General features: G+C 66.6%; 102 protein-coding genes, 2 tRNA genes and 1 other RNA gene (1 of these 105 cut by a window edge). 50 read left to right on the top strand and 55 right to left on the bottom strand.

Annotated features, from left to right (window positions below):
• From BMY12_RS12205 to BMY12_RS12180, 6 genes are all read right to left on the bottom strand, one after another.
• Nucleotides 1-387, bottom strand: the 5' portion of a protein-coding gene (locus BMY12_RS12205) for a MotA/TolQ/ExbB proton channel family protein (protein ID WP_093286515.1). It extends 246 nt beyond the left edge of the window; 387 of the gene's 633 nt are visible here — the first part of the coding sequence; its start codon is at nucleotides 385-387; its stop codon lies off the left edge, out of view.
• Nucleotides 388-451: 64 nt separating this feature from the next.
• Nucleotides 452-820 (bottom strand): hypothetical protein, encoded by a 369-nt coding sequence (locus tag BMY12_RS12200; RefSeq protein WP_093286513.1) that lies wholly within the window; start codon nucleotides 818-820, stop codon nucleotides 452-454.
• Nucleotides 817-1464 (bottom strand): tetratricopeptide repeat protein, encoded by a 648-nt coding sequence (locus BMY12_RS12195; protein ID WP_245732478.1) that lies wholly within the window; start codon nucleotides 1462-1464, stop codon nucleotides 817-819. The genes BMY12_RS12200 and BMY12_RS12195 overlap by 4 nt, the downstream gene beginning before the upstream one ends.
• The gene (locus tag BMY12_RS12190; protein WP_093286510.1) at nucleotides 1448-4324 is read right to left on the bottom strand and encodes a tetratricopeptide repeat protein; all 2877 of its coding nucleotides are present in this window, start codon (nucleotides 4322-4324) and stop codon (nucleotides 1448-1450) included. The genes BMY12_RS12195 and BMY12_RS12190 overlap by 17 nt, the downstream gene beginning before the upstream one ends.
• Entirely contained in the window at nucleotides 4317-6167 is a 1851-nt protein-coding gene (locus BMY12_RS12185; RefSeq protein ID WP_143068946.1) for a tetratricopeptide repeat protein, read from the bottom strand. The genes BMY12_RS12190 and BMY12_RS12185 overlap by 8 nt, the downstream gene beginning before the upstream one ends.
• Nucleotides 6164-6682, bottom strand: a complete 519-nt coding sequence (locus BMY12_RS12180) for a hypothetical protein (RefSeq protein ID WP_093286505.1) — start codon at nucleotides 6680-6682, stop codon at nucleotides 6164-6166. The genes BMY12_RS12185 and BMY12_RS12180 overlap by 4 nt, the downstream gene beginning before the upstream one ends.
• Nucleotides 6683-7167: 485 nt before the next feature.
• On the opposite strand from BMY12_RS12180, the gene BMY12_RS12175 reads away from it, so the two are divergent.
• The 3 genes from BMY12_RS12175 to BMY12_RS12165 all read left to right on the top strand — a co-directional run bounded on the left by BMY12_RS12175 (nucleotide 7168) and on the right by BMY12_RS12165 (nucleotide 7652).
• Nucleotides 7168-7440: an HU family DNA-binding protein gene (locus BMY12_RS12175; protein WP_093286502.1), complete on the top strand. Its 273-nt coding sequence runs from the start codon at nucleotides 7168-7170 to the stop codon at nucleotides 7438-7440.
• A gap of 47 nt (nucleotides 7441-7487) precedes the next feature.
• Nucleotides 7488-7563, top strand: a tRNA-Val gene (locus BMY12_RS12170).
• A 12-nt stretch (nucleotides 7564-7575) separates the two neighbouring features.
• A tRNA-Asp gene (locus tag BMY12_RS12165) sits at nucleotides 7576-7652 on the top strand.
• A 72-nt stretch (nucleotides 7653-7724) separates the two neighbouring features.
• On the opposite strand, the gene BMY12_RS12160 is transcribed toward BMY12_RS12165, so the two are convergent.
• Complete coding sequence (locus BMY12_RS12160; protein ID WP_093286500.1) at nucleotides 7725-8090, bottom strand: rhodanese-like domain-containing protein; 366 nt, start codon at nucleotides 8088-8090, stop codon at nucleotides 7725-7727.
• An 84-nt stretch (nucleotides 8091-8174) separates the two neighbouring features.
• Here BMY12_RS12160 and BMY12_RS12155 point away from each other — a divergent pair, with 84 nt between their 5' ends.
• The 9 genes from BMY12_RS12155 (at nucleotide 8175) to BMY12_RS12115 (ending at nucleotide 17811) form a co-directional block, all read left to right on the top strand.
• Complete coding sequence (locus BMY12_RS12155; protein ID WP_093286497.1) at nucleotides 8175-8951, top strand: SDR family oxidoreductase; 777 nt, start codon at nucleotides 8175-8177, stop codon at nucleotides 8949-8951.
• Between the two features lie 29 nt (nucleotides 8952-8980).
• On the top strand, nucleotides 8981-9772 hold the full coding sequence (locus BMY12_RS12150) for an alpha/beta hydrolase (protein WP_093286495.1): 792 nt from the start codon (nucleotides 8981-8983) through the stop codon (nucleotides 9770-9772).
• Nucleotides 9759-10520, top strand: a complete 762-nt coding sequence (locus tag BMY12_RS12145; RefSeq protein ID WP_093286492.1) for a DUF3450 domain-containing protein — start codon at nucleotides 9759-9761, stop codon at nucleotides 10518-10520. The genes BMY12_RS12150 and BMY12_RS12145 overlap by 14 nt, the downstream gene beginning before the upstream one ends.
• Nucleotides 10517-11887 carry a MotA/TolQ/ExbB proton channel family protein gene (locus tag BMY12_RS12140; protein WP_093286490.1) on the top strand — a complete coding sequence of 457 codons (1371 nt, stop codon included), beginning with the start codon at nucleotides 10517-10519 and terminating at the stop codon, nucleotides 11885-11887. The genes BMY12_RS12145 and BMY12_RS12140 overlap by 4 nt, the downstream gene beginning before the upstream one ends.
• Nucleotides 11874-12404 (top strand): MotA/TolQ/ExbB proton channel family protein, encoded by a 531-nt coding sequence (locus tag BMY12_RS12135; protein WP_093286488.1) that lies wholly within the window; start codon nucleotides 11874-11876, stop codon nucleotides 12402-12404. The genes BMY12_RS12140 and BMY12_RS12135 overlap by 14 nt, the downstream gene beginning before the upstream one ends.
• Nucleotides 12405-12818: an ExbD/TolR family protein gene (locus BMY12_RS12130; protein ID WP_093286485.1), complete on the top strand. Its 414-nt coding sequence runs from the start codon at nucleotides 12405-12407 to the stop codon at nucleotides 12816-12818.
• Nucleotides 12819-12822: 4 nt separating this feature from the next.
• On the top strand, nucleotides 12823-13563 hold the full coding sequence (locus BMY12_RS12125) for an energy transducer TonB (RefSeq protein WP_093286483.1): 741 nt from the start codon (nucleotides 12823-12825) through the stop codon (nucleotides 13561-13563).
• Complete coding sequence (locus tag BMY12_RS12120) at nucleotides 13560-16112, top strand: DUF1329 domain-containing protein (protein ID WP_093286480.1); 2553 nt, start codon at nucleotides 13560-13562, stop codon at nucleotides 16110-16112. Before BMY12_RS12125 ends, BMY12_RS12120 begins: the two co-directional genes overlap by 4 nt.
• 292 nt (nucleotides 16113-16404) lie before the next feature.
• On the top strand, nucleotides 16405-17811 hold the full coding sequence (locus BMY12_RS12115; protein ID WP_093286477.1) for an ABC1 kinase family protein: 1407 nt from the start codon (nucleotides 16405-16407) through the stop codon (nucleotides 17809-17811).
• 4 nt (nucleotides 17812-17815) lie between these two features.
• Here the strand turns inward: BMY12_RS12115 and BMY12_RS12110 are convergent, their stop codons facing one another.
• The 12 genes from BMY12_RS12110 to BMY12_RS20015 all read right to left on the bottom strand — a co-directional run bounded on the left by BMY12_RS12110 (nucleotide 17816) and on the right by BMY12_RS20015 (nucleotide 28604).
• On the bottom strand, nucleotides 17816-19045 hold the full coding sequence (locus tag BMY12_RS12110) for a vWA domain-containing protein (RefSeq protein WP_093286475.1): 1230 nt from the start codon (nucleotides 19043-19045) through the stop codon (nucleotides 17816-17818).
• Nucleotides 19046-19053: 8 nt separating this feature from the next.
• Nucleotides 19054-19581, bottom strand: coding sequence for a TadE/TadG family type IV pilus assembly protein (locus BMY12_RS12105; protein WP_093286472.1), 528 nt, complete (start codon nucleotides 19579-19581; stop codon nucleotides 19054-19056).
• On the bottom strand, nucleotides 19581-20051 hold the full coding sequence (locus BMY12_RS12100; RefSeq protein WP_093286470.1) for a TadE/TadG family type IV pilus assembly protein: 471 nt from the start codon (nucleotides 20049-20051) through the stop codon (nucleotides 19581-19583). The genes BMY12_RS12105 and BMY12_RS12100 overlap by 1 nt, the downstream gene beginning before the upstream one ends.
• Nucleotides 20048-20929 (bottom strand): tetratricopeptide repeat protein, encoded by an 882-nt coding sequence (locus BMY12_RS12095; RefSeq protein ID WP_093286467.1) that lies wholly within the window; start codon nucleotides 20927-20929, stop codon nucleotides 20048-20050. Before BMY12_RS12095 ends, BMY12_RS12100 begins: the two co-directional genes overlap by 4 nt.
• 7 nt (nucleotides 20930-20936) lie before the next feature.
• A complete protein-coding gene (locus tag BMY12_RS12090) occupies nucleotides 20937-21953 on the bottom strand; it encodes a type II secretion system F family protein (RefSeq protein ID WP_093286465.1) in 1017 nt (338 codons plus the stop codon).
• Nucleotides 21954-22020: 67 nt separating this feature from the next.
• A complete protein-coding gene (locus BMY12_RS12085; protein ID WP_093286462.1) occupies nucleotides 22021-22986 on the bottom strand; it encodes a type II secretion system F family protein in 966 nt (321 codons plus the stop codon).
• Nucleotides 22987-22998: 12 nt separating this feature from the next.
• Entirely contained in the window at nucleotides 22999-24339 is a 1341-nt protein-coding gene (locus BMY12_RS12080) for a TadA family conjugal transfer-associated ATPase (protein ID WP_093286460.1), read from the bottom strand.
• A gap of 4 nt (nucleotides 24340-24343) precedes the next feature.
• Nucleotides 24344-25528: a CpaE/TadZ family protein gene (locus BMY12_RS12075; protein WP_093286456.1), complete on the bottom strand. Its 1185-nt coding sequence runs from the start codon at nucleotides 25526-25528 to the stop codon at nucleotides 24344-24346.
• Between the two features lie 20 nt (nucleotides 25529-25548).
• Nucleotides 25549-25845: a hypothetical protein gene (locus BMY12_RS12070; protein WP_093286453.1), complete on the bottom strand. Its 297-nt coding sequence runs from the start codon at nucleotides 25843-25845 to the stop codon at nucleotides 25549-25551.
• Between the two features lie 17 nt (nucleotides 25846-25862).
• A complete protein-coding gene (locus BMY12_RS12065; protein ID WP_093286450.1) occupies nucleotides 25863-27479 on the bottom strand; it encodes a type II and III secretion system protein family protein in 1617 nt (538 codons plus the stop codon).
• Complete coding sequence (gene cpaB / locus BMY12_RS12060; RefSeq protein WP_177188973.1) at nucleotides 27476-28276, bottom strand: Flp pilus assembly protein CpaB; 801 nt, start codon at nucleotides 28274-28276, stop codon at nucleotides 27476-27478. The genes BMY12_RS12065 and cpaB overlap by 4 nt, the downstream gene beginning before the upstream one ends.
• Before the next feature lie 154 nt (nucleotides 28277-28430).
• Nucleotides 28431-28604: a Flp family type IVb pilin gene (locus BMY12_RS20015; RefSeq protein WP_143068945.1), complete on the bottom strand. Its 174-nt coding sequence runs from the start codon at nucleotides 28602-28604 to the stop codon at nucleotides 28431-28433.
• Between the two features lie 410 nt (nucleotides 28605-29014).
• Between BMY12_RS20015 and BMY12_RS12055 the strand changes: the two genes are divergently transcribed.
• The 5 genes from BMY12_RS12055 to BMY12_RS12035 all read left to right on the top strand — a co-directional run bounded on the left by BMY12_RS12055 (nucleotide 29015) and on the right by BMY12_RS12035 (nucleotide 33486).
• Nucleotides 29015-30370: a DUF1329 domain-containing protein gene (locus tag BMY12_RS12055; RefSeq protein WP_093286444.1), complete on the top strand. Its 1356-nt coding sequence runs from the start codon at nucleotides 29015-29017 to the stop codon at nucleotides 30368-30370.
• Between the two features lie 104 nt (nucleotides 30371-30474).
• The gene (locus BMY12_RS12050; protein WP_177188972.1) at nucleotides 30475-30972 is read left to right on the top strand and encodes a DUF2505 domain-containing protein; all 498 of its coding nucleotides are present in this window, start codon (nucleotides 30475-30477) and stop codon (nucleotides 30970-30972) included.
• 14 nt (nucleotides 30973-30986) lie between these two features.
• The gene (locus BMY12_RS12045; protein ID WP_093286439.1) at nucleotides 30987-31223 is read left to right on the top strand and encodes a DUF2970 domain-containing protein; all 237 of its coding nucleotides are present in this window, start codon (nucleotides 30987-30989) and stop codon (nucleotides 31221-31223) included.
• A gap of 50 nt (nucleotides 31224-31273) precedes the next feature.
• A complete protein-coding gene (locus BMY12_RS12040) occupies nucleotides 31274-33034 on the top strand; it encodes a DUF885 domain-containing protein (protein WP_093286436.1) in 1761 nt (586 codons plus the stop codon).
• 86 nt (nucleotides 33035-33120) lie between these two features.
• Nucleotides 33121-33486 (top strand): VOC family protein, encoded by a 366-nt coding sequence (locus tag BMY12_RS12035; protein ID WP_093286797.1) that lies wholly within the window; start codon nucleotides 33121-33123, stop codon nucleotides 33484-33486.
• Between the two features lie 82 nt (nucleotides 33487-33568).
• Here the strand turns inward: BMY12_RS12035 and BMY12_RS12030 are convergent, their stop codons facing one another.
• Entirely contained in the window at nucleotides 33569-33901 is a 333-nt protein-coding gene (locus BMY12_RS12030) for an antibiotic biosynthesis monooxygenase family protein (RefSeq protein ID WP_093286434.1), read from the bottom strand.
• Nucleotides 33901-36525: a DNA mismatch repair protein MutS gene (mutS, locus tag BMY12_RS12025; protein ID WP_245732476.1), complete on the bottom strand. Its 2625-nt coding sequence runs from the start codon at nucleotides 36523-36525 to the stop codon at nucleotides 33901-33903. The genes BMY12_RS12030 and mutS overlap by 1 nt, the downstream gene beginning before the upstream one ends.
• Nucleotides 36526-36548: 23 nt before the next feature.
• Here mutS and BMY12_RS12020 point away from each other — a divergent pair, with 23 nt between their 5' ends.
• A complete protein-coding gene (locus tag BMY12_RS12020) occupies nucleotides 36549-37895 on the top strand; it encodes a class II 3-deoxy-7-phosphoheptulonate synthase (RefSeq protein WP_093286431.1) in 1347 nt (448 codons plus the stop codon).
• Between the two features lie 44 nt (nucleotides 37896-37939).
• On the top strand, nucleotides 37940-38656 hold the full coding sequence (gene dnaQ, locus BMY12_RS12015; RefSeq protein ID WP_093286430.1) for a DNA polymerase III subunit epsilon: 717 nt from the start codon (nucleotides 37940-37942) through the stop codon (nucleotides 38654-38656).
• A 23-nt stretch (nucleotides 38657-38679) separates the two neighbouring features.
• Here the strand turns inward: dnaQ and BMY12_RS12010 are convergent, their stop codons facing one another.
• Nucleotides 38680-39609: a metalloregulator ArsR/SmtB family transcription factor gene (locus BMY12_RS12010; RefSeq protein WP_093286429.1), complete on the bottom strand. Its 930-nt coding sequence runs from the start codon at nucleotides 39607-39609 to the stop codon at nucleotides 38680-38682.
• A 116-nt stretch (nucleotides 39610-39725) separates the two neighbouring features.
• Nucleotides 39726-40328: a hypothetical protein gene (locus BMY12_RS20345; RefSeq protein WP_177188971.1), complete on the bottom strand. Its 603-nt coding sequence runs from the start codon at nucleotides 40326-40328 to the stop codon at nucleotides 39726-39728.
• A 521-nt stretch (nucleotides 40329-40849) separates the two neighbouring features.
• Here BMY12_RS20345 and fadB point away from each other — a divergent pair.
• The 7 genes from fadB to BMY12_RS11960 all read left to right on the top strand — a co-directional run bounded on the left by fadB (nucleotide 40850) and on the right by BMY12_RS11960 (nucleotide 53961).
• Complete coding sequence (fadB, locus tag BMY12_RS11990; RefSeq protein ID WP_093286420.1) at nucleotides 40850-43015, top strand: fatty acid oxidation complex subunit alpha FadB; 2166 nt, start codon at nucleotides 40850-40852, stop codon at nucleotides 43013-43015.
• Nucleotides 43016-43045: 30 nt separating this feature from the next.
• Nucleotides 43046-44209, top strand: a complete 1164-nt coding sequence (fadA, locus tag BMY12_RS11985; RefSeq protein WP_093286418.1) for an acetyl-CoA C-acyltransferase FadA — start codon at nucleotides 43046-43048, stop codon at nucleotides 44207-44209.
• Nucleotides 44210-44365: 156 nt separating this feature from the next.
• Nucleotides 44366-45613: an MdtA/MuxA family multidrug efflux RND transporter periplasmic adaptor subunit gene (locus BMY12_RS11980; protein ID WP_093286416.1), complete on the top strand. Its 1248-nt coding sequence runs from the start codon at nucleotides 44366-44368 to the stop codon at nucleotides 45611-45613.
• Nucleotides 45614-45655: 42 nt separating this feature from the next.
• Entirely contained in the window at nucleotides 45656-48778 is a 3123-nt protein-coding gene (locus BMY12_RS11975) for a multidrug efflux RND transporter permease subunit (RefSeq protein WP_093286413.1), read from the top strand.
• Nucleotides 48775-52041 (top strand): efflux RND transporter permease subunit, encoded by a 3267-nt coding sequence (locus BMY12_RS11970; protein ID WP_093286411.1) that lies wholly within the window; start codon nucleotides 48775-48777, stop codon nucleotides 52039-52041. Before BMY12_RS11975 ends, BMY12_RS11970 begins: the two co-directional genes overlap by 4 nt.
• Nucleotides 52038-53450: an efflux transporter outer membrane subunit gene (locus tag BMY12_RS11965; RefSeq protein WP_093286408.1), complete on the top strand. Its 1413-nt coding sequence runs from the start codon at nucleotides 52038-52040 to the stop codon at nucleotides 53448-53450. The genes BMY12_RS11970 and BMY12_RS11965 overlap by 4 nt, the downstream gene beginning before the upstream one ends.
• Nucleotides 53451-53547: 97 nt before the next feature.
• Nucleotides 53548-53961, top strand: a complete 414-nt coding sequence (locus BMY12_RS11960; protein ID WP_177188970.1) for an MAPEG family protein — start codon at nucleotides 53548-53550, stop codon at nucleotides 53959-53961.
• Nucleotides 53962-54051: 90 nt separating this feature from the next.
• On the opposite strand, the gene BMY12_RS11955 is transcribed toward BMY12_RS11960, so the two are convergent.
• The 8 genes from BMY12_RS11955 to BMY12_RS11930 all read right to left on the bottom strand — a co-directional run bounded on the left by BMY12_RS11955 (nucleotide 54052) and on the right by BMY12_RS11930 (nucleotide 59446).
• Nucleotides 54052-54348 carry a type II toxin-antitoxin system RelE/ParE family toxin gene (locus BMY12_RS11955; protein ID WP_093286406.1) on the bottom strand — a complete coding sequence of 99 codons (297 nt, stop codon included), beginning with the start codon at nucleotides 54346-54348 and terminating at the stop codon, nucleotides 54052-54054.
• Entirely contained in the window at nucleotides 54336-54620 is a 285-nt protein-coding gene (locus tag BMY12_RS11950; protein ID WP_143068944.1) for a hypothetical protein, read from the bottom strand. Before BMY12_RS11950 ends, BMY12_RS11955 begins: the two co-directional genes overlap by 13 nt.
• 271 nt (nucleotides 54621-54891) lie before the next feature.
• Entirely contained in the window at nucleotides 54892-55386 is a 495-nt protein-coding gene (locus BMY12_RS11945; RefSeq protein ID WP_093286400.1) for a TspO/MBR family protein, read from the bottom strand.
• 146 nt (nucleotides 55387-55532) lie between these two features.
• The gene (locus BMY12_RS11940; protein WP_093286397.1) at nucleotides 55533-56147 is read right to left on the bottom strand and encodes a YitT family protein; all 615 of its coding nucleotides are present in this window, start codon (nucleotides 56145-56147) and stop codon (nucleotides 55533-55535) included.
• Between the two features lie 42 nt (nucleotides 56148-56189).
• On the bottom strand, nucleotides 56190-56972 hold the full coding sequence (locus tag BMY12_RS20005; protein ID WP_143068943.1) for an HNH endonuclease: 783 nt from the start codon (nucleotides 56970-56972) through the stop codon (nucleotides 56190-56192).
• Nucleotides 56973-57081: 109 nt separating this feature from the next.
• Nucleotides 57082-58116: an isocitrate/isopropylmalate dehydrogenase family protein gene (locus BMY12_RS11935; RefSeq protein WP_093286394.1), complete on the bottom strand. Its 1035-nt coding sequence runs from the start codon at nucleotides 58114-58116 to the stop codon at nucleotides 57082-57084.
• Between the two features lie 82 nt (nucleotides 58117-58198).
• The gene (locus BMY12_RS20340; protein WP_177188969.1) at nucleotides 58199-58366 is read right to left on the bottom strand and encodes a hypothetical protein; all 168 of its coding nucleotides are present in this window, start codon (nucleotides 58364-58366) and stop codon (nucleotides 58199-58201) included.
• A 303-nt stretch (nucleotides 58367-58669) separates the two neighbouring features.
• Nucleotides 58670-59446, bottom strand: coding sequence for an enoyl-CoA hydratase (locus BMY12_RS11930; protein WP_093286789.1), 777 nt, complete (start codon nucleotides 59444-59446; stop codon nucleotides 58670-58672).
• Between the two features lie 172 nt (nucleotides 59447-59618).
• On the opposite strand from BMY12_RS11930, the gene BMY12_RS11925 reads away from it, so the two are divergent.
• Complete coding sequence (locus BMY12_RS11925) at nucleotides 59619-61361, top strand: ClcB-like voltage-gated chloride channel protein (protein WP_218140175.1); 1743 nt, start codon at nucleotides 59619-59621, stop codon at nucleotides 61359-61361.
• Between the two features lie 146 nt (nucleotides 61362-61507).
• Here the strand turns inward: BMY12_RS11925 and ilvB are convergent, their stop codons facing one another.
• Nucleotides 61508-63352, bottom strand: coding sequence for a biosynthetic-type acetolactate synthase large subunit (gene ilvB / locus BMY12_RS11920; protein ID WP_093286388.1), 1845 nt, complete (start codon nucleotides 63350-63352; stop codon nucleotides 61508-61510).
• 113 nt (nucleotides 63353-63465) lie between these two features.
• On the opposite strand from ilvB, the gene ilvN reads away from it, so the two are divergent.
• The 4 genes from ilvN (at nucleotide 63466) to leuA (ending at nucleotide 67996) form a co-directional block, all read left to right on the top strand.
• Nucleotides 63466-63972, top strand: coding sequence for an acetolactate synthase small subunit (ilvN, locus tag BMY12_RS11915; RefSeq protein ID WP_093286386.1), 507 nt, complete (start codon nucleotides 63466-63468; stop codon nucleotides 63970-63972).
• A gap of 68 nt (nucleotides 63973-64040) precedes the next feature.
• Nucleotides 64041-65057 (top strand): ketol-acid reductoisomerase, encoded by a 1017-nt coding sequence (gene ilvC, locus BMY12_RS11910; protein ID WP_093286786.1) that lies wholly within the window; start codon nucleotides 64041-64043, stop codon nucleotides 65055-65057.
• Between the two features lie 153 nt (nucleotides 65058-65210).
• A complete protein-coding gene (gene pssA, locus BMY12_RS11905; RefSeq protein ID WP_093286784.1) occupies nucleotides 65211-66005 on the top strand; it encodes a CDP-diacylglycerol--serine O-phosphatidyltransferase in 795 nt (264 codons plus the stop codon).
• 296 nt (nucleotides 66006-66301) lie between these two features.
• Complete coding sequence (gene leuA / locus BMY12_RS11900; protein ID WP_093286781.1) at nucleotides 66302-67996, top strand: 2-isopropylmalate synthase; 1695 nt, start codon at nucleotides 66302-66304, stop codon at nucleotides 67994-67996.
• Between the two features lie 837 nt (nucleotides 67997-68833).
• Here the strand turns inward: leuA and acnA are convergent.
• Nucleotides 68834-71485, bottom strand: coding sequence for an aconitate hydratase AcnA (gene acnA / locus BMY12_RS11895; RefSeq protein ID WP_093286383.1), 2652 nt, complete (start codon nucleotides 71483-71485; stop codon nucleotides 68834-68836).
• Between the two features lie 159 nt (nucleotides 71486-71644).
• Between acnA and BMY12_RS11890 the strand changes: the two genes are divergently transcribed.
• On the top strand, nucleotides 71645-72694 hold the full coding sequence (locus BMY12_RS11890; protein WP_093286380.1) for a DMT family transporter: 1050 nt from the start codon (nucleotides 71645-71647) through the stop codon (nucleotides 72692-72694).
• A gap of 13 nt (nucleotides 72695-72707) precedes the next feature.
• On the opposite strand, the gene BMY12_RS11885 is transcribed toward BMY12_RS11890, so the two are convergent.
• Nucleotides 72708-73568 carry a class I SAM-dependent methyltransferase gene (locus tag BMY12_RS11885; protein WP_093286377.1) on the bottom strand — a complete coding sequence of 287 codons (861 nt, stop codon included), beginning with the start codon at nucleotides 73566-73568 and terminating at the stop codon, nucleotides 72708-72710.
• Nucleotides 73569-74136: 568 nt separating this feature from the next.
• Between BMY12_RS11885 and BMY12_RS11880 the strand changes: the two genes are divergently transcribed.
• Nucleotides 74137-75102: a hypothetical protein gene (locus BMY12_RS11880; protein WP_143068942.1), complete on the top strand. Its 966-nt coding sequence runs from the start codon at nucleotides 74137-74139 to the stop codon at nucleotides 75100-75102.
• Nucleotides 75103-75223: 121 nt separating this feature from the next.
• Here the strand turns inward: BMY12_RS11880 and acnB are convergent, their stop codons facing one another.
• Nucleotides 75224-77815 (bottom strand): bifunctional aconitate hydratase 2/2-methylisocitrate dehydratase, encoded by a 2592-nt coding sequence (gene acnB, locus BMY12_RS11875; RefSeq protein WP_093286371.1) that lies wholly within the window; start codon nucleotides 77813-77815, stop codon nucleotides 75224-75226.
• A gap of 159 nt (nucleotides 77816-77974) precedes the next feature.
• Entirely contained in the window at nucleotides 77975-79102 is a 1128-nt protein-coding gene (mnmA, locus tag BMY12_RS11870; RefSeq protein WP_093286779.1) for a tRNA 2-thiouridine(34) synthase MnmA, read from the bottom strand.
• Between the two features lie 124 nt (nucleotides 79103-79226).
• Here mnmA and BMY12_RS11865 point away from each other — a divergent pair, with 124 nt between their 5' ends.
• Complete coding sequence (locus BMY12_RS11865) at nucleotides 79227-79676, top strand: SRPBCC family protein (protein WP_093286368.1); 450 nt, start codon at nucleotides 79227-79229, stop codon at nucleotides 79674-79676.
• Here the strand turns inward: BMY12_RS11865 and BMY12_RS11860 are convergent.
• The 9 genes from BMY12_RS11860 to gspG are packed head-to-tail and all read right to left on the bottom strand — an operon-like array spanning nucleotide 79673 to nucleotide 85867.
• Entirely contained in the window at nucleotides 79673-80119 is a 447-nt protein-coding gene (locus BMY12_RS11860; RefSeq protein WP_093286366.1) for an NUDIX hydrolase, read from the bottom strand. The genes BMY12_RS11865 and BMY12_RS11860 overlap by 4 nt on opposite strands.
• Nucleotides 80116-80919, bottom strand: a complete 804-nt coding sequence (locus BMY12_RS11855; protein ID WP_093286363.1) for a type II secretion system protein N — start codon at nucleotides 80917-80919, stop codon at nucleotides 80116-80118. The genes BMY12_RS11860 and BMY12_RS11855 overlap by 4 nt, the downstream gene beginning before the upstream one ends.
• Before the next feature lie 2 nt (nucleotides 80920-80921).
• Nucleotides 80922-81458 carry a type II secretion system protein M gene (locus BMY12_RS11850; protein WP_093286360.1) on the bottom strand — a complete coding sequence of 179 codons (537 nt, stop codon included), beginning with the start codon at nucleotides 81456-81458 and terminating at the stop codon, nucleotides 80922-80924.
• Nucleotides 81455-82654, bottom strand: a complete 1200-nt coding sequence (gene gspL, locus BMY12_RS11845; protein ID WP_093286357.1) for a type II secretion system protein GspL — start codon at nucleotides 82652-82654, stop codon at nucleotides 81455-81457. Before gspL ends, BMY12_RS11850 begins: the two co-directional genes overlap by 4 nt.
• Before the next feature lie 55 nt (nucleotides 82655-82709).
• Nucleotides 82710-83663 carry a type II secretion system minor pseudopilin GspK gene (gene gspK, locus BMY12_RS11840; RefSeq protein WP_093286353.1) on the bottom strand — a complete coding sequence of 318 codons (954 nt, stop codon included), beginning with the start codon at nucleotides 83661-83663 and terminating at the stop codon, nucleotides 82710-82712.
• A complete protein-coding gene (gene gspJ, locus BMY12_RS11835; protein ID WP_093286351.1) occupies nucleotides 83660-84373 on the bottom strand; it encodes a type II secretion system minor pseudopilin GspJ in 714 nt (237 codons plus the stop codon). Before gspJ ends, gspK begins: the two co-directional genes overlap by 4 nt.
• The gene (gspI, locus tag BMY12_RS11830) at nucleotides 84370-84741 is read right to left on the bottom strand and encodes a type II secretion system minor pseudopilin GspI (RefSeq protein ID WP_093286348.1); all 372 of its coding nucleotides are present in this window, start codon (nucleotides 84739-84741) and stop codon (nucleotides 84370-84372) included. Before gspI ends, gspJ begins: the two co-directional genes overlap by 4 nt.
• Entirely contained in the window at nucleotides 84738-85415 is a 678-nt protein-coding gene (locus tag BMY12_RS11825; protein ID WP_093286345.1) for a prepilin-type N-terminal cleavage/methylation domain-containing protein, read from the bottom strand. Before BMY12_RS11825 ends, gspI begins: the two co-directional genes overlap by 4 nt.
• A gap of 5 nt (nucleotides 85416-85420) precedes the next feature.
• Nucleotides 85421-85867 carry a type II secretion system major pseudopilin GspG gene (gspG, locus tag BMY12_RS11820; RefSeq protein ID WP_093286341.1) on the bottom strand — a complete coding sequence of 149 codons (447 nt, stop codon included), beginning with the start codon at nucleotides 85865-85867 and terminating at the stop codon, nucleotides 85421-85423.
• Nucleotides 85868-85972: 105 nt separating this feature from the next.
• On the opposite strand from gspG, the gene rrtA reads away from it, so the two are divergent.
• The 11 genes from rrtA (at nucleotide 85973) to BMY12_RS11765 (ending at nucleotide 95553) form a co-directional block, all read left to right on the top strand.
• Nucleotides 85973-86557, top strand: a complete 585-nt coding sequence (rrtA, locus tag BMY12_RS11815; RefSeq protein WP_093286338.1) for a rhombosortase — start codon at nucleotides 85973-85975, stop codon at nucleotides 86555-86557.
• Complete coding sequence (fabD, locus tag BMY12_RS11810) at nucleotides 86554-87483, top strand: ACP S-malonyltransferase (RefSeq protein WP_245732475.1); 930 nt, start codon at nucleotides 86554-86556, stop codon at nucleotides 87481-87483. Before rrtA ends, fabD begins: the two co-directional genes overlap by 4 nt.
• Before the next feature lie 94 nt (nucleotides 87484-87577).
• A complete protein-coding gene (fabG, locus tag BMY12_RS11805) occupies nucleotides 87578-88324 on the top strand; it encodes a 3-oxoacyl-ACP reductase FabG (RefSeq protein WP_093286336.1) in 747 nt (248 codons plus the stop codon).
• Between the two features lie 139 nt (nucleotides 88325-88463).
• Entirely contained in the window at nucleotides 88464-88709 is a 246-nt protein-coding gene (gene acpP / locus BMY12_RS11800) for an acyl carrier protein (protein WP_093286333.1), read from the top strand.
• A 44-nt stretch (nucleotides 88710-88753) separates the two neighbouring features.
• Nucleotides 88754-89995 carry a beta-ketoacyl-ACP synthase II gene (fabF, locus tag BMY12_RS11795; RefSeq protein ID WP_093286331.1) on the top strand — a complete coding sequence of 414 codons (1242 nt, stop codon included), beginning with the start codon at nucleotides 88754-88756 and terminating at the stop codon, nucleotides 89993-89995.
• A gap of 14 nt (nucleotides 89996-90009) precedes the next feature.
• Nucleotides 90010-91353 (top strand): aminodeoxychorismate synthase component I, encoded by a 1344-nt coding sequence (locus BMY12_RS11790; RefSeq protein WP_093286328.1) that lies wholly within the window; start codon nucleotides 90010-90012, stop codon nucleotides 91351-91353.
• Complete coding sequence (gene pabC, locus BMY12_RS11785; RefSeq protein WP_093286326.1) at nucleotides 91350-92171, top strand: aminodeoxychorismate lyase; 822 nt, start codon at nucleotides 91350-91352, stop codon at nucleotides 92169-92171. The genes BMY12_RS11790 and pabC overlap by 4 nt, the downstream gene beginning before the upstream one ends.
• Before the next feature lie 286 nt (nucleotides 92172-92457).
• Nucleotides 92458-93468, top strand: coding sequence for an endolytic transglycosylase MltG (gene mltG / locus BMY12_RS11780; protein ID WP_245732474.1), 1011 nt, complete (start codon nucleotides 92458-92460; stop codon nucleotides 93466-93468).
• Nucleotides 93465-94112 (top strand): dTMP kinase, encoded by a 648-nt coding sequence (gene tmk / locus BMY12_RS11775; RefSeq protein ID WP_093286323.1) that lies wholly within the window; start codon nucleotides 93465-93467, stop codon nucleotides 94110-94112. Before mltG ends, tmk begins: the two co-directional genes overlap by 4 nt.
• Nucleotides 94109-95167, top strand: a complete 1059-nt coding sequence (locus BMY12_RS11770) for a DNA polymerase III delta subunit-related protein (RefSeq protein ID WP_177188968.1) — start codon at nucleotides 94109-94111, stop codon at nucleotides 95165-95167. The genes tmk and BMY12_RS11770 overlap by 4 nt, the downstream gene beginning before the upstream one ends.
• A 44-nt stretch (nucleotides 95168-95211) precedes the next feature.
• On the top strand, nucleotides 95212-95553 hold the full coding sequence (locus tag BMY12_RS11765) for a PilZ domain-containing protein (RefSeq protein ID WP_093286318.1): 342 nt from the start codon (nucleotides 95212-95214) through the stop codon (nucleotides 95551-95553).
• On the opposite strand, the gene BMY12_RS11760 is transcribed toward BMY12_RS11765, so the two are convergent.
• On the bottom strand, nucleotides 95541-96572 hold the full coding sequence (locus BMY12_RS11760) for a cyclic nucleotide-binding domain-containing protein (protein ID WP_093286315.1): 1032 nt from the start codon (nucleotides 96570-96572) through the stop codon (nucleotides 95541-95543). The two genes, BMY12_RS11765 and BMY12_RS11760, sit on opposite strands and share 13 nt — an antisense overlap.
• A gap of 254 nt (nucleotides 96573-96826) precedes the next feature.
• Complete coding sequence (locus tag BMY12_RS11755) at nucleotides 96827-98698, bottom strand: ATP-binding cassette domain-containing protein (RefSeq protein ID WP_093286313.1); 1872 nt, start codon at nucleotides 98696-98698, stop codon at nucleotides 96827-96829.
• Between the two features lie 265 nt (nucleotides 98699-98963).
• On the opposite strand from BMY12_RS11755, the gene BMY12_RS11750 reads away from it, so the two are divergent.
• Nucleotides 98964-99458 (top strand): hypothetical protein, encoded by a 495-nt coding sequence (locus BMY12_RS11750; protein WP_143068941.1) that lies wholly within the window; start codon nucleotides 98964-98966, stop codon nucleotides 99456-99458.
• Between the two features lie 82 nt (nucleotides 99459-99540).
• Here the strand turns inward: BMY12_RS11750 and BMY12_RS11745 are convergent, their stop codons facing one another.
• From BMY12_RS11745 to icmF, 3 genes are all read right to left on the bottom strand, one after another.
• On the bottom strand, nucleotides 99541-100389 hold the full coding sequence (locus BMY12_RS11745) for a 3-hydroxybutyryl-CoA dehydrogenase (protein ID WP_093286306.1): 849 nt from the start codon (nucleotides 100387-100389) through the stop codon (nucleotides 99541-99543).
• Nucleotides 100390-100392: 3 nt separating this feature from the next.
• Nucleotides 100393-101577 carry an acetyl-CoA C-acyltransferase family protein gene (locus tag BMY12_RS11740; protein ID WP_093286304.1) on the bottom strand — a complete coding sequence of 395 codons (1185 nt, stop codon included), beginning with the start codon at nucleotides 101575-101577 and terminating at the stop codon, nucleotides 100393-100395.
• Nucleotides 101578-101652: 75 nt separating this feature from the next.
• Entirely contained in the window at nucleotides 101653-104919 is a 3267-nt protein-coding gene (gene icmF, locus BMY12_RS11735; RefSeq protein WP_093286301.1) for a fused isobutyryl-CoA mutase/GTPase IcmF, read from the bottom strand.
• A 127-nt stretch (nucleotides 104920-105046) separates the two neighbouring features.
• Between icmF and BMY12_RS11730 the strand changes: the two genes are divergently transcribed.
• Nucleotides 105047-106072: an AraC family transcriptional regulator gene (locus tag BMY12_RS11730; protein WP_093286298.1), complete on the top strand. Its 1026-nt coding sequence runs from the start codon at nucleotides 105047-105049 to the stop codon at nucleotides 106070-106072.
• Between the two features lie 68 nt (nucleotides 106073-106140).
• Here BMY12_RS11730 and BMY12_RS11725 read toward each other — a convergent pair whose 3' ends face one another.
• Complete coding sequence (locus BMY12_RS11725; RefSeq protein WP_093286295.1) at nucleotides 106141-106761, bottom strand: OmpW/AlkL family protein; 621 nt, start codon at nucleotides 106759-106761, stop codon at nucleotides 106141-106143.
• Between the two features lie 194 nt (nucleotides 106762-106955).
• Between BMY12_RS11725 and hemN the strand changes: the two genes are divergently transcribed.
• Entirely contained in the window at nucleotides 106956-108341 is a 1386-nt protein-coding gene (hemN, locus tag BMY12_RS11720; protein ID WP_093286770.1) for an oxygen-independent coproporphyrinogen III oxidase, read from the top strand.
• Between the two features lie 8 nt (nucleotides 108342-108349).
• Here the strand turns inward: hemN and BMY12_RS11715 are convergent, their stop codons facing one another.
• Together BMY12_RS11715 and BMY12_RS11710 are read right to left on the bottom strand one after the other, a co-directional pair.
• Entirely contained in the window at nucleotides 108350-109255 is a 906-nt protein-coding gene (locus BMY12_RS11715; RefSeq protein WP_093286292.1) for a DMT family transporter, read from the bottom strand.
• Between the two features lie 55 nt (nucleotides 109256-109310).
• Nucleotides 109311-110036 (bottom strand): RNA polymerase sigma factor, encoded by a 726-nt coding sequence (locus BMY12_RS11710; RefSeq protein WP_093286289.1) that lies wholly within the window; start codon nucleotides 110034-110036, stop codon nucleotides 109311-109313.
• Nucleotides 110037-110099: 63 nt separating this feature from the next.
• On the opposite strand from BMY12_RS11710, the gene BMY12_RS11705 reads away from it, so the two are divergent.
• Entirely contained in the window at nucleotides 110100-110831 is a 732-nt protein-coding gene (locus BMY12_RS11705) for a hypothetical protein (RefSeq protein ID WP_093286286.1), read from the top strand.
• A 28-nt stretch (nucleotides 110832-110859) separates the two neighbouring features.
• Complete coding sequence (locus BMY12_RS11700) at nucleotides 110860-111264, top strand: hypothetical protein (protein ID WP_093286283.1); 405 nt, start codon at nucleotides 110860-110862, stop codon at nucleotides 111262-111264.
• On the opposite strand, the gene BMY12_RS11695 is transcribed toward BMY12_RS11700, so the two are convergent.
• Both BMY12_RS11695 and ssrA read right to left on the bottom strand, forming a co-directional pair.
• On the bottom strand, nucleotides 111265-112374 hold the full coding sequence (locus BMY12_RS11695; protein WP_093286280.1) for a S1C family serine protease: 1110 nt from the start codon (nucleotides 112372-112374) through the stop codon (nucleotides 111265-111267).
• 101 nt (nucleotides 112375-112475) lie between these two features.
• Nucleotides 112476-112831: a transfer-messenger RNA gene (ssrA, locus tag BMY12_RS11690) on the bottom strand.
• Nucleotides 112832-112930 lie beyond the last annotated feature (99 nt).

The raw sequence follows: 112930 nt of genomic DNA, 5'->3' as shown, positions 1-112930 counted from the left end.
GCCCAGCAGCGTGGACATGTTGGAGAAGGTGGCCAGATAGTGGGTGCGCTTTTCCACGGCCGGCAGCACTTCCATCAGCGCTTCTTCGGTGGCGGTTTCCAGCTCATTGCGGTGCGCGTCGATCTTGGCCTGCGCCACGCCGGCGGCGAGGATGCGGCCCACGGCGGTTTCCGAACCGGCGGTGGCGCGCTCCACGGCGGCCAGATCGCTCTTGGCCAGCAGCGGCGAGACGTCCTTCCAGACGCGGCGGTTCTCACGCTCCACCTTGCCCAGGAACAGCAGGCGCTCCAGCGCGATCGCGATGCTCAGCGCCAGCACGGCGGCGATCGGGTACATCATGAAGCCGCCCTTCTGGAAGAAGTGAAGAATGGTGGCGAAGAAATCCATGGCTTTGTTCCTCGAAAAAAATCTGTTGTCGTTACGTTTGTGAGGGGGGAAGGTCGGCGGCGTGCTAGCGTGCGGCCGGCGTCACCAGGCCCTTTTTCTTGAGTTCGGCGGAAAGGGCATCGTAATAATCAATCTGGCGCTGGAAAACCGTCTTGTCGAGCGGCAGCAGCTTTTCCTGCAAGAGCCTTGCCGGGCGGTCGATGTCCTTCTCGGCCGCCGCATCGCGCCAGGGCGTGATGTACAGGCCGATGGGCGACTCGCGTTCGCCGACGATGGTGGTGCCGGCACCGCCGCCGCCTTCGTCGGCCGCCGGCGGGCTGGCAGGCGGCGGCGTGGCGCCGGGCTGCAGGCCGCTGATGGCGGGCATTTCGTTCTGCGCGGCGGCGGCCAGCGGCGCCAGCAGCAGCAGGGCGTAAAACCGGGAGCGGCTCATGGCTGGTTTCCTGGCTTGGCGGCCGGCGCAGCCGGCGCGGGATTGGCGGCCTGCAACTCGGCGATCCAGGCCATGCTGCGCAGATCCTGCTTGCCCAGCGCCTGCTGGTACTGCTGGTACTGGGCGATGGCCTCCTGCGGCCGCTTCAGATACTGATCGAGCAGAATGCCGTAGTTCAGATGCACCAGCGGATCGTTGGCATTGGCCTTGAGCGCCTGCTCGTAGGCGTTCTGGGCCTGGGCATAGTTGCCGGCTTCGCGGTATTCGATGCCCAGCCAGTTCCAGGCCACGGCATTGTCGGGCTTGAGCTGCGCGGCACGGGCCAGGGCCTGGATCGCGGCGTCGCGGCGCTTGGTCTTGGCGTAGATGATGCCCAGATTGGTCCAGGGACCGCTGGCATTGGGCTGATCCTTGGCCAGATCCTGGAAGGCTTTCTCGGCCTCGGCGTTCTGGCCGTTCTTCATCAGTTCCAGGGCCGCGGTGAAGCGCGCCTGCGGGCTGGCGGCCGGACTCACCGGCGCCGCGGCCTGCGGCGCGCCGGCTCCGCTGCCGGCCGGCTCCGGCTGGGTCGGGTTGCTGCGGCAGGCGCCGAGCAGCGCCAGCAGCAGCAGCGCGGGCAGCAAGGGTTTAGTTGAGGCTTTCATAACGATCCTGGCCCTGCTCATGCTTGCCGTAGCGCGCCGGGGCGAGCACCACCAGCGCCTGCAGGCTCTTGGCGATCCAGCCGTCGTAGACGCCCTTGGCGATGCGCTGCAGATTGGTTTCGTAAGTCTGGATGGCTTTTTCCTCGAAGGGATTGGCCTGCTCTTCCAGCAGCAGGTTGTACTGCTCCAGTTCCAGCTCCGAGAGCTTCTTGGGACGCTCGGAATCCATCAGCGCGCGGGCGAAGGTCTGGTACAGCGCACCGGTCTCGTACGTGGCGGCGGTGGCGACATCCACGAAGCCGTAGCTGGCGGCCTTGTTGAACCAGTTCAGCGACTGCTCCATGGCCTGCTTGCGTTGCGGCAGGCTCTTCTCCAGCGGCGCGGTCAGCGCGATGGTCTTGGTCTGCAGCGCGGCGATGCGGCCCAGTTCCAGCGCGGACTTGGCGGCCAGGGCCTTGGAACGGTCGGTGGCGCGGGCGCCGGCCGAATCGTTGAAGGCGATCTGCTCGCGCAGCGCGTTGTTCAGGCGCGTCGGATCGCCGCTGGCGCGGGCGTAGTCGAGCAGGCGGCCGTGCGCCTCGGTGGCGCGGTCGAAGGAGCCGGTGAAATTCTTCAGGTAGAAGTCGTAGGCCGCAGCGGCATCGGCGTCGGACTTGCCTTGATCGAACAGCGAGGCCGACAGCCAGGCCGCTTCCTCGCGGGTGGCCGGCGCTTCGCTGCCGCGACGCGCGATGCGTGAATAGGCCTGCGCGGCCTGCAGCGGCTTGTTGTCCTTCTGGTAGGCCACGGCCAGCTTCTTGTCGACGTCGGCTTCCAGGGCGTGGCCCGGGAACAGGCGGCGGAAGTTTTCCAGCACGCCCTCGGCCTTGGGCCAGTCTTCCAGGGCGAGCAGGGCGGTGGCACCGTCGAACTCGGCGGTGGCGCGGATCTTCGCCTGGGGCGTGATCTGGCCGACGCGCAGGAAGTGATAGGCCGCGGTCTTCATGTCCTCGGCGGCGCGGGCGGCCTCACCCTGCTTGTAGATGGCCGCCGCCAGCTGATCGCCGATCTCGATGCGACGCTGCGCCATGCCCGCCGGCGTGAGCTTGAGCTCCTCGCTGAAGGCCTGTTCGGCCTGCGGATAGTGCTGCTGCGCGAACTGCGAGTCGCCGGTGACGCTCCAGGCCAGACGCTGCTGGTCGGGCGTGACGTTGCCGCTGCCGTGAATCACGCGCTCGGCCACGGCGATGGCCTGATCGTAATCCTTGAGCTCGTAGTAGTCCTCGGCGGTCTGCGTCAGCACCGCATAGCGCTGCACATGATTCGGGAACTGCTCGGCGAGCTTGAGGCTCTCGGCGATGGCCAGCTTCAGGGCCTCGGCGCGCTGCGCGGCCGGCACTTCCTTGGCATAGCGCTGATAAGCCTGCACCGCCGCATAGGCGGCTTCCGGCGCCTTGACGTGGGCGCGGTAGTCGTACGCGGTCTTGCTGTACTGCTGCGCGGCTTCCAGGGTGCGGCCGCCGTCGAGCAGGGCGTCGCCCAGCAGCAGATTGATCTCCGGCAGCTTCCCGTCCTGCGGATACAGCGCGATCAGGCGGCGGTACCAGTTGGCGGCGGTGAGGAACTCGGCCGGCGGCGGCGTGCCGGCGGCGGCAGCCTTGGCCTTGGCCTGCGCGGTGGCGTGGTAGTACCTGGCCACGTCTTCCAGATGCGCGCGCAGGGCCTTCATCACCTCTTCGGTGGGCGGCTTGCCCTGCCAGTACGGCGCACTGGGGTCGTATGTCGTGGCGTAGCGTTCCTTCTCCTTGATGCTCAGCTCGGAGAAGCCGCCCTTGTCATAAGCGGCGATGACGCGGGTCTGGAAGGCCGGCGCCAGCGCGGAAGCCGGGTAGCGCGTGATGAAGGCGGCCGAGGCCTGCGCGGCGTCGGTGTAGCGCTTCTTCTCCAGCAGCGAATCGCCCAGGGCCGCGTAGACCAGGGGATAGAAGCGCGGATCGCCATGCTTGCCCAGGTATTCGTTGAGCGCACTGCCACCGCCCAGCGAGGCCAGCGACAGCGTGACCACGCGCAGCGAATCGCGGGCGAGGTCGAATTTTTCCTTGGCGACGCCGGCCAGGGCCGCATCCGGATCGGTGGTGGTGCCCGGCGGCAGCTCGCGATCGAGAATGTCGAAGAAGGTGGCGATGGCCGGTTCGTACTTGGACTGCTTGTACAGCGCCCAGCCGTACTTGTACTGCGCAGACTGGAAGAAGGGCGTTTCGTCCTTCAGATCCATGACCGTGCGGTACTCGGTTTCGGCTTCGGCGTAGCGGCTGGTGGCGAACAGCAGCTCGGCGCGGCGGAAATGCGCATCGCCGGCCAGATCCGACTTGGGCAGCTTGGCGCTCAGCTGCGCCAGGGTGCCGATCGCCGCGTCGATATCACCCAGGCTCTGCTGCGCGCGCGCCAGCTGGTAATAGATGCGATCGTTCTTGCTGTCGTTGGGATGGTCTTCCAGCAACTTCTTGTAGAGCACCACCGAGCCGTGCAGATTCTTTTCGGCTTCCGGCGTGCTGCCGTTGGCGTCGGCCATCTGCACCTGCAGGTCGGCGATGCGGCGCGCCGCCTCGTCCTGCGTATCGCCATCGGGGCGCAGCGCCAGCAGCTCGCGGTAATTGTCGACCGCCTTCTTGGGGTCGGCGGCAATCTCCTGCGATTTGACGATGGGCAGGGTCTCCGGCGCCGGCTGTGCCTGGCGGCCGATGGTCTTGCCGATCGGGGGCGCCGCCTTCTTGACGAAGTCGGGGCTGGAGCAGGACGCCAGCAGCATCGCCGCCTGGGCGATGGCAGCCAGCTTCCACAGGCCACGCGACGAGGCGGCTCGGCGCTGGGTTTCAGTCATTGTCGAGTTGACCTTTCTGCTGACGGTCATAGAGGCGGGCCAGGGCGAAGCGGGCCTCGATCAGATAGCGCTCGATCTGGCGGCGCTGGCCATCGAGCTCCTGCATGGCCATGGCTTCCAGCAGGCCGGCCTGCTGCGTGGCGGTGGCGCTGAGCTGCTGATGCAGATTGTTGAGACGGCTGCGCAGCACGTTGACGCGCTCATAAGGGCCATTGAAGCGCGCCGGCGCACCGCCCAGGCTCAGCTGCGGCGTGAGCATGTCATTGGCTTCGACGCGCTGGTTGTAGCTGCCCGGCGCGACGATGTTGCTGTCCAGCTGCAGGCCGATGGTGGTGCCGGCATAAGGCGGATCGACATCACGCAGCACCCGCTGCACCAGGGCATCGGCATCCGCCGGCTGCTGATCGCGGGCGGCGTACTCGGTCTGGATCAGATCCAGACGGCGGCGCCAGCCCTGCACATTGCGGTCGAGCATGCGCAGATCGCGATAGTTCTTCAGACCTTCCTGGAAGCGGTGCTCGCCGAGTAGTGACTGCAGGAAATAGGTTTCCGGCGCATCGGGCAGGTCGCGCAGCTTCCAGTTCCAGCCGGATTCGGCATCGGCGTCGCGGCGCACGATGGTTTCCACCATGCGGCCGGCCTTGATCGAGCGCTGCGCATCGTCCATGCGCTTGCGCGCCTGTTCCAGCACGCCGACGGCCTTCTCATAGAACTGCAGGGCCTGCGCGTGCGCGCCGAGCTGATCGAGCGTGTAGGGGATGGCCAGCCAGGCTTCCTGCACCGCCGGGTCCATCGGATCGCGCTGGATCAGCACCACCCAGGGCACCAGCGCGCGCTTCAGGATGGCTTCGGTGTCGCCCTTGCTCTTGCGCAGACGGAAACTGCCCAGGCCGATGCCGACGCGGTCGAAGACATCGTTGTCGAGAAAGCCCGGACGGATCAGCACGCCCAGCGTGGAGAAGGTGGTGTAACCCTTCTTGTCGGAGTTCTTGTCGTCGGCGCTGTCCTGCTTGCGCAGACGCTCGCCCTGCGGTGCCAGCTCCGCCCAGCCCAGGCCCAGCAGCGCGCGATTGGCAAACGGGCCTTCACTGCTGACACGCGAGAGGATGGGCGCGGCGGTGCCGCCCTGACGCGACTGCAGGAACTGCCAGCCGAGACTGAGATTGGCGCGATCACGCAGCGACAGTTCCAGGGCGTTGTCGGGATCGCGCAGCCCCACCTTGTCGAGCACGGTCTGGCCCTGCGCGATGCGGCCTTCGTTGAGCAGCGCGACACCGAGGTTGAAGCGCGTGAACGGCGACTGGTCGGAAGCGTTGTCTTCCTTGGTCAGCACGTCGATGGCTTCGCCATAGCGGCGCTCCGACATCAGCACGCGCACCAGCAGGTCCTGCCACTCCGGCAGCATGTCCTTGGGCAGCTTGTCGCGCATGCGATAGAGCGTGGCGCGTGACTCGGCGGCATAGCCGCGCTGGAAGTCGAACTCGGCCAGACGCAGGAAGCTCTGCGCCAGCTGCTTCTTGTCGACACTGCTGCCGAGCAGGCTGCGATACAGGGACTCGGCGCGGTCACGCATGCCGAAGCCCAGATAATTGTTGGCCAGTTCCAGCCGGTATTCCGGCGACAGCTGCAGCGGGTCCTTGCCCTGCGCGATTTCCTGCAGCTCGACGATGGCCGAGAAATAACGCTGGTCGGCACCCAGGAAGCGCGCCAGCTGCACCTGCGGGTCCTTGTCGCTGCCCGGCTTGTACAGCTCCACGGCCGAGGCCCAGCCGGGCAGCAGCACGCAGATCGCGGTTGCGGCGCAGAGTCCGGCGCGGCGCAGCAGGGAACGATGCGGAATCAAGGCGCGGCCCTCCACTGGCGCAGCGTCAGCCGCGGGTTGCCGCGAAAGCGGCTTTCATTGGCGATGATGAATTCCAGATCGCCGGCATAAGTGGTCTTGTCAAAACGCGCTTCGTACTGATCGCTCAGCGGCGGCTCGTCCGGCTTGGCATCGGCAAGGCGGCCACGGAAGGCAACCTTGATCTTGTGGGCACCGACTTCAGTCGAGACGCGCAGCAGACGCTGCACACTGTCCTTGTTCAGAAGCGCACGCGAGTCGTACTCGTCGTAGTGATGCACCTCGGGCTGACGGTCGTCAATTTGCACGGTGAAACTTTCCAGCAGCAGGCCGGGGACTTTCACGCGCAGATAGATATTGAGTCGCCGATAATCGGGGAGCAGGGCTTCGACTTCGGTGCTCGAGGCCTCGCGATTGAATTCGATCACCTCGTCCTTGAGCGCTTCGACACTCTGGTCGAGCTTCACCGCCTGCTCGGCGAGATCGGGCGAGGCCGGCCATGCGGCGCAGCTCGTCACTAACGCAAGGCAAACGCCTAGGGCCTTGAGGCCTCGTTTTGTCGGCATCGGCGGAAGAGTTCGGTAGGGGGCAGCGAGTGTAGCAAATGCGCGTCGGACAGGACGCTCCTTACGTAGTGTCCAGGCTTTGACGATGAACCTGCAATGCGCTGATGTCTGTAGCCGGGGGCGGAACGGATCGGCGGCGGCTTTATGCGGACGAACGGCCAGCTGCGCCGGGCTGCTCGGAGCACCGCCGAGCGGAGCTGCGCGCGTGGCCCACCGAGGGAAATTTCTGTGTTGACGCTCGAAAACCCGCTTGATATAAAGCGCCGCGCTTCGCCATCTCAAAAGGCACCTGGGGAACCGTGCGTGCCTCATCTCCATACTTCAATTTTGCCGATGGTCGCGAAGCACGCCATTACTCTTTCCGGGACATCACAGTTTTGCCTGACAGCATGGTCGGTGATGGCCGAGTCTTCTTTAATCTGCAGGGGTCCTATTAAATGAATAAGGCTGAACTCATCAACGCGGTGGCGGACAAGTCCGATCTGTCCAAGGCCGACGCCACGCGTGCGATCGATGCCTTCTTTGAAGTTGTCGGCAAGGCGCTCAAGAAGAAGGACAAGGTGTCGCTGGTCGGCTTCGGTACCTTCCTGGTGCGCGAGCGTGCGGCTCGTACCGGCCGCAATCCGAAGACCGGCGCGACCCTGAAAATCAAGGCAAGCAAAACTCCTTCATTTAAAGCTGGTAAAGCTCTCAAGGACGCTATAAAATAGCGGTCTTTCCACGGTGAAGTGCCAAGGCGGACCCGCCAAAGCCTTCGGGGTGCTTAGCTCAGCTGGTAGAGCGTCGCCCTTACAAGGCGAATGTCGGGGGTTCGAGCCCCTCAGCACCCACCAAAAGAAAAAAGTGGAGCGGTAGTTCAGTTGGTTAGAATACCGGCCTGTCACGCCGGGGGTCGCGGGTTCGAGCCCCGTCCGCTCCGCCACTTGTTTTAGACATCAAGGCGCCTCAAACGAGGCGCCTTTTTGTTTGCCCGTGATGTCGCTGTGCCCGCGAGTTATTTTTCCACCGGCATCAGTTCCTGCAGGGCACGCCAGCCGCCGTCCACGGAGCAGACCTGCCGGTAACCCATTTTCTGCAGATTGTCCGCGGCCAGCGCCGAGCGATAACCACCACCGCAGTACAAGAACAGCGGTCGTTCAAGATCCGGGCAGAATTTTTCGATGTCGCGCTCGATGATGCCCTTGCCCAGCCACTGCGCGCCGCGCACATGACCGGCGAGATATTCCTCGTGCTCACGCACATCGATGAGCAGGGCCCCGGGTGTATCGTGCAGTGCCTGCGCCAGCTGCGTGGCGGGCAGCTCGCGAATCCTCGGGCGCACTGCCTGCACCAGGGCCAGAAAGCCGGGTGAATGATCCATCACTTCTCCTGGGGATGATTGTGGCGGCAGGGCCAAAGTCGGCGCTGACGACGCTCCGCATAATGAAGTAAAACGAGGGGAATCGTGCAAGCTCAAACCATCTTCATCACCGGTGCCGCCGCCGGCATCGGACTGCAGACCGCGCGTCTGTTTCATGCCCGCGGCTGGCAGCTGGGTGTCTACGACGTGGACGCCGCGGGTATCGAGCGGCTCAAGGCAGAGCTGGGCGAACGCGTGATCGGCGCGGCGCTCGATGTGCGCGACGCAACGGCCTTCGCCGGCGCGCTGCGGGATTTTCATGCGCGCTACGGCCGCCTGGATCTGCTGTTCAACAACGCCGGCGTGCTGGCGGTGGGCGACTTCGAAAGCATTGCCGCCGAACGCCATCAGGCCATCATCGATATCAATGTCAAAGGTGTGCTGCAGGGCTGTCTGGCGGCGCTGCCTTACCTGCGCCAGACCACCGGCAGTCGCGTGATCAACATGGCCTCGGCTTCGGCCATCTACGGCACGCCGGGCTTTGCCAGCTATTCGGCGAGCAAGTTTGCGGTGAAGGGCTTGAGCGAGGCCCTGGATATCGAATGGGCGCGTCATGGCATCCGCGTCATGGACGTGATGCCGCTGTTCGTGGCCACTCATATGGTCAGCGGTCTGGCCAGCACGCCGGACAGCGTGCGACGCCTCGGAGTACGCCTTAAGGCTGAGGACATCGCCCGGACCGTGTGGGACGCTGCGCACTGGCGGCTGTGGCGGCGCGTGCACTGGTATCCGGGTTTGCAGACGCGGCTGCTGGCGCTGGCCAACAAGCTGGCGCCGGCGCTGGCCAACCGCATCACCATCCGCAAGATCTCCGGCTATTGAAAGACGAGCGGGCAATCGGAAAAACAGGCATGGGCTATCCGGTCATTCTGATTCATGGCATGTGGGTCACGGGCGAGGCCTTCAAGCGCGTCGCGACGCTGATGAAGGCGCGGGGTTATGACTGCGTGGCGCCTTCGCTGCCGGCGCACGATGCTTCGCCCGATCAGCCGCTCAAGGTCGGCCGTCTGAGTCTCAAGGATTATCTGGCGGCGCTGGAGCGCTGCGCCGCCGAGCTGCCGGACGGGCGACCACCGATCATCATCGGTCATTCCATGGGCGGTCTGCTGGCGCAGCAGCTCGCCGCGCGCATCTCGCCGCTGGCGCTGGTGCTGCTGACGCCGGCGCCGGCCGCCGGCATCGGCCTGCTGCCACGCCGCAACATCGGGGCCTTCATGCCCTGGATGCTGCGCCGGCCGTTCTGGCGCGAAGCCTACAAGCCGGCGTTTGCGCGCGCGCAGCGCTATGCCTTCCGTGGTCTGCCGGAGGACCGGCATCGCGCCACCTACGAGGGCATGGTGCATGAATCCGGACGCGCGATTTTCGAGATCGGACTCTGGCCGCTGGATCGCCAGCATGCGGCCGCGGTGACACCGCAGCAGGTGCGCTGTCCGGTGTACGTGGTCAGCGCCGGCCGCGACTGGCTGACGCCGGCCGATCAGGTGCGCAAGACCGCCCGGCTTTATCCGCAGGCCACGCTGCGACATTATCCCGACCGCGCCCATTGGGTGATCGACGACGAGGACACCGAGGAAATGGTGCACAGCATCTGCGGCTGGCTGCGGCCGATCGAACAGAAGCAGGCTCGTCATGGCACGGCCTGAATGGCGCCTGCTGTTCGCCGCGGTGGCGGCCGTGCTCTGCGCCACGGTCTGGGCGCAGGCCGATACCGTGGGCAAGGTTCTGGATCTGACCCAGCAGTCGCAGCGCGCCGCCGCCGACTCGCAGAAACGCGTCGAACAGCTCGACGATCAGACCCGCGCGATGCTGGAACGCTATCGCGCCGCCCTCTGGCAGACGCAACAGCTCAATGCCTATGCCGAACAGCTCAACGGCCTGCTCGCCGAGCAGCAGAACGAGCTGGCTGCGCTGCAGCAGCAGTCCGCCGAGCTGGACCGCGCCGGGCAGGATCTGCTGCCGCTGATGCTGCGCATGACCGACAGCCTGGAACAGTTCATCAAGCTCGATCTGCCGTTTCTGAAGGAAGAGCGCACGCAGCGCATCGCCGCGCTCAAGCAGAGCCTGAGCGATGCGCAGCTCTCCGCCGGCGAGAAATTCCGTCGCCTGCTGGAGGCCTATCAGATCGAAATCGACTACGGCCGCAATCTGGGTGTGGAGCAGCTGCGCATCGGCGACAGCCAGATGGACGTGCTGCGCGTGGGGCGGGTGGCCTTGTATGCCCTGAGCCCGGACGGTGCCCAGGCCCAGGTCTGGGATGCGGCGGCGGCACGCTGGCAGCCCCTGCCGCGCAGTGCGCGCGCGCAGATCCGCGAGGGCATCAAGATGGCGCGTGAGCTGGCACCGGCCAATCTGCTGGAGCTGCCGGTGCCGGTGGCGGTGGCGCAGCCATGAGCCGCAAGCTTCTTCTGACGGTCTTGCTGTGTCTGCTGAGCCTGAGCGCACAGGCGGCCGCGCCCGCCAATGGCGCCGATGCCTTGCTGCGTCAGGTGCAGGAGGCGGCGGGCCAGAACGCCAAGCTCAATCAGGAACGCGAGCAGCGTTTTCTCGCCGACAAGAATCAGCAGGCGGCGCTGTTGCAGAGAGCCGAGGCGGAGCTGGCCGCGGCCAGGGCGCGCAGCGATGCGGCGCGCGCGCGCTTTGCCGCCAACCAGAAAGCCATTGCCGAACTCAAGACGCAGCTGCAGGCGCGCGCCGGTGACTATGCGCAGGTGCAGAGCGCAGTGAAGGAATCGGCCGGCGCGTTTCGCGCGCTGGCTTCCGAGTCCTTCGTCAGCGCGCAGTATCCGCAGCGCCTGGAGGCCATCAATCAGCTCGCCGACCAGAGCGGCTATCCCGGCGCCGCGCAGCTGGAAAGCTATTGGGTGGTGCTGCAGCAGGAGCTGGTGGAAGGCGGCGCGGTGCGGCGCTTCCAGGCGCCGGTGGTGGGCAGCGATGGCCAGCGCGCGCCGGCCGAGGTGCTGCGAGTGGGCAGCTTCGCGGCCTTCAGCGAGGGCCGTTATCTGATCTTCGATCCGCCCAGCGCGGCGCTGCAGGTGGTGGCGCGGCAGCCGGGCTGGCACTGGCGCAGCCTGGCCAGGGATTTCGCCGTGCAGCCTGAAGGCCTGGCGCCGATTCTGATCGATCCCACGCATGGCAGCCTGCTGGCGCAGGAAGCGCTGCGTCCCGACCTGATCGAGCGCATCCATCAGGGCGGACTGATCGCCTACGTGATCATCGTGGTCGGCATCTTCGGCGTGATCGCCGCGCTCTGGCAGCTGGCGTTCCTGCTGCGCGTCGGCCGTGCGGTGCGCGCACAGCTGCGCGATCTGGCGCAGCCGCGTCGCGACAATCCCCTGGGCCGCGTGCTCAGCGCATTCCAGGGCGACCCGGCGCGCGGCATCGAGGACGCCGAGGTGCTGGAGCTGCGCCTGTCCGAGGCCATCCTGCGCGAGATTCCGGCGCTGGAGCGCTTCCAGCCGCTGCTGCGCCTGATCGTCGCCGCCGGACCCTTGCTGGGCCTGGTGGGCACGGTCACCGGCATGATCATCACCTTCCAGGTGATTCAGGAGCAGGGCGCGGGCGATCCGCGCCTGATGGCCGGCGGCATCTCGCAGGCCATGATCACCACCGTGCTGGGCCTGGGCGTGGCGGTGCCGATGCTGTTCGTCAACGCGCTGCTGTCGGCGCGGTCGCGGGTGCTGGTGCAGATTCTCGATGAGCAGAGCGCGGGCCTGCTCGCGCGTCATCTCGAAACGCAGCGCCGCCATGAATCTGCTTGATCGCCTGCTGCTGCCGTTCACGTCCAGCGCGACGCTGATCGAGGCCGGCGGCTGGGTGCTGCCCTGGATCTTTCTCACCGCGCTGATCATGTGGACCCTGATCGCCGAGCGCTGGTGGTACTTCCGCCGGCTGTTTCCGGCGCTGCGCGCCGAGTTGCAGGCGCAGTGGCAGGCGCGCGGCGAGCATCGTTCCTGGAGCGCGCGGCAGGTGCGCGCGATGCTGATCTCGCAGGCGGCGGTGGCGATGAGTGCGCCGCTGCCGCTTTTGCGCGTCACCGTGCCGATCGCACCGCTGCTGGGATTGCTGGGCACCGTCACCGGCATGCTGGAAGTGTTCGACGGCATGCTGATTCACGGCGCTGCCGATGCGCGCAGCATGGCCTTTGGTGTTTCGCATGCGATGGTGGCCACGCTCGCGGGCCTGGTGGTCAGCGTCAGCGGCCTGTACTTCGCCAATCATTTCCAGCGCCGGGTACAGCATGAAACCGAGCTGCTGGGCGATCTGCTGAGCTACTGAATGCGCAGCCGCCGCCACACGCAGCCGCCCGAAGACACCGGCATCGATCTGGCGCCGATGCTGGATTTCGTGCTGAACCTTTTGATCTTCTTCATCATCACCAACACCTTCGTGTCCGAGGCCGGCATCCACATCGACCGGCCCAGTGCGCAGACTGCGGTGAAGGAAGAGCGCGCAAACGTGCTGGTGGCCATCGCGCCCAATGGCGAGGTCTGGACCGATGGCGCGCGCATCGACATCCGCGCCCTGCGCGCGCATCTGCAGCGCAAGCGCCAGGAAAACCCCAATGCCTCGGTGATCATCCAGGCCGACCGCGAGGCGCGCGCCGGTCTGGTGGTGGAAGCCATGGACCAGGCGCGGCTGGCGGGCTTCAAGAACGTGGCCATCGCCGCCACGCCCGTCAGCGGACCCTGAACGCGTGGCCTCCGGGCTCAGCCTGAACGCGCAGAACCCGGCCAGCCGCTGGCTGCTGCCGCCACTGCTGGGCCTGATCATCGCGCTGCTGCTGTTCTGGCTGATGGCGCGCCTGATTGCGCCCGGCGCCGGTGCTCCAAAGCTGCTGCGCGTCACCGACGGCGTGCAGCTGGCGCCACCGCAGGCGCAGCCACCGCCGGATCAGAACCAGCTGGCCGATGCGCCGCCGCCGCCGCCGGATGCGCCGCCTGCGCTGTCGCGCGCCGATCTGCCTTCGTTGTCCGCCGCCGCTGCACCGCTGGCGCCGCTGGAGGCCGGACCGATCAGCGTGCCGCTGACGCTCGGTGGCAGCGGCAGCGGCATCGGCGTCACCGGCAGCAGCGGCTTTGCCGGTTTTGCGGGGCGCGGCCTGGGCGGCGGAGGCGGTGGTGGCGGCAATGGTCTGGGCCTGGGCAACAACTTTGCCGGCAAGCCCCTGGTGCCGCTGTCCACGGCGCGGCCGCAGATGCCGGAATGGGCCTGCAAGCAGAAGCTGCGCGGCTGGGTGGAAGTGGTGTTCACGGTGATGCCCAATGGCCGCGTGCGCGATGTGAAGCTGGTGGACGCCGATCCGCGCGGCGTGTTCGAGGCGGCGGCGGTGGAGAGCATCAGCAACTGGATCTACGAGTCTTCCAAGAGCGCGCGTGAGGTCAAGCAGCGTGTCGAGATGAACCCGGAAGACTGCGCTTACAACTGGCGGCAATGAGACTGCGCGCACTCCTGTTCGCGGCCGGCGCGGCGCTGGCGCTGCCGGCGCTGGCGGACCAGTACCGCAGCGAGCAGCGCCTGATCGACACCCCGCAGCAGGACAGCAAGCCGCAGGACCCGCAGCAGCTGCTCAAGATCACCACCGACCCTTACGCCAAGGCGATCCTGCTGCGTGATCTGGCCGGCCGCGCCGCGCAGAACAAGGACTACGATCAGGCCGCCAAGTATCTGGAACAGGCGCTGGCGCAGAACATCCTCTCGGCGCCGGCTGCCGCGCAGATGCGCAGCGATCTCACCCAGCTGTATCTGGCGCGCGGCGATCTGAAGAAGGTGCTGCCGCAGCTGGAAGCGCAGGTGAAGAGCGGACAGGCGCCGGCCAATGCCCTGGTCGGCGTGGCGGCGGCCTATGTCGAACAGAAGCGCTACGGCGAGGCGATCCCGCTGCTGCTCAAGGCCGGTGCCGACAAGCCCGGCGCCGACATCTCCTGGCGCCGCACCCTGGCGGTGGCCTATATCGGCGCCGGCCGCGAACGCGAGGCCCTGCCATATCTGGAGCAGCTGCTCAAGGAAGATCCCACGCGCCGTGAAGACTGGCTGCGCCTGGCCGCCATCCATCTGAAAGCCGGCAACAGCCAGCGCGCGGCGGCGGTGATGGAAGTGGCCAGTCGCCTGGGTTTCCTGCAGAGCTCGGAAGAGCGCCTGCGTCTGGTCACGCTCACCGCGCAGATCGGCGCGCCTTTCGAGGCCGGCTCGCTGCTGCAGCAATGGCAGCAGCGCAAGCTGATCGAGACCAATCTCGCCACGCAGAAGCTGCTGGCCAATCTCTGGCTGGCGGCGCGCGAGGACTCGCTGGCGCTGCCGGCGCTGGAGACGGTGGCGCGCGCCGCGCCCAGCGCCGAGGTCTGGCAGCAGCTGGCGCAGCTGCATCTGGATCGCAGCGAATACGGCGATGCCGCCAGCGCCCTGGAACAGGCGCTGAAACTCGGCGGCGCGCAGAACAAGAACGCCGGCAAGCTGTACCTGGCCCTGGGGCTGGCGCGCTATCAGCAGGCCGATGTCGATGGCGCCAAGGCGGCGTTCGCCCAGGCCGGCGGCTTTGCCGAGCAGAAGAAGAGCGCCGGGCAGTGGCTGAAATACCTGGAGCTGTCGCAGGCACGTGAGCAGGCCATGGCCGCCGCCGCGCAGCGGCAGCAGCGCGCGGGCGCGGCAGCGACGCTGGCCAATCGTCTCGATGACAGTGCCCCGCCGAGCATGAGCAGCGTCGCGGCGGGTGCGGCGCCCGGCGGCGGCGCTCTGACGCCGGTGGGCGCCGAGGCAAGCGGCAATGCCGACGGCAGCATTCCGGCCTGGACCGGTGGTCTGCAGAAGGCGCAGTGGCCGGCCGCGTATCGGCCGGGTCAGCGCCTGGTCAATCCCTACGAGAACGAAAAGCCGCTGTTCACCATCACCCGCGACAATCTCGCGCAGTACCGCGCGCAGCTCAGCGCCGGCCATCTGGCCCTGTTCGCGCGCTATGCCGACTACCGCATGCCGGTCTATGCCACGCACCGCAGCGTGGCCTATCCGCAGGCGATCTACGAGGCGAGCGCCGCCAACAAGGGCAGGGCGCGGCTGCTGGGTTCCGATGCCCTGGAAAACGCGCGGCTGGGCTTTCCCTTTCCCGAGCCCAGGTCCGGCGTGGAAATCATGTGGAATCACCGCACGCGCTATCGCGGCAACACCCTGCAGATGCAGTCCACGCAGGCGGTGGTGGGCAACAGCGAGCCGCAGCTGCTCAACCAGACCGAGCGCATCTTCGAGCGCTACGCCAACATCGCCGATCCTGCCGATCTGACGCGCGAGAACATCCTGCTCTACTACCTGACCTGGTTCGGCAAATCGCGCAATGGCGTGGACTTCGTGGCGCTGGTGCACGAGACCACCAACTCGCTGCGCCAGGGGCGCAACATCTGGGTGATTCCGGAAGGCATGCGGCGCATGTTCCGGGTGCCGCCGGTGGGTTACGACCAGCCTTTCCCCGGCGCGCAGGGCCTGATGTTCATCGACATGGTGGACATGTACAACGGCGCTTTCGACCGTTACGTGTGGCGGCTCACCGGCAAGCGCGAGCTGTATATCCCGTACAACGCCTATGCCCTGAGCGACGGCCGTTACCGCTACGCGCAGCTGCTGACGCCGCGCTTCCTCAATCCTGCCGGCACCCGCTATGAGCGGCACCGGGTCTGGGTGATCGAGGCCGAGGAGCGCGGCGGCAAGCACCACGCTTTCGGGCGACGCACCTTCTATGTCGATGAGGACAGCTGGAATGTGGTGCTGGTGGAGAACGAGGACCACGAGGGCAAGCTCTGGCGTTTCCAGGAAGGCCATCTGCTGCCGGCCTACAACGCCCTGGCCGCCAACTGCGCGCCGGTGGTGACCTATGACTTCAAGGACGGCCGCTACTTCGCCAACCGCCTGCTGGCCGAAGACCCGCCGCCGCAGTTCGATCTGCCGATGAAACCCGGCGAATTCCTGCCCGATGCGGTGCGCGCCCGGTATGGGCATTGAAGGCAGGGGGCGGGAGGCAAAAAGCAATACGTCGCGGGCCTCACCGGCGCGGCGCTGCCGCCGCCTCGGCCCTCGGGAAAAAGTTTCCACCGGCATGCAACCTTTTGTGGGACAGCGCCGTCCAAACCTCGGGTCCAACAACCGTGGATGGCGGCTGGACTCGCCGTAAACGTTGTCACTCCCAAATTGCCGGACCGGGTCATCGCCGGTCCGGCGATTTCTACCGACGGTTCAGGTGCGCTGCCCGTAAAATACCGGGCTTGCCTGCTTTCATCTTCCTGACAGACCGCCGATGCCGCCTTCCGACGATCATCCCAAGCCGAGCATGTCCTCGCTCAAGACCGGCTCGCTGGAGCGCAGCATCGCGCTGACCAAGCTGGGGGTCGGTGCCGGCGCCAAGCTGGTGGCGCATTCCATCGCCAACATCTTCCGCGGCGAGATCGACCGCAGCAGCGCCGACCGCGAGTTCTACCAGCGCCAGGCGCAGGTGCTGGCCGACGAGCTGGGCAAGCTCAAGGGCAGCGTGATGAAGGCCGGGCAGATGCTCTCGCTCTACGGCCAGTACTTCCTGCCCGAGGAAGCGGTCGAGGTGCTCTCCGAGCTGCAGGACGACACGCCGCCGGTGGACTGGAAGGTGGTGGCGCCGGTGCTGGAGCGCAACCTGGGCCGCAGCCGCCTGCGCGAGCTGGAGATCGACACCACGCCGCTGGCCGCCGCCTCGCTGGGCCAGGTGCATCGTGCCAGGCGGCGCAGCGATGGCCGCGAGCTGTGCGTGAAGATCCAGTATCCGGGCGTGGCCGATGCCATCGAAAGCGATATCCGCACGCTCTCGCGCCTGCTGCTGATGACCCGCCTGACGCCCAAGGGCCTGGACATCACCCCGGTGTTTCACGAGGTGCGCGAGATGCTCTACCGCGAGGTGGACTACGAATCCGAGCGCCACTACACCGAGGAGTTCGCCGAGCGTCTGGCGGATGATCCGCGCTTCGTGGTGCCGGAAGTGTTCGGCGAGTACAGCAGCGATCAGGTGCTGACCACGAGCTTCGAGGCCGGCAGCCATGTCCGCGACGAGACGGTGCAGAAGCTGTCGCTGGCGCGGCGCAATGCCCTGGGCAATGCCTTCCTGGAACTGTTCCTCACCGAATTCTTCGACTGGGGCATGGTGCAGTCCGATCCGCATTTCGGCAATTACCGCATCCGCGTCGGCGCACGCGCCGGCGAGGACCGCATCGTGCTGCTGGACTTCGGTGCCACGCGCATCTTCGGGCGCGGCTTCATCGAGGGTTACAGCGAGATCGTCGCCGGGGCGCTGGCGCATGACCGTGAGCGTCTGCGCCGCGGTGCACAGGCCATCGGCCTGATCGCGCCGGGCTTCAACACCGCGGCGCTGGACGCCTTCTTCGGCATGTGCGAGGCCATCGTCGAACCCTTTGCCGAAGCGGGTGATCCGCGCGTGGCCCCGGCCCTGCACAATGCCAAGGGCGGATACAAATGGGGCGAGAGCGATCTGCCGATGCGCAGCAGCCGCATCGCCGCGCTCAATGCGCTGTCGGTGCATTTCCGCGTGCCGCCGCGCGAGATCGTGTTCCTGCACCGGCGCCTGGCCGGCGTGTTCATCATGCTGGCGACGCTGGGCTGCGAACTCTCCGGCCGCGAGGCGCTGCTGGCGGCCCTGGCGCGCGTCGAAGCCCAGCGCTAAAGCCTCACTGCGTCAGGCGCAGCAGGATGCGCGAGGCGATCTGCTTGAACACCAGATCCAGATCGCTGGCGGTGGGTGCGAATACCGCCAGGCCTTCCGGCTGTGCGGCATTGAAGGTGCTGCTGCTGCGGTCGTTGGCGATTTTCTTCAGCGAGGTCTTGTCGATGTCGGTGCCCAGGCCGATGGCGTAGACCAGGGTGCCGTCCTGACGGATCAGCTTGGCGGAGTTCTCCGCCTGATAGCCGCCTTCCTCGGTGATGTAGGTGCTGTTGCGGGTCTTGTTGGCGGCGTACTTGTACGAATAGAAGGTGCTGAGCGCGTACGGACAGCTGACACTGGCGCCGGTGGCCGGGTCACGGAAATCCGAGCTGCTGCTGCCCGGCACCAGAATCAGATTGCGCGAGTTATAGGTGTAGTTGCCGAAACTGCCGCTGCGCGTGCAGCGCGTGTTGGCCTGGTAGAACGAGTTGGCGTAACCGTCGGTGAACAGCACCACCACGTGCAGCACATTGTTGTTGGGATCGCTGGCCACGGTGTTGACCTGGGTGCGGGCGATGTCCAGGCCGCCGTGGGTATAGGTCCAGCCGCTGTAGCTCAGGCTCTTGGCGGCATTGGTCACCGTGGTCTTGAAGTTGTAGCGCAGCGAGACATTGAGTGTGGCGGCGTCGGAAAAGCTGCTCATCGCCACGCGATCCATGCTGTCGTCGAAGAAGCTGACGAAGGATTGCACCGCCGGCCCCAGGGCGCTGGAGCCGCCGTTGCTGCTCATCGAGCCGGAGCGGTCCAGCACCAGACCCATGACCAGCTTGGCGCGCAGGGCCTGCGCGCTGGAGGCCACCGTCACCGTGGAAAACTCCGGCAGCACGCCGATCAGATAAGTGTTGAGCCGCACCGAGGCATTGACCGTGATGCGGCGGATGCCGCTGGCGTCGGTGCTGAAGCTGATGTTCACGCTGGGGGCGCTGACCTGACGCGAGGGCAGGTTGGAGGCCGCGTAGTTGATGTCGAAGGCGCTGCGCGCCATCGAGCCGGCGGTGGTATCGCCCAGGCTCAGCTGTCTGGCGCCCATCAGCGCTGCGGCATCCACGCCCTTGGACAGCGCGGCGCGCGCCATGTACAGCAGACCGCCGTCCAGGGCCAGGCCCAGCATCAGGGTCATCGCCATCAGGCCGGTGACGAACAGAATCAGGGCAGCGCCCTTCTGGTGGATCGATCGCGGATATGCGTGGCGCATAAATCCTCCTAGAAGAAGGCGACGTCGTAATAGCTGCTGTTGCCGCTGAGCGTGACGAACTGTCCCAGCGGCGTGATCGGATCGACGTGATAGAAGACCTCTGCCACGTACAGGCTCATGCCGGTGGGCGGCATGGCGGGCGTGCTGGCGGGCAGCACCGCCGCGCCGCCGACGGTGGCGCCGACGTGGCTGCTGCCGGCGCGGCCGCCGTAAGTCAGACGGCTCTTCACCGTGACGACGCTGGCGCTGCTGCGATAGATCTCGGTGAGAATGACATAGCCATCCTGGGCCAGATTCAGCGGCGCGGCGGAAGTCTGCACTGCGCTCATCACATCGGCGAAGGCGGTGCCACGGCAGGCCAGGTTGGCGGCTTCGCGGCTCAGGTTGAGCATGATCTGGCGGATCAGGATCACGCGGCCCAGATCGATGCTGGCGAACAGGAGCACCAGCAGCACCGGCAGCATCATCGCGAACTCGAGCACCGCCAGACCGGACTGCGGCAGTGGTACGCGTTGCCAGCGGCGGCCGGGCTTCATCAGCTGGCCCCGGGCGGGAAGGGTTCGTTGTGGAAGCTGGCGCTGGCCGTGAACACGTGACTGCCGTTGTTGAAGTAATGGCCCACCAGTGGCGTGGCGAACAGGAACTCGTAGTTGAGCGTGATGGTGAAGGTGTCGCCCGGACCGCCGGCGCTGTTGCCACCACCGCTGACGCTGCTGATGCTGATGGTGGACGTGTCGACGTTCACGCCGATGGCGCTGTCGGCCACGATCTGCTTGATGGAAGCCAGACGCGACAGCATGCTGCCGGGATGGGCCGGGTCCTGCAGCTGCTGGCCGGTGACGCCGAAACGCCCCGCCTCGCGGATCGCACGCTGCAGCGTGATCTCGGTGAAGAACAGGCGGCTGATATCCAGGATGCCCAGCATCAGGAACAGGAACAGCGGCAGCACCAGTGCGGTTTCCACCAGTTCCATGCCGCCTTGTCTGGCGCTGCGGCCGGCGTTCATGGCGCGCCGCCCTGCCGGGCCGCCGACTCGCGGCGCAGGCGCGCCAGGCCGCGGTAAGCGGCTTCGTAATAGCTGGGCGAGAGCGCGATGGCCTGCTGGTAGAGACGCGCGGCATCGTCGTTGCGATGCTCCAGCATGCAGACATAGGCGGCGCTGTAATGGGCCTCGGCCGGACTCATGATTTCGGAGAACGCCGCCACCGCCTGCGGATACTGGTTCTGCCGCACGTACAGCAGCCCCAGATTGGACCAGGCCTTGGCATTGTCCGGGGCGCCGGCCAGCACGCGCCGGTAGTAACGCTGTGCCTGTACGTAATCGCCGGCCAGGTAACGTGAGTAGCCCAGGTTGTTGAGCACTTCCGGCTGCTCGGGCTTGAGCGCGTCGGCCTGCGCATAACGCGCGGCGGCACCGGCGTAGTCGCCGGCCAGATCGGCGAGCACACCCAGGCCGTTGTAGGCGCGCCAGGATTTGGGATTGCGCTTGATCGCGGCCTGCAGGAGCTTGGCCGCCGCTTCGTTCTTGCCCTGATGCAGCAGAATCAGGCCCAGGCTCTCGCTGGCTTCGGCATGGTCCGGCTGCAGACGCAGCACGCGCAGATAGGCATCGGCGGCCAGCGCGCTCTGGTTCAGGCGCTCCTGGGTGCGGCCGATGCGCAGCAGGGTGGCGGCATCGTCGCTGCGCGCGCTGCCGGCGCGCACGTATTCCAGCAGCGCGTCCTCGTACTCGCCGCGTGCGTAACTGGCGTCGCCGGCGGCCAGGGCCTGCGCCACATCGATCTTTTCCGGTTGCGCTTGCGGGGCGCGGGACGCGCAGGCACCCAGCAGCGAGGCACTCAGCGCGGCGGCCAGTAACAGCGGGAAAGAATGGCGCAGGGACATGTTCGGCTCACTTGTGACGGGGATGGGCGTGATGTGCGCTTTGCGCGCTGGGCCAGGTCACGCCGCTGTTGCTCACCGCGCGCACCACGCCGATCACGGCGGGGCCGGTGGAGACCAGGAAGAACGCCGGGAAGATGCAGAACACCAGCGGGAAGATCAGCTTGCTGCCGACCTTGGCGGCGGACTCCTCGGCCCGCTGCATGCGCCGGTCGCGGAATTCCTCCGAATACAGGCGCAGGGTTTCGGCGATGCCGGTGCCGAAGCGCATGCTCTGGATCATCAGCGCCACCAGGCCGCGCACGTCTTCCAGACCGGTGCGGTCCGCCAGATGCCGCAGCGCCTCGCTGCGATCCACGCCGGCACGCACCTCGGCATTGACCAGGGCCAGCTCGCGCGCCAGCAGCGGATGACTGCCGGGCAGCTGTTGCGCGACGCGGTCGATGGCGGCGTTGAAGCCCAGGCCCGCTTCGGTGCAGGACACCAGCAGATCGAGCGCATCGGGAAAGCCGGCGAGCAGGGCGGCGCGGCGCGACTGGATGCGGTGCTCGACATACAGGTTCGGCAGCTTCCAGGCCATGTACACGCCAAACAGCGCGATGAAGAAGGCCGAGACCATCAGTGCCTTGGGCAGCTTCACCACGCTGGCGGCCCAGACCAGCAGCAGAACCGAGAGCAGCAGGCACACCACCTTGCCCACGTACACGGCCGTCACCGCGTAGTCGGAATGGATGTCGGCCTGCCGCAGCAGCTCGCGGATGCCCTGGCTGCCGCGCGCCTTGCGCGGCTCGACATAAGGCGCCAGACGCCGCAGCCAGACGACCCACAGGTTCTCGGCTGCGGCGCGGCCGTCGCCGCCGCGCAGCGCCTGCAGACCGCGCCGCGTCGGGTGCAGATAGTACGCGGCGGCCTGCGCGCCGAACCAGGCGAACAGGGCGATGGCCAGGCCCGCGCCCAGGGCGATCAGCAGCAGCTGGTAGTGCGCCAGCACGGCGTTGGTGGAGGACAGCAGCCGATTGGCGTTCATGGCCGGTGCCCTTGCCTGGCGCGATTTCTGGCGGCAACGCAGCGATCGTCCATGGCGTTAACAGGCCCTAGACCGGCACGCGGATGATGCTGCGGATCCACAGCGCGCCGATGCCGATCGACACCAGCGAGGCCAGCACCAGGCGGCCGCCGAGCGGATCGTTGAGCAGCATGGGCAGATAGCTGGGCGAGGTCAGCGCAATCACGCCGCTGAGCACGAAGGGCAGCAGAATCAGAATCCAGGCCGACATGCGGCCTTCGGCGGTGAGCGTCTTGAGCTTGCGCTGGAAGCGGAAGCGGCCGCGCAGCACGGCGGAAATCTTGTCGAGAATCTCGGCCAGATTGCCGCCGGTCTCGCGCTGGATCAGCACCGCCGTGGTCATCGCCGAGAGGCTGGTGCAGGGTATGCGCTGCGTCAGATCCTCGAAGCTGGCCTTGGGCGAGATGCCGTAGTTCAGATGCGACCAGGTGGTGCGGAATTCGTCCGAGATCGGCGCCGGCATTTCCTCGGCGACGAAGCGGAAGCTGTCCATCAGCGGCATGCCGGCGCGCAGCGCGCGGCTCATCAGGTCCAGGGCATCGGGCAGCTGTTCCTCGAACTTCTTGATGCGCTCGCGCCGCTGCGCGAGCACGCGCAGCAGGGGCAGGGGCGGCACCGCGACAAACACCAGCAGGCCGATGGCGAAACCGAAGATCAGCAGGCTGGGCAGGCTGAAGAAGAAAGCCAGCAACAGCGCGCGCGCCAGGAAGCGGTAGCCGGGTTCGTTGCGGCCGGTCTGCTCCAGCAGGCGCGTGACCCGCACCATGCCGGGCAGCTCTTCCAGGCGCCGTTCCAGCGGCGACAGCTCGCGCAGATATTTCTCGCGGATCAGCGAGTCGCCGCTGCGGCCTTCGAAGCTCTGCTTGCGCACCGCCGCCAGGCGCGTGCGCAAGGCTTTTTGCGCCTCGCTGGAATCGATGTGTGAAAAGCCGTTGACCAGCAGCAACACCATGGCGAAGACCAGGACCAGGGCGATGATGAGATTCAGCGACATGACAGGCCTGCCTCAGCGCAGCGGTGGCTCGAACAGATCGGGCGGCAGATCCAGGCCGCGCTGATGCATGCGTTCGATGAAGCGCGGCACCATGCCGGTGGCCTCGAAGCGGCCGATCACCATGCCGTCCTTGTCCAGCCCCATGCGCCGGAAAGTGAAGATCTCGCTCATGGTGATCACCTGGCCTTCCATGCCCTGGATTTCCTGGATGCTGACCACGCGGCGCTTGCCGTCCTCCATGCGCTCGGCCTGGATCACGATGTGAATGGCGGAAGCGATCTGCGCGCGGATGGTCTGCAGCGGCAGATTGGTGCCGGCCATGGTCACCATGTTCTCGACACGGGCCAGGGCGTCGCGCGGGGTGTTGGCGTGTACCGTGGTCAGCGAGCCGTCGTGACCGGTGTTCATGGCCTGCAGCATGTCGAAGGCCTCGCCGCTGCGCACCTCGCCGACGATGATGCGGTCGGGGCGCATGCGCAGGGCATTGCGCAGCAGATCGCGCTGCGAGACCTCGCCCTTGCCCTCGACATTGCTGGGGCGCGTTTCCATGCGGCCCACATGCGGCTGCTGCAGCTGCAGTTCCGCCGAGTCCTCGATGGTGAGGATGCGTTCCGACGAGGGAATGAAAGTGGACAGCACATTGAGCAGCGTGGTCTTGCCGCTGCCGGTGCCGCCGGAGATCAGCACGTTCAGGCGTGCATGCACCACGGCATTGAGAAACCTGGCCATGGCCTCGGTCATCGCGCCATTGGCGATCAGCTGCTCGGCGGTGAGCCGGCCGACGGTGAAACGGCGGATCGACAGCAGCGAGCCGTCGAGCGCCAGGGGCGGCACGATGGCGTTGACGCGCGAGCCGTCGGCCAGACGTGCGTCCACCATCGGCGAGGACTCGTCGACGCGGCGGCCGACGCGGGTCACGATGCGGTCGATGACGCTGCGCAGATGGCTTTCGTCGCGGAACTGGATCTCGGTCTTCTCCAGGCGGCCGCGCCGCTCCACGTACACCGAGTGCGCGCCGTTGACCAGGATGTCGGCGACGCTGGGGTCGCTGAGCAGCGGCTCCAGCGGGCCCAGGCCGAGAATGTCGTCCTCGATCTGCTGCACCACGCGCTGGCGCGCCTGCACCGGCAGCGGCACGGTCTCTTCGTTCATCACCCGCTGCGCGGCCTCGCGCACCTGCGCGCGGGCCAGGCGCTCGTCGCTGCCTTCCATGCGCGACAGATCCAGCACGCGCAGCACGCGTTCATGGATGCGCTGCCGCCATTGCCGCTCCAGCTCGCTGACCGCTTCGCCGCGTGCTTCGCCGGTGGCGGGCTTGTTCCATTCGGGCGTGGCCTTGATCGGGGAGTTCATGCTTTCAGCGTCCTCGCAGTGCTTCGCTCAGGGCCGCACGCAGACCGCGCTTGCGCGGCTGCGGCAGGCTGGCGGCGCTGAGCAGGCCCAGTTCGCCGGCCAGCATCTGCAGGCCGTGGGCGATCTCGGAGTCGGGGCTGCGCGCAAACAGCGGCACGCCGATATCCAGGGTTTCCGAGACGGTGTCGTAATCATTGGGCAGCAGCAGCAGGCGCGCCGGGTCCACCGCCTCGCGGACATCGCGCTCGCGCACGATGTGGCGCTCGCTGTAGCGGTTGATCACCAGGGTCATGCGGTCGCGCGGCACGCCGACGATGTTGAGCAGGATCTGCTGCATGCGCTTGGCGTCACGCGTGTGCGCCAGGCTCTGCTGCGTGATCAGCAGGATGTGATCGGCCTGTTCGAACACCGCGCTGGCCAGCGGATCGATCTGGCGCGGCATGTCCACCACCGTCAGGGCGAAGGCGCGGCGCATGACCTCCAGCAGCCTGGGCATGCTGTCCGGCGGCAGGTCCCAGGCGTGGCTGAGCTGATCGGACATCGCGCTCAGCAGCTGCACGCCGCTGTCATGGCGCACCATGTAGCCGCGCAGCGCGGTTTCATCGATCTGGCCGGCGGCGTACAGCGCCGCCAGAAGGCTGGAGCGGCGCTGCAGATCGAAGGCCAGCGGTAGCGAGCCGAACTGCAGATCCAGATCCAGCAGCCCCACCTCGTGCTGATGATGGCTGGCCGACAGATGCGCGAGGCTGGCGGCGACGAAGGACGCGCCGGAGCCGCCCTTGACGTTGATCACGCCGATCAGGTTGCCGTACGTCGCGGCATTGTTCGGGCGCTGCTCGCCGGCCAGCCGGCGCACCGCTTCGATCAGCTCGCGGTAATTCACCGGCAGCGACAGGCAGTCGCGTGCGCCCAGGCGCATCGCGGTGCGCAGCAGGCTCAGCGAATCGCCGGGGCAGATCACCAGGGTGGGTGTGCGCTGCACGCTGGCGGCCATCGCTTCGAGCAGCGGCTCCTCGCCGGCCTGCACCTGCACGATCATCACCTCGACATTGGGCAAGGCGCGCGGCGCGGCGACGCCGTCGTGCAGCTGCGTGAGCAACTCGAAGCCGGACTCGGCGGCGAGCGCCAGCTGCAGGGCTTCGCAGGCTTGCGGACTTCCGGCGCTGATCAGGACACGGGTTTGAGCCATAGGGGCTGGAGCGGGTGTTCTCAGTGCTGCGGATCGACATCGATCCTGGCGGCGCGCGACAGCGGCTCGGACTTGGCGAGCGGCTGCTGGCGGTAGGCCGAAAGCACCGCCTCGCCGCGAATGCCGTCGATACCCAGGGGCGGCTGCTGCGGCGGATGGGCTGCGGCCTGCGGGTCGTAGATCTGGGCCCGAATCATCTGCCGCACCGAATCACCGAATTGCGGCGTGTCCTGTGCGGCGGCGGGACGCATGCTGGTCATGACGGCGGCCAGGGCAGCAGCGGTGAGCAGGGGCATCAGCTCGGAGGGCGTGTGCATGTGATGAACTCCTACGCTTACAGATCGTGGCCGAAGCGCGCCTGCGGTGCGGCCTCGGTGCCGAGTTCGGCGGCAGCGGGATTGCGGCTGCGCGGCTTGCCGCCTTCCAGCCTGCCGAGCAGGTAAAACTCGAAATCGCTGGGCGCCACATAGCCATCGGTGGGCAGGCGCATCTGTCCGGCGGCGATGGGCTTGGCCAGATGCGGGGTGACGAACATCACCAGCTCGGTCTGCCCGGAGAGGTACTGCTGGCTGTGAAACAGCGCGCCGAGAATCGGAATGTCGCCCAGGCCCGGCAGACGTTCGACATAGGAGCGCACGTTGTCGTTGATGAGACCGGCGATGCCGATGGTCTGGCCGTCGGCCAGTTCCACGGAGCTGGAGGCGCTGCGCTTGGTCAGCGAAGGGATGATGAAGGTGGCGGTGGTGCCGCTGCTGGTGAGCGAGAGATTGTTGTCGGTGGACAGCTCGCTGACCGTGACATTGAGATTCAGGTTGATCTTGCCGGAGTCCAGCACCAGCGGCGTGAAGCGCACGCTCACGCCGTATTCCTTGAACTCGATGGCGACGTTGTTGTTGCCCTGCGGCACCGGCACCGGAAACTCGCCGCCGGAGATGAATTGCGCTTCCTGGCCGGTGAGCGCGGTGAGCGTGGGTTCGGAAAGGATGCGCGCCAGACCGTTGCGCTTGGAGACATCGAGCACGGCATTGAGCAGCAGATTGCCGCGCAGGTAGTTCAGGAAGATGCCGGTGTTGTCGATGCCGGGCAGGTTGGGCTGCAGCAGCGACACCGGCGGGCCGATGGTGGCGGCGCTGCCGTTGAGCGAGCCCAGCACCGGCGTCAGCAGGCCGTTGGCGTCCAGCGCATTGGGGAAGGTGGCGCCGCCGGCGACCGCGCCGCCCGACCAGTTCTTGCCGAAGTTGAAGATGTTCAGATCGGAGTTGAGGCGCCTGACCACGGTGCGCGCCACTTCCGCGACGGTGATCTTCAGCATCACCTGCTGCGCGCCGCCCACCTGCATGAGATTGACCACGTGCGCCTTCTTGCACAGCTCATCCTTCTGCGGCTGCGTCGCGGCGGTGGCCTGCTCGCCGGGCTTGCCGGCCTGTGCGAGGGCATCGGACCAGGCATTGACGCAATCGGGCAGAAAGCTCTGCGCCACCTGCTTGGCGGCGTCCATGTGCGAGACGCTGGACACCGTGCCGCTGAGCACCAGGTTTTCCTCCGCCGACTGCACGCGGATCGATTCGTCCGGCATCAGCTCGTGCAGCTTCTGCTTGAGGCCTTCGATGTCCAGGGTGACCTGCACCGGGAAGCTGCTCAGCACCTTGCCGTCCTTGCCCCAGACCACGACATTGGTGGTGCCGGGCGTCTTGCCGGCCACATACAGCTCGCGCTCGTGCAGCACCATGAGATCGGCGATGCCGGGATTGCTGACCGAAACGTTGCGGATGCCCGCCCCCAGCTGCAGCACCAGCGACTGGTTGACCGCGACCTGTCGGGTGGCCTGCATGGGCACGGCACTGATGGCGACCGGTGCGGGCGTCGCCGCTGGCGGCGCGGCCTGCAGCGGACTGGCGCTGGCCAGGGCGAGCAAGGCGAGCGGCAGAACTGGCGTGATGGCGCGGTTCATGGCCGCACCCGGGTTTTGACGGTCTGTGCCAGGCGAATGACCGTGATGGCGTCGCCGGCGGCGCGGTGCGGGCCCTGGCCGCTGGCCGGGGCCACCGCGGCCTGAGCCGGCGCAGCGCTGGGCGCCGCCGCCGCAGGCGTGGATTTCTGGTCGTCAGGATTGCGCAGCGAAAGCTGCACCGTGCCTTCCTCGGTGGCGCCCATCAGCTGCTCGGCGTCCTGGGGCGTGACTTCCAGGGTCACGGCACGCACCACCACGGGTTCGTCCTTTTCCACCTGCGCGGTCTGGTCCACGGCCAGCACCTTGATGTCCTGCAGCAGGGTGCGGGTGCTGGCGCGGCGCTCGTTGTCCACGCGCGTGGCCAGCACGTCGACGCGACAGCCCGGCATCAGGAAGCCGGCGACGCCGATCACATCGTTGACGCGCACACTGATGGCGCGCTTGCTGGGTTCGATCTGCGCGGACAGGGCATTGCCCGGCTTGTCCAGCAGACGCTGCCGGAACACCGGTTCGCCCGGCAGTATCTTCTGTGCGGCGTATTTGCCGGCGGCGTCTTCCAGCTTGCCCAGGCTGTCCTGCGGCAGACTGTTGCGCGGCCAGGGCGCCAGCTTGAGATCCTGCGCGCGCAGCTGCGCGCCAGGGTTGATCGCGGTGGCGGCAACCACCACCTGCACGCTATCGCGCAGATCGGCTTCGACGGCCTTGGCCCGGCCCTGGATCCAGTGCGCTGCGAACAGCGCCGCAATCAGGCCCAGCACCACGGCCAGTCCAAGCGAAAAAAGAGGTTTTCTGAGCACGCGGGGCTCCGGTGCGAGTGAGGCCGCAACATCGGCCCCCCAGCGAGGGATGCGGCAGGACGCTTCAGGCTCCGCAGGCTCTGGGAATTCCGGGGGCGGAAAGACTCCGCCCCCGGCGTATCACTCGACGATGGTTCGTCACACTTCGGTCAGATCAGCCGCCAATGCTGGTGGACAGGCCGGAGATGACGCCGTTGACGCTGCCGCCCAGGGCCACGAAAGCGCCCACGACCGCAGCCGTGATCAAACCGCCGGCGACGGCGTATTCAACGGTGGTGAGACCGGCCTGGTGCTTGCGGACGGCCAGATACTGGATGAAATGCAGCATGGGTAATCTCCTGATAAACGTTCCGCCAGATGCGCCGGAGACAGGGAACGATCTGTGCTCCGACCATCGTCATCACCGTGCGAGGCCGCATGGATGTCGACGGGAACTGTTATAGAAATCGTGACAGCACCGAATGGGTGCAGGTCGATGGACGGCGGGGCTTGAATGGTGGACGGATGACAGCTGTCAGGGCTGGTCTGAGCCAGCTGTCGGGGTTTCCCCGCCACCTGCACTGGCTTGCGCAAGTCCGTCTTTATTAAGGCCGGGCTGGCCTCACCGCCACGCGCGACTGTCCGGGCGTTCAATTGGCACTGCGGCGTGGATTGGTTAGCATCCCTGCGCACCGAAGTAGAACGACATAGCCGCTTGGACCGGCTTGAGACCCACCACCCCCCTTGAGGAGAGCGAGCATGAAATCGCGTAAAGCACTCTTCACCTTTGCCGCAGCCCTGAGCCTTGTCGCCGCTCAGGCTGGTGCCAAGGTGAGCCAGCAGGAGGCCGACGCGCTTGGCAAGACGCTGACGCCGGTTGGCGCTGAAAAAGCCGGTAACAAGGACGGCAGCATCCCGGCCTGGACGCCCGAAGCCAAGCACGGCCCGCTGTCCGGCGAGTTCCCGCACAATGATCAGATCGACGGCGAGAAGCCGCTGTTCACGATCACCAAGGCCAACATGGCCCAGTACGCGGACAAGCTGAGCGAAGGTCACAAGAAGCTGCTGTCGACCTACGACACCTACAAGATGAACGTCTATCCCAGCCACCGTCTGGTGGACTGGCCCAAGGAAATCCAGGCTGCCACCGCAACGAACGCGGTCAACTGCGAGATCGAAGGCACCGACGAGCTGAACAACTGCAAGGCCGGTTTCCCGTTCCCGATTCCCAAGACCGGCGCCGAGCCGATCTGGAACCACAAGATCAAGTGGCGCGGCGAGGCGGTGACCCGCTACAACAACCAGATGATCGTGCAGTCCAACGGCGATTATCAGCTCACCAAGATCATCGAGGACGTGCAGTTCCCCTACGCCTCGATCAAGAACCCGGTGCCCATCACCAAGGGCAACGGCGAGTATCTGCAATACCTCTCGCGCGTGGTGGCGCCGCCGCGTCTGGCCGGCACCTTCATCCTGGTGCATGACAAGACCGGCACCGGCGCCGATGGTCGCGCCGCCTGGCTGTATTCGCCGGGCCTCAAGCGCATCCGTCGCGCGCCGACGGTGTGCTGCGACAATCCGTACGAAGGCACCGACGGCCACCAGTTCTACGATCAGGTGGACATGTTCAACGGTGTGCTGGAACGCTACACCTGGAAGATCGTCGGCAAGAAAGAGGTGTACATCCCGTACAACTCCAACAAGATCGGCGGCAACAAGACCAAGTACAAGGACATGGTCCGTCCGAAGCACCTGAACCAGGATCTGCCGCGTTATGAGCTGCACCGCGTCTGGGTGGTGGAAGCCAACCTGCGTCCGGGCACCAGCCACACCTTCAAGACCCGTCGCTTCTACATCGACGAGGACAGCTGGACCATCGGTCTGGTCGACGATTACGACAACCGTGATCAGATCTTCCAGTTCCAGGAAGGCCACATCATCAATGCGCCGAACATCCAGACCGCGACCACGGTGCCGGAAGTGATCTATCACTTCGACTCCGGCCGCTACTTCATCACCGCGGCCTGGAACGAGGACAAGCCGATCGACGGCACGGTCAACTTCAAGGAAGACTACTTCACGGCCGCGTCCGTGCAGAAGATGACCACCAAGTAAGCACCGCGCGAATCAGGGGCGGCACTTGAGCCGCCGGTGCGAGCAGCGCCGGCGGTTTTTTTATGGCGCGCCGTGCATCCGCCGGGCGCAATGGAGACAAGTCGATGCAACACGAGGAACGTCAGAGTTTTGATGCCGCGCCGGAGGTGGTGATGCGCATGTTCGGCGACCGGCGTTATTTCGAGCGCAAGTACGCCGCTCTGGGCTTCACCCGCATCGAAGTGCTGGAGCACGAAAGCCAGGGCTCGCGCTTCCGCATCAAGGTGCGCTACGACACCAGCAACGATATCGAGCTGCCGGACTTTGCACGCAAGTTCCTGCCGGAAGTGGTCACCGTGGTGCAGCAGGACAGCTGGAACCTCGACAGCCGCAAGGGGCAGCTGCAGTTCGAACTCAAGACGGTGCCGATCAAGATCGGTGCGCAGATGGAGCTGCAGGCGCAGGGCGCCGGCTGCGTCAACCTGATCCGCTGGGATCTGAGCTGCGGCCTGCCGCTGATCGGCGGCAAGCTGGAGCGCCTGCTGCTCAGCGACATCCAGAGCAAATCCAAGGCCGATCTCGCCGCCTCGCGTAGAATCCTGCGCGACTACATCGACAACTAGCCGGACGGGCGACCATGGCGCAGCAGCAGGGGCAGGAGAATCATGAGGAAAAACCCGCCTTGAGCTGGTGGCAGACTGTCGCCAGCATTGCGTCGGCCATGTTCGGCGTGCAGAGCAGCCAAAGCCGCAAGCGCGATTTCGCCAAGGGCAAGGTCTGGCACTTCGTGTTTTTCGGGGTACTGATGGTGGCGGCGTTCATTGCGGTGCTGCTGGTGGTGGTGCGCACGATGCTGCACAACGCCGGCATGTGAGCGGCCGCTGCGTCAGCCGGCGCGTCGCATGGCCTCAAAAGGAGAGCGGGATGCGCAAGACGATGATGCTGCTGCTGGCGCTGGCCTGCAGCGGTCTGGCGGAAGCGGCGGTGCCGGCCTGGGTGGCGCAGAGCAACCGCAATGCCGAGCTGCTGCTGACGCTGATGGCGCGCTTCAATCCCGAGGATGCCGCCGGTCTGGGCGTGGAAGGCCACGATGCCGAAACCGTGGACCTGGGGCCGGGCATCTTCGAGCGGCGCCAGGCCGCGACGCGCGAGGCCATCGCCGAGCTGCAGACGCGGCGCGCGCAGACCCAGGATGGCGCCGTGCTGCAGGATCTGGACATCCTGCAGGACAGCGCGCAGCGCAATCTCGACAGCGAGCGCCTGCAGCACGAGCTGCTGCTGCCGTATTACCCGGTGGCGCGCATCGCTTTTTCCGGCATCAAGGGCCTGCTGGACCCGCGCATCGCGCAGGAGCGGCAGGCCGCGGCGCTGATCCGCCTGCGCCGCTATGCCGGCCTGGAGCCGGGCAGTACCGCGCTGACCGAGCTGGCCAAGGCGCGCACGCGCGAGGCGATGGCCCAGCCGGGTCTGCTGCCGCCGTATCGCGGCGAGCTGGAGCAGGACCTGTCGGATACACCGCGGCTGCTGGAGGGCATCGGCCAGCTGTTTGCCAAGTCGCAGATCAGGGATTACCAGGCGCCTCTGGCCAGGCTGCGCGCGCAGCTCAAGGACTACGAGTCCTGGCTCCGGCGCGAGATCCTGCCCAAGGCGCGCAGCGATCATCGCCTGCCGCCGGCGCTGTATGCCGACAGCCTCCGGCAGGTGGGCGTGGACGTGGCGCCGGATGAGCTGATCCGCCGCGCGCTGCTGAGCTTTGCCGAAATCCGCAACGAGATGCGGGCGCTGGCGCCACTGGTGGCCAAGGACAAGGGCTTTGCCAGCGAGGACTACCGTGAGGTGATCCGCGCGCTGAAGCAGCAGCAGGTGGCCAATGACGCGATCCTGCCCCTGTACCGCAGCACCCTGGGCAGCATCGAGGACGCGGTGCGCCACGAGCAGGTGCTGAGCCTGCCGCAGCGCGCGGCGGCGATCCGTCTGGCCAGCGAGGCCGAGTCGGCGATGATTCCCGCGCCGTTCATGAGTCCGCCGCGCCTGATCGGCAACACCGGCGAATACGGCGAGTTCGTGCTGCCGCTGCAGGTGCCGGGCACGGCCGGCCGCGGCGATCTCAAGACCGATGACTTCAGCTATCAGGCCGCAGCCTGGACGCTCACCGCGCACGAGGCGCGGCCCGGCCATGAGCTGCAGTTTGCCGCGATGGTGGAGAAAGGCGTGTCGGATGCCCGCGCGATCTTTGCCTTCAACAGCGTCAATGTCGAAGGCTGGGCGCTGTATGCCGAGGCGGAGATGAAGCCGGACTTTCCGCTCGACGGGCAGCTGATCGGCCTGCAGCTGCGCCTGATGCGCGCGGCGCGCGCGTTCCTGGACCCCATGGTCAATCTCGGCCGCATCACGCCGGAGCAGGTGAACGCCTTCCTGCAGCGCGAGGTGGTGCTCTCGCCGGGCATGGCGCAGTCCGAAACCGACCGCTATGTGTTCCGCATGCCGGGGCAGGCCACGGCGTACTTCTACGGCTATCAGGCGCTGATGAGCATCCGCCAGCGTGCCGAGCTGGCGCTGGGCGGGAAATTCAATCGCCAGCGCTTCCACGACTTCGTGCTCGCGCAGGGCCTGCTGCCCCCCAAGCTGCTGGAGAAGGCGGTGCTGGAGCAGTTCGTGCCGGCGGAACTGAAGACCGCAGGCTGAGGGCCGGCAAAATGCCTGCTGACAGGACGCTGTCAGCAGCGCTGGCGGATGCTGTCGCTCCAACCCCAAGACCTGGAGTGCTCAAGATGATTCTCGGACTCAGAACCGCCATTTATCCGGCCCCGGACCTCGCCGCCGCCAAGCGTTTCTACAGCGCCGTCCTGGGCGTCGAGCCCTATTACGATCAGCCGTACTACGTGGGTTACGAGCTGGCCGGCTTCGAGCTGGGCCTGCTGCCGGACGCCGAGCCGGGCAGCACCGGCGTGAAAGCCTACTGGGGCGTGGCCGACATCGAGGCCGAACTGGCCCGCCTGCTGAGCCTGGGCGCAAAACCGCACGAGCCGGTGCAGGACGTGGGCGAGGGCATCCGCGTGGCCAGCGTGCTCGATCCCTTCGGCAATCGCTTCAGCCTGATCCAGAACCCGCACTTCGATCCCGCCAAGGTGCGCTGAGCACAACGCGCATGCGCCGTGCCGACCGCCTGTTCAAGATCGTCCGGTACCTGCGCGGCCGGCGCCTGACCGCGGCCGCGCCTCAATCCGGCTTGTTGTAGGCGCGCTCCACGCGCGCCACGCGCAGCTCGTAGTGGCGGTACCAGTCGCGCCGGCCGGTTTGCTGGGCGAGACGGTGTTCGGCGTGACGGCGCCAGGCGGTGATGTCTTCCAGGGTCTGCCAGTAGGACACCGTGATGCCGAAGCCCTGCGCATCGCGTGCGCTTTCCATGCCCAGGAAGCCGGGCTGCTGCTGCGCCAGCTCGGCCATGCGCAGGGCCATGTCCTCGTAGCCGGCTTCGACGGCGCTGCGCCGCGAGCTGAAGATCACGGCGTAGTAGGGTGGCGCGGGGGTGCGGGGAAAAGCCTTGTCCATCAGCGTTCCTGCTCGCGGGCTTTCTTCAGAGCATACAGCGCATCCAGGGCCGCGCGCGGACTGAGTTCGTCGGGCGCGAGCGCATCGAGCATGCGCAGCGCGGCCGAAGGCGGCGGCGCGAACAGCGAGAGCTGCGGCGTGACCGGCGCGGCCTTGTCGCTGTGCGGCGCGGGCCGCGCTTCGAGTTCCTGCAGATGCGCGCGCGCGGCGCGGATCACCGCCTGCGGCACGCCGGCCAGGGCCGCGACCTGCAGGCCGAAGGAACGATTGGCCGGACCTTGGCGGACGTTGTGCAGGAACACCAGGCGCTCGCCGGACTCGTCCTGATATTCGGCGGCGTCCAGATGCACGTTGGCGATGCCGGGCAGGGTCTCGGGCAGCGAGGTGAGCTCGAAGTAATGCGTGGCGAACAGGCAGTAGGCTTTCAGCTCGCGCGCCAGATACTCGGCCACCGCGCGCGCCAGCGACAGGCCGTCGTAGGTGGAGGTGCCGCGCCCGATCTCGTCCATCAGCACCAGCGATTGCGCCGTGGCGTTGTGCAGGATGTTGGCGGTTTCGCTCATCTCCACCATGAAGGTGGACTGGCCCGAGGCCAGATCATCGGCGGCGCCGATGCGCGTGAAGATGCGGTCGATGGCGCCGATGCGCGCCGACTCCGCCGGCACGAAGCAGCCGCTGTGCGCGAGCAGCACGATCAGCGCGGTCTGGCGCATGTAGGTGGACTTACCGCCCATGTTCGGGCCGGTGATGATCAGCAGGCGGCGGTCCTCGTCCAGCTGCACATCGTTGGGCACGAAGGGCTGCTGCAGGGTCTGCTCCACCACCGGATGGCGGCCGGCGCGGATCTCGATGCCGGGCTCGCGTGTCAGCTGCGGCCGGCACAGGCGCAAGGCGCGGCTGCGCTCGGCAAAGCAGGCCAGCACGTCCAGCTCGGCCAGGGCCTGCGCGGTGGCCTGCAGCAGCGGCAGATCCGCCGCGACGCGATCCAGCAGCGCCTCGTACAAGGCCTTCTCGCGCGCCAGCGCGCGATCGCGTGCCGACAGCACCTGGTCTTCGAACTGCTTGAGTTCCTCGGTGATGTAGCGCTCGTAATGGGTGAGCGTCTGGCGGCGCGTGTAGTCGGCGGGAATCTTCGCGGCGTGGGTCTTGCCGACCTCGATGTAGTAACCGTGGACGCGGTTGTAGCCGACCTTCAGGGTCTCGATGCCGCTGCGTGCGCGCTCGCGCGTCTCCAGATCCACCAGAAAGCCGTCGGCGTTTTCGGAGAGCTGGCGCAGCTGGTCGAGCGTGGCGTCGAAGCCGCTGCGGAACACGCCGCCGTCGCGCGCCAGCAAGGGCAGTTCCTCGGCCAGGGCGGACTGCAGGTGCCGCAGCAGGGTTTCGTCCTCGCCCAGGCGCGCGGCCAGTTCGGTGAGCAGCGGCGCCTCGCAGCCGCGCAAGGCCTCGCGCACGGCGGGCAGGGCGGCCAGGGTGACGGCGATGCCGGCCAGATCGCGTGGCCGCGCCGAGCGCAGCGCCACACGCGCCAGGATGCGCTCCAGATCGGCGATCTCGCGCAGGGCGCGGCGCAGGCGCTCGTCGCCGCTGCCCTGCGGCTGCGCGTCGGCCAGACTCGCCACCGCGTCGTAGCGGGCATTGAGCTGCGCCTGATCGCGCAGCGGCCGGTTCAGCCAGCGCAGCAGGGCGCGCGCGCCCATGGCGCTGACGCAGGAATCGATGACGCTGAGCAGGGTGTGCTCGTGGCTGCCGGACAGCGAGCGGTCGATTTCCAGGTTGCGGCGCGTGGCGGCGTCGAGAATCAGCGCTTCGCTGGTGTTCTCCACGCGCAGGCTGCGCAGATGCGGCAGCTGCGACTTCTGCGTCTCCTGCACGTACTGCAGCAGCGCGCCGGCGGCGGCAATCGCGGCCGGCAGATGCTGGGCGCCGAAGCCGCGCAGGTCCTGCGTCGCAAACTGTTCGCAGAGCAGGCGGTAGGCGCTGCTCGCGTCGAAGTGCCAGAGCGGGCGGGTGCGTGCGCTGTGCGTGCCGGCCTGATGTTCGGGCGCCAGCAGCTCGCTGGGCCGCAGGCGGTAGAGCTCGGCGGCGGCCTCGGCGGCGGACGCCGTCTGCAGCACGCTGAAGCGGCCCGAGGAGAGTTCCAGCCAGGCCAGGCCGTGCGCGCCGTCCAGCTCGCAGACGGCGGCGAGCAGGGACTGCGCGCGGGCATCGAGCAGGGCCTCGTCGGTGGCGGTGCCGGGCGTGACGATGCGCGTGACCTCGCGCTTCACCGGACCTTTCTCGGCGCCGACCTCGCCGACCTGCTCGGCAATCACCGCCGATTCGCCGGCCTTGATCAGCCGCGCCAGATACTGTTCGAGCGCATGGTGCGGCACGCCGGCCATGACGATGGGCGCGCCGGCCGACTCGCCGCGCGTGGTCAGGGTGATGTTGAGCAGGCGCGCGGCCTTGCGGGCGTCATCGAAGAACAGCTCGTAGAAATCGCCCATGCGGAACAGCACCAGGGTGTCCGGATGCTGGGACTTGATGCCGAAGTACTGCTGCATCAGCGGCGTGTGTTCGCTGAAAGGGGCGGCGGCGGTCATCGCGAAGGCGGTCTGGCGGCGGGTCTTATAATGGCCGTCCATTATCGCCGCAGTGCCCCGATCCCGTGAGTCTTGAAATTCCAAGCGACTGGCTGCCCGATTCCTGGCAGCGCAAGCCCGCCACGCAGCAGCCGAACTATCCCGACGCCGAGGCGCTGCAGCGCGCCATCAGCGAACTGGGCCAGCTGCCGCCGCTGGTCACTTCCTGGGAGGTCAACGCCCTGAAGAGCCAGCTGGCGCGGGCGCAGGCCGGCGAGTTCTTCGTGCTGCAGGGCGGCGATTGCGCGGAGTCCTTTGCCGACTGCCAGCCGCAGCTGATCGTCAGCCGCCTGAAGGTGCTGCTGCAGATGTCGCTGGTGCTGGTGCACGGCCTGCGCAAGCGTGTGTTGCGCATCGGCCGCTTCGCCGGGCAGTACGCCAAGCCGCGCTCGGCAGACCTGGAGACCAAGGATGGCATCAGCCTGCCCAGCTATCGCGGGGATCTGGTCAATGCCCCGGCCTTCACGCCGGAGGCGCGCATTCCCGATCCGCAGCGCCTGCTCGAAGGGCATATGCGCTCGGCACTGACCATCAACTTCGTGCGCGGTCTGATCGACGGCGGCTTTGCCGATCTGCATCACCCCGAGTACTGGGATCTGGACTGGGTGCAGCACTCGCCGCTGGCGGCGGACTACCAGCGCATGGTCGATGCCCTGGGCGATTCCCTGCGCTTCATGGAGAAGCTGGCCGGCGCGCCGATCAGCGATTTTCAGCGCGTGGACTTCTACACCTCGCACGAGGCCCTGCTGCTCTGGTATGAACAGGCGCAGACGCGCCGCGTGCCGCGCGCGCCGGGCTGGTACAACCTGTCCACGCATTTCCCCTGGATCGGCATGCGCACCGCCGAGATCGGTGGCGCGCACGTGGAGTACTGCCGCGGCATCCAGAACCCCATGGGCGTGAAGGTGAGCCCCTCGATGAGCGTGGACTGGGTGCTGGATCTGTGCCGCGTGCTCAATCCGGAAAACGAGCCGGGCCGGCTCACCCTCATCCATCGCATGGGCGCCGACAAGATCGGCGACCATCTGCCCCGGCTCATCGAGGCTGTGGCCAAGGCCGGCCATCGCGTGCTCTGGCTCTGCGATCCCATGCACGGCAACACCATCAGCACACCCAATGGTCTCAAGACCCGGCCCTTCGAGAAGATTCTTTCCGAGGTCGAGCAGTCCTTCGCCATACACGCCGCCTGTGGCGCGCAGCTGGGCGGCGTGCATCTGGAGCTGACCGGCGAAGATGTCACCGAATGCACGGGCGGCGCGCGCAACCTCTCCAACGCCGATCTGGAGCGGGCTTACCGTTCGACGGTCGATCCGCGCCTCAACTACGAACAGGCGCTGGAACTGGCGCTGAAAATCGTGCGCTTCGCCGGCTGAGCGGCGTTTCGTCTGGGCTCTCACATCTCACCTCTCACAAAAAAATGCGCCAGATCGTTCTCGATACCGAAACCACCGGCCTGGAAGTCGATCTGGGTCACCGCATCATCGAAATCGGCTGCATCGAGCTGAAGAACCGCCGGCCGACGCAGAACAATTTCCACCGCTTCCTCAATCCGGAACGTGAGATCGACGCCGGTGCGGTGAAGGTGCACGGCATCAGCAACGAGCGCGTGGCCAAGGAGCCGCGCTTTGCCGAGCTGGCCAAGGAGATCTGGGACTATCTGGCGGGCGCGGAGCTGGTGATTCACAACGCCACCTTCGACATGGGCTTTCTCAATGCCGAGTTCGCGCGCGTGGGGTTTGCGCAGAGGCTGGACGAGGTGTGCACGGTCACCGACACCGTGGCCATGGCGCGGCGTCTGCACCCGGGGCAGAAGGTGAACCTGGACGCCTTGTGCAAGCGCTACGGCATCGACAACTCGCACCGCGAATATCACGGCGCCCTGCTCGACGCACGCCTGCTGGCCGATGTCTACCTGGCCATGACCGGCGGCCAGAGCAAGCTCACGCTCGATGATGAAGCCAGCGGCGAGCGTCGTCGCTCACGCTTCGCCGAATTGCTGGGCATCCGTGACGCGCCGCTGCCGGTGCTCGGCGCCAGCAGCGAGGAACTCGCCGCGCATCAGGCGCGCCTGAAGAAGATCGCAGGCAAGGGCAAGTGCCTGTGGAAGAGCGATCTGCCGGTGGAGAAGGCCTGAAGCTCGCGGGGCGAGGCGCGCTTTCAGTCCTTGCGCGCCAGTGCGGTGACCACGCCGAAGTACGGCGGCCGGGGCTCGTGGGAGCTGATCCGGCAGCTTTCCACGCTCAGGCCCACCGCGCCGAGCTTGCGGCGCAGCTGCTCCGGGCTGATGCCCAGATTCACGTGGTCGTAGGCGCGCATGGTTTCTTCATGGCGATGCTCGGCCAGCGCTGCCAGCACCAGCCGGCCGCCCGGCTTGAGCAGGCGCGCGGCTTCCTGCAGTACCAGCTTGGGCTCGCGGGTGTAGGCCAGCGCGTGCATGAGAAAGACATGGTCGTAATGCCCGCTGGGCAGGGGCAGGGCGTGCATGTCCGCCTCCACGAAACGTACCGAGGGCAGTCGCGCCAGACGCTTGCGGGCGGCGGCAATCACCGTGGCACTGATATCGACGCAGGTCACCGAATGCGCGTGCTCGGCGATCAGCTCGGCCAGCACCCCGTCGCCGCTGCCGATGTCCGCCACCTCGCCCAGGGTCAGCAGGCCGATCAGCGCGCGCGCCGTGGCCTCCCAGGTGCGGCCCGGCGAGTAATGCAGCTCCATGCGCCCGGCCACCGATTCGGCCCAGGTCTGGCCGTGCTTGCGGGCCGCCACCACCTGCTCGGCGCGCTCGCGGTCCAGGCGCAGCAGGCTGTCGTCCAGGCGGGCCCGCAGCAGCTGCCAGAGTGCCCCGGTCTCCTCGTCCTGCGTGGCGGCCGAGTAATACGCGGCGTTACCGGCACGCTTGTCCTGCACCAGCTGCGCGCGCTTCAGCCGCGCCAGATGCGTGGACACGCGGCTCTGCGCCAGCCCGGTGATCTCGGTCAGCTCCGCCACCGACAGCTCGGTCTGTTCCAGCAGCAACAGCAGGCGCAGGCGGCTGGCGTCGGACAGCAGGCTGCACAGGGCGGTGCTCTGGTCGAGACTGAGACTCATGAGGGGCTTTTTTGATTCGGCAATGCGGATGGACGGATGAATGTAGCCGTCCCGGCCGCAAACAAAAAGCCCGCCGGGTGGCGGGCTTTTGCGAATCAGCCTGGAAAAGCGCGGCTTCAGTTCGAAGGCGTCTCGCTGCTGGCCGGCGCAGCCGCTGCTTCGGCAGGTGCTTCGGAGGCGGGCGCTTCGGGATGTTCGGCCACTTCCTTCTTGCCCTGCGAGGTGGCGAGGAAGGCGCGTGACAGCGGCGAGGGCGTGATGTTCTGCACGGCGGCCACGACCGGGGCGGCGGCGCGCTCGACCTTCTTCTCGACGGCCTTCACCTTCTTCTCGACCTTTTTCTCGACAGCCTTGACCTTCTTTTCGATCTTCTTGATCTGCACCTGCGCTTTCTTCACATCCTTCCTGACCACGGCGCTGGCTTTCTTCTCTGCCTTGCGCACGGCGGTCTTGGCCGACTTCACGGCCTTCTTGGCCTTGGCTTCGACTTTCTTGGCCGACTTCACGGCCTTCTTGGCCTTGGCCTTGACCTGGGCGACGGCCTTCTTGGCCTTGCTCTTCAGGGAGGAGAGCGTGGATTTGGCTTTGCCCGGCTTCTTGCTGGCGACTTTCTTCACAGCCTTGACCGCTTTCGCTGCCTTGGCTGCTTTTTTCACCACTTTCTTCGCCGCCGCCTTCTTCACGGCCTTGGCCGTGCCCTTTTTCGCGGACTTCTTCATAAGCTAGACACGCTCCATGCAGGTTACGGCCGTTGCGGGCCGGGATAATGCGTCGTAAGACGCGGCAGACCGAAATAAAGGCAGCTCGCGCGCCAAGCTGCGCCGGTCCTCAAACTCTGCGGTTGCGGCAAAAGCCCCGCCGCCGCGGATGCTGCGCGCGAAGAAATCGTCACGGGAAGCGGTGTCGGGCGGTGCGCATGGAAGCGCCGCAAATGCGCTGCGGGGCCTGGTCTCATGCTGCGCAAAAACCTGCTCGAAAGCCGTCATGCACTCCCCTTGACTTTTCTCCCAAAAAGTCGCGTTTGAGTGTAGGGCTGCACAAATCGGCTTGTCAAAACATTGATATGAAAATATGTGCGCTGCGCGCGCGCGCGGCTGTCTGCGCGGCGGTTTACCTGGCTTTCCGGCGAGGGCTATCATCCCGGCCCTTGACTTGCGCGGGACCGGCCCAAGGCGTCCCCGATGCGCAAGATCGCCCCATTTTTTTGGTTTTTCACATCGTCAACTCAAGGTCCGTAACTATGTCCAACACTAATCTTTACGAGGGGCAGTCCATCCGCGTCACGCGTCTGGACAACGGCTATGCCGAGCTCTGCTTCGATCGCCAGGGTGATGCGATCAATAAATTCGACGCGCGCACCGTCGCCGAACTCGGCGAGGCCGGCAAGGCCCTGCAAGGCAGCGGCGCCAAGGGTCTGATCGTCACCAGCGCCAAGAGCTCCTTCATCGTCGGCGCCGACATCACCGAGTTCGGCAGGAACTTCCAGCAGTCCGAGGAAGAGATCGCCCGCTGGGCCCTGGAAGCCAACCAGCTGTTCAATGCCATCGAGGATCTGCCGTTCCCCTCGGTCACCGCGATCAATGCCCTGGCCCTGGGCGGCGGTTTCGAGATGGCGCTGTGCACGGATTACCGCGTGCTCGACGAAACCGGCCAGGTGGGTTTCCCCGAGGTCAAGCTCGGCCTGTTCCCCGGTTTCGGCGGCACGGTGCGTTTTGCACGCCTGTGCGGTGCCGACAATGCCATCGAATGGGTGGCCGGCGGCCCGCAGCAGAAGGCTGTGGCGGCGCTCAAGGTGCATGCCGTGGACGGCGTGGTGCCGACCGCCAAGCTGCGCGAGGCGGCGTTCAAGATCCTGGACCAGGCCGTGGCCGGCAAGCTGGACTGGCAGGCGCGCCGCGCCCAGAAGAAGGGCCCGCTGCAGCTCAACGCCATCGAAGGCATGATGGTGTTTGAAACCTCCAAGGCTTTCGTGGCGCAGCAGGCCGGCCCCAACATGCCGGCGCCGCTGGCTTCGGTGGAAGCCATCCAGAAGGGCGCTTCCAAGGGGCGCGACGAAGCCCTGAAGATCGAAGGCCAGGGTTTTGCCAAGATCGCCAAGAGCACGGCCGCCGATGCCCTGATCGGCATCTTCCTCTCCGACCAGCTGCTCAAGAAGAAGGCCAAGGCCGCGCAGAAGCTGGCCAAGCCGGTGAAGCAGGCGGCGGTGCTGGGCGCCGGCATCATGGGCGGCGGCATCGCTTACACCAGCGCCGTGAAGGGCGTGCCGGTGGTGATGAAGGACATCGCCGAAAAGCAGCTGGCCCTGGGCATGTCCGAGGCCAACAAGCTGCTGTCCAAGCAGGTGGAGCGCAAGAAGCTCAAGCCGGAGAAGGCGGGTGAGGTGCTGGCCTCGATCCGGCCGGTGCTCAGCTACAGCGAGTTCCAGAACATCGACGTGGTCGTCGAGGCCGTGGTCGAGAACCCCAAGATCAAGAAGTCGGTGCTGGCCGAGGTGGAAAGCCTGGTCGCGCCGGGCACCATCATCGCCTCCAACACCTCCTCGATCTCCATCGACGAGCTGGCCAGCGCGCTCAAGCACCCGGAAAACTTCCTGGGCATGCACTTCTTCAACCCCGTGCATCGCATGCCGCTGGTGGAAGTGATCTACGGCGAGAAGACCAGCAAGGAGGCCATCGCCACCATCGCGGCCTACGCCGGCACCATGGGCAAGACGCCCATCGTGGTCAAGAACTGCCCGGGCTTCCTGGTCAACCGCATCCTGTTCCCGTACTTCTTCGGCTTCATGGCCGCGATCCGTGACGGCGCCGACTTCGCCAAGATCGACAAGGTGATGGAGAAGTTCGGCTGGCCCATGGGCCCGGCCTACCTGGAAGACGTGGTCGGCATGGACACCGCGCATCACGTCGGCGAGGTGCTGGCCGCCGGTTATCCCGACCGCATGGGTCGCGGCGAAGGCAAGAGCGCGCTGGACGTGATGTACGAGGCCAAGCGCTTCGGCCAGAAGAACGGCCTGGGCTTCTACAAGTACGAGACCGATCCCAAGGGCAAGCCGAAGAAGGTCGCCGATCCGGTGTCCTACGAGCTGCTCAAGGCCGCCCAGCCCAAGGGCCAGGTGGACATGAGTGATGAAGAGATCATCGAGCGCCACATGCTGCCGATGATCATCGAGACCGTGCGCTGCCTGGACGACGGCATCGTCGAAACCCCGAACGAGGCCGACATGGGCCTGATCTACGGCATCGGCTTTCCTCCCTTCCGTGGCGGCGCGCTCAAGTACGCCGACACCCTGGGCATGAAGACCGTCATCGAGAAGTGCGCCAAGTACGCGCACCTGGGCAAGCTCTACGAGCCCACCGAATCGATGAAGCAGATGGCCGCCGCTGGCAAGACTTTCTATTCGAAGTAAGCGCGCGCGCTTACTGATCTGGAGTAATACATGACTACCGATGTCGTCATTGTCGATGCGATCCGCACGCCCATGGGCCGCTCCCGCGGCGGCGTGTTCCGCAATGTCCGCGCCGAGGTGCTCTCGGCGCATCTGATGAAGCAGATTCTCAAGCGCAACCCGGCGCTCAAGCCCGCCGAGGTGGAAGACGTGATCTGGGGCTGCGTGCTGCAGACCCTGGAGCAGGGCTTCAACATTGCGCGCAATGCCGCGCTGCTCGCCGGCCTGCCGCAGACCGTGGCCGGCCAGACCGTGAACCGCCTGTGCGGTTCCTCGATGAGCGCCATCCACACCGCCGTGGCCAGCATCAAGGCCGGCGTGGGTGACACCTACATCTGCGGCGGCGTCGAGCACATGGGCCATGTGCCGATGACGCACGGCTTCGACGGCGCGCCGGAGATGTCCATCAACACCGCCAAGGCGGCGGCGATGATGGGCCTGACCGCCGAGATGCTGACGCAGACGCATCAGATCGACCGCAAGAGCCAGGACGCGTTCGCGCTGGCCTCGCACCAGAAGGCCTACGCCGCCTGGAAGAACGGCGAGTTCAAGAACGAGATGGTGGCCACCGAAGGTCACGACGCCGACGGCACGCCGCTGGTGGTGGACTTCGACGAGGTGGTGCGCGCCGATGCCAACATCGACGATCTGGCCAAGCTCAAGCCCGCCTTCAATCCCAAGGGTTCGGTGACCGCCGGCAACAGCTCGGCGATTTCCGACGGCGCCTCCTGCGTGCTGATCATGGCCGCCGACAAGGCCAAGGCCCTGGGCCTCAAGCCCCTGGCCAAGGTGGTGAGCATGGCCGCCGCCGGCTGCAATCCCTCGATCATGGGCATCGGTCCGGTGCCGGCCAGCCAGAAGGCGCTCAAGCGCGCCGGCCTGGAGGTCAGCAACATCGACTACTTCGAGCTCAACGAAGCCTTCGCCGCGCAGTCGCTGGCGGTGCTCAAGGATCTCAAGCTCACCGAGCGCATGGACCGCATCAACCTCAAGGGCGGCGCCATTGCCTTGGGGCATCCGCTGGGCTGCTCGGGCGCGCGCATCACCGGCGCGCTGGCGCATGTGCTCAACGAGAAGAACGCGCAGTTCGGTCTGGCGACCATGTGCATCGGCATGGGTCAGGGTGTGGCCACGGTGCTGGAGCGCGTCGCCTAAAACTTGTGCCTGTGGTGGATGTCGAAAAGGGCCGGCCAGCATCGCCGGCCCTTTTCTTTTGGCCGTGCAGGTAACGATTGGTAAATGTCGGCGCGATGACGCTGCTGCCCTGCCTATCATGTGCGGGCTTGTGCGCAAAACCCTGGAGTCCCGTAAGTGGAAGCAAGCTCGAACAAGAAACCGGCGCGACGCTGGCGCAGCCGGCTGATCGCCCTGGCGTTGATGGCGCTGGTGACGATGGCCATCGTCTGGCTCGGCCTGCGGGGTGCGGATCGCGCCGGCGATGCCGGCAAGGGCCCGTCCGGCGGCATGCGCGGGGGTGCGCTGCCGGTGGCGGTGCAGACCGTGAAGCGCGAGCAGATGAAGGTGTATTTCACCGCGCTGGGCACCGTCACGCCGCTGGCCACCGCCACCGTGCACGCACAGCTCAGCGGCCAGCTGATGGAAGTCCGCTTCAAGGAGGGCGACACGGTGAAGGCAGGCGCGGCGCTGGCGCTGATCGATCCGCGGCCCTATGAAGCGCAGCTCAAGCAGGTTCAGGGCGCGCTGCAGCGTGACCGCGCCTTGCTGGAGAACGCGCGTCTGGATCTGGCGCGCTATCAGACGCTGCTGACGCAGGATTCGGTGGCGCAGCAGACCTATGACACGCAGGCGGCGCTGGTGAAGCAGTACGAAGGTGCGGTGGCCAGCGATGAAGGGCAGGTGGCGACGGCGCAGCTCAATCTGCGCTACTGCAATGTGGTGGCGCCCATCGGCGGACGCCTGGGTCTGCGCCAGGTGGACCCCGGCAATTATGTGAGCCCCGGCGACAGCGCCGGGCTGGTGGTGATCACGCAGCAGACGCCGATCAGCGTGCTGTTCTCGCTGCCCGAGGACGACATCCCGGCGCTGCACGAGGCGATGGCGGCCGGGCAGGGCCTGGAAGTCCAGGCCTTCGACCGCGCCAATGCCCGGCAGCTGGCGCAGGGGCGGGTGACGGTGCTGGACAATCAGATCGACACCAGCACCGGCACCGTCAAGCTGCGCGCGCAGTTCGAGAACCGTGATGCCAGCCTGTTCCCCAATCAGTTCGTCAACGTGCGGGTGCTGGCCAGGACGCTGGAGCAGGTGCCGGTGCTGCCGGTGTCGGCGGTGCAGCGCGGTTCGCAGGGCAGCTTCGTGTACCTGGTGAAGCCGGACAACACGGTGGCGATGAGAGCGGTGACGCTGGGGCCCGTGGACGGCGAACGCGTGGCGGTCAGCGCCGGCCTGGAAGGCGGCGAGACCGTGGTCAGCGATGGCGCCGACCAGCTCAAGGACGGCATGAGCGTGAGCATCGCCGGCGCCGCGACGCCGGCGCCGCAGAAGAACGGCGGCGACAAGCCGCGCCGCCACCGCCGCCCGCCGCCGGACGGCGGACCCTGATGCGGACGGCACGGGTGCACGGCGCATGAATCCTTCGCAGTCATGAACCCTTCGCAGCTGTTCATCCTGCGGCCGGTGGCGACCTCGCTGCTGATGCTCGCCATCCTGCTGGTGGGCGTGCTGGGCTATCGCCAGCTGCCGGTGTCCTCGCTGCCGGATGTGGATTACCCCACCATCCAGGTGCAGACCTTCTATCCCGGTGCCAGCCCCGAGGTCATGGCTTCCTCGGTGACCGCACCGCTGGAACGCCAGCTCGGGCAGATGCCGGGGCTCAAGCGCATGAGTTCGCAGAGTTCGGCCGGCGCCTCGCGCATCACCCTGCAGTTCACGCTGGACATGGTGCTGGATGTCGCCGAGCAGCAGGTGCAGGCGGCGATCAATGCCGGCAGCAGCCTGCTGCCTTCCGATCTGCCGCAGCCGCCGGTGTACGCCAAGGTCAATCCCGCCGACGCGCCGATCATGGTGCTGGCCTTCACCTCGCAATCCCTGCCGCTGACCCAGGTGCAGGACCTGCTGCAGACGCGCGTCGCGGCGAAAATCTCGCAGCTCTCCGGCGTGGGTCTGGTCAGCATCGGCGGCGGACAGCGGCGCTCGGTGCGCATCCGTGCCAATCTCCACAGCCTCTCGGCCTACGGCCTGAACCTGGACGATCTGCGCAGCACCATCGGCAATGCCAATGTCAGCGGCGCCAAGGGCAGCTTCGACGGGCCTTCGCGCGCCTACACCATCGACGCCAACGATCAGCTCAAGAGCCCCGAGGAATACGCCGATCTGGTGATCGCCTATCGCGAGGGCCGGCCGGTGCTGCTGCGCGATGTCGCGCTGATCGGCGAAGACGCCGAGAACAACCGGCTTGCGGCCTGGGCCGGACGCGAGCCGGCGCTGATTCTCAACATCCAGCGCCAGCCCGGCGCCAACGTGATCCAGACCGTGGCGCGCATCAAGACCATGCTGCCGCAGCTGCAGGCCTCGCTGCCGGCGGCGGTGCAGGTGCAGCTGCTCAGCGACCGCACCGAAACCATCCGCGCCTCGGTGCGCAATGTGCAGCTGGAGCTGCTGCTCTCGGTGCTGCTGGTGGTGCTGGTCATTTATGCCTTTCTGGGCGATCTGTCGCTGACCCTGATTCCCAGCCTGTCCGTGCCGCTGTCCATCGTCGGCACGTTTGCGGTGATGTATCTGCTCGGTTACAGCATCGACAATCTCTCGCTGATGGCGCTGACCATCGCCACCGGTTTCGTGGTGGACGATGCCATCGTCATGATCGAAAACATCATGCGCTACATCGAAGAGGGCGAGAGTCCGCTGCAAGCGGCGCTGAAAGGCTCGCGGCAGATCGGTTTCACCATCGTCTCGCTGACCGTGTCGCTGATTGCGGTGCTGATCCCGCTGCTGTTCATGGGCGATGTGGTCGGGCGCCTGTTCCATGAGTTTGCGGTGACACTGGCGGTCACCATCCTGATTTCCGCGCTGGTTTCACTGACCCTGGTGCCGATGCTGTCGGCGCGACTGCTGCGTCAGCGTCCCGCGGCCGCCAGCGGGCTGTCCGCGACGCCGGCGGGGCGCATCGCGCAGCTCAGCGCGCAGCTGTTCCAGCGCCTGCTGGATCGTTACGCCCTGGCGCTGCGCTGGGTCTTGCAGCGTCAGGGCGCGACCCTGCTGCTGGCGGTGGCCACGCTGCTGCTCACCGTGCTGTTGTACTGGCTGATTCCCAAGGGCCTGTTCCCGGCGCAGGACACCGGCATGATCCAGGGCGTGAGCGTGGCGCCGTCCTCGGTGTCCTTCGCGGCGATGGCGCAGCGCCAGCAGGCGCTGGTCGATGTCATTCTCAAGGACCCCGATGTGCTGAGCCTGTCCTCGTCCATCGGCGTGGACGGCTCCAACATCACGCTCAACAGCGGCCGTCTGCAGATCGCGCTCAAGCCGCGCGAACAGCGCCGTGATGAGGTGCAGACCGTGATCAAGCGTCTGAACCAGGCGGTGGCACAGCTGCCCGGCATCCAGCTCTATCTGCAGCCGGTGCAGGACCTGACGCTGTCCGATACCGTCAGCGCCACGCAGTATCAGTTCATCCTGCAGGCGCCCAGCGATGCCCTGCTCGCCGAGTGGGTGCCCAGGCTGCTGGACAAGCTGCAGGGCTTGGCACCGCTGCGCGATGTCACCAGCGATCTGCAGGATCATGGCCTGGCCAGTTACATCGAGATCGACCGCGCCACCGCCGCGCGCTTCGGCATCACGCCGGCCACGGTGGACAATGTGCTGTACGACGCCTTCGGCCAGCGCATCGTCTCCACCATCTTCACGCAGTCCAATCAGTACCGTGTGATTCTCGAAGCCGATCCGGCGCTGCAGCAGTCGCCGCAGTCCCTGGGGCAGCTGCGCGTGCCCGGCAGCGGCGGCACGCAGGTGCCGCTGTCCGCCATCGCCACCATCCATGAGCGCGCGATGCCGCTGGTGGTGAATCATCTCGCGCAGTTCCCGGCGGCGACGGTGTCCTTCAATCTCGCCGAGGGCGTGGCCCTGGGCGATGCGGTGGCGGCGATCGAGGCGGCCGAGCGCGGGATCGGCTTGCCGGACAGTCTCTACACCAGCTTCCAGGGCGCGGCGCAGGCCTACGAGAACAGCGCCAGCAATGAGCCGCTGCTGATTCTGGCGGCGATCATCACCGTGTACATCGTGCTGGGCGTGCTCTACGAGAGCTTCATTCATCCGGTGACCATTCTCTCGACCCTGCCTTCGGCCGGCGTCGGGGCGCTGCTGGCCCTGATGCTGTCCGGCACCGAGCTGGGCGTGATGGGCATCATCGGCATCATCCTGCTGATCGGCATCGTCAAGAAGAACGCGATCATGATGATCGACTTCGCGCTGGAGGCCGAGCGTCAGCAGCAGCGCAGCCCGCAGGAGGCGATCTATCAGGCCTGCCTGCTGCGCTTCCGGCCGATCATGATGACCACGCTGGCGGCGCTGCTGGCGGCGCTGCCGCTGATGCTCGGTCATGGCAGCGGTGCCGAGCTGCGCCAGCCGCTGGGCATTGCCATCGTCGGTGGTCTGATCCTCAGTCAGCTGCTGACCCTGTTCACCACGCCGGTGATCTATCTGGCCTTCGACCGCCTGGCGCGCCGTGTGCGGCGCTGGCGCGGCCAGGATGACGCGGCGGTGACGCCGTGAGCTTCTCGGCGATCTTCATCCGCCGGCCGGTGGCGACCACGCTGCTGACCCTGGGCGTGGCGCTGGCGGGCCTTGCGGCATTCACGCGCCTGCCGGTGGCGGCGCTGCCGCAGGTGGACTTTCCCACCATCGCCGTCACCGCCAACATGGCCGGCGCCAGCCCGGAAACCATGGCGGCCACCGTGGCCACGCCGCTGGAGCGGCACCTGGGCACGATTGCCGATGTCACCGAGATGAGCTCCCAGAGTTCCTTGGGCAGCACGCGCATCACGCTGCAGTTCGACCTGAGCCGCGACATCGATGGCGCGGCGCGCGATGTGCAGGCGGCGATCAATGCCGCGCGCGTGGATCTGCCGGTGGCGCTGAAGAGCAATCCCACCTACCGCAAGATGAATCCGGCCGACATGCCGATCCTGATTCTGGCGCTGACCTCGCCCACGCTCAGCCGCGCGCAGATTTACGACGCGGCTTCCACCGTGGTGCAGCAGCGCCTGTCGCAGGTGAGCGGCGTGGGACAGGTGGATGTCAGCGGGGCTTCGGCACCGGCGGTGCGCGTGGAGCTCAATCCCGAGGCGCTGTTCAAGTACGGCATCGGCCTGGAAGACGTGCGCTCCGCGCTGTCGGCGGCCAATGCCAACAGTCCCAAGGGCGCGGTGGAGGGCGGCGGCCTGCGCTGGCAGATCTACACCAACGACCGCACGCGTCGCGCCGCCGACTATCAGGATCTGCTGATCGCCTACCGCAAGGGCGTGGCGGTGCGGCTGACCGACGTGGCCGAGATCAGGGACAGCGTCGAGAACGTGCGCAACGAAGGCCTGTACAACGGCCGGCCGGCGGTGCTGGTGCTGATCACCAAGCAGCCGGGCGCCAATGTCATCGCCACCATCGATCAGCTCAAGGCCTTGCTGCCGCAGCTGCAGGCGGCGCTGCCGGCCTCGGTGCAGGTGAGTCTGGTGCGCGACAGCAGCCTGTCGATCCGCCGTTCGCTGCACGAGGTGGAGGTGAGCCTGCTGGTGTCGGTGCTGCTGGTGGTGCTGGTGGTGTTCCTGTTCTTGCGTGACTGGCGCGCCACCCTGATTCCCTCGGTGGCGGTGCCGGTGTCGCTGCTGGGCACCTTCGGCGTGATGCTGCTGCTTGGCTACTCCCTGAACAATCTTTCGCTGATGGCGCTGACCATCGCCACCGGCTTCGTGGTCGATGACGCGGTGGTGGTGCTGGAAAACATCTCGCGACATCTGGAGGCCGGCAAGACGCGGCTGGAAGCCGCGCTGCAGGGTGCGCGCGAGATCGGCTTCACCGTGCTGTCGATGAGTCTGTCGCTGGTGGCGGTATTCCTGCCGATCCTGCTGATGAGCGGCATGGTGGGACGTCTGTTCCGCGAATTCGCGGTGGTGCTGGCGGTGGCGGTGCTGGTCTCGCTGCTGGTCTCGCTGGTCACCACACCGATGATGTGCGCGCGTCTGCTCAAGCCCAGGACCGAAACGCATGAACCCAGGAACCGCTGGGGCGCAAGGCTGTATGCCGGCATGCTCGACGGGTACCGGCGCAGCCTGGGCTGGGCCCTGGACAATGCCGGACTCACGGCGCTGATGCTGCTGCTCACGGTGCTGCTCAACATCTGGCTGTTCATCGTCTCGCCCAAGGGCTTCTTCCCCAGCGAGGACAACGGCTCGATGATGGGCAATATCCGCGGCGACCAGAGCATTTCCTTCCAGGCCATGCGCGACAAGCTGCAGGCCTTTGCCGCGATCGTGAAGGCTGATCCGGCGGTGCAGGCCTTCGTCGCCTTCACCGGCGGCCGCAGCACCAACTCCGGCACCATGTTCATCACGCTCAAGCCGCTGAGCGAGCGCAAGGAGGACATCAGCAGCGTGATCGCGCGCCTGCGCCAGCAGGCCGCGCAGGTGCCGGGCGCGCGGCTGTTCTTCATGCCCGAACAGACCCTGCGCGTGGGCGGGCGCCAGGCCAATTCCACCTATCAGTACACCTTGCAGGCCGACGACACCGCCCTGCTGCGCGAGTGGACGCCCAAGCTGGTGGAAGCGCTGCAGGACGATCCGGTGCTGCTGGATGTGAACAGTGACCAGCAGGACGCGGGCTTGCAGACCCAGGTGCAGGTGGATCGACTGACCGCCGCGCGCCTGGGCCTGAACGCACGGCAGATCGACAACACGCTCTACGATGCTTTCGGTCAGCGCACGGTGTCCACCATCTACGACAGCACCAATCAGTATTCGGTGGTGATGGAGCTGGCGCCGCGTTTCCTGCAGAGCCCGGAGACCTTGAAGCAGCTGTGGGTGAGTGTGTCCGGCGCCGCCGCCAGCGGCACGCAGTCCAGCAATGCCGCGAGCAGCACTTATTCCTCGGGCGGCAGCAGCGCCAGCGGCAGCGATGCCGTGCTCAATGCCAAGAACGTCAGCACCGGCAACACCCGCGGCGCTTCCACCGGCAGTCCGGTGAGCGGCACGCAGGAAACCATGGTGCCGCTCTCGGCCTTCGCCACTCTGGTGCCCGGCAGCGCGCCGCTGGCGGTGAATCATCAGGGCCAGTTTGCCGCCAGCACGCTGTCTTTCGATCTGGCGCCCAAGCGCACGCTGGCCGAGGCCGAGGCAACGATCCGCGCCGCGATGCTGCGTCTGCATGTGCCGGCCAGCATCCACGGCGGCTTCGCCGGCACCGCGCGCACCGCGCAGGACAGCAGCGGCAACACCCCGCTGCTGATTCTGGCGGCGCTGGCGGCGGTGTACGTGGTGCTGGGCATGCTCTACGAAAGCTATGTGCATCCCCTGACCATTCTCTCCACCCTGCCGTCGGCGGGCGTGGGCGCGCTGCTGGCGCTGCTGATCTGCGGCAAGGCCTTCACCCTGATCGCGCTGATCGGCATCATCCTGCTGATCGGCATCGTCAAGAAGAACGCGATCATGATGATCGACTTCGCGCTGGAGGCCGAACGCAGTCAGGGCCTGTCACCGCGCGAGGCGATTTACCAGGCCTGCCTGCTGCGCTTCCGCCCGATCATGATGACCACGCTGGCAGCGATGTTCGGCGCGCTGCCGCTGGCCCTGGCCACCGGCATGGGGGCCGAGCTGCGCCGGCCGCTGGGCATCGCCATCGTCGGCGGCCTGCTGCTGAGCCAGGCGCTGACCCTGTACACCACCCCGGTGATCTATCTGTATCTCGACCGCTTCCGGCACTGGAGCAGGCGCCGCTGGCAGCGGCGCTTCGGCCCGCCGCCAGGCGGTTCCCTGGAGCTGCAAGCATGAGCACTACGATCATCCGCAGCCTGTCGCTGCTGGCTGCCGCAGCCTGCGGCGCCTGCGCGGTGGGGCCGGATTACCACGCGCCGGAGCTTACGGCACCCGCGCAGTTCAAGGAGGCGGAGGGCTGGCAGCCGGCGGCGCCGGCCGACGATCTGGCGCGCGGCGACTGGTGGCAGCGCTTCGGTGATGCGCAGCTGGATGCGCTGCAGGCCGAACTCAATCGCGCCAATGCCAGCATCGCCGTCAGCGAGGCGGCTTATCGGCAGGCGCATGCGCTGCTGCGCAATGCCCGCGCCGCGCAGCTGCCGAGCGTGGGCGCCAGTGCGGCCGTCACGCGCAGCGGGCGCGGCAGCGCCAGCAGCGTGTCGGGCGTGAGCAACAGCTACAGCGCCGGACTCGATGCCGCCTGGGAGCTGGATCTCTGGGGCAAGCTGCGCCGCAACGTGGAGGCGCAGCGCGCCAGTGCGCAGGCCAGTGCCGCCGATCTGGCCAATGCCCGCCTGAGCCTGCAGGCCGAGCTGGCCAGCGCGTACTTCCAGCTGCGCGCCGTCGACGAGCAGCAGCGCCTGTACGAGGCGACCATCGCCGCCTATCAGCGCAGCTATCAGATCGCCCAGAACCGTTATGCCGCCGGTGTGGCGACGCGCGCCGATGTGATCAGCGCGCAGGCGCAGCTGCAGAACGCGCAGGCCGCCGCCATCGATCTGCAGGCGCAGCGCGCGCAATACGAGCACGCCATCGCGGTGCTGGTCGGCAAGCCGCCGGCGGAGTTTGCGCTGGCGCCGACGCCGTATCGCTACGAGCCGCCGGCGATTCCCGCCGCGCTGCCGGCGGCGCTGCTGCAGCGCCGGCCCGATGTCGCCGCCGCCGAGCGCGCGATGGCGGCGGCCAATGCCCAGATCGGCGTGGCGGTGGCGGCTTACTACCCTGATCTCAGTTTCTCCGCTTCCGGCGGCTATGACAGTTCCCGCTTCGCGCACTGGTTCGAAGCACCTTATCGCGTGTGGTCGCTGGGGCCGCAGCTGGCGGCCACGCTGTTCGACGGTGGCGCGCGCAGCGCGCAGGTCGAAGCCGCGCATGCGGCCTACGACGGGCAGGTGGCGAGCTACCGTCTCAGCGTGCTCACCGCTTTCCAGGAAGTGGAGGATGCGCTGGCGCAGCTCGCGGTTCTGCGGCGCGAGCAGCAGATGCAGGACGCCGCCACGCAGGCCGCGCTGCAGGCCGCCGAGCTGACCCTGAATCAGTACAAGGCCGGCACCGTGGATTACGCCAGCGTCGCCGCCGCACAGGCCACGGCGCTGAGCAGCCAGCGCAGCCAGCTGGGCATCATCAACAACCGCCTGCAGGCCAGCATCACGCTGATCAAGGCGCTGGGTGGTGGCTGGGACGTGAAGGAGTTGCCGGCGTCCTGATCCCATCGATGCGGGCACGGCGCGGGGGCTGTTCCGATTCCCTTGCGCTATGCTGCGAGCCAGATCAAGACAAGTGACGGGGCTTTCGATGCTGACCATGTCCATACTGCAGCCGGTGATCGCGCTGGTGCTCTGGTCCTTCGTGATCTGGGCCTGGATGTACGCCACGCGCATTCCCGCCATCGTGCAGATGAAAATGCGCATGGACCCGCAGGCGCCGCGCGGCGAGCAGATGGCCCTGCTACCGGCCACGGTGCGATGGAAGGCCGACAACTACAACCATCTGATGGAGCAGCCCACGCTGTTCTACGCCGTGGCGCTGACCCTGGCCATCATCGGCGACGGCACGCCGGTGAGCCTGTACCTGGCCTGGACCTATGTGCTGCTACGCGTGGTGCACAGCCTGGTGCAGGTGCTGGTGAACAAGATCGAAGTGCGCTTCGCGATCTTCTCGGTGTCTTCGCTGGTGCTGTTGGCGCTGACGGTGCGGGCGGCGGTGTGGGTGTTCTGAAGGACGCACAGAAGCTGGAGCGCTGAGCTGCCGGCGTCGGGGGCTGGCGCTCAGCTTAGGCGGCAGGCGGTTCTGACAAAGAGCGGTGTGCTATTCAGGCGTGTAGCCGGCTTCGCGCTGATGCCGGACGGCCAGAACGAAAACGATGTCGTGTTCCGCCTCGTAGCTGTACAGGGCCAGATAGCCTGAAGCGCCACGCGAGATGACCAGTTCTCGCAAGTCTTGCTCTGTGGGGCGCCCGATCAGGGGATGGTTGGCGAGAACTTGTACGGCTTCAGTTATGAGGTCAACGGTTGCCAGAGCTGCAGCCGGATCGTTCTGAACCAGAAAGCGGGTGACGCGATCAAGGTCCGCCAAGGCCTGCGCGGCATAGATTATCCGCGCCAAGACTTAGCCTTCGGTTTGGCTGCGGGCTTGCCCTGTGCCCGCGCCCGCAGATAGGCATGAACATCCTCGGCTGCGTAGCCCTTGCCGGATTCAAGCACGTTTGCCCTGGCGGCTAGCGCATCCGCGACGAAGCGTGAGTGCTTCTCTGCATTGCTCGCCGCGACACGGATAGCATCGACCATGAAGGCGTGCGGGGTGATGCCCTGTTGCTTGGCGGCAGCGACAGCCAGCTGCTTCACGTCTTCGGGAATTTTCAGTGAGGTGGTGGACACGATCAGCTCTATCGTCGGCGGTGTCACCAAGGTAACACTGCGAAGGGGTGGCCGCAAACGGCTCGCGTCCGTCAGTGCGCGCGGGGCAGCAACAGAATGGCATCGGCAAAGGCGGCATGTCTTCGCGGCCGGTGACGGTGCTGACCGTGCGCGCGGCGGTGTGGGTGTTCTGAAGCGTAGAAGATCAGTAGGGCGGGTTAGGCGCGAAAGCGCCGTAACCCGCCATGCTTCTCCGGCCCAGGCCGCCAACCGCTCGGCAAGCCCGCATCCTTCAACCCAGCAGCCCCGGATTGAGCTGCCACACGGTGTAATTCAACACCGCCGCGAAGCTCACCCACAGCAGATACGGCAGCAGCAGCAAGGCCGCGAGGCGCTGCACGCGCCAGAAGGCGAGCAGGGTGCTGGCAATCAGCAGCCAGAGCAGCAGCACTTCCACAAACGCCGCGCCGCCCAGGTGCCAGGCGAAGAACAGCCAGCTCCACAGGGCATTCGCCGCCAGCTGAATCACAAACCAGCGCAGCGCGCGTGACCGCGCCGGACTGTCCTGTGGCACGCGCCAGACCAGCCAGGCGGCAACGGCCATCGCCAGGAACAAGGCGGACCACACCGGCCCGAACACCCAGCCCGGCGGTGCCCAGTCCGGCCGGATCAGCGAGGCATAAAACGAACGCGCGTTGATGGAGGCGATGGCACCGAGACTGCTGCTGGCAACGCACAGCGCCAGCCAGGCGAGAAAGCCGAGAAAGGGATGAGGGCGGGGGAGCATGGCGGCTGGGTGGATCCGTTCAGAACGCATCTTGCCACGGCGCGAGTCGGGTGAAGCCAGCGCCGCGCATTCCGCCCTGCGCGTCGGCACAAACCTTCCATGCCTTGAGCTGTGCCGCCGCCGCTTGCCATGCAGGCCGCTGCGCTTCAGACGCCCAGGTATCGGCCCGGCTTGTGATTCAGCGTGAGGATGGCGCCGATGGCCAGCGCGCCCACCAAGGATTTCAGGATGCGCTCCGGCGACACCACGAACAGCGCGCTGATCACAATCAGCACATCGAACGCCATCTGAATCTTGCCGGCGCTCAGGCCGCGGGTCTGCTGCAGCCAGTGCGCCAGAATATTGATGCCGCCGACGCTGGCGCGATGCCGCAGCAAAGCCAGCAGGCCGAAGCCCACCAGAAAACCGCCCAGCACCGCAGCCAGCCAGGGATTGAGCAGTTCAAAGCGCACCAGCTTGGGCGCTAGCGCCGTGCAGGCAGAAACCAGGGCCACCGCCAGAAAACTCTTCAGCGTGAACTCGCGCCCGAGGTGCCACCAGGACAGCCAGAAGAACGGCAGATTGAGCAGAAAGAAACACAGCGCCAGGCTGATGCCGGTGGCATAGCTGAGCAGAAAGGCGAGGCCGGCAACACCGCCAGTGAGCAGACCTGCATAGGAAAACATCGTCATCCCCAGCGCCACGAACAAAGCACCCGCGACCAGCGCCTGGCCATCGTCAATCCAGGTGTGGGCGAGTGGTTCGGGTTCGGTGGGTTTCATGGGGCTATTGAAGGCTTGTTGGCCGTCAATGAGAAGGCGCGATTATTTGTTTTGAGATGATGAAAATAAATCTGCCGCCTTTTCTTTCGGGATTGCCCCGAACTTGCTTAGTAGTTCCGCCATACGGAACGTCCTATTTGGCGCGGTCAAGACCGCGATCTGGTTGCAGACCTCATTCGGAGCTTCTGGATCTCCGCCCATGGCAAGCCCCCCGTAAACCTTAAAACGCCACACTGTAATGTGAGAGCAGTCTACGCCTTGAACGGCTTCATATTGCACGGTTCCTTCTCCCAGACTGACTTGGACTCTTTGTGCGACGTTTAAGTCAAAGAAATTCTGCTGGAGGAACTTCTCCCCAAATGACGTCAAGGCCATCGCTTCAAGCGTATGCTCCTCTGTGAAATAAAGTCGCCAGTGGTGCCACGCCAATCCTTTGGCGATTAATGCGAACAACTGTTCAATGCTTCCAGGTTCTAAAGGAACAGTCATGGCTTGCCTATAGACTCCGTTTTCAAGGCTCCAGACCGTGCTCCGTCGCGTGGCCAAGTGCCGTTGGAGTTTTTTATTCCTCTCAAGCCTTTTCGGTACAAGTGTAGTTAGCGACTCCAATGCGTCCGTATGTCTGCCGCCGAACGGCAGCAGTGCAGTCAAGTAGTGTTCGATCTTACTCTTCGCATTATTGCAAGGACCGCATGTTGGCACTTGAGGCAGATTGCAGCGCCGATTCGGCAAGAAGAACTCACGGGCAAAGACATGATCACCCGTGACCGAAGTCTCGCGGGCGCAATACACACACAGCTTGTTTCTGAATTTCTTGCTGCCCAACCGTCATTTCCTCCGAGCCTGAGATAAGTGACGAAACTAGGCGGCAGTTTTATTTTCTTGGACTAAGTAACGCTTTGCGCTGAGCACGCCCGCCAAGCCGTAGCCAACATCATCCGTTCCGAATCCTACTCACCAGCGCCTGCGTAAACCCCTTCGTATTCGCGCTCCCGCCCAAATCCCCCGTCCGCACCTGATCCACATTCAACGTGTCGTCGATAGCCTTGCGCAGGCGCGTGGCTTGTTCGCTGAGCTTGAGATGGTCGAGCATCATCGCCGCCGCGAGCAGCAGGGCGATGGGGTTGGCGATGCCCTTGCCGGCGATGTCAGGTGCGGAGCCGTGTACGGCTTCGAAGATCGCGGCGTCTGCGCCGATGTTGGCGCCGGGCGCCATGCCCAGGCCGCCGACCAGGCCGGCGACCAGATCGGAGAGGATGTCGCCGAACAGATTGGTGGTCACCAGCACGTCGAACTGCCAGGGGTCTTGCACCAGCTTCATGGCGCAGGCATCGACGATGATCTCGCCCATCTGCACGCGGCCGTGGTAGCGCTTTTCCAGATACAGATCGCGCGCGGTCTCCAGGAAGATGCCGGTGAGCGCCTTCATGATGTTGGCCTTGTGTACCACGGTCACCTTCTTGCGGCCGGTGGCGATGGCGTAGTCGAAGGCGTATTCGAGAATGCGGCGGCAGCCCTGACGGGTGTTGATGCCGGTGGACATGCCCACGGCATGCGGATCGCCGTCGATGGGGATGAAGTGCTCATAGCCCATGTACAGGCCTTCGACGTTTTCGCGCACCACCACCAGATCGATGTTGTCGTAACGCTTGCCGGGAATGATGGTGCGCGCCGGCCGCAGGTTGGCGTAGAGCTTGAACTCTTCACGCAGTCGCACATTGCTGGAGCGATAGCCGCCACCGGAGGGCGTTTCCAGCGGGCCCTTGAGCGCCAGACGGGTGCGACGGATGGAGTCCAGCGCCGCCTGCGGCAGCGGATCGCCGGCGGCCTTGACGCCAGCGGCGCCCGCCTGCTGCACATCCCAGTCGAAGGACAGGCCCAGGGCATCGAGTACGGCGAGCGTGGCGTCCATGATTTCAGGGCCGATGCCGTCGCCAGGGATGAGGGTCGCAGGAATGGGAGTGCTCATGACCGTTTTGTCCGGATTGTGGTGGGGGTAAGGACTGCAATGTCGGGCTGGCGCCCCTGCGCGCAAGAAGCTTGCCGGTGCATCAGCGCGCCGCGCCGCGTAACAGGCGCGAGCCGATGCGCAGGGGTTTCATTTCGGCGGCATCTTCGCCGGCCCCGGCTGCTTTGTCTTTGCGCTCGGGCAAGTCCGAGCCGGGAGCTTTGCTGGGGGCGGCGGTTTTGGCGGGGCGCTTGCGATGGGGCTTGCTCATCGATCGAGCATAGCGCTTGCTCCGCCGGGCGCCCAGAACAAGCGACGCGGGAGCGGGTTCTGCCGCCGGCGGTGATGCGTTGGTGGCGGAAACGGAGCAGGGCGGCTTTTCGGCTGCCGTGTCGCGTCGTGATGGGAGAGGGAGTAGTTGTTGCCGAGAGGGATTGTTGCTTGATCGGGCGGCTCGCACCCTCTCCCCCGGCCCCTCTCCCGCGAGGGGAGAGGGGAGCACGGCTTGCAACGCGCTTCGGCTCCTTTCTCGACAGCCGTCGGGATCGGGAGCGTGTTTGCTGCGGATCGCGCCTTACTTGAACTTCGAAAAATCCGGCTTGCGCTTGGCGGTCATCGCGGTGAGCGCTTCGCGGGCTTCGTCGCCGCGCAGCATGCTGGTGAAGTGCACGGCTTCGAGCAGGATGGTGTCCTTGATCATGGCCGCGTCCTGGCGCTTGAGCAGGGCCTTGGTGGTGCGCAGGGCCTGCGGCGCCTGTTCGGCCAGGCGACGGGCCTTGGCCTGCGCGACTGGCAGCACCTGATCGGCGGGCAGCACGGCGTTGATCAGGCGCGCGTCCAGCGCCTTGGCGGCGGTGAAGGGCTCGGCCAGCATCACCAGCTCGGCGGCCTGCACGTGGCCGATATTGCGCGGCAGCAGCACGCTGGAGGCGTACTCCGGGCAGATGCCGATGTTGACGAAGGGCATGAGAAAGCGCGCGTTCTCGGCGGCATAGGCCAGATCGACATGGAACAGCAGGGTGGTGCCGATGCCCACGGCCGGGCCGGTGATGGCGGCGACCACGGGCTTTTCGAAGGCGGCCAGCTCCAGCATGAAGCGCAGCACCGGCGCGTCGGGCGAGGGCGCGGGCGGGGCCTGGAGGAAGTCCTGCAGATCATTGCCGCTGCAGAAGCTGTCGCCGGTGCCGGTGATCAGCAGCACGCGCACCTCGTCGTTCTTCGCGGCGGCGGCCACCACGTCGGCCATCGCCGCGTACATGTCCTGGTTCAGCGCATTCTTCTTTTCGGGGCGGTTGATGCGCAGGGTCAGCACGCGGTCCTGCAGCTCGGTCTGGATATTCGGATTACTCATGGTGATTTTCAGGGCTCGATAAAAAATGGGTGCGGCAATGCTACAGCTTGCGGAACTCGAAGGCAGCGGCGCCTCCTCCTTGTTGACGATTCCCGCGGCCATGGGACTGCTGCGCGCCGGCAGAAAAACTGGAATCTAGAATGAGGTCCAGAACTTTTAGGAGCCGATGCTCTTGAACGGCGAGCCGCCGCGTTCCGCCTTCGCGCCGATCTGGCGCCGGCTGCGCTCGGGCGCGCTGTGGGTGGCGGTGGCGCTGGCCCTGCCGATCGGGGTGCTGGCGGCACTGCTGACCAGCGCCTTCCGGCTCGGCATCGAGGCGCTGGACAGCGCGCTGCTGGGCTCGCAGGCCGATATCACGGTGCATTTCGCGGCGCTGCCCTGGTACTGGCGTCTGCTGCTGCCCACGCTCGGCGCGCTGCTGGCCGGCGCTCTGCTGAGCTGGGAGCGGCGCCTGCGCCGGGAGCCCGGCGAGCGCGATTACATGGAGGCGATTGCCGAAGGCGATGGCCGCGTGCCCCTGCGCAGCTCGCTGCTGCGCGCGACCTCGTCCCTGGCCACCATCGTCAGCGGCGGCTCCATCGGCCGCGAAGGCGCGATGGTGCAGCTGGCGGCGCTGAGCGGTTCGCTCAGTGGCCGGCGCTGGGCGGACAGCAGCACCTTGCGGCTGTGCACCGCCTGCGGCGCGGCGGCGGGTCTGGCCTCGGTGTATCACACGCCCCTGGCCGGGGCGATGTTCGTGGCCGAGGTGGTGCTGGGCTCGATCACCGTGGAGCGCCTGATCCCGCTGTTCGCCGCTGCGGTGACGGCCACGCTCACGGTGCATGCACTGGGCAGCGAGGCGGCGCCGTTTGCGCTGGCGCAGGGCGGCGCGCAGCTGGGCGGTGGCGGACTGGCGCTGCTGCTGGTCGTCGGCCTCGCGGCCGGCCTGCTGGGGCCGCCGTTTCTGGCGCTGCTGGATCGCGCGCGGCGGGTTTTCCTGCGGGTGCCCGCGCCGCTGGTGCTGCGCATGGCGCTGGGCGCCTTGCTGATGGGCGCGATCACCCTGCTGGTGCCGGAGGTCGCGGGCAATGGTTATGAGCCCATCCGCGCGATTCTGCACGAGGCGCCGCTGTCCGTGCCGGTGGGCTGGCTGCTGCTGGCCAAGATCGCGGCCACGCTGCTGATCGCCGGTTCCGGCGCCATCGGCGGCATCTTCACGCCGGCGCTGTTCATCGGTGCGGCCCTGGGCAGCCTGATCGCCGGCGCGGCAGCGGCGCTGCCGGTGCCGGGACTGTCAGCCGACACCGTGCTGCTGGCGCTGGTGGGCATGGGCGCGTTCATGACGGCGGTGAGCCACGCGCCCTTGATGTCGATTCTGATGGTCTTCGAGATGACCATGGACGCGAGCCTGCTGCTGCCGCTGATGTGCGGCTGCGTGCTGGCCTACACGGTCTCGGGCTTGTTCCGTCGCCGGAACTCGCTGTACGCGGTGCTGGATCGCCGCCAGCTCAAGGCTTCGGAGATCCGCGCTTACGAGGCCACGCCACTGGCGCAGCTGGTGCGGCCGCCGAGCAAGACCCTGGCGCCGGATGCCACGCTCGCCGAGGCGCACGAGCTGTTCGGCCTTGCGCGGCGCCGGTATCTGCATGTGATCGATGCGCAGGGGCGTTTCGTGGGCGCGCTGTCCGTGCATCGCCTGCATGAGGTGCTGTACCGCTCGCCCAGCAGCGCCAGCGCGCCGGTGAAGGACTATCTGGAGAGCGACTTCCTGATTCTGCCTGCGCATCTGACCCTGGCGCAGGCCTGGGATGCGCTTACGCACTTGCCGGTGGACTGGCTGCCGGTGGTGGACGATCTGCAGCACCGCCACGTGCTGGGCGTGATCAGCAAGCGCGAGATTCTGGCGCGGGTGACCGAGCTGCGCCGCGAGCGCTGAACAAGGTCCTGTGCCGCCCGAAGCCTTTGGTCATTCCCGTGCAAGCGGGAATCCAGTGCACGGTATCGGACGAGCGCGATGCCTGATCGCTGGATGCCCGCTTGCGCGGGCATGACAGCGGTTCTTCTGTGAGGACAGCAGATTTTTTAGAACATCTGCGTGCTCGCCGCGTCCACCTTGGTGGGCTGCGGCGCGCTGCTGCGCGAGGCGATCCAGTCGCCGGTGATCATCTGTTCGTAGGTCTGACCGGGGCCGACCATGGGATACACCGAGGCCATGGGGTCGATCATCACTTCCAGGAAGGCCGGGGCGGGGCAGGCGATGAACTCGGCGATCACGCGCTCCAGATCGTCCTTCTTCTCCACGCGCGCCGCGAACTTGTAGCCATCGGCCTTGGCGGCCAGCACGAAGTCCTTCTGGTGCAGGGTCTTGTCCGAACCCGAGTAGCGCGATTCGAAGAACAGGCGCTGCCACTGCTTGACCATGCCGTCGCCGTTGTTGTTGAGCACGACGATCTTCACCGGCACGTTGTAGGTGGTGGCGGTTTCCAGCTCGCCGAAGTTCATGCGGATGGAAGCGTCGCCGTCGATGTCGATGACGATGCGATCCTTCTGCGCAAACGCAGCGCCCAGGGCCGCCGGCAGGCCGAAGCCCATGGTGCCCATGGAACCCGAGGTCAGCCACAGACGCGGGCGGGCGAAGTCGAAGTACTGTGCGGCCCACATCTGGTGCTGGCCGACGCCGGTGGCGACGATGGCCTCGCCCTTGGTGAGGCGGTTGATGGCCTCGATCACCGCATGCGGCTGGATGTAGTCGCCGCCGCGCTCGTAATTCATCGCGTACTTCTGCTTGAGCTCGGCGATGTGCGCGTGCCACTGCGTGTAGTCGGGCGTAAAGCCGCTGCTCTGCAGATGCTCGCGCAGCGCGCCCAGGGCCTGGTTCAGCTCGCCGACGTGGTGCCAGTGCACCGCCTTGACCTTGTTGATCTCGGAAGGATCGATGTCCAGATGCGCGATGGCCTTGGTATTGCGCGCAAACTTGCCCGGCACGCCGGCGACGCGGTCGTCGAAGCGCGCGCCGATGGCGATCAGGAAGTCGCAGTCGTCGGTGGCGTAGTTGGCGAAGGCGGTGCCGTGCATGCCCAGCATCTGCAGGCACAGCGGGTCGCGGGTGTCCACGGCGCCGATGCCCATCAGCGTGGTGGTGACCGGAATGCCGAAGGTCTGCGACAGCGCGCGCAGCGCTTCGGAAGCCTCGCCCAGCACCACGCCGCCGCCGGCGTAGATCAGCGGGCGCTTGGCGGCGCGCAGCAGCTGGGCGAAGGACTCGGCCTTGGCCGCGTCCAGTCGGTTTTCATAGACCTCGCGCAGCCGCGCGCGATAGCCGGGCAGGGGCAGCACGCCCTCGCCACGGAACACGCCGCTCCAGTTCTGCACGTCCTTGGGGATGTCCACCACCACCGGGCCCGGACGGCCGGTGCGCGCGATTTCAAAGGCGCTGCGCAGCGTGGCTTCCAGGCGCGTGGGCTCGGTGACCAGGAACACGTGCTTGGCGGCGGCGCCCATGATCGAGCTGATCGGCGCCTCCTGGAAGGCATCGGTGCCGACCGCGGCGGTGGGCACCTGGCCGCAGATCACCACCATGGGAATGGAGTCGGCGTAGCAGTCGCGCACCGGGGTGACGGTATTGGTGGCGCCGGGGCCGGAGGTGACCATGCACACGCCGACCTTGCCGGAGGCGCGCGAGTAGCCGGCGGCCATGAAGGCGGCGGCCTGCTCGTTGGCGGGCACGATCAGCGGGATGGCGTCGCGGCCGTCCTGGCCGTGCTCGGCGTTGTAGCGGAAGATCGCGTCGTAGCTGGGCAGAATCGCGCCGCCGCTGTAGCCGAAGACCGCGCCTACGCCTTCGTCGGCCAGAATCTGTACGACGATTTCGGCGCCACTCAAGGTCTTGCCGGCGAGAGGATGGGGCTTGGTGCGGGCAGCGTTCATGGGCTTGCGGCTGCTAGGGAATCGGGCGGGGGCGCGATATTAGCGGTTTTTGCCGCCCCGGGCCTAGGTTTGAGGATGATTTATTGGCGCGTTGACACTAAGATGCGCGCCCTATGCGTCACATCATCTCGATTCTGCTGGAAAACGAAGCCGGTGCCCTGGCCCGGGTGGCGGGCATGTTTTCCTCGCGCGGTTACAACATCGACTCGCTGTCGGTGGCCCCTACTCATGACCCGGCGGTCTCGCGTCTGACCCTGGTCACCAGCGGCTCGGACGCGGTGATCGAGCAGATCATCAAGCAGACCCGCAAGCTGGTGGACGTGGTGGAGATCGCGGACCTCTCCAGCGCCCCGCACATCGAGTCGGAGCTGGTGATCGTCAAGGTGGATCTGCCGCCGGAGAAGGCCAATGCCTTCATCCACTGCGTGCGCGACCACCACGCCATCGCCCTCGATGGCACCGACAACACGCGCACCGTGCAGCTGGCCGGCAGCGGCGCGCAGATCGAAGCCTTCATCGCTGCACTCAGCGCCTTCTCCACGGTGCTGGAGCTGGTACGCAGCGGTGTGGCCGCCGTGGCCATCGGCCATCAGGTCGTCACCCCGGCCAAGAGCGCCTGAGCCCTTTTTTAGTAACCGGGTCCGCCGCAAGCGGCCCTCATAAGTCAGACTGGAGTTTTCCCGTGAGCATCAACGTTTACTACGACAAAGACGCCGACCTTTCGATCATCCAGTCGAAGAAGGTCGCCATCATCGGCTATGGCTCGCAGGGCCATGCCCACGCCCTGAACCTCAAGGACAGCGGCGTCGATGTCGTCGTGGCGCTGCGTCCGGGTTCGGCCACCGCCAAGAAGGTCGAGGCCGGCGGCCTCAAGGTCAAGAACGTGGCGGAAGCCTGCGCCTGGGCCGACCTGGTGATGATCCTCACCCCGGACGAGTTCCAGTCCGAGCTCTACAAGAACGAGATCGAGCCGAACATCAAGAAGGGCTCGACCCTGGCTTTCGCCCACGGCTTCGCCATCCACTTCAACCAGGTGGTGCCGCGCGCCGATCTGGACGTGATCATGGTTGCGCCCAAGGCGCCGGGCCACACCGTGCGCAACGAGTATACCAAGGGTGGCGGCATTCCCGACCTGATCGCGGTCTACCAGGACGCCAGCGGCAACGCCAAGAACGTGGCGCTGTCCTACGCCTCCGCCATCGGCGGCGGCCGCTCGGGCATCATCGAAACCACCTTCAAGGACGAGTGCGAAACCGATCTGTTCGGTGAGCAGGCCGTGCTCTGCGGCGGTGCCGTGGAACTGGTCAAGGCCGGCTTCGAAACCCTGGTGGACGCCGGCTACGCGCCGGAGATGGCCTACTTCGAGTGCCTGCACGAGCTCAAGCTGATCGTGGACCTCATGTACGAAGGCGGCATCGCCACCATGAACTACTCGATCTCGAACAACGCCGAGTACGGCGAGTACGTGACGGGTCCCAAGGTCATCAACGAGGAATCGCGCAAGGCCATGAAGCAGGCCCTGCTCGACATCCAGACCGGCAAGTACGCGAAGGCCTTCGTCGCCGAAGGCAAGCTCGGCTATCCGGAAATGACCGCGATGCGCCGCCTCAACGCCGCGCACCCCATCGAGCAGACCGGTGGCAAGCTGCGCGCGATGATGCCCTGGATCGGCAAGAACAAGCTGGTCGACAAGAGCCGCAACTAAAACTTCGTCGCGTGCTGGCGGTCGGAATCGGCGCCAGCGGCGACGAGGCGTGAGTCTGAGGAGGGCGCCAGGCGGCGCCCTCCTTGTTTGCGAAAGCGGGATTGTCACGCGGCATCGACTAAGATGCCGCCGGTTCACCTGGGGATGGAAGGCATGAGCGAAACCGCGCCGCGTCCGCGCCGCAAGGGCATCTACCTGCTGCCCAATCTGTTCACCACCGGCACCCTGTTCGGCGGCTTCTACGCGATCGTCATGGCCATGGCCGGGCGCTTCGAGCCGGCGGCGCTGGGCGTGCTGGTGGCGATGATCGCCGACGGCATGGACGGCCGCATCGCGCGCATGACCAACACCCAGAGCGATTTCGGCAAGGAATACGATTCGCTCTGCGACATGGTCGCCTTCGGCGTCGCGCCGGCGATTCTGATCTACAGCTTTTCCCTGCATTACCTGGGCGACTACCGCGCCCTGGGCGGCAAGCTCGGCTGGGTGATCGCCTTCGCCTACACCGCCTGCGCGGCCCTGCGTCTGGCGCGCTTCAATGTGCTGGCGGCGATTGCCAGCTCCAACAAGGATTTCTACGGCGTGCCCAGCCCCGCCGCCGCCGCCGTGGTGACCTTCTTCGTGTGGAGCTGCGTGGACGACAGCCATTCGCTGTTTTCCTGGCTGTCCGGGCGCGTGCCCTTCGACGGCAGCGATGTGCTGTGGCTGGCGGCGCCGCTGACCCTGCTCACCGCGCTGTCGATGGTGTCCAGCATCCGCTACAACAGCTTCAAGAAGCTCAATCTCAATGGCCGCATGCGCTTCTTGTCCTTCGCGGCGGTGGTGGGGGTGCTGGCCCTGCTGATGATCGATCCGCCGCGCATCCTGTTCCTGAGCTTCGTGGCCTACGCGCTGTCCGGGCCGGCGGCGGTGCTGTGGCGGCGGCTGCGTCGCCGGCACAGCGCCTGAAGCCGTTCGTCCCGTTCATCACCACCTTCGTGCGCCGGGGTTTTGCACCTGCGCAAATTCGTTTATAGTCGCCGGCCATGAACCGCGACCGCCACACTGTTTCCGCTGCAGCCCGCAAGGCCGGGCCGGCGCGCGCGTTCTTCCTGCTTTCGGGTCTGCTCCTTCTGCCGTAAGGCAGACATAGAGCCGCGCCAGCTCGGGGCCGAAACCGCGCAAACCAAGACCCAATCCCAGAACCCCGCCGCAGCGGCAGCGATGTACGTTGCGGCCCGATGCCCAGGAAAGCTGCCATGGCCATGTTGCAAGACCCGTCCAAGAAATACCGTCCCTTCGCCCCGGTGCATCTGCGTGACCGCAGCTGGCCGGACGCCACCATCACCCGCGCGCCGACCTGGTGCTCGGTGGATCTGCGCGACGGCAACCAGGCGCTCATCGAGCCGATGAACGCCGAGCGCAAGCTGCGCATGTTCCAGCAGCTGGTGAAGGTGGGCTTCAAGCAGATCGAGGTCGGCTTTCCCAGCGCCTCGCAGACCGAGTTCGACTTCATCCGCGGCCTGATCGAACAAAAGCACATTCCGGATGACGTCACCATCCAGATCCTGACCCAGTCGCGCGAGCCGCTGATCCGCCGCAGCTTCGAGGCGCTGAAAGGGGCGCGCCGCGCCATCGTGCACTTCTACAACGCCGTGGCGCCGGTGATGCGCCGCGTGGTGTTCAACATGAATCTCGACGAGGTGGTCGAGCTGGCGGTGACCCATGCGCGCCTGATCAAGCAGCTGGCCGAGGAAAATCCCGAGACCGAGTGGCACTTCGAGTATTCGCCGGAAATGTTCTCCGGCACCGAGCTGGAATTCTCCAGGCGCATCGTCGATGCCGTGAGCGAGGTGTTCCAGCCCACGCCGCAGCGCCCGCTGATCGTCAACCTGCCGTCGACGGTGGAGCATTCCACGCCCAACATCTTCGCCGACATGGTGGAGTGGATGCACCGCAATCTGCAGCGCCGCGACAGCATCGTGCTGTCCATCCATCCGCACAATGACCGCGGCACGGGCACGGCGGCCGGCGAGTTCGCGCTGATGGCCGGCGCCGACCGCATCGAAGGCTGCCTGTTCGGCAATGGCGAGCGCACCGGCAATGTCGATGTGGTGAACATGGCCCTGAACATGTACACCCAGGGCGTGCATCCGCAGCTGGACTTCTCGGACATCGACGAAATCCGCCGCACCGTGGAGTACTGCAATCAGCTGCCGGTGGGGCCGCGTCATCCTTACGTGGGGGATCTGGTGTTCACCTCGTTCTCCGGCTCGCATCAGGACGCGATCAAGAAGGCCTTCAATGCGCGCGGCGAGAACGACATCTGGGAGATGCCTTATCTGCCCATCGATCCCCTGGACCTGGGGCGCAGCTACGAGGCGGTGATCCGCGTCAACTCGCAGTCGGGCAAGGGTGGCATCACCTATCTGCTGGAGCAGGAATTCGGCTTGTCGCTGCCACGCCGTCTGCAGATCGAATTCAGCCAGGCGGTGCAGCAGGTGATGGACGACACCGGCAAGGAAATGAGCGCGGCCGATATCGGTGCGATCTTCCAGCGAGAATATTTCGACGCCGCTGCTCCCTACGGCTATGTCTCGCACCATCTGGTGGAGGATTCCACGCGTGATCTGGTGGAGCTGGGCACCGAAGTCAGCATCGACGGTCGCGGCCACAAGCTGAAAGGCCAGGGCAATGGTCCCATCGACGCCTTCACTGCCGCGCTCTCGCAGCTGGTGGGCGAGAAGATCACGGTGGTGGACTATCACGAGCACGCCATCACCAGCGGTGCGGATGCGGCGGCGGTGACGTATATCGAGCTGAAGCTGGGTGAGAGTCGCGCGCTGTTTGGTGTGGGACGTGATTCCAATATCGTCACGGCCTCGCTGAAGGCGATTCTCTCGGGCCTGAACCGCGCCCTGGCGCAGCGGGCCGCCCAGCCCCGCAAGCGCGTGGCCTGAGCGCCTCGCAGCCGCAAAGCCTCAACGTAGGTGTAGGGCGGGTTAGGCGCGATAGCGCCGTAACCCGCCAGGCTTTGCTGTTTGTTGCTTCGTGTTGTTCTAGATCTAGCCTTGGTTTCGTGCGCGCTTCGGCGCCCGAGGTACTTCTCTTTGCTCGTGCAAAGAGAAGTACCCAAGAGAAAGCACGCCCTACGCCTCGCATCCGTCGCCGCTCACGCGGCGCCGGCAGCCTGCGCGGCTCCGCGTGCTCGGGGCCGTTGCAGACGCGCCATCCATGGCGCGGCTGCAACTGAGCCGAACTTCCTGTTCGGCTCTCCCACTGCGCTCGCTACGCTGCTCGGTGCGAGGCAAAGGGGGTTAAAGGCAACAACAAAGCACTGCGCAGCGACGCTCATCGCTCGAAGCTGCTTTTACTGTGGCTTTTGAAGTTGGGGTCCCCGTCTCTGGCGCTGAGCTGTGCGGCGAGCGCAGGGGAGAGCAGGACACGATGTCCGGCTCAGTTGCGTACAGGCCATGGATGGCCTGTGCGCGACGGCCCCGAGCACGTTGCACAGCGAAGGCACCCGCGTAGCGGGCGCCAGAGCCGGGGTGTGCTTTCTCTTGCTTACTTCTCTTTGCACAAGCAAAGAGAGCAGAAGCGACCTACGGGGGAGCTTCTGCGGCCGCCGCCGAAGGGCGGTGGAAGAAGCCAATAGATTGAGAGACAAACTCAGCCACAAACAACAAAGCCAAAGCGGCGGGTTACGGCGCTCACGCGCCTAACCCGCCCTACGGGCTACGACGGGCTACGGGCGACGTTCCGGGCCCATCGCGCGATGGGCCGGCGAGAAGCGCGCACTACGCTGCCATCTGTCGCAGCATGTACGGCAGCACACCGCCGTGCTCGTAGTAGTCCCACTCCTTCGGCGTATTGATACGCACCGTCACGGTGAACTTCAGCGTGCGGCCGTCGGCCTTGCGGGCGATCACCTGCAGCTGGCGCGCGCCGCGCTGCAGGCCTTCGAGGTCGTACTGCTCGCTGCCGTCGAGGCCCAGGCTTTGGGCGCTCTGGCCATCGACGAAGTTCAGCGGCAACACGCCCATGCCCACCAGATTGGAACGGTGGATGCGCTCGAAGCTCTCCGAGATCACGGCCCTGACGCCCAGCAGCAGGGTGCCCTTGGCCGCCCAGTCGCGCGAGGAGCCGGTGCCGTATTCCTTGCCGGCCAGCACAATCAGCGGCACACCAGCCTGCTGATAGCGCATCGCCGCATCGTAAATGCTCAAGACCTCGCCGCTGGGAATGTGCTTGGTGACGCCGCCTTCGATGCCGGGTGTCATGGCGTTCCTGATGCGGGTGTTGGCGAAGGTGCCGCGCATCATCACCTCGTGATTGCCGCGTCGGGAACCGAAGCTGTTGAAGTCGGCCTTCTGCACACCACGCGCCTGCAGGTACAGTCCGGCCGGACCGTCCTTCTTGATGTCGCCGGCCGGCGAGATGTGATCGGTGGTGATGGAATCGCCCAGCAGGGCCAGACAGCGCGCACCGTGCAGGGCCTGCACACCGGGCGCGGTGCGGCTCATGCCGACGAAGTAGGGCGGGTTCTGGATGTAGGTGCTCTGCGCGTCCCAGGGATACGTGTCGGAGCGTGCCACCTGTATACCCTGCCAGCGCGCATCACCGCTGAGCACCTGCGCATAGCTCTTGCGGAACAGCTCGCTGCTGACGCTGGCGGCCACCAGCTGCTGAATCTCCTGATTGCTGGGCCAGATGTCTTTCAGGAACACCTCGCGGCCATCGCTGCCCTGGCCGATGGGCTCGCGCGTCAGATCGATATTCGTACTGCCGGCCAGCGCGTACGCCACCACCAGCGGCGGCGAGGCGAGATAGTTCATGCGCACGTCCTGGTGCACGCGGCCCTCGAAATTGCGATTGCCGGAGAGCACGGCCGAGACGCTGAGCGTGTGGTCGTTGATGGCTTTGCTGATCGGATCGTCCAGCGGCCCGGAGTTGCCGATGCAGGTCGTGCAGCCGTAGGCGCTGACGTAGAAGCCCAGGGCTTCCAGGTCTTCCAGCAGGCCGGCCTTGGCCAGATATTCGGTGACCGCCTTGGAGCCGGGCGCCAGCGAGGTCTTCACCCAGGGCTTGCTGCGCAGGCCCAGGGCGCGCGCCTTCTTCGCCAGCAGGCCCGCGCCGATCAGCACGCTGGGATTGGAGGTGTTGGTGCAGGAGGTGATGGCGGCAATCACCACCGCGCCGTCTTCCAGCGCGAAGTCCTCGTTCTTGTGCCGCACGCGCACCACGCCCTTGCTGGGCCGGGCTTTCTGTTCAGCGGCGAAAGCCTGCTGGAAATTGGCTTTCACCTCTGCCAGCAGCACGCGATCCTGCGGGCGCTTGGGGCCGGCGAGACTGGGCTGGATGCTGGACAGGTCCAGATGCAGCACATCGCTGTACTGCGCCTCGGGCGCATCCGGCGTCCACCACATGCCTTGCGCCTGCGCATAGGCCTTCACTCGCGCGATGTGTGCTTCGCTGCGTCCGGTGAGGCGCAGATAGCGCAGGGTTTCCTCGTCGATGGGGAAGATGCCGCAGGTGGCGCCGTACTCCGGCGCCATATTGCCGATGGTGTTGCGGTCCGAGGCCGACAGGTTCGCCAGGCCCGGCCCGAAGAACTCCACGAACTTCTCCACCACGCCGCGCTTGCGCAGCAGCTGCGTGACGGTGAGCACCAGATCGGTGGCGGTGGCGCCTTCGGCCAGCTGCCCGCTCAGACGCACGCCGATCACTTCCGGAATCAGCATGGAAGAAGGCTGGCCCAGCATCGCCGCCTCGGCCTCGATGCCGCCCACGCCCCAGCCCAGCACGCCGATGCCATTGACCATGGTGGTGTGGCTGTCGGTGCCGAAGCAGCTGTCCGGGTACAGCAGACCGTCCTTCTCGAACACCACGCGCGCCAGATACTCGATGTTCACCTGATGCACGATGCCGGTGTCCGGCGGCACCACCTTGAAGTTCTGCAGCGCCTCCTGGCCCCAGCGCAGAAAGGTGTAGCGCTCCTGATTGCGCTGGAATTCGATTTTCGCGTTGAGATCCAGCGCCTCGCGGCTGCCGTAGTGATCGATCATCACCGAGTGGTCGATCACCAGCTCCACCGGACAAAGGGGATTGACCTTGCGCATATCGCCGCCGAGCGCCTTCATGGCGTCGCGCATCGCGGCCAGATCCACCACGCAGGGCACGCCAGTGAAGTCCTGCAGCACCACGCGCGCCGGGGTGAAGTTGATGTCCTTGACGGGGAGCTTGCGAAAGTCCGCGCCGGCCAGGGCCTCGATGTCGGCCACCGTGGTGTTGACGCCGTCCTCGTGGCGCAGCAGGTTTTCCAGCAGCACCTTGATCGAGTAGGGCAGGCGGCTGATGTTGAAGTGCGGTTCCAGCGCCGCGAGGCTGTAGTACTGGTAGCGCTGATCACCGACTTGCAGCGTGGCGCGGGCCTTGAAGCTGTTGGTCATGGCTGCGGTCTCCGTGTGCGGGCGGAACGATGCGTCCGTGCTGCGCCGCACCGGGCTCCGATGAAACGATTATGGCCGCTCACGACGCAGGGTGCATGCGCCCTCATCGGCTCGGATGCATGCGTGGCGCCAGGCTGTCGCAGGGCTTAGGCTTTCACCATGATCAAGCTAGGCAATCTGCACGAACCCGGCGTGCTCGCGGCGCTGGGTTCGGCGCTGCTGTTCGGACTGGGCACGCCGCTGGCCAAGCAGCTGCTGGCGGACCTCAATCCCTGGCTGCTCGCGGGCCTCCTGTACCTGGGCTCTGGCCTGGGCATGAGTCTGTACCGCCGCATCAGCGGCGCGCAGCCGGTGCAGCTGCCGGCGGCGGAGCGTGGCTGGCTGGCGGGCGCCGTGCTGTGCGGCGGCGTGGTGGCGCCGGTGCTGCTGATGCTGGGGCTGCGGGGGCTGCCGGCCTCCGATGCCAGCCTGCTGCTCAATGCCGAGGCGGTGTTCACGGCGCTGCTGGCCTGGTTTGCCTTTCGCGAGAACGTCGATCGTCGCGTCGCCTTCGGCATGCTGGCCATCGTGGCGGGTGCGGTGCTGCTCAGCTGGCCGGCGCGGCCGCATCTGAGCGCGCTGGGACCGGCGCTGCTGGTGCTGGCCGCCTGTCTGTGCTGGGCGCTGGACAACAATCTCACGCGCAAGCTGTCGCTGAGCGATGCCAGCTGGATCGCCGCCTTCAAGGGTGTGGCATCGGGCGGCGTGAACGTGACGCTGGCCTTGAGCCTGGGCGCGCAGCTGCCGACGCCGACGCAGCTGCTGCAGGCGCTGCTGCTGGGCTTTGTCGCTTATGGCCTGAGCCTGAGCCTGTTCGTGCTGGCGCTGCGCCGGCTCGGCACCGCGCGTACCGGCGCGTATTTCTCGGTGGCGCCGTTCTTCGGCGCGCTGCTGGCTCTGGCGCTGGGCGAAAGCGCAAGCCTGCGCCTGGGCGCCGCGGGCTTATTGATGGCTTACGGCGTGTGGCTGCACCTGAGCGAGCGCCACGAGCATGCCCACCACCATGAGCCGATGCAGCACGATCACGAGCATGTGCACGATGCGCATCACCAGCACGAACACGAGGCGCCGGTGGCGCCGGGCACGCGTCATCGTCATCCGCATCGGCATGAAGCGCTGACGCACCGGCACGCGCATTTTCCCGATGCGCATCACCGCCACCGGCATTGAAGCGCGCGGGCGGCTAGCAGCTGGCGACCAGCAGCTCCTCGGAATTGTCCGGCGGGCGCAGACCGTCATTGCGCGCGGCGAAGTAGCGCTGCGCCAGCTGCGCGGCGGAGACATGCGCCACTTCGCGAAAGCCCGCTTCACGTGCCAGTGCCAGCATCTCCTCGGGCCGGAAGAAGCTGATGAAGGGCGTGCCATTGGCGCGGGCCCCTGCGGCTGCACGTTCGATGCCCGGCCGCACCTCCGGTGGCGCCATCTCGATCGGCAGCATGAACGACATCACCAGCGTGGAGCCGCGCGCCAGTTTCGCGATCTGGCGCAGCGTATCGGCTATCGCCTCGCGGCTGAGATACATGCTCACGCCGGTGGACGCGAGCAGGGCCGGTTCGTGCGGGTCGAATCCCGCGTCGTGCAGGCGCTGGAACCAGGGTTCGCCGGCTTCGAAATCCACCGGCACCAGCTGCAGGCCGGGCGCGATGCCGTAACCCAGCGCGATGAGGCGCTGGCGCTTCCAGGCCGAGGCGCCGGGCTTGTCGATCTCGAACACGCGCAGCTGCGCGGCGAGCTGTGGCTGGCGCTGCACGAAGCTGTCCAGACCCGCGCCGAGAATCACGTACTGCCGCAGTCCCCTGGCCAGTTGCTCGGCCAGCAGGTCTTCCACGAAGCGCGCGCGGGCGACGATGGAAGCGCGGAAGGCGCGGGTGAAGGGACTCATGTCCGGCCGGCGGCGCCAGTGGGCGTCGGGGGCGGCGAGCGCCAGACCGATGGTGTCTTCAAACACAGGAGGCGGCGCATCGGCTTCCAGATGCAGGGCCCGCCACAGGGCGACGCGCACGGCAGTGTTGTCAGGCTCGGCCGCTGTGGGTTCGCTCGTCATCACGAGGCTCCGCTGCTTCGGTTGGCGCTAGCTTAGCCCGCAGGGGCCGGGGCCCGGCGGCGCCGGCTTTTTGCGATGAGTGCCTGCCGCCGATCATGGGCAGGCACTCGCGGTTGCGGGCACAGCACTTGCCTCTGTCAAAAAACCGTGACGGTTCTCCGTCATTTCGTGACGTAAAACCGTCATCCGCGGCTGCCGGGACTCCAAATTGCATGGCGGCGAGGTGCAGCCGCCGGCCGTCCATCCCTCGCCAGTGACCGCGTGGAAGACTGCAGGCGCTGAAGGGCCAAGGCGCGCGCCGGGCGACCCCTGACAACGATGTTGGAGCGGGCGCGGTCCGGGGCGCTTCTCAACTTCCTTTCACAAGGCGAAGCCTGCATTGAAAAAATGCGAGGGCCGGAGGCTGCGCGGCGGGCAGGTCGATGACGGTGACGGCAAGGCATCTGACCTGAGCCGGTGTCCTGTGTTGCCCCGACAGAACCTGACGCGTTTCCCCTGACGCCGGCACGGCAATGTCGCACATGACTTGGATCGCCATGGCACCCATCCACAAACGTGGAGGTCTGCCATGGACCGATCCGTATCCCGTCTGCCGATTCGCGCCGCCATCACGATGTCGGGGCGCTGTTGGCGATGGGCTGCGAGCGTGCTGGCCCTGCTGCTGGCCTGCAATCTGGCATGGGCTTCCGCGACACCGGAGGAAGACGCGACGCTGATTTCCGCCGGCACCGAGCCGGGCACTGCGAAGGCGGCGCGCTATCTCAGCCTGCCCGGCGCCGAAGGCGAATCCTGGATCAGCACCAGCTTCCGCACCTTCGACAATGAACCGCTGACCCTGGATTTCTCGCTGCCGCCCGGCGCCAGCCAGGCCTCGCTGCGGGAGTTCGGCAGCTCCGATGCCGAACTCGATACCTTGATGCGCAGCTGCATGGCCAGCGGTGACTGCCGGCAGGCGGTCTTTGATCGCCAGACCACCCGTTACTACCGCGAGCACGCGCTGCGCCTGCGCAACACGCCGGATCGTGGCACGCAGCTGTATGTCGATGTCGCGCAAGTGGTCGAGCGCAACCGTGACCGGGTGCTGCCTGTGGTTGCCGCCCTGCGCCGCGTGGCCGACGAGCGTGGCTACGACCAGCAATGGCTGATTGCCGCCGCCGTGGCGCTGGTGCAGAGCGGTCTTGCCTACCGCAAGCCGGAAGGCCGCGAAGACGGGCGCGACATCTTCGGCTTCTATCCGCCGCTGCGCGCCCTGGAACGCGGCTATGGCGACTGCGACACCAAGGCCGCGCTGCTCGCCGCGATTCTGCAGAACCTCACCGATGCGCCGCTGATCGGCGTGCACGTGCCGCAGCACTATCTGCTCGGCATCGCGGCGACGCCGCAGGCCGATCAGGCCTGGCTGAGCTACGGCGGGCGCACCTATGTGCTGGTGGAAACCGCCGGGCCCGGCAAGCTGCCGCCCGGCAACATCGCCCGCCACACGCAGGCGGCGCTGACGCGCGGCGAGGACGTGCGCATCGATCCGATGTTCTGAAAAAGCAGGCAGCAGTAAAAAGCTCGCCGGTGTCGCTTCCGGCCGAGTAAGCATCCGCAAAGAAAAAGCCCGCCGGTTTGCGCCGGCGGGCTTGCTCATGCAGCGCTTGCGAATGCGCGGTTTACGCGCTCACTTCCTTGGCCGTCTCCGCGTACTCTTCGATCTTGTCGAAGTTCATGTACTGGTAGATCTTGTCGGCGCTCTTGTTGACGATGCCCATTTCCGCCAGGTACTCCTCGCGGGTGGGCAGCTTGCCGAGCTTCGAGGCGATCGCCGCCAGTTCCGCCGAGCCCAGGAACACATTGGTGTTCTTGCCCAGACGGTTGGGGAAGTTGCGGGTGGAGGTGGAGATGGCGGTGGCGCCTTCCTTCATCTGCGCCTGGTTGCCCATGCACAGCGAGCAGCCCGGCATTTCGGTGCGCGCACCGGCGGTGCCGAAGGTGTTGTACACGCCTTCCTTGGTCAGCTCGGCGGCGTCCATCTTGGTGGGCGGGGCCACCCACAGACGCACCGGGATGTCCTTCTTGCCTTCCAGCAGCTTGCCGGCGGCGCGGAAGTGGCCGATGTTGGTCATGCACGAACCGATGAAGGCTTCGTCGATCTTGGTGCCGGCGACTTCGGAGAGGAACTTGGCGTCATCCGGATCGTTCGGGCAGCAGACGATCGGCTCCTTGATCTCGTTCAGATCGATCTCGATCACGGCCGCGTATTCGGCGTCCTTGTCGGCTTCCAGCAGCGAGGGCTTGGCCAGCCATTCCTGCATCTTCTTGATGCGGCGCTCCAGGGTGCGCGCGTCCTTGTAGCCGTTGGCGATCATGTTCTTCATGAGCACGATGTTCGAGTTCATGTACTCGATGATCGGCGCCTGGTTGAGCTTGATCGTGCAACCGGCGGCGGAGCGCTCGGCGCTGGCGTCGGAGAGTTCAAAGGCCTGTTCGACCTTGAGCTCGGGCAGACCTTCGATCTCCAGGATGCGGCCGGAGAAGATGTTCTTCTTGCCAGCCTTGGCGACGGTGAGCAGGCCAGCCTTGATCGCGTAGAGCGGGATGGCGTGCACGAGATCACGCAGGGTCACGCCCGGCTGCATGCTGCCCTTGAAGCGCACCAGCACGGATTCGGGCATGTCCAGCGGCATCACGCCGGTGGCGGCGCCGAAGGCCACCAGGCCGGAGCCGGCCGGGAAGCTGATGCCGATGGGGAAGCGGGTGTGCGAGTCGCCGCCGGTGCCGACGGTGTCGGGCAGCAGCAGGCGGTTGAGCCAGGAGTGGATCACGCCGTCGCCCGGACGCAGGGCCACGCCGCCACGGTTGCTGATGAAGGTGGGCAGCTCGCGGTGGGTCTTCACGTCCACGGGCTTCGGATAGGCCGCGGTGTGGCAGAAGGACTGCATGACCAGGTCGGCGGAGAAGCCGAGGCAGGCCAGGTCCTTGAGCTCGTCACGGGTCATCGGGCCGGTGGTGTCCTGCGAGCCGACCGTGGTCATCTTCGGTTCGCAGTAGGTGCCCGGACGGATGCCCTTGCCTTCCGGCAGGCCGCAGGCGCGGCCGACCATCTTCTGCGCGAGCGTATAGCCCTTGCCGGTGTCCTTGGGCGAGGCGGGCAGGCGGAAGGTGGTGGAAGCCGGCAGGCCGAGGAATTCGCGGGCCTTGGCGGTGAGCGAGCGGCCGATGATCAGATTGATGCGGCCACCGGCGCGCACTTCATCGAGCAGCACCGGGCTCTTCAGCTCGAAGTTGGCGGCCACGGCGCCGTTCTTCTCGATCTTGCCCTCGTAGGGGAAGATGTCGATGACATCGCCCATCTCGAACTTGGAGACATCCACTTCGATGGGCAGCGAGCCGGAGTCTTCCTGGGTGTTGAAGAAGATCGGCGCGATCTTGCCGCCGAGCGTGACGCCGCCGAAGCGCTTGTTGGGCACGAAGGGAATGTCTTCGCCGGTGGCCCAGATCACGCTGTTGGTGGCGGACTTGCGCGAGGAGCCGGTGCCGACCACGTCACCGACGTAGGCGACGAGGTTGCCCTTCTTCTTGAGGTCTTCGATGAACTGGATGGGGCCGCGCTTGCCTTCTTCTTCCGGCTTGAAGGCAGCGTCCGGGCGCACCATCTTCAGCATCGCCAGGTAGTGCAGCGGGATGTCGGGGCGGCTCCAGGCATCCGGAGCGGGCGAGAGGTCGTCGGTATTGGTTTCGCCCGGCACCTTGAACACGGTGACGGTGATCTTCTTGGCCACTTCCGGACGGCTGGTGAACCACTCGGCATCGGCCCAGGACTGGATCACGGCCTTGGCGTTGGCGTTGCCGGCCTTGGCCAGCTCGGAGACGTCGTGGAAGAAGTCGAACATCAGCAGCGTCTTCTTCAGCGCGGCAGCGGCCACAGCGCCGACTTCGGCATCGCCGAGCAGATCGATCAGCGGCTTGACGTTGTAGCCGCCGACCATGGTGCCGAGCAGCTCGGTGGCCTTGGTGCGCGAGATCAGGCCGCACTTGACTTCACCGTCGGCGACGGCGGCCAGGAACGAGGCCTTGACCTTGGCGGCGTCGTCCACGCCGGGCGGCACGCGGTGGGTGAGCAGATCGACCAGGAACGCTTCCTCACCGGCCGGCGGATTCTTGATCAGCTCGATCACTTCGGCGGTCTGCTGCGCGGTGAGCGGCAGCGGGGGGATTCCGAGGGCGGCGCGCTCGGCGGCGTGTTGGCGGTAGGCTTGCAGCATGGTCGTGGTCGATCCCGTGTGGAAAGAGCGAGAGAAATCGCATCGCACGAGGTTTGCCGGCCCGCGTCGGGGGAACCGATCCGCGTGGGCAGACCCGGTACGTTGCGCGTCTCACATTCTAGCATCGAACCGCCGGCTTCTCAGGCCGACGTCGCGAATTCAGGACGCCGCCGGCCCGGCTTGCGCGATTTCGCCGCCGCCCAGGCAGCGCGGTCCGTCGTAGAGCACGCAGAACTGTCCGGGCACCACGGCGCGCTGCGGCTGGGCGAAGCGCACCCGCAGGCCCCCGTCTTCCAGCTCGATGCGGCAGTCCTGCAGCGCCTGGCGATGACGGATGCGCGCCTGCAGCGGCGTGCCGGCCGGCGGCGGTTCGGCCAGCCAGTTGAAGGGGCCGGTGCGCAGCGCCGCGCTCATCAGCCGCGGATGCGCCGGGTCCTGCGAGACCAGCAGGGCGCGGCGCGCGGCGTCCTTGCCCACCACGTACCAGGGCGCGTCGCGGCCGTGCCTGGTGCCGCCCACGCCGATGCCGCGGCGCTGGCCCAGGGTGTAGTACATCAGGCCCTGATGGCGGCCGATCTCGCGGCCGGCGTCATCGACAATGGGGCCGGGGTCGGGCTTGAGATAGCGCGACAGAAACTCGCGGAACTCGCGCTCGCCGATGAAGCAGATGCCGGTCGAGTCCTTCTTGCGATGCACCGGCAGGCCGGCGCGGGTGGCCAGCTCGCGCACCTGGGGCTTGGCCAGGTCTCCCACCGGAAACAGCACGCGCTCCAGCTGCGCGCGCGTGACGGCGGCCAGAAAGTAGGTCTGGTCCTTGTTGTCGTCGGCGGCGCGCAGCAGTTGCGGACCCTCGGCGGCATGCGCGATGCGCGCGTAATGACCGGTGGCGATGTAGTCCGCGCCCAGGCGCAGGGCGTGTTCCCGAAACGGCGCGAACTTCACCTCGCGGTTGCACAGCACATCGGGATTGGGGGTCTTGCCGGCGGCATAGTCGGCGAGAAACTGCGCGAACACGCGCTCGCGATACTCGCGGGAAAAATCCACGCGGTGCAGGGGAATGTCCAGCTCCTCGCAGACCGCGCGCGCATCCTGGAAATCCTGCGCGGCCGTGCAATAGCCTTCCTCGTCCTCGGTCCAGTTGACCATGAACAAGCCGGACACGCGATAGCCCTGCTCCTTGAGCAGATATGCGCTCACCGCCGAATCGACGCCGCCGGAGAGGCCGACGATGACGTGGGCGCCGGGCGGCGCGTGAGTGGTGCGAGCAGAGGCTTGCGGCGTGGACATGGCGGCGCGCATTGTCGCAGGTTCGCGACGTCTTGCTGCGCTCATCCCGGCGCCTTAGCCTCATGGGCAAGGGAGGGAACAGCCGCACCAGATTCCCTGGCGTTTCATGATCCGAGGAGCTCACATGTCCGGCAACACCATCCGCCTGCACCGCGTGCTGCGCGCCAAGCCCGAGAAGGTCTATCGCGCCTTCACCGAGCCGGACGCTTTCGCGCGCTGGATTCCGCCGCACGGTTTCACCTGTCAGGTGCACATCTTCGAGCCGAAGGTGGGCGGACAGCATCGGTTGTCCTTCCGCAACTTCACCACCGGCAACAGCCATGCCTTCGGCGGCCGTTTCCTGGAGCTGGTGCCGGGGCAGCGCATCCGCTACACCGACAAGTTCGACGATCCGAACATGCCGGACGAGATGGAAGTGACGGTGGAGCTGCGCGCGGTGGCCTGCGGCACCGAGCTGAACATCACCCAGGCCGGCGTGCCGGAGATGATTCCGCCGGAGATGTGCTACGCCGGCTGGCAGGAATCGCTGGAATACCTGGCGAAGCTGGTGGAGCCGGAGCTCGCCGACGGCTAGAGGTGCTGAAGCAGCGACAGCGGATACGCCTGTCCGGCCAGATAGTCATCCACGCAGCGCAACACCATGGGGCTGCGGTGCAGCGCGCTGGCGGCGATGAGTTCCTCGCGGCTCATCCACACCGCGCGCTCGATGCCGTGATCGAGCACGTGGCCGGGGCGTTGACGCAGAGCGCGCGCAATGAAGGCGATGCGTAGAAAGCCGTAAGGCAGCTGCTCGGGATCGTGATGGTAGATGCCCAGCACCTGCGTGGGTTCGACATCCCAGCCGGTTTCTTCCAGGGCTTCGCGGATCGCGCCCTGCACCAGGGTTTCGCCTTGTTCCCAGTGGCCGGCCGGCTGGTTGAGCTTGAGCTCGCCGTTGATGCGTTCTTCCACCATGAGGAAGCGGTTCTCGCGCTCGACGACGCAGGCGACCACCACATGGGCGCTCCAGTTGCTCATGGCGGGGGTCCTGGCGGTGCGCCCAGCGGCGCATTGGGCGGCGGCGGTGCGCCGGGCGCACGGCCGCTGCGGTTGATGCGGTAATAGCCCTGGTTGTCCGGCTGGCCCAGCGAGCTCAGGAAGCTCAGCACCAGCGGCGGCGCATCGGCCTTGGGCTTGAGCTGCAGATGCAGCTCGTAGCTGTAATCGCCGCGCGCGCGGGCGTCGCCATTGACCTCCAGCGGGCCGCCCAGCGTGTGGATCAGCGCGACCACGTCTTCGCCTTCGCGGCTCAGGTCGGCCTGGAAGCTGCCCAGCACCACCGGATCGCGTGCCAGGGTCCAGGCCAGGTTCTGCAGCTGCAGCTTGCCGCTGGCATCACGCGGCCAGTTGTGCTCCAGGCGAAGCAGCGGCAGCTCGGCATTGAGCTGGCCGTCGACGGGCACATAAGCCTGGCCGAAGACGCCCAGCCAGGGCTTGAGCGGGCCGCTCAGCCGCAGGTTCTGGGCGCGCAAGGCGGTCAGGCTGCGGCTCAGATGGGTGTCCAGCACGGTGCTGCCGCTGGCGCCGAGTTCGATGCCCAGGCGTGCCAGCAGCAGATCGCTCAGGCGCAGGCGCCAGTGCAGACGTTCCAGCAGGCCGGCATCGTTGAGGCGCAGCGCCGCCGCCTGGCCTTCGTAGATGCTGCCGTCCACACCCAGCAGCTGCAGCTCGGGCAGGCGCGTGCGCAGTCCGGCGTAGAGCAGGGCGGCCGGCGTGCCCAGGGCGAGGCTCAGCACGAAGCAGAGCAGGGCGGCGAGCAGGTAAGTGCGTTTGCGCATGCTCAGCGGCCGAGCGTCAGGCGGACATTGACCGCGCCCGCTGCAGTGCCCGCTTCGATTTCGGCGCTCTGCACCGTGATCGCGTAGCGGCTCTGCAGCTCGCCCAGCCAGCGCAGCAGATTGTCGAAGGACACTTCATCCAGCCATACCTTCACCGAGGTTTCGCCGTCGCCGTCCGGCTGCACGCGCGTGGGCGCCTTGCCCAGTGTCGGCTCGCGGCTGCTCTGGTCCACGGCCGCGAGTATGGAGATCCGGCGATTGGCGACGCCCTGGCTGCTTTGCGCCAGCTGCGCGGCGCTTTCGATGCGCACCGCCAGCGCGCGCGCCTCGTCCAGCGCTTCGCGGCGCGACTCGTGCGCGTTCACCAGCGGTTCCCAGAGGCCCTGGTAGAGCGCGAGCAGCAGCAGGATCACGCCGCCGCCGACCAGCAGCACGCGCTCGCGCGGTGTGCGCTGGTCCAGCTGCGCGCGCAGCTGGGCCAGCGGCTCCTGGAGTTTCTGCTGCAGCTGCTGCAGCGGCGCCTGCAAGGGATTCTTCATGTGTTGCCCAAGCGCACGCGCAGTTTCACGCCTTCGCTGCCGGAGTCGGCGGAGTCGACGCTGAAGGCCACGCCGCGGCCGGCGGCAAACCAGGCCTTGAGCGGGTCCAGCACTTCCAGCCGGCTGGCCGCGAGGCTGGCGTACAGCGCGCCATCGCGAAACTGCAGGTCCTGCAGCTTCAGGCCCGGCACGGCGACCAGCGCCTGGCTGAGCAGCTCGGTGTACTGCAGGAAATTGCCGCTGCTGCTCTGAAAGCCGGCGAGGCGCTGATTGAGCTGGCTGGACAGATCGACGATGCGCTGCTCGTCCGGAAACACCTGCTGGAAGCGCGCGATGTTCTGTTCCTGCTGCTGTTCCAGCTCGCGGCCCAGGTGCAGCGACTGCGTGGCATACAGCCCGCCGCCCAGCAGCAGGGCCAGGCCCGCCGCCAGCGCCGCCTGCCGCCAGGGCAGCAGATGCCGCAGGACATGTTCGCGGCGCGAGTAGCCGCCCTGCAGCAGATTGATGCTGGGTGCCGTGCGCAGTTGCTGCAGCAGCGCTTCGAAAGGCGAGGCATAGCCGTGCAGCACGTCCATCGGCCAGTCCAGGCGGCTGGGGTCGAAGTTCTGGCCGCGCGGAATCATCAGGCGCAGGCGACGCTGCCGGTCGGGATCGAGCAGGCCCAGGCACAGCGGCAGATCCTCGGCCAGACAGACCAGGCCGGCGTCCACCGCGCTGCGCAGCAGTGCCTGTTCGCCGTCGATCAGCACGCTGATCTGGCCGGCTTCCGGCACGGGCAGGGCGAGCAGATCGGGAATCAGCTGCTGCGGATGAATCTGGTGCGCGCCCAGCAGGTCCAGATAAGCCTGCAGACGCTCGTGGGCGATGATCGCCAGCGGCCAGCGCTGGTCCGCCTGCCGCGTGCCGAGGGCGAAGTGCAGGGCATCGACATCATCGGCCAGCTGTTCTTCGAGCACGAAGGGGGCGGCCTGCAGCACCTTGGCGGCCTGCCGTGCCGGCACCTGCACGCTGGCCAGACGCACCTCCGCGCCAGGCAGCAGCACCACCACGCGGCGCGGCGCGGCCAGGGCCGTCAGCTCGGACAGCGGGGCCTGCGCCACGGCGAAGGACGCCACGGCGTCGGCACGGGCGATGCAGTATTCCAGCGGCGTGTCGGCGTCGGCACGCTGCAGGCGGATGTAGAGGGTTTCGCGCACGCGGATTGATCAGGGAGGCGTTCGGGGCCCGGGCGATTCTACAGCCTGTTATCGATTATTCGGTGAAGCTGCTGTGGCGCAGCACCACGGGCGCGGCGGCGCCGGCGCGACGATAAAGACTATACAGGGCGAAGCGGCTGCTGCCTATGAAGATTTCGGCGTTGAGCTGGAAGTATTCGCTGGATACCGAGAGCAGGCTGTTGTCGGCGGCATTGGCGCTGTAGACATTGCGCTCGCCGAACAGCTCGCTGACGGTTTCCACCGGATGCTTGGCCCGCTCGGCGATGAACTGTTCCAGGCCGGCGCCGGGCGCGCTGGTCAGGGCCTGCAGCAGGGCCGGGGTCGCGGTGTTGACGTTGATGGTGGTGAAGCCGCCGGTTTTGACCGGCAGCGCCGTCAGATGGGGCGCCAGGCGGGCGTAGATTTCCGGCGTGACGCCGGCCACCGCCAGCAGCTCGGTGACGCTCTGCATGGCCTGGTTGGCGACGCGCCGCGGCGGCTTGAGGCTCAGGTAAGCCGAGTCTTCGGCGCCTTCGCCGCCAGTGGGTTCGTTGTCGGCATCGATGTAGTCGCGGATCGCGGCGCCCAGGCCGCGCGCCTGGTAATCATCCAGGCCGGCGGCGATGGCTGCCAGCCGGGTAAAGATCAGCAGCTGCTTCTCGTAGGCCTGCGGCTGCGTCACGGCCAGATTGTTGAGATTGAAGCGTCCCTGCAGATCGACGATGTGACCGCGCAGCACGCCTTCGCCGATCGGCAGGTAGTCCACGGCGCGCGCCCAGATATCACCCAGACCGTCGTAGCGATTCAGTTCGGCGTCGTGTGCCAGCACCGTGCGCACCCAGCCTTCGACGCCTTCGGCATACCACCAGGCCTGCTCGGACTCCTGCAGATTCTGCGTGCGATGCAGGGCCAGATTGGCCGAGCTGAGCAGCGCCGTCGCGGCAATCGCCGCCAGCGCCACCACCAGCATGGCGGTGATCAGGGCCACACCTTGCTGGCGGCGCCTCACTCGCCGTCTCCTCGGGGCAGCTGTGCCGGCGGTTCCTGATTCGGGCCGGGCGGCGGGGGCTCTGCGTCCTGCTTGCGCGGGTCCAGGCCCAGACGGAACAGAAAGTGCAGCTCACCGAAGCTGCGCGTGCGCAGGGTGATTTCCGCCGCCACCGGTGGTGCCGGCAGCTGCGTTTCCGGCGTCGTGCCCTGCACGGCGTTGAGCGGCGGCCACTGTGTCTGCCATTGCGCCTGCTCATCGAGAAAACGCCAGCCCACTTTGCTGACGCCGGCCAGCAGCAGCACGTCCTGCGGCTTGTCGTCCTGGGCGCGGTCCAGCCCACGCCAGCTGCGCCGGTGCAGACCGTCCTCTGCCAGGTGATAACTCACCCGCTGCAGGCTGCTGCGCGGCAGAAGCAGCGGATTGCGCCAGCCGCCGCGCGTGAGTTCCAGGTCACCCTCGCGATTGGCGTAGAAGGCCGGCTGCAGATCACCGTAGTTGTCGCGCACCGGACGCGGCTGCACCTGCTGCAAGTCGTCGCGCAGACGCAGATAGGCTTTCTGCACCTGCGCCAGTTCCTGCTGACCGCGCTCCACGGCGGCGCGGGTCTTGAGCACGCTGTTGAGGCCGCCGTAGGCGAGCACCGCGAAGATGGCGAAGATGGCCACCACCACCAGCATCTCCAGCAGCGTGAAGCCGGATTGCGCGAAGGTTTTGGTGGCGCGCTTCATGTGTGGCCGCTGGCAACCAGAAAGCTGCTGAGCCTGGCCGCCGGCGACTTGTCCTTCGGGCCGCTGACCGTGATCTCGACGCGGCGGACCTGCTCGTCGTCGGTCTTGCTGATCTCCACGCGCCAGCGCCAGCTGATGCCGGCCATGTCCACATCACCGTCGGACTTGCCCAGATCCGGCCACTGCCGCTGCAGCTCCAGTTCGGTGAGGCGGTTGTGTGCCACCCACAGCGCGATGCTGCGATTGCGCAGCTGCGCCGCGCCGCCGACGTAGCGCGCCATGCCGGCGAGAATCGCACCCAGGGCGATGGCGACCACGGCCAGCGCCACCACCATCTCGATCAGCGTGAAGCCGCGTGTGCGCTTCATCGCCGCACATCCAGGGTCTGCTGCTGCACATGACCCAGTTCATCGAGATCGAGGCGAAAGGCGCTGGGCACGCCGGGTGCGCCGATGTCCAGGCTCATGGCCGTGCTCTCGCCGCTGGACAGCAGCAGCACCTGCGGCTTGAGCGGCTGCTGTTTGTCCTTGTCCTGATCCTTGCCCTTGTTCCTGGTGGCAGCCTCTTGCGCCTCGGCTGTGGCTTCACCCTTGGCCTTCTGCTTCTCCGCCTGCTGATCGCGCTGGGCGGCGGTTTTCAGGCTGGCTTCGGAAACCGGCGGCACCTTCTGCTCGTTGACGCGCATCTGCAGGGTGATCGGTGATTGCAGGCGACGCGGGCGCAGCGCGCCGCTGTCGATGGGAATCCAGCCGCCGCCGGGGCCGACGGTGAGAAAGGCGTAGCCGTGCTCGGTATGGACGAAGCCCAGCTCCACGCCCTGCAGCTCAGCGTCCTCGCTGGCCAGGGCCAGCAGTTGCGCGAGCAGATGCGCTTCGCTCTCCAGCTTGTCGGCCAGCGCGCGGCTGCTGATCGAGAGCGTGGCGAAGCTCACCAGTACCCCGATGATCACCATCACCACCAGGATTTCGATCAGCGTGAAACCGCGCGAAGCGCGCGCGGCGGCAGGCACGACGAAGCGGGCGCGGGCGGGCAGGACCCGCATGGGGATCAGCCGTTGATATCCCAGTTGCCGATGTCGGCATCGGCGCCTTCGCCGCCCGGGCGGTTGTCGCGGCCCAGCGAGTAGACATCCACCTCACCCTTGGTGCCCGGGGACAGGTACTGATACGGATTGCCCCAGGGATCCTTGGGCAGCTTGTCGAGATAGCCTTCGGCGCGGTAGTTCTTCGGCTCCGGCGAGCCCGAGGGTTTGTGCACCAGGGCTTCCAGGCCTTGCTGCGTGGACGGATAGCCGTAGTTGTCCAGCTTGTAGAAGTTCAGCGCGGTGAGCAGCGCGGAGATATCGTGCTTGGCCTTGACGATGCGCGCCTCGTCGGGCTTGTTCATGATCTTGGGCACCACGAAGGTGGCCAGGATGCCGAGAATCACCACCACGACCATGATTTCGATCAGGGTGAAGCCGCTCTGCCGGCGGCGAGCATGAGGTTTGTTCATTCGGGTTAAGATTTACTAGGTTGGATGACGCCGTGTGCGTCTGGCTCGATGATAACAAACTCGCTACGTCGGACCCGTGACATCTGGGTCTGGCCTCTGTTTCTGGTGCTGCTGCTCGTACTGCTGCAAGCCTTCGGCGATGCGGGGCGCGAGTGGCTGCGCTTCGATCGCGCCGCGATTGCCGGCGGACAGTGGTGGCGCCTGGCCAGCGGCAGCTTCGTGCATCTGGGCTGGTATCACCTGCTGCTCAACAGTCTGGGCCTGCTGGTACTGGTGCTGCTCTGTCCGCAAAGACTGCCGGCCTGGGTCTGGCTGCGTCGCCTGCTGCTGCTGTCCACCGGCATGGGACTGTTTTTGTACGCGCTGGTTCCCTGGTTGCAGCACTATGTGGGCATGTCGGGCGTGATCCATGGTCTGTTCCTGCTGGGCCTGGTGCCGCAGCTGCGCCAGCGCGATCTGATCGCCGCCGCCTGCCTGCTGTATCTGCTGGGCAAGCTGGCTTATGAAATCATTGCCGGCGCACCGGTGTCCGACGAAGCCGCCCTGGGCGGGCATGTCATCACCGAGTCGCACCTGTACGGCACCATCACCGCTTTGCTTTATGGCTTGATGTTCGGCAGCTTTACCGGACGCGAGAAAGGCACCGCCCCCGAGACGTCGATAACGCAAACTGAGAATAAGCAAACATGACTTACGCGATGTTATTTCCCGGCCAGGGTTCGCAGGCCGTTGGCATGCTGTCCGGTCACAGTGATGCGCTGATCGGCCAGACCTTCGAGGAAGCCTCCACGGCGCTGGGCTGGGACCTGGCCGCGCTGGTGCGCGAAGGCCCGGCGGAGAGCCTGAACCAGACCGCGCGCACGCAGCCGGCCTTGCTGGCCGCCGGCATCGCGGTCTGGCGCCTCTGGCAGGCCCAGGGCCTGCCGGCGCCGGCGGCGCTGGCCGGGCACAGCCTGGGTGAATACACCGCGCTGGTCGCCGCGGGCAGCCTGGATTTTGCCGACGCGCTCAAGCTGGTGGAGTTGCGCGGCCAGCTGATGCAGGCCGCGGTGCCGGAAGGTGTGGGCGGCATGTCGGCGGTGGTGGGCCTGGAGGACGAGGCCATCGAGGCCTTCTGCCGCGAATACAGCGGCCCGGGCGTGCTGGAGCCGGCCAATTACAACGCGCCGGGACAGGTGGTGGTGGCCGGCAATATTCCGGCCCTGGAATGGCTGGAAGCGCAGGGCAAGGCGCGCGGCGCGCGCATGATCAAGCGTCTGCCGATGTCGGTGCCTTCGCACAGCGCGCTGCTGCGCGAGGCGGCCGACAAGCTGTTCGAGCGCCTCGGCAGCCTGAGCGTGCGCGCGCCGGCACTGCCGGTGCTGCACAATCTGGACGGCGCGACGCGCCAGGAGCCGGAGGCGATCCGGCTGGCGCTGCGTGATCAGCTGTACCGCCCCGTGCGTTGGACCGCGACAATCAAAAAGCTTGAGGAACAGGGTGTTACGCAGCTTTTTGAATGTGGTCCGGGCAAGGTTCTGGTGGGCCTGAACAAGCGCATCGTCAAGGACGCGCTGTCGTTTGCCCTGGAAGACGCCGAGGGCTTCGCCAAAGCGGTGGCTGCTGTCAAGGCTTGACCTTGATGGCTGTGCTGCCGCTATCCTATTGTCTACACAGTCAATCCCACTACGCGCCGCGGCAAGCAGCCGCCTGCACGAGCCAGCCTTTCTCATGACCGATTCCCCCCAGACCGCCGACGGCAACCGCGACACCGTGCTTGTCACCGGCGCCAGCCGAGGCATCGGCCAGGCCATCGCCCTGCGTTTTGCAAAGGCCGGCGCCAAGGTCTACGGCACCGCCACCAGTGAATCCGGCGCGCAGGCGATCAGCGCCACGCTTGCGCCTTACGGCGGTGAAGGCCGGGTGCTGGACGTGCGCGACGGCGCCGCCGTGGAAGCCTTGCTGTCCAGCATCGGCACGCTGAGCGTGCTGGTGAACAATGCCGGCGTCACCCGCGACACGCTGATGCTGCGCATGAAGGACGAGGACTGGGATCAGGTGATCCAGACCGATCTGACCTCGGTGTTCCGTCTCTCGCGTGCGGTGCTGCGCGGCATGATGAAGGCGCGCTATGGCCGCATCATCAGCATCGGCTCGGTGGTCGGCAGCATGGGCAATCCGGGCCAGGCGAATTACTGCGCGGCCAAGGCCGGCCTGATCGGCTTTTCCAAGTCGCTGGCGCAGGAGATCGGCTCGCGCGGCATCACCGTCAACGTGGTGGCGCCGGGCTTCATCGACACCGACATGACCAAGACCCTGAGCGAGGACGTGCGCAAGGGGCTGATGGATCGCGTGCCGGTGCAGCGCCTGGGCGCGCCGGAGGACATCGCCGCCGCCGTGGCGTTTCTGGCTTCGCGTGAAGCCGGTTACGTCACCGGGACCACGCTGCACGTCAACGGCGGACTGTACATGGACTGAGGCCCTCGGGCCGCAGTCGCTTGTTGCAAAATTAAGGCACTGATTTTGCGTTTTTTTCTTGGTGGCACTGTTTCTCCCAGCGATTGACTACAATACGCGGGCTTCAATCATCGATAACTGTGGTTTCAGGAGTTAATGCATGAGTACGTTGGAAGAGAAGGTCAAGAAGATCATCGCCGAGCAGCTTTCCGTGAGCGAAGATCAGATCACCCCGGATGCGTCGTTCGTGGAAGACCTTGGCGCCGACTCGCTGGACACGGTTGAACTGGTGATGGCGCTCGAAGAAGAGTTCGAGATCGACATCCCCGACGAAGAAGCCGAGAAGATCGTGACCTTCGCCGACGTGCTGAACTACATCAAAGCTCACGCCCCGCAGCAGGGCTGAGTTTTCATTTCCACAAGTTCCAATCTAGACAGGTTTTTGCCGCAATGAGCCGTAGGCGCGTCGTCGTCACCGGCCTGGGAATCGTGTCCCCTGTGGGCAACGATGTCGCCACGGCCTGGGGCAATATCCTCGCTGGAAAGTCCGGTATCGGGCCGATCACGTATTACGACGTGTCGGCCTATACCACTCGTTTCGGTGGCATGATCCGTGACTTCGACGCCAGCCAGTGGCTGAGCGTGAAGGACGTCAAGCGCACCGATCCATTCATCCATTACGGTGTCGCCGCCTCCAAGCAGGCGGTGCGCGATGCCGGACTGGAAATCACCGATGAGAACCGCGACCGCATCGGCGTTTGCGTGGGTTCGGGCATCGGTGGTATCGGCAGCATCGAAGAGCAGTGCGGCAATCTGCACCGCAGCGGCCCCAAGCGGGTGTCGCCGTTCTTCGTGCCGGCCTCGATCATCAACATGATCTCCGGCTATGTGTCCATCGATCTGGGCATCACCGGTCCGAACATCGCCACTGTCACTGCCTGTACCACGGCCACGCATGCCGTGGGTATCGGCATGCGCCTGATCCAGCACGGTGATGCGGATGTGTTCGTGGTGGGCGCCGGCGAAGCCGGCTCCGCCCCGGCGGGCCTGGCCGGTTTCTGCTCGGCGCGCGCGCTGTCCACGCGCAACGACGATCCCGAGAAGGCCAGCCGGCCCTGGGACAAGGACCGCGACGGCTTCGTGCTCGGCGATGGCGCCGGTGTGCTGGTGATCGAAGAACTCGAACACGCCAAGAAGCGCGGCGCGAAGATCTACGCCGAGCTGGTGGGCTTCGGCATGTCGGGCGATGCCTATCACATCACCCTGCCGCCGGATGATGGCAACGGCGGTCGTCGCGCGATGCAGAACGCGCTGCGCGATGCCCAGCTCAATGCCGATCAGGTCGATTACATCAACGCCCACGGCACGTCCACGCCGGCGGGTGACATCGCCGAAACCATGGGCATCAAGGCCGCGTTCGGCGAGCATGCCTACAAGCTTTCGGTGAGCTCCACCAAGTCCATGACCGGGCATCTGCTCGGCGCGGCCGGCGGCATCGAGGCGATCTTCTCGGTGCTGGCGCTGCGCGACCAGATCGTGCCGCCGACCATCAATCTGGACAATCCCAGCGAAGGCTGTGATCTGGATTACACGGCGCACAAGGCCAAGGAACGCAAGCTGGAGATCGCCATCTCCAACTCCTTCGGTTTTGGTGGCACCAACGGCTGCGTGGCGTTCAAGCGCTACGCCTGACGGACCGCGCGCCGATGATCTGGCGCGCGCAGCTTCCCTCGCTGCCTGATCTGCCGGCGCTGCAGCGCCGGCATCCGCAGCGCTTTCCGTTTCTGCTGGAGAGCGTGGCCGCGCACCCGCAGGCCGGGCGCTGGGATTTGCTGCTGGGCGACCCCGAACAACACCTGCGTCTGCGCGGCGGCGAGCTGCGCGGCAGCGACGGGCTGGTGCCGGCCGGCGATTTTTTTCAGAGCCTCGATGCCTGGGCCGCGCAGCTGCCGCCGCTGGCGCGCGATGCGCTGCCTTTCTGCGGGGGCTGGTTTCTTTATCTGGGCTACGAGGCCGCGCGCGTGGTGGAGCCGACGCTGCGTCTGCCGGACTCGCCGTATCCGCTGCCCGATGCCCTGGCGGTGCGCTGTCCCTCGGCCCTGCTGATCGACCGCAACACACAGCAGGCCTTTGCCATCAGCGAGCGCGGCGAATCGGCGCTGCAGGCGCTGTGCGCACTGGCGCAGCAAGCGCCCTTGCCGCCGCAGGCGCACACGATCGAGGCGCAGCTTGAGGAAGAGCCGGCGCAGCGGTATCTGGATGGGGTGAGGGCCGTGCTCGAGTATCTGCGCGCCGGCGACGTCTTCCAGGTGAATCTGTCGCGGCGCTGGGATGTGCGCATCGCGGCGCAGGCCACACCCACCGAGCTCTACGCGCGGCTGCGCCGGCACAATCCCGCGCCCTTTGCCGGCCTGATGCTCTGGGAGGATGCGGCGGTGATCAGCTCCTCGCCGGAGCGTCTGCTGCAGCTCGATGGCGCGCTGATCCAGACCCGGCCCATTGCCGGCACCCGTCGGCGTGGCGACAGCGAAGAAGAGGACGCGCGTCTGCGCGCCGTGCTGCGCGATAATCTCAAGGAGCGCGCCGAGCACATCATGCTGCTCGATCTGCAGCGCAATGACCTGGGCCGCGTCTGCGTGCCCGGCAGCATCGAAGTCAGCGAGCTGATGAATCTGGAGAGCTATGCGCATGTGCATCACATCGTCTCCAACGTCCGTGGCCGCCTGCGGGCGGGCATCGGCGCGGGCGAGGCGCTGCGCGCGGTGTTTCCCGGCGGCACCATCACCGGCTGTCCCAAGGTGCGCGTGATGCAGATCATCGCCGAGCTGGAGCGTGAAGGGCGCGGGCCGTACACCGGCGCCATGGGCTATCTCTCGCGCGACGGCCGGCTCGACACCAACATCCTGATCCGCAGCATGGTCTGGCAGCGCGGGCAGCTGAGCTTTCGCGCCGGTGCCGGCATCGTCGCCGACTCGCAGCCGCAGGCCGAGCTGCAGGAGACGCGCGCCAAGGCGCGTGGTCTGCTGCTGGCGCTGGACGCTGGCGCATGAGCACGCAGACCCTGATCAACGGCTTTGCCAGCGATGCCGTGAGCTACGGCAATCGTGGTCTGCATTACGGCGACGGGGTGTTCCGCACCCTGCTCGCGCACGAGGGCGAAATCCTTTACTGCGAAGATCATCTCGCCAAGCTGGGCGAGGATTGCGCGGCGCTGGGTCTGGCGATGCCGCCGGCCGAGGCGCTGCTGGCCGACACGCAACAATTGCTCAGCGCTCGTTCCCGCGCCGTGGTGAAGTGGCTGGTCACCCGCTGTGCCGGCCGGCGCGGCTATGCGCCGCCGGGGCCGCAGTCCGATCGCATCGTGCACGTCGACGAGGCGCCGGTCTATCCGGCGCGGCTCTGGGAGCGTGGTGTGGTGGCGCGCTTCGCGCAGCTGCGTCTGGCCATACAACCGCGACTCGCGGGCCTCAAGCATCTCAACCGGCTGGAGCAGGTGCTGGCCGCTGCCGAGCTGCAGGACGGCGTCGATGAGCTGCTGATGTGCGACGCCCTGGGCCATCTGGTCGGCGGCACGCGCACGAATCTGTTCTGGGTGGCGGACGAGGTGCTGTACACGCCGCGCATCCAGCGCTGCGGTGTGGCCGGCGTGATGCGCCGGCGCATCCTGCGTCTGGCCGCCGAGCTGGGCATCGCCGTGCAGGAGGTGGAGGCCAGCGCCGATGCACTGTGGTCGGTGGAAGAAGGCTTCATCTGCAATGCCCTGATCGGCCTGTGGCCGCTGCGTCGCGTGGAGAATCGCGACTGGCGTTCGCCCGGCGCGGTGACGCAGGCCCTGGCCCTGGCGCTGGCGCATCCGAGGCTCAACTGAGAACCTATTCGTGAATTGCGCACGTCTGCGTTGCTGCCGAAAATCGCGCCGGGCAAGGCGCGAAACGCAGGCCTTGGCCCAAAAGCGATTGAAGGGGCCAAGGCCAAGTTTCGCAACGCCGCGCGGCGCGATTTTCGGCGCAACCCGAAGGGACGGGGCCGTTTTGCCGCAGGGCGGCGTTGGCAGCCGCTGGCTTGGAATCACCAAGCGGCGCGTCTGCCGCCTTGCCCTGCGGCAAAACGACCTCCGTCGCAGATGCGCGCAATCCACGGATAGGTTCTAAAACGTGAAAATCCGTTCCCTGCTGCTGGCGCTGTTGCTGCTGCTGATCGTGGCCGGTCTGTGGCTGGCGCAGGATGTGCGCCGCGCCCTGCACCAGCCCCTGGTGCTGGCGCAGCCGCAGGCCTTCGAGATCGAAGACGGCGAGGCCTTTGCCGCCACGCTGCGTCGCCTGCGCACGCAGGGCCTGCTCGATACGGATCGTGCCGTGTTCTACCTGCGCGTGTATGTGCGCGTGCAGAACATCGGCAGCAAGATCCGCAGCGGCGAGTACGAGCTCAAGCCCGGTCTCAACGCCCTGGACCTGCTGGCGCTGTTCATGTCCGGCCAGACCCTGCTGCACGAGCTGCGCATCACCGAAGGCATGACCGCAGCGCAGGCCCTGCAGCTGATCGCTGCCGAACCCAATCTGCACCACACCCTGAGCAGCGCCGATCCGGCGGCGGCGATGGCTGCGCTCGGTGAGCCCGGACTGCCGGCCGAGGGACGCCTGTTCCCGGACACCTATCGCTTTCCCAGGCACACGCCGGATCTGACCCTGCTGCGGCAGGCGCGCGCGATGATGCAGAACGTGCTGGCCGCGGAGTGGGCGCAGCGCGCGCCGGAGCTGCCTTACGCGAGCGCCGACGAGGCCTTGGTGATGGCCTCCATCGTCGAGAAGGAGACCGGCGCGGCGGCGGAGCGGCCGCAGATCGCCGGCGTGTTCGTGCGGCGCCTGCGGCTGGGCATGCTGCTGCAGACCGATCCCACCGTAATCTACGGTCTGGGCGCACGCTTCGACGGCAATCTGCGTCTGGCCGATCTGCGCGCGGACACGCCTTACAACACCTACACGCGCAAGGGCCTGCCGCCGACGCCGATCTGCCTGCCGGGACGCGCCGCGATTCACGCCGCCCTGCACCCGGACGATGGCAAGGCGTTATTCTTCGTAGCCCGTAGCGATGGCACGCATGCCTTCTCCGAATCCCTGGAGCAGCACAACGCCGCGGTCCGTCAATTCCAGCTGAAGAAACCATGAGCGAAGCGACCAGCGCCAGAGGCCGGCTGATCACCCTGGAAGGCGGCGAGGGCGCCGGCAAGTCCACGCAGGCGCGCTTCGTGCGCGACTGGCTCACGGACCGTGGCCGTGAGGTGCTGCTGACGCGCGAGCCCGGCGGCTCGCCGCTGGCCGAAGCGATCCGCGGCGTGGTGCTCGGCGACTGGGCCGAGGGCGTGACGCCGGAATGCGAAATCACCCTGATGTTCGCGGCGCGCGCCGCGCACTGGCACGCCACCATCCTGCCGGCGCTGCAGGCCGGTCGCGATGTGGTCTGCGACCGCTTCATCGATTCGAGTTACGCCTATCAGGTCTGGGGCAAGCAGGTTTCCCTGGATGCCTTCAATGCCCTGCAGCAGCTGGTGCTGGGCGAGCAGCGTCCGGATCTCACTCTGCTGCTGGATCTGGATGCCGAGCTGGGCCTGGCGCGGGCCCGTGATCGCGGCGATGAAAACCGTTTCGAGGCCGAGTCCCAGCAGTTCCGCCAGCGTGTGCGCGAAGGGTTTCTGACGCGCGCCCGCGAGGAGCCGCAGCGCGTGCGCGTGGTCAATGCCGAATGCGAGGCCGAGCAGGTGAGCGCGCAGATCGCGGTGATTCTTGCCGAATGGTCGGCGGGCAGCGCATGAAGCCAGGCAAGGCCGCCGCCGCTGAAGCCGTCGAGAGCGCCGCGCCGCGCGCCGCGCTGTGGCGGCCGCTGCCCTGGCAGTCGGCGCTGTGGCTGGACTTGAGTTCGCTGCTGCTGCAGAAGCGTCTGCCGCATGCGCTGCTGCTGGCCGGCGGCGCCGGCATCGGCAAGCGCTGGTTTGCGCGCGCGCTGATCGCCTACGGGCTCTGCGAAAAACCCAGCGGCTATGCCTGCGGGCAGTGCCGCAGCTGTGTGCAGCTGGCGGCGGGCAGTCATCCAGACGCGGCGCTGCTGAGTCCCGACGGACATCGCGGTCTGGCGATCAGCGAGCAGAGCTGGAACGAGCAGGGCCTGGCCTACTGGCAGCCCGAGGAAGACCGCAAGCGTCGCGACATCGCCATCGATGCCGCGCGCAGCCTGATGAGCAAGCTCGATCTCGGCAGTCATTACGGGCGCGGCCGTTACACCCTGATCGAGCCGGCCGATTCGCTCAACACCAGCAGCGTCAACGCGCTGCTCAAGACCATCGAAGAGCCGCCCGCCGGCATGCAGCTGCTGCTGGTCACCGAGCGCCCGCAGGCGCTGCCGGCCACGCTGCGCAGCCGCTGCCAGCGCATCCGCTTCGCCACGCCCGATGCCGAGGCCGCGCAGGCCTGGATGGCAGCCGAAGGGGTGCGTGATGCCGAGGCCCTGGCCTATGCGCACGGCGCGCCGCTGCGCGCGCTCGCCCTGCAGGCCGACGAAGGTGTGGTGCTGCGCCGCGAGTGGGAAGGCTTGTGGCGCGCGCTGCTGGCCGCGCGCAAGGATCCGCTGGAAGTGGCCGCCGCCATCGACAAGGAGCGCCTTGCCGAGCATCTGCACTGGGCTCAATACTGGCTCGGCCAGCAGCTGCGCGCGCAGCTCGATGCGCCGGCGGCGGCGCGCGAGGCCTATGCGCAGATGCTGCAGGACGTGATCGAAGCGCAGCGCCGCGCGCAGGGCAACGCCCAGCCGCAGCTGCTGATGGAAGCCTTGACGACGCGCTGCCAGCGTCTGGCGCGCGCCGCACAGCTGTAAGGCCCGGGCTTGCGCCCCGGCTTGCATCGCAAGAGGAGGGCACGATGGCCAGGTCCGGCTTTCTCAAGCTTCAGCTCAAGACCGTGCGCGCGCTGCAGCGCGTGTATCTGCCTTTCATCCGCGACGGCGGCCTGTTCGTGCCCAGCCTGCGTGAGTTCAAGCTCGGCGAGCAGCTGCTGATTCTCCTGCAGCTGCCGGATCGCAGCGACAGCGAGCCGGTGGCCGGGCGCGTGGTCTGGCTGCGTCCCGCAGTCGGGAGCACACAATCAGCGGCGGCCAGACCCGGAATCGGCGTGCAGCTCAGCCGCCTGGATGGTGGCGCCTTGCACCGGCGTATCGAGCAGCTGCTGCGCGAGGCGCAGCTGACGCCGTCCTACCGCATCTGAGCGCGCAGCGCCGGCAGACCGCCGTCGAGCAGCACCGCGCGCAGGCCGCGCTGGGCCAGCAGAAACACCGCCACCGAGCTGCGCCGCGTGGTATCGCAGCACACGATCCAGTGTTGCTTGGCATCCAGGCTGCTGCCGTGCTCGCGCAGCTGCGTCAGCGGCAGGTTCAATGCACCCTCGATGCCGTCGTGCGCAAACTCCTGCGCGGAGCGCACGTCCAGCAGGCGCGCAGCTTGCGCGCGAACCCGCAGCAGCGCCTGACCTGCCGGGATGCGCGCTTCGATGGGCGCGCGCAGCAGCTCCTGAAAATCGGATTTGGCCAGGCGCATCAGCTTGCCGCGGCTGAGCATGGTGACGCTGGCATTGCGCGGCTGATCAGCCAGCAGCGCCTCCTCGCCAAAGCACGATCCCGCCTGCAGCTCGGCCAGGGGCTGCGCGTAGCCATCCCGAAGCTGGCTCACCGTGCAGCGACCGCTGACGATCACATAGAAGTAATCACCGGGCTCGTGCTCGCGCACGATCAGCTCGCCGGGCTCCGCATGGATGGCCTGCATGCGCAGAAACATCGCCTGCAGCTGCAGCGGCGCCACCCGCTGGAAACTCGGCAGGCTCAGCAGTGCAGCCATCCAGTCCGGCTCGCCGTCCTCGCAGTTGCCCAGCTGCAAGCCGTCCTCATCCGGCATCAGGCTGAGCAGCAGATCGAGCAATTCGGGATCGACGCTCAGCAGCTGGCAGTGGCTGGCGCAGCGCAGTTCATGCAGCGCGGGGCTCAGGCGATGACGGGCCAGCGGGTCGCCGGCCTCGATTAGCAGCGCTTCCTGATCCGCTGCCGGCACCAGCTCGACGCGACCTTGCAGCAGATACAGCGCTTCCTGCGCCTCCAGGTGCAGACGCTCCCCCGCAGGGGCCTCGATCAGCGTGGACTGCTGCAGCAGGCGCCGCCGCGCGTCCAGGTCCAGGCATTGCAGCGGCACGTAGCGATCCAGCTGCTCGGGCGTGAGGCTGAAGGATGTGGACATGCAGCGCTCCCCATCAGGCGGCGGAGCCCGCAGCTTGTGAGGCCCGGCTGCGCGCTGCCGGGCGCGGCTTCACAGTTGCCGTGGTGCCGGCGGCAGAGAGTTTGAAGCCTCAGGCAGCGGCGACAGTTAAGGCGGATGCCGGGTTTTGCAGGTGGCATCTGGATTCCCGCTCGCGCGGGAATGACAGGCCAAACACGGCCTTCACGCGCCGCTGCGTTCCTGGCGCCTTTGCATGATTCGGTTGCGGCGGCCCGTCAGCCCTGCAGCGCCTCGATCTTCTCGCCCAGCTCCAGCCACTGCGTCTCCAGCTCGTCCATGCGCGCGCGCTGTTCGGTGTGCTGGCGCGAGACCTCGGCCAGTTCCTTGGCGCGTGCCGGCTCGTACAGGCCGTTGTCGGCGAGCTTGGCGTCCAGCGCGGCGAGGCCGGGCTGCAGCTTGGCGATCTGCTGGTCGAGCTTGCGCAGGGCATCGCGCAGGGCCTTGAGTTCACCGGGCGCGGCCGCGGCTTTTGGCGGTTCCTTGCGTGCGGTGGCCGGCGTCGTCTTGCTCGCCTCGCGTTCGCGCGACTGCAGCCAGCGTGCGTATTCGTCGAGATCGCCTTCGAAGTCCTGGCACTGGCCACCTGCCACCAGCCAGAAGTCTTCGCAGACGCTGGTCAGCAGATGGCGGTCATGCGAGACCACGACCAGCGCGCCGGGATAATCCAGCAGCGCGGTTTCCAGGGCGTGACGCATGTCCAGATCGAGATGATTGGTGGGCTCGTCGAGCAGCAGCAGATTGGGCTTGCGATACACCACCATGGCCAGGGCCAGACGGGCCTTCTCGCCGCCGGAAAACGGACCCACCGCTTCCATGGCGCGATCACCCCGGAAGTTGAAGCTGCCGAGAAAATCGCGCAGCGGCTGTTCGCGCGATTGAGGATCGAGCCGCTTCATGTGCAGCAGCGGCGAGGCTGCCGGGTCCAGGGCATCGGTGGTGTGCTGCGCGAAGTAACCCACGCGCAGCGCCGGATCGCGCATCAGCCCGCCGCGCAGCGGCGGCAGCTCCCCGGCCAGGGTGCGCACCAGCGTGGACTTGCCGGCGCCGTTGGGGCCGAGCAGACCGATGCGATCGCCCGGCGCCACCAGGCGCTTGATGCCCGTGAGAATGGTCTTGTCGCCGTAACCGGCTTCGGCCTGATCCAGGCGCAGCAGCGGCGAGGGCAGGCGCTCGGGCACCGGGAATTCGAAGGAGAACTCCGAGTCGGCATGCACGGCCGCCACCAGCTCCATGCGCTCCAGGGCCTTGACGCGGCTCTGCGCCTGCTTGGCCTTGCTGGCCTTGGCCTTGAAGCGGCGGATGAAGTTCTGCAGATGCGCGATCTCGCGCTGCTGCTTGTCGAAGGCGGCGGACTGCAGCACCAGTCGCTCGGCGCGCTGGCGCTCGAACTGCGAGTAATTGCCGGCGTAGAGCGTGGCCTTGGCGTTTTCCAGGTGCAGGGTCTGGTCGGTCACCGCGTCGAGAAACTCGCGGTCATGCGAAATCAGCAGCAGGGTGCCGGAATAGTGCTGCAGCCAGTCCTGCAGCCAGATCAGCGCGTCGAGGTCCAGATGGTTGGTGGGCTCGTCGAGCAGCAGCAGGTCCGAGCGGCACATCAGCGCACGGGCGAGGTTCAGGCGCATGCGCCAGCCGCCGGAGAAGCTGGCCACCGGCTGCTCGTAACGCTCGACGGAAAACCCCAGGCCGTGCATCAGCCCGGCCGCACGCGCACGCGCCGCATAGCCGCCGATGATGTTGAGCCGTTCGTGAATCGCGCCGATCTTGAGCGCGTCGTGCTCGGCCTCGGCCCTCTCCAGCCGCCGCTCGAGTTGCCGCAATTCGACATCGCCGTCCAGCACGAACTCGATGGCCGCCTGCGGCAGCGAAGGGGTTTCCTGCGCGACGCTGGCGATGGCCAGCTCGCGCGGCAGGCTCAGGTTGCCGCTGTCGCCGGACAGCTCGCCGAGCACGGCGGCAAACAGGGTGGACTTGCCGCAGCCATTGCGGCCGACCACGCCGACGCGCCAGCCGGGATAGATGGTCAGCGTGACCTGATCGAGCAGAGCACGTGCGCCGCGCCGCAGGGTGAAGTTGTTGAGGGAAAGCATGGGGCGCGCAGTGTAGCCGGGATCTGCCGCCGGCGATTGACGGCGCTAGCCGCTTGCGGACATGGTCGCGCCGGGCCAGCCGACAGCCGAGGCGTGTAAGCGGTGCATCGTCATGCACGGCGGTTGCGCTCGAATCCTGGCGGAAGCTACATCGCGCCGGAGCAGCCACGCAGGCGACATCTGTGCAACGTTGCTCAGATGCCGCAACAGCGCGTTGGAGAAAATACGGGCCTTCATCTCCAAGGGGGCGCGAATGGAAAAAAATATGAAGTTGCTGCTGGCGCTGAGCCTGATCACGGCAAGCTTGAGTCTGTCGGCGAACGCAGCGAATGAGCAGTCTGCTTATTGGTTGTCGGCGATGGCAGGCAATCAACGCGTCGATGATTCCAGTCTGTTTACCTCCGGCTGGGGGGCCTACTTCGGGACTGAGGCCTCACTGGTCGGTCTGCGGATGCGCTATGGCTCTGGCTACTCCGGCGTGCGTCATAGCGGCGAACAGTCTTTGCTGATCGGTCTGCCGCTGGCGCAACAGCACCGCGCCTGGATTGCCGCCGGCATTTCCAGAGTGGAATTCGAGCGCCGTCGCGATCCGGGCGAGGACGGCGCCATCGAACGCCTGCGTGCCGGCTTGCCGATGGAACTGGTCTGGGCGCCGCACGGATCGCATTTTGGTTGGGAGCTGCGCGCCGAGGCGAATCTCAATGGCGCGAAGAACAGCTACCTGTTCGGAATGGGGCTGGAGTTCGGCCGGCTGAAATAGAAAATGGCAAACCCGCTCCTGTTGAAGAAATGCTCCAGGAGCGGGCTCGCCAGCCGGCAAGAAAGTGCCGTCGTGCTGAGCTTCAGTACGGGTAGAAACCGCGACCCGATTTACGGCCCAGCATCCCGGCCGCCACCATCTCGCGCAGCAGCGGCGCAGGGCGGTACTTGGGATCGTTGAAGCCCTTGTAGAACACTTCCATCACCGAGAGCATGGTGTCCAGACCGATCATGTCGGCCAGGGCCAGCGGGCCGATGGGATGGTTGCACCCCAGCTTCATGCCGGCGTCGATGTCCTGCGCGCTGGCCAGGCCTTCCTGCAGCACGAAGATCGCTTCATTGATCATCGGGCAGAGGATGCGGTTGACCACGAAGCCGGGGCTGTTCCTGGCGGTGATCGCGATCTTGTTGATCAGCGTGGCGAACTCCAGCGCGCGGGCATGGGTCTGGTCGCTGGTCTGCAGGCCGCGGATCACTTCCAGCAGCGCCATCACCGGCACCGGGTTGAAGAAGTGCATGCCGATGAACTGCGCCGGCCGGCTGGTGGCGGCGGCGAGTTCGGTGATGGAGATCGACGAGGTGTTGCTGGCGATGATGGCGCCGGCCGGCACGATGGCGTCGATCTGCTTGAGGATGCGGATCTTCAGCTCGTGATTTTCGGTGGCGGCTTCGATCACCAGATCAGCATTGGCCAGCTGCGCGTAGTCGGTGCTGCCCTTGATCCGCGCCAGCACCGCCTCGCGCCCGGCCAGCTCCAGCGCGCCTTTCTTCACCAGGCGGTCCAGGCTGCCGGCGATGGTCTTGAGGCCGCGTTCCACGGCGGCCTCGTTCACATCGATCATGGTCACCGGCAGGCCGGCGGCGGCGCAGACCTGCGCGATGCCGTTGCCCATGGTGCCGGCGCCGATCACGCCAATCTTCATGAGGCTCATGGCTCAGATGCGCTCGAAGATCGCCGCGATGCCCTGGCCGCCGCCGATGCACATGGTCACCAGCGCATAGCGGCCGCCCGTGCGGTGCAGCTCGTAGATGGCCTTGGTGGTGATGATGGCGCCGGTGGCGCCCACCGGATGGCCCAGGGAAATGCCGGAGCCGTTGGGGTTGACCTTGGCCGGATCGAAGTCCAGCTCGCGCGCCACGGCGCAGGCCTGGGCGGCGAAGGCTTCGTTGGCCTCGATCACATCCATGTCGCGGACTTTCAGACCGGTGCGTGCCAGCACGGCCTTGGTGGCCGGCACCGGACCGATGCCCATGTACAGCGGCTCGACGCCGGCGTGGGCGTAGCCCACCAGACGTGCCAGCGGCTTGAGGCCCAGGCTCTGCGCGCGGCCGGCCTCGGCCAGCACCACGGCGCCCGCGCCGTCGTTGAGGCTGGAAGCATTGCCGGCGGTCACCAGGCCATCCTTCTTGAACACCGGCTTCATCTTCGCCAGCTGGTCCAGGCTGACATCGCCACGCACGTTCTCGTCGGTGTCGAACAGGGTGGTGCCCTTGCGCGTGCTGATCTCCACCGGAACGATCTGGCTCTTGAAGCGGCCCTCGGCGATGGCGCGGGCGGCGCGGCGCTGCGATTCCACCGCCAGCTCGTCCTGCATCTGGCGGCTGATGCCGTAGCGCTCGGCGACGTTCTCGGCGGTGACGCCCATGTGCACGCGATGGAAGGGGTCGTGCAGGATGGTGTTCATGTAGTCGAGCATCTGCGTGTCGCCCAGACGCGCGCCCCAGCGCGCGGCCGGCATCAGATAGCCGCCACGGCTCATCGATTCGCAGCCGGCGCCGACGGCGATGTCGGTATCGCCCAGCAGCACCGCCTGCGCGGCGGAGATGATGGCCTGCAGGCCCGAGCCGCAGAGACGGTTGACGTTGAAGGCCGGGGTCTCCTGCGGCAGGCCGGCGTCCATCGCGGCGACGCGGCTGATGTAGGCATCACGCGGCTCGGTGGGGATGACATTGCCCATCACCAGATGACCGACCGCCTGGGGGTCCACACCGGCGCGCTTGACCGCCTCGCGCACGCTCAGCGCGGCGATGCTGGCCATCGGCACGTCCTTGAGCGTGCCGCCAAAGGAGCCGATTGCGGTGCGCGCAGCACCCAGAACCACCACTTCACGTCCGGACATCTTTACTCTCCTTGAAAAATCCGCCGTGGTTTGCGGCGGATGAAAACCTAATGAATCGTCTCGTCGCTGCGAGCCTTACATATTACGGCGATAGCGGCCGCCCACCTCGAACAGGGCCTGGGTGATCTGGCCCAGCGAACACACGCGAACCGCATCCATCAGCACCGCGAAGGTATTGCCGTTGGCAATCACGGTGTCGCGCAGGCGCTGCAGCAGCGCCGGTGCGCTCTGCGCGTTGCGGCTGTGGAAGTCGCTCAGGCGCTTGAGCTGCGACTGCTTCTCCTCATCCGTGGAGCGCGCCAGCTCGATGCTCTCCGGCACCGCATCGCCGTTCGGGTTGCGGAAGGTGTTGACGCCGATGATGGGGTAGGAACCGTCGTGCTTCTTGTGTTCGTAGTAGAGCGACTCCTCCTGGATCTTGCCGCGCTGGTAGCCGGTCTCCATGGCGCCGAGCACGCCGCCGCGACCGGCGATGGCTTCGAACTCCTTGAGTACCGCTTCCTCCACCAGATCGGTCAGCTCGTCGATGATGAACGCGCCCTGGTTGGGGTTTTCGTTCCTGGCCAGGCCAAACTCGCGGTTGATGATCAGCTGGATCGCCATCGCGCGGCGCACGGATTCTTCCGTGGGCGTGGTGATCGCCTCATCGTAGGCATTGGTGTGCAGGGAGTTGCAGTTGTCGTAGATCGCCAGCAGCGCCTGCAGCGTGGTGCGGATGTCGTTGAAGTTCATTTCCTGCGCGTGCAGGGAACGGCCCGAGGTCTGCACGTGGTACTTGAGCTTCTGGCTGCGCTCGTTGGCGCCGTAACGGTTCTTCATCGCCACCGCCCAGATGCGGCGGGCGACGCGGCCGATCACCGAGTACTCGGGGTCCATGCCGTTGGAGAAGAAGAACGACAGGTTCGGCGCGAAGTCGTCGATGTCCATGCCGCGCGCCAGATAGCTTTCCACGTAGGTGAAGCCGTTGGCGAGCGTGAAGGCCAGCTGCGAGATCGGGTTGGCGCCGGCCTCGGCGATGTGATAACCGGAGATCGACACCGAGTAGAAGTTCTGCACCTGGTGGTGCACGAAGTATTCCTGGATGTCGCCCATCATCTTCAGCGCGAACTCGGTGCTGAAGATGCAGGTGTTCTGGCCCTGGTCTTCCTTGAGGATGTCGGCCTGCACGGTGCCGCGCACCACCGACAGCGTCCACTCGCGGATCTTCTGGTATTCGGTCTCGGTGGGCTCGCGGCCGTTCTGCTGCTGGAACTTCTCCACCTGCTGATCGACCGCGGTGTTCATGAACATCGCCAGGATCATCGGCGCCGGACCGTTGATGGTCATCGACACCGAGGTGCTGGGGGCGCACAGATCGAAGCCCGAGTACAGCACCTTCATGTCATCGAGCGTGGCGATGGACACGCCGGAGTTGCCGACCTTGCCGTAGATGTCCGGACGCAGATCCGGGTCCCAGCCGTACAGGGTCACCGAGTCGAAGGCGGTGGACAGGCGATGCGCCGGCATGCCTTCGGAAACGCGCTTGAAGCGGCGGTTGGTGCGGAAGGCATCGCCTTCGCCGGCGAACATGCGCGTGGGGTCTTCGCCCTCGCGCTTGAAGGCGAACACGCCGGCGGTGTAGGGGAAGGAGCCGGGCACGTTTTCCTTCATCAGGAACTTGAGCGTCTCGCCCTCGTCCTCGAAACGCGGCAGCGACACCTTGCGCACCTTGGTGCCCGACAGCGATTCGCTGGTGAGCCGGGTGCGGATTTCCTTGTCGCGGATCTTGACGACGTACTCGTCCTGGCCGTACAGCTCCACGGTCTTGGGCCACTGTTCCAGCAGCTTGCGCGCAGCGGGCGTCAGCTCGCCATCCTTTGCCGAGACCAGTTCGTCGAAGCCGGTGGCCGGCTTGCCGGCCTGCTCGAACAGCGCCTTGGCGATCTTCAGCGACTGACGTTCGCGCGCCACGCGCGCCTGCTGGCCGATCAGCTTGTGGTAGTCGCGCACGCTGTCGGCGATTTCCGCCAGATAACGGATGCGCTCGGCCGGCACGATGGCGCGGCCGCGCGAGGAGGCCTTCACGCTCACCGGCGGCAGCTTGCCGGGCGCAAGCTTCAGACCCTGGGCCTTGAGCTTTTCCGCCAGCGCCTGGTAGAGCGCGGTGACGCCGTCGTCATTGAAACGCGAGGCCATGGTGCCGTACACCGGCATGGACTCGGTGGACTGCGCGAAAGCCTCGCGGTTGCGCTGGTACTGCTTGCGCACATCGCGCAGCGCGTCCTCGGCGCCCTTGCGGTCGAACTTGTTGATCGCCACGAAATCGGCGAAGTCCAGCATGTCGATCTTTTCCAGCTGCGAGGCGGCGCCGAATTCCGGCGTCATCACGTACAGCGAGGTGTCGACGAAGGGCACGATGGCGGCGTCGCCCTGGCCGATGCCGGAGGTCTCGACGATCACCAGGTCGAAGCCGGACAGCTTGCAGGCCGCGATCACTTCCGGCAGCGCGGCGGAAATCTCGCTGCCGGTGTCACGCGTGGCCAGCGAGCGCATGTAGATGTTCGGCGACTCGATCGCGTTCATGCGGATGCGGTCGCCCAGCAGGGCGCCGCCGGTACGCTTGCGGGAAGGATCGATGGAGATGATGGCGATCTTCAGCGCATCGTTCTGGTCCAGGCGCAGGCGCAGCACCAGCTCGTCGGTGAGCGAGGATTTGCCGGCGCCGCCGGTGCCGGTGATGCCCAGCACGGGCACCTGCTTCGCCTTGGCCGCTTCGCGCAGCTGCTGGCCCACGTCCGCGCCGTACGCGCCGTTTTCCAGGCCGGTGATCACGCGCGCCAGGCTGCGATGCTCGCCGCCCTGCAGGGTCTGGATCAGGCTCTCGGCCTGGGGCGCGAAGCCGGTGAGGTCGTAGTCGCTCTTGCTGACCACGTCATTGATCATGCCCTGCAGGCCCATCACCGCGCCGTCTTCGGGCGAGTAGAGGCGGGTGACGCCATAGGCCATCAGCTCGCGGATTTCCGGCGGCACGATCACGCCGCCGCCGCCGCCGAAGACCTTGATGTTCTCGCCGCCGCCTGCCTTGAGCAGGTCCACCATGTACTTGAAGAACTCGACATGGCCGCCCTGATACGAGGTGATGCAGATGCCCTGGGCGTCTTCCTGCAAGGCGGCGTTGACGATCTCGCCCACCGAGCGGTTGTGGCCCAGGTGAATCACCTCGGCGCCGGTGGCCTGCAGGATGCGGCGCATGATGTTGATGGAGGCATCGTGGCCGTCAAACAGCGAGGTGGCGGTGACGAAGCGCACCTTGTGCTTGGCCTTGTAGGGCACCACTTTGGCGATGGCGGAAAGATCGTTCATGACGCACGTTCCCTGACACGGAGTATCGAATGCGCGCACTGTAGGCAGCCCCAGGGGGACGGGCGATGCCCAAAAATGCCGCCGGCGGTGAGAGAATTTGCCATCCGCCCCAGCCAGCCCCGTCGCCATGGCCGCCGCCGCCGAAAAAGGAAGTGTCGCCGTCGCCTTCGTGATCAAGGCGGTGGCCGCCCTGCGCCGGCGGGGGGTGGACGAGCTGCCGATCCTGCGGGCGGTGGGTATCCAGCCGCATCTTCTGGGCTCCGAGCACTCCCGGGTGCAGGCCGCCCAGTACAGCGCCCTGTGGCTGGCGGTGGCCTCGGCCCTGGACGATGAGTTCTTCGGCCTGGACTCGCGGCGCATGAAGGTGGGCAGCTTTGCCACCCTGTGCCGGCTCTGCGTGCACGCCGGCACCCTGCGCGAGGCCCTGGGACGGGCCATCGGCTTCTTCAATCTGCTGCTGGACGACACCCAGCTGGAGCTGGAGCAGCAGGGCGACACCGTGCGCATCGCCATCACCCATCCCACCCATCGCGCGCTGCCGGATCAGGTGTTTGCGCACGAGACGCTGCTGATCCTGCTGCACGGCGTGCTGTGCTGGCTGGTGGGGCGGCGCCTGATGATCCGCGAGGCCCAGTTCGGCTACACCCGCCCGCAGTGGTGGCGCGAGTACCTGGCCATGTATTCCACCGATCTGCGCTTTGCCCAGGCGCAGACCGCCATCTGCATCGACGCGGCCTATCTGGACGTGCCCGTCAAGCAGAACGAGAAGACCGCGCGGGAATTCCTGCGCCGCGCGCCCTACAACATCATTCTCAAGTACAAGGACGAGCGCAGCTGGGCGCTGCGCATCCGCCGCCGATTGCGCAATACCGCGCCGGAGTCCTGGCCCAACTTCGAACAGCTGGCCGGGGAGCTGAAACTGGCGTCTTCAACCCTGCACCGCAAGCTGGAGGCCGAGGGCGAGAGCTTCCAGCGCATCAAGGACGAGCTGCGCCGCGACATGGCCATCCATCTGCTGGCGGAGGGCGAGGATTCGGTGGCGGACATCGCCGCCGCCCTGGGCTTCGCCGAAACCAGCGCCTTCCACCGTGCCTTCAAGCAGTGGACCGGCGTCAGTCCCGGCGACTACCGCCGCGTGCCGAAGCGACGCTGAGTGTGCGCCCATGAAAAACCCGGCACCCACCTTGCGGTGGGGCCGGGTGTCGTCACGCGAGCCGCAGCTTAGAACTTGTAGCCGATGCTCAGACCGTAGGCGAAGGGATCGACGCTGATGGAACCCAGGTTGCCAACCTCACGCACCTTGGCCTTGGTGTCCAGGTCGATGTAGCGGGCGTCGACCACCACGCTCCAGGACTTGTTCAGATCCACCGCCACGCCCACCAGACCGGCCAGGCCGAAGGAGTTGTCCAGCGACAGATGCGTGCCAGCCAGGGCACCCGTGGTCTTCTCGTTCCAGAACAGCGTGTAGTTCACGCCCACGCCCAGGTACGGATGGATGGTGGGGGCAACCGTCGGATACCAGACCACGGACGCGACCGGCGGCAGATCGTTGACGCTGCCGACCTTGGCGCCGTTGAGCGTGATGTCGTGCTTGAAGGGCACGGCCACCAGCAGATCGGCGGCAATGTTCGGGGTGATGAAGTACTCGAAGCTGCCGGTGACGCCCCAGGCGCCGTCCGCAGCCACCTTGCCCACGCCTGCGACGTCGGTGCCGTCGGAGGGGTTGACGTAGTGCGTGCCGCCGCGGGCGATGATGTCACCGGCCTGGTAGGCGGAAGCAGAGGAGAAGGGAATCAGGCCAACCGCCCCAACAGCCATCATCGTCGCAACAATTTTTTTCATGACGCTCACTCCGGTATGGCACATGCCACGGATCGCAGTCTTGTTTTTGCCTGCGGCAGGCGCCTTGATCCGTATCAATGGCGCCAGTGCGGATTTCCCGTGGCCGCCACCGCTCATGACCCCGATCAAGGCCGCGCCTGCCGGGCCTGCCACACTGCGTGGCATAAGTTTTTTCGGGGATTGCCATGACCATGATGACGAAAGACATCATTTTCGATACCGAGCTGATTCAGCGTTACGGCGGCTCGGTGCCGCGCTATACCTCTTATCCCACCGCGCTGCAGTTCGAAGGCTTCGGCGAAGCCGATCTGCGCGCTGCCGTGCAGCGCCTGCAGCCGCAGACCGCACCCTCGCTGTATCTGCATGTGCCGTTCTGCGCCGAGCCCTGCTTCTACTGCGCCTGCACGCGGGTGATCAGCCGCCAGAGCGAGCGCATCGCGCAGTATGCCGAGCATCTGCTGCGCGAGATCGCGCAATGGGGCGCGCTGTGGGGCGCGCGGCATGCCGATGGCGCCTCCTGCCAGCAGCTGCATTTCGGCGGCGGTACGCCCACCAGCTTCACCGACGAACAGCTCGCGGCGCTGATGCAGGCCCTGGACCGTCATTTCGGCCTGAACCGCGAGGCCGCGCGTGAATACTCCATCGAGATCGATCCGCGCACGGTGAACACCGCGCGTCTGCAGGCGCTGGCCGACATCGGCCTGAATCGCGTGAGCTTCGGGGTGCAGGATTTCGAGCCCACGGTGCAGGAGGCGATCAACCGCCATCAGCCGGCCGAGGTCACGCGCCAGGCCATGGACGGCGCGCGTCGCGCCGGCTTTGCCTCGGTGGCGGTGGATCTGATCTACGGTCTGCCGCGGCAGAATCAGGAAAGCTTCGCGCGCACCCTGCAGCAGGTGATCGCGCTGGCGCCGGATCGCGTGGCCATCTACGCCTATGCGCACATGCCCAAGCAGTTCGCGGCGCAGAAACAGATTGCACTGGCCGATCTGCCCAGTCCGGCACAGCGTCTGGAGCTGCTGCGCCAGTCGGTGGACACGCTGTGCGCGGCGGGCTACCAGTACATCGGCATGGATCATTTTGCGCAGCCGGATGATGATCTGGCGCGCGCCGCGCGCGCCGGCACCCTGCAGCGCAACTTCCAGGGTTACTCCACGCATGCCGGCCGCGATCTGATCGGCATGGGCATGAGCGCCATCAGCCGCATCGGCGATGTCTACGCGCAGAACGCCAAGACCCTGAAGGACTACGAGGCGCGCATCGACGCCGGACATCTGGCCGTGGATCGCGGCCTGCACCTGAGCGCGGACGATCAGCTGCGCCGCGAGGTGATCGAAAACATCATGTGCCAGGGTCGTCTGCGCTATGAGGCCGTGGGCAGCGCGCACGGCGTGGATTTCTCGCGCTACTTCGCCGACTGCGAGCCGGCGCTGCAGGCGCTGCGCGAGGATGGTCTGATTCAGCTCGATGCCCAGGGCCTGCAAGTCACGCCGCGCGGCCGGCCGCTGGTGCGCAACATCGCCCGCGTCTTCGACCGTTATTCAGTGCCCGGCAGCGGCCGGCATTCCGCCGCGATCTGAAGCGGCGCTCAGCGGCGGCGTGTCAGCCGGTACATGCCGGCCATCACCAGCGCCGCGCCGGCCAGCTGCAGCAACGACGCGCTTTCACCGAGCAGCCACCAGCCCAGGGCCAGGGTCGAGACCGGGCCGATCATGCTCGCCTGCGAGGCGCGGTCGGGGCCGATGCGCGCCACCGCCATCATGGTGAAGAACACCGGCAGCACGGTGCAGGCCATGGCATTGAGCAGGGACAGCTTCCACACCGCCGCGCTCTGCGTGAACAGGCTGGCGAAGGGCCGCAGCGCCGCGTACTGCAGCAGCGCCGCGATGCTGGACGCGCACATCGCCAGGCTGGTCAGCAGCAGGGTGCCGACGCGGCTCAGCAGCTCGGCGGAAAACAGCAGATACACCGCGTAGCTGAGCGTGGCCGCCAGCACCAGCGAGGCGCCGAAGACGATGTCCGGGCCGCCGAAGCGCGCGTCGTGCCAGAACACCAGCACGATGCCGGCGTAGGCGATCAGCAGGGACTGCCACTGCCGCGCCTCCACGCGCCGGCCATAGCGCAGCACGCCAAGCAGAATCACGAAGCTGGGCGTGAGAAACAGGATCAGGCGTTCCAGTCCGACACTGATGCGTTCCAGGCCGAGAAAATCCAGGGTGCTGGACAGGTAATAGCCAAGCAGGCCCAGCAGCGGAATGCGCCAGAGGTCGGCGCGCTGCAGCGCGGGCGCGCGATGCCAGTGCAGCGCCGCCATCAGCGCGAACACCGGCAGCGACAGCAGCATGCGCAGCGCGATCAGGGTGTAGGCATCGATGCCTTCGCGGTACAGCAGCTTGGCGACGACGGCCTTGCCCGAGAACAGCACCGCGCCGATGCCGGCCAGCGCCAGGCCCTGCAGGTACAGCTGTCGATGCGGTGAGGCGGGGGACTTCATGGCGGCGCGGCGCAAAAGGGGCGCTATGGTACACGCCCCGCGCCGCTGCGCCGCTTCATTGCAGCTCGTCGAGCAGGCTCAGCATCTGCGTGTGCCAGCGGCCCCAGGGCTTGCGGCGCAGCTGCGTGGCGAGCCGCAGGCGCGCGTCGAGCCCGGCGTCTTCCTGCAGCGGATTGCCCTGCGCGGCGGCGAAGAAACCGTCCAGCTCCACGCATTGATGGCAGACCCCCTGCTGGCTGAGCAGGGCGCAGCTGGCACCGTAACGCGCGTCCATATGGGCACGCGCTTCCTGCAGATGGTTCTTCACCTGCACGGGCGTGAGCGCCAGCAGCCCGGCGGTCTCCGCCAGGCTGAAGCCATGCACCTGGCTCAGCAGCAGCGCCGCGGCCTTGTGCTCGGGCAGATTGCGCAGCGTGCAGGCCAGACAGGCCACCACGTGCTCGCGGGCGATGGCGCGCGTCTCCGGCGTGCTGACCAGCGCGGCGGACGCGGCCATGAACGCGGCATCGGCTTCGGCGCGGCTGCGCAGATCGGTGAGCAGGGTTTCGCGCTGATGGCGATGGCGGCGCAGTTCGTCGATGGCGAGATGGGTGGCCACCTTGAACAGCCAGGCGCGCAGGCCTGCTGAGGACTCCGGCAGGCGCTGCCGCGCTTCCAGACAGCGCAGATAGGTGCTCTGCACCAGCTCCTCGGCCAGCTGCGGACGCAGCACCAGGCGGCAGAGATAGGCGGTGAGCTCCGGCCGCGCGTCCAGGAACTCGGGCGTCAGCGCATCGTCCATCCGTTTTGCCGCCTCAAACGTCTTGATCAGGAAGAGGGGCAATCTAACGAAGGGGGCTTACCGGTGGCAATCGAACTTCTGGAGGCGCTGCTGGCCGAGCATGGCGGGCGCGAACGCTGGGCGCGGCTGCGCACGGTGCGGGCTTCGCTGTCGTCCGGCGGCCTGGCCTTTGCCATGCATCTGCAGCCGCAGGCGCTCAAGCACCTGCGCGTGGAGCTGCAGCCGCAGGCGCGGCGCGTGCTGCTGGGCGACTTCCATCGCCCGGGCTGGTGCGGCGAATGGACGCCGCAGCGCGTGGCGCTGTACGACGAGCAGCATCGCTGCGTGGCGCAGCGCGAGGCGCCGCGCGAGCGCTTCAAGGCTTTTGCGCGGCAGCTGTGGTGGGACCGGCTCGACATCCTCTACTTCGCCGGCTACGCGCTGTGGAATTACCTGAGCTTTCCCTATCTGCTGACCCTGCCCGGCGTGCAGCTGCGCAGCGAAGGCCGGCAGCGCCTGCACGCGCAGTTTGACGGCAGCATCGCCACGCACAGTCGCGAGCAGGTCTTTCATCTGGATGCCGCGCTGGGCCTGCGGCGCCACGATTACACCGCGCAAGTGATCGGCAGCTGGGCCCGGGCCGCCAATCTGTGCCTGGCCAGCGAGCGCGTCGCCGGCCTGCGCTTCTATACCCGGCGCAAGGTGTATCCCAGTCGCGGCACGCTGGCCGCGCCGCTGCCGTTTCCGACGCTGGTCTGGATCGAGATCGACGATCTGCTGCTGGAATTCGCGCCCAGCGTCATCGCTGCGAGCTGAGCGCACAACATTCAAAAAGGGTGAGACCATGACTGAGAAAACACGCGCGCTGCTGGCGGTGCTGCTGGCTGCGGCCTGGGTGAATGCTTCGGAGTTTCTGCGCAACGAGTGGTTGCTCAAGGACCACTGGTTGCGGCATTACCAGCGTCTGGGCCTGGCGTTTCCCGAGGCTCCGCACAATGGCGCGATCTGGGGACTCTGGGGGCTGCTGTTCGCGGCCTGGATTTATGCGCTGACGCGCGCGCACAGCTGGCTGCGCACGGCGCTGCTGGCCTGGTTCGGCGGCTTCGTGCTGATGTGGCTGGTGATCGGCAATCTGGGCGTGCTGCCGGTCTCGCTGCTGCCCTATGCGCTGCCCTTGAGTCTGCTGGAAACCGGCATCGCCAGCGCCATCTGCCTGCGCGTGGCGCCGCCGCGCCGCGCTGATGCCTGATCAGCCGCCGGGCTGCAGGGTCACCGAGACCTCGCGCGTGCGCTCGCCGTTGCGCACCGTGAGGCGCACGTTGTCGCCCACCTTGAAATCATCCAGGCGCGTGAGCAGGCGCGAGAGATTGTCCACGCTCTTGCCTTCCACCTCGGTGATGATGTCGCCGGGCTCGATGCTGCCCTCATGCATCTGCACGCCTTTGAGGCCGGCTTTTTCCGCCGCGCTGTCAGCCTGCACGCGCAGCACGAACACGCCATGCACGCCGGTGGCCGCGCTCAGCCGCCGGTTGAGTTCCTCATCGGCCTGTATGCCCAGGGTGGGGCGCAGATAGCGGCCGTTCTTGATCAGCTCCGGCACCACGCGCATCACCGTATCCACCGGCACCGCGAAGCCGATGCCGGCCGAGGCGCCGGAGGGGCTGTAGATGGCGGTGGTGATGCCGATCAGCCGGCCTGCGGAATCCAGCAGCGGGCCGCCGGAGTTGCCGGGATTGATCGCGGCATCGGTCTGGATCAGATGCTCGATGGTGGGCTTGTCCTGCTCGCCGGGCAGCGAGCGGTCCAGCGCCGAGACGATGCCGCTGGTGAGCGTCCAGTCCAGACCGAAGGGATTGCCGATGGCAAACACCTTCTGCCCGACCTTCAGATCATGGCTGCTGCCCACCGGCACCGGCGCCGGGCGCTTGAGGCCCACACCGATGCGCAGCACCGCGATGTCATGCGCCGGCGAGGCGCCGACCAGCGAGGCCTGATAGTCGCGGCCATCGGCGAGCTTCACCGTGGCCTGCGAGGCGCCCTCGATGACATGGAAGTTGGTGACCACATGCCCGGCCTCATCCCAGATGAAACCCGAACCCGAACCGCGCGGCGTGGAAAACACATTGCGCGTCCAGGCGTCGCGCACCAGCTGCGAGGTGCTGATGAACACCACCGAGCCGCGCGAGTTCTCGAACAGCGCGATGGTGCTCTTCTCATCCTCCGCCAGATCACCGCGCGCCGTGACCAGACGCGGCGCGGCATCACTGGGCGTGAGCCAGGATTCGATGCGCGGCCAGAACTGCCAGGCGAGCAGGGCGAGGAACAGGAGCAGGAGGAGGGTGGGGAGGCGGCGGGACATGGGCTTGCGTTGTGCTTCCGATGTGCGGATGTGGAGTGCCGCCGCGGATATTAGGGAGACACTCATGCAAAAGGCCAGCGCTATGGCTGGCCTTTTGGTGTTGGTGGAGCTGGCGGGAATTGAACCCGCGTCCGCCAGATCGTAGCCCTCAGTTCTACATGCGTAGCCCGGTCTTTGGTTTTCGTCGTCGGCTCCCGGACGGGCACGGATCGCCGACGCTTATCCCCTTAGGGTTTTAGCAGTCTAGGCCAAGGGCGGGCTGGGCTGCGATCCGATAAGAGTCGACGGTCGATCCAACCGGTATCGGCACCAGAAGGTCAACCGCTCGCCGGATTTAGGCGGCGAGGGCGTAGTTAGCGTCGTTCGCAACTAGCTTGTTTGCCACATGATTTACGAGGGCATGGCGCCTCGGCATGCACTTCGGATTCCGTTTCCGGCGTCGAAACCGGTCAGCCCCGTGTGTTCAAGCATTGTGGGGGCGCGGCGGCGGGTTTTCAACGTGAGCCGCCGCGCAGCAGCGCCGGCGAGACGGCGAAGGGACTGGCGACCGTGCTGC

It is taken from the genome of Solimonas aquatica, from assembly GCF_900111015.1.
Lineage (GTDB): Bacteria > Pseudomonadota > Gammaproteobacteria > Nevskiales > Nevskiaceae > Solimonas > Solimonas aquatica.
The sequence above is the reverse complement of the archived record's forward strand: the minus strand, read 5'-3'. Positions and strand labels throughout refer to the sequence as shown.

What these genes read in the sequence shown, in the direction of transcription:
- BMY12_RS12200 (WP_093286513.1), bottom strand. Translation starts at nt 820, where the DNA reads ATGAGCCGCTCCCGGTTTTACGCCCTGCTGCTGCTGGCGCCGCTGGCC.
- BMY12_RS12195 (WP_245732478.1), bottom strand. Translation starts at nt 1,464, where the DNA reads ATGAAAGCCTCAACTAAACCCTTGCTGCCCGCGCTGCTGCTGCTGGCG.
- BMY12_RS12190 (WP_093286510.1), bottom strand. Translation starts at nt 4,324, where the DNA reads ATGACTGAAACCCAGCGCCGAGCCGCCTCGTCGCGTGGCCTGTGGAAG.
- BMY12_RS12175 (WP_093286502.1), top strand. Translation starts at nt 7,168, where the DNA reads ATGAATAAGGCTGAACTCATCAACGCGGTGGCGGACAAGTCCGATCTG.
- BMY12_RS12160 (WP_093286500.1), bottom strand. Translation starts at nt 8,090, where the DNA reads ATGGATCATTCACCCGGCTTTCTGGCCCTGGTGCAGGCAGTGCGCCCG.
- BMY12_RS12150 (WP_093286495.1), top strand. Translation starts at nt 8,981, where the DNA reads ATGGGCTATCCGGTCATTCTGATTCATGGCATGTGGGTCACGGGCGAG.
- BMY12_RS12145 (WP_093286492.1), top strand. Translation starts at nt 9,759, where the DNA reads ATGGCACGGCCTGAATGGCGCCTGCTGTTCGCCGCGGTGGCGGCCGTG.
- BMY12_RS12140 (WP_093286490.1), top strand. Translation starts at nt 10,517, where the DNA reads ATGAGCCGCAAGCTTCTTCTGACGGTCTTGCTGTGTCTGCTGAGCCTG.
- BMY12_RS12135 (WP_093286488.1), top strand. Translation starts at nt 11,874, where the DNA reads ATGAATCTGCTTGATCGCCTGCTGCTGCCGTTCACGTCCAGCGCGACG.
- BMY12_RS12130 (WP_093286485.1), top strand. Translation starts at nt 12,405, where the DNA reads ATGCGCAGCCGCCGCCACACGCAGCCGCCCGAAGACACCGGCATCGAT.
- BMY12_RS12120 (WP_093286480.1), top strand. Translation starts at nt 13,560, where the DNA reads ATGAGACTGCGCGCACTCCTGTTCGCGGCCGGCGCGGCGCTGGCGCTG.
- BMY12_RS12115 (WP_093286477.1), top strand. Translation starts at nt 16,405, where the DNA reads ATGCCGCCTTCCGACGATCATCCCAAGCCGAGCATGTCCTCGCTCAAG.
- BMY12_RS12110 (WP_093286475.1), bottom strand. Translation starts at nt 19,045, where the DNA reads ATGCGCCACGCATATCCGCGATCGATCCACCAGAAGGGCGCTGCCCTG.
- BMY12_RS12105 (WP_093286472.1), bottom strand. Translation starts at nt 19,581, where the DNA reads ATGAAGCCCGGCCGCCGCTGGCAACGCGTACCACTGCCGCAGTCCGGT.
- BMY12_RS12100 (WP_093286470.1), bottom strand. Translation starts at nt 20,051, where the DNA reads ATGAACGCCGGCCGCAGCGCCAGACAAGGCGGCATGGAACTGGTGGAA.
- BMY12_RS12095 (WP_093286467.1), bottom strand. Translation starts at nt 20,929, where the DNA reads ATGTCCCTGCGCCATTCTTTCCCGCTGTTACTGGCCGCCGCGCTGAGT.
- BMY12_RS12090 (WP_093286465.1), bottom strand. Translation starts at nt 21,953, where the DNA reads ATGAACGCCAATCGGCTGCTGTCCTCCACCAACGCCGTGCTGGCGCAC.
- BMY12_RS12085 (WP_093286462.1), bottom strand. Translation starts at nt 22,986, where the DNA reads ATGTCGCTGAATCTCATCATCGCCCTGGTCCTGGTCTTCGCCATGGTG.
- BMY12_RS12080 (WP_093286460.1), bottom strand. Translation starts at nt 24,339, where the DNA reads ATGAACTCCCCGATCAAGGCCACGCCCGAATGGAACAAGCCCGCCACC.
- BMY12_RS12075 (WP_093286456.1), bottom strand. Translation starts at nt 25,528, where the DNA reads ATGGCTCAAACCCGTGTCCTGATCAGCGCCGGAAGTCCGCAAGCCTGC.
- BMY12_RS12070 (WP_093286453.1), bottom strand. Translation starts at nt 25,845, where the DNA reads ATGCACACGCCCTCCGAGCTGATGCCCCTGCTCACCGCTGCTGCCCTG.
- BMY12_RS12065 (WP_093286450.1), bottom strand. Translation starts at nt 27,479, where the DNA reads ATGAACCGCGCCATCACGCCAGTTCTGCCGCTCGCCTTGCTCGCCCTG.
- BMY12_RS20015 (WP_143068945.1), bottom strand. Translation starts at nt 28,604, where the DNA reads ATGCTGCATTTCATCCAGTATCTGGCCGTCCGCAAGCACCAGGCCGGT.
- BMY12_RS12055 (WP_093286444.1), top strand. Translation starts at nt 29,015, where the DNA reads ATGAAATCGCGTAAAGCACTCTTCACCTTTGCCGCAGCCCTGAGCCTT.
- BMY12_RS12050 (WP_177188972.1), top strand. Translation starts at nt 30,475, where the DNA reads ATGCAACACGAGGAACGTCAGAGTTTTGATGCCGCGCCGGAGGTGGTG.
- BMY12_RS12045 (WP_093286439.1), top strand. Translation starts at nt 30,987, where the DNA reads ATGGCGCAGCAGCAGGGGCAGGAGAATCATGAGGAAAAACCCGCCTTG.
- BMY12_RS12040 (WP_093286436.1), top strand. Translation starts at nt 31,274, where the DNA reads ATGCGCAAGACGATGATGCTGCTGCTGGCGCTGGCCTGCAGCGGTCTG.
- BMY12_RS12035 (WP_093286797.1), top strand. Translation starts at nt 33,121, where the DNA reads ATGATTCTCGGACTCAGAACCGCCATTTATCCGGCCCCGGACCTCGCC.
- BMY12_RS12030 (WP_093286434.1), bottom strand. Translation starts at nt 33,901, where the DNA reads ATGGACAAGGCTTTTCCCCGCACCCCCGCGCCACCCTACTACGCCGTG.
- mutS (WP_245732476.1), bottom strand. Translation starts at nt 36,525, where the DNA reads ATGGACGGCCATTATAAGACCCGCCGCCAGACCGCCTTCGCGATGACC.
- dnaQ (WP_093286430.1), top strand. Translation starts at nt 37,940, where the DNA reads ATGCGCCAGATCGTTCTCGATACCGAAACCACCGGCCTGGAAGTCGAT.
- BMY12_RS12010 (WP_093286429.1), bottom strand. Translation starts at nt 39,609, where the DNA reads ATGAGTCTCAGTCTCGACCAGAGCACCGCCCTGTGCAGCCTGCTGTCC.
- BMY12_RS20345 (WP_177188971.1), bottom strand. Translation starts at nt 40,328, where the DNA reads ATGAAGAAGTCCGCGAAAAAGGGCACGGCCAAGGCCGTGAAGAAGGCG.
- fadB (WP_093286420.1), top strand. Translation starts at nt 40,850, where the DNA reads ATGTCCAACACTAATCTTTACGAGGGGCAGTCCATCCGCGTCACGCGT.
- fadA (WP_093286418.1), top strand. Translation starts at nt 43,046, where the DNA reads ATGACTACCGATGTCGTCATTGTCGATGCGATCCGCACGCCCATGGGC.
- BMY12_RS11975 (WP_093286413.1), top strand. Translation starts at nt 45,656, where the DNA reads ATGAACCCTTCGCAGCTGTTCATCCTGCGGCCGGTGGCGACCTCGCTG.
- BMY12_RS11965 (WP_093286408.1), top strand. Translation starts at nt 52,038, where the DNA reads ATGAGCACTACGATCATCCGCAGCCTGTCGCTGCTGGCTGCCGCAGCC.
- BMY12_RS11960 (WP_177188970.1), top strand. Translation starts at nt 53,548, where the DNA reads ATGTCCATACTGCAGCCGGTGATCGCGCTGGTGCTCTGGTCCTTCGTG.
- BMY12_RS11945 (WP_093286400.1), bottom strand. Translation starts at nt 55,386, where the DNA reads ATGCTCCCCCGCCCTCATCCCTTTCTCGGCTTTCTCGCCTGGCTGGCG.
- BMY12_RS11940 (WP_093286397.1), bottom strand. Translation starts at nt 56,147, where the DNA reads ATGAAACCCACCGAACCCGAACCACTCGCCCACACCTGGATTGACGAT.
- BMY12_RS11935 (WP_093286394.1), bottom strand. Translation starts at nt 58,116, where the DNA reads ATGAGCACTCCCATTCCTGCGACCCTCATCCCTGGCGACGGCATCGGC.
- BMY12_RS20340 (WP_177188969.1), bottom strand. Translation starts at nt 58,366, where the DNA reads ATGAGCAAGCCCCATCGCAAGCGCCCCGCCAAAACCGCCGCCCCCAGC.
- BMY12_RS11930 (WP_093286789.1), bottom strand. Translation starts at nt 59,446, where the DNA reads ATGAGTAATCCGAATATCCAGACCGAGCTGCAGGACCGCGTGCTGACC.
- ilvB (WP_093286388.1), bottom strand. Translation starts at nt 63,352, where the DNA reads ATGAACGCTGCCCGCACCAAGCCCCATCCTCTCGCCGGCAAGACCTTG.
- ilvN (WP_093286386.1), top strand. Translation starts at nt 63,466, where the DNA reads ATGCGTCACATCATCTCGATTCTGCTGGAAAACGAAGCCGGTGCCCTG.
- pssA (WP_093286784.1), top strand. Translation starts at nt 65,211, where the DNA reads ATGAGCGAAACCGCGCCGCGTCCGCGCCGCAAGGGCATCTACCTGCTG.
- leuA (WP_093286781.1), top strand. Translation starts at nt 66,302, where the DNA reads ATGTTGCAAGACCCGTCCAAGAAATACCGTCCCTTCGCCCCGGTGCAT.
- acnA (WP_093286383.1), bottom strand. Translation starts at nt 71,485, where the DNA reads ATGACCAACAGCTTCAAGGCCCGCGCCACGCTGCAAGTCGGTGATCAG.
- BMY12_RS11890 (WP_093286380.1), top strand. Translation starts at nt 71,645, where the DNA reads ATGATCAAGCTAGGCAATCTGCACGAACCCGGCGTGCTCGCGGCGCTG.
- BMY12_RS11885 (WP_093286377.1), bottom strand. Translation starts at nt 73,568, where the DNA reads ATGACGAGCGAACCCACAGCGGCCGAGCCTGACAACACTGCCGTGCGC.
- BMY12_RS11880 (WP_143068942.1), top strand. Translation starts at nt 74,137, where the DNA reads ATGGACCGATCCGTATCCCGTCTGCCGATTCGCGCCGCCATCACGATG.
- acnB (WP_093286371.1), bottom strand. Translation starts at nt 77,815, where the DNA reads ATGCTGCAAGCCTACCGCCAACACGCCGCCGAGCGCGCCGCCCTCGGA.
- mnmA (WP_093286779.1), bottom strand. Translation starts at nt 79,102, where the DNA reads ATGTCCACGCCGCAAGCCTCTGCTCGCACCACTCACGCGCCGCCCGGC.
- BMY12_RS11865 (WP_093286368.1), top strand. Translation starts at nt 79,227, where the DNA reads ATGTCCGGCAACACCATCCGCCTGCACCGCGTGCTGCGCGCCAAGCCC.
- BMY12_RS11860 (WP_093286366.1), bottom strand. Translation starts at nt 80,119, where the DNA reads ATGAGCAACTGGAGCGCCCATGTGGTGGTCGCCTGCGTCGTCGAGCGC.
- BMY12_RS11855 (WP_093286363.1), bottom strand. Translation starts at nt 80,919, where the DNA reads ATGCGCAAACGCACTTACCTGCTCGCCGCCCTGCTCTGCTTCGTGCTG.
- BMY12_RS11850 (WP_093286360.1), bottom strand. Translation starts at nt 81,458, where the DNA reads ATGAAGAATCCCTTGCAGGCGCCGCTGCAGCAGCTGCAGCAGAAACTC.
- gspJ (WP_093286351.1), bottom strand. Translation starts at nt 84,373, where the DNA reads ATGAAGCGCGCCACCAAAACCTTCGCGCAATCCGGCTTCACGCTGCTG.
- gspI (WP_093286348.1), bottom strand. Translation starts at nt 84,741, where the DNA reads ATGAAGCGCACACGCGGCTTCACGCTGATCGAGATGGTGGTGGCGCTG.
- BMY12_RS11825 (WP_093286345.1), bottom strand. Translation starts at nt 85,415, where the DNA reads ATGCGGGTCCTGCCCGCCCGCGCCCGCTTCGTCGTGCCTGCCGCCGCG.
- gspG (WP_093286341.1), bottom strand. Translation starts at nt 85,867, where the DNA reads ATGAACAAACCTCATGCTCGCCGCCGGCAGAGCGGCTTCACCCTGATC.
- fabD (WP_245732475.1), top strand. Translation starts at nt 86,554, where the DNA reads ATGACTTACGCGATGTTATTTCCCGGCCAGGGTTCGCAGGCCGTTGGC.
- fabG (WP_093286336.1), top strand. Translation starts at nt 87,578, where the DNA reads ATGACCGATTCCCCCCAGACCGCCGACGGCAACCGCGACACCGTGCTT.
- acpP (WP_093286333.1), top strand. Translation starts at nt 88,464, where the DNA reads ATGAGTACGTTGGAAGAGAAGGTCAAGAAGATCATCGCCGAGCAGCTT.
- fabF (WP_093286331.1), top strand. Translation starts at nt 88,754, where the DNA reads ATGAGCCGTAGGCGCGTCGTCGTCACCGGCCTGGGAATCGTGTCCCCT.
- BMY12_RS11790 (WP_093286328.1), top strand. Translation starts at nt 90,010, where the DNA reads ATGATCTGGCGCGCGCAGCTTCCCTCGCTGCCTGATCTGCCGGCGCTG.
- pabC (WP_093286326.1), top strand. Translation starts at nt 91,350, where the DNA reads ATGAGCACGCAGACCCTGATCAACGGCTTTGCCAGCGATGCCGTGAGC.
- tmk (WP_093286323.1), top strand. Translation starts at nt 93,465, where the DNA reads ATGAGCGAAGCGACCAGCGCCAGAGGCCGGCTGATCACCCTGGAAGGC.
- BMY12_RS11770 (WP_177188968.1), top strand. Translation starts at nt 94,109, where the DNA reads ATGAAGCCAGGCAAGGCCGCCGCCGCTGAAGCCGTCGAGAGCGCCGCG.
- BMY12_RS11765 (WP_093286318.1), top strand. Translation starts at nt 95,212, where the DNA reads ATGGCCAGGTCCGGCTTTCTCAAGCTTCAGCTCAAGACCGTGCGCGCG.
- BMY12_RS11760 (WP_093286315.1), bottom strand. Translation starts at nt 96,572, where the DNA reads ATGTCCACATCCTTCAGCCTCACGCCCGAGCAGCTGGATCGCTACGTG.
- BMY12_RS11755 (WP_093286313.1), bottom strand. Translation starts at nt 98,698, where the DNA reads ATGCTTTCCCTCAACAACTTCACCCTGCGGCGCGGCGCACGTGCTCTG.
- BMY12_RS11750 (WP_143068941.1), top strand. Translation starts at nt 98,964, where the DNA reads ATGAAGTTGCTGCTGGCGCTGAGCCTGATCACGGCAAGCTTGAGTCTG.
- BMY12_RS11745 (WP_093286306.1), bottom strand. Translation starts at nt 100,389, where the DNA reads ATGAGCCTCATGAAGATTGGCGTGATCGGCGCCGGCACCATGGGCAAC.
- BMY12_RS11740 (WP_093286304.1), bottom strand. Translation starts at nt 101,577, where the DNA reads ATGTCCGGACGTGAAGTGGTGGTTCTGGGTGCTGCGCGCACCGCAATC.
- icmF (WP_093286301.1), bottom strand. Translation starts at nt 104,919, where the DNA reads ATGAACGATCTTTCCGCCATCGCCAAAGTGGTGCCCTACAAGGCCAAG.
- BMY12_RS11730 (WP_093286298.1), top strand. Translation starts at nt 105,047, where the DNA reads ATGGCCGCCGCCGCCGAAAAAGGAAGTGTCGCCGTCGCCTTCGTGATC.
- BMY12_RS11725 (WP_093286295.1), bottom strand. Translation starts at nt 106,761, where the DNA reads ATGAAAAAAATTGTTGCGACGATGATGGCTGTTGGGGCGGTTGGCCTG.
- hemN (WP_093286770.1), top strand. Translation starts at nt 106,956, where the DNA reads ATGACGAAAGACATCATTTTCGATACCGAGCTGATTCAGCGTTACGGC.
- BMY12_RS11715 (WP_093286292.1), bottom strand. Translation starts at nt 109,255, where the DNA reads ATGAAGTCCCCCGCCTCACCGCATCGACAGCTGTACCTGCAGGGCCTG.
- BMY12_RS11710 (WP_093286289.1), bottom strand. Translation starts at nt 110,036, where the DNA reads ATGGACGATGCGCTGACGCCCGAGTTCCTGGACGCGCGGCCGGAGCTC.
- BMY12_RS11700 (WP_093286283.1), top strand. Translation starts at nt 110,860, where the DNA reads ATGACTGAGAAAACACGCGCGCTGCTGGCGGTGCTGCTGGCTGCGGCC.
- BMY12_RS11695 (WP_093286280.1), bottom strand. Translation starts at nt 112,374, where the DNA reads ATGTCCCGCCGCCTCCCCACCCTCCTCCTGCTCCTGTTCCTCGCCCTG.